This is a genomic window from Bacillus sp. C-3-6, from assembly GCF_054509685.1.
Genome location: NZ_CM137247.1, coordinates 2,379,802 through 2,495,144, shown reverse-complemented (window position 1 = coordinate 2,495,144; position 115,343 = coordinate 2,379,802). Strand labels below are relative to the sequence as shown.

Here is a 115,343-nt window from a genome sequence, read left to right as displayed (position 1 = left end):
AAAACCTACCCCTGTTACATCAGAAATATTAACCACGAAGGTTGTGGTGCCATCTGTAACTGTAACTAAAAAATCATTTACGGAAGTGATAGTAAATAGAAAGAAAAGTGGGGGCGTGTTTGGTGTGTCTGCAATAGTGCCGAGAATCACAGTTTCTCCAATAAGTTGTTGTAAGACGCTTTGCATAGGTAAAACACAGCAATCACACAGACAACCTTCAGTCCCTCCCGTTGGACCTGTTATCCCTGTCGGACCCGTTACTCCTGTTGGACCTGTTATCCCTGTTGGACCCGTTATTCCTGTTGGACCTGTTATCCCTGTTGGACCCGTTACTCCTGTTGGACCCGTTATCCCTGTTGGACCCGTTACTCCCGTTGGACCTGTTATCCCTGTTGGACCCGTTACCCCTGTTGGACCCGTTACTCCTGTTGGACCCGTTATTCCCGTTGGGCCTGTCCCTCCTGTTGGACCCGTGGGGCCGGTTGGTAAAGTAAATGGTGGGATTGGCGGGAGTGTGGGGCCAATTAAATTTGGGGTTAATGCATTAGTTTGAAATATCCCATTTGTTTTTTGTATTTCATTTTTATCAAACACTTAACTACCTCCTATGAGTGTACTATACTGTGGACAGTTATCTTACATATACATAAACTTCATTTATCGTAATATAATATGTTTTCCCTATACTATTGTGCACCTTAAATTGTAGTGAACCGTTCACATTTAACTTCCCATCAATTGTAAATCCCTCACCTGCATCTACGAAACCAGCAACATCTCTGTCCTGCCAAGATGGAGCGTCATAGAAACGTAGATTGTTAACTTTTGAAATAACGCGCTTTCCAACAATAGAAGAATCTACTGTACTTTTCTTATTAAACTTCACATAAGATGGATCGTTCTTAATCCACTGATCTCCACCAAGATTTAACCACCCTTCTTTTTCAGCCCACACAATATAAGATTCTGGTTTGTTCAACTGACGAATCATAGAATAGCTTGTACCTGGTCCTTTACGTAAGTTAACGTTGTAACCTTCAATAAAGGCGATACCGTCTGTTACTGCTGTTGGTACTTCCGCTGGTTTAGATGGCTTCTCAGTAACAGAAACATCCACACTAGAATTATTGTATGCTCGTTGTACATCTGCTCTAAATTGAGCTTCTGAAACCCCATGAGACTTTAAGTAATCAATTGGGTCTTCATGATCCGTACCGCCAAGGTAATGAGTTACATCGCTATGTGTCCACAATCCTTTTTCTACAGATAACCCACGATCACGTAAGATTTTAGCTAGTAACTTAACGTATTTGTCATAGCTGCGTTTGAATTTTGTATAGTTCGCTGTTTCGCATAACTCTACATGTACAAAGCGCTTATTCGCAGCAGGACCGCCGCCATAAGCAATGTATTTTGTATCAGCAATTTGGATTGTTTCGTCCCAATCGACTGCATAGTGAACAAATGCATTTCTCCATGTACGAGACTCATATTTTTGAATGTTAATAGCTGGAGCTTCTGGAGTTGCTGTAGAATGCGCTACAACGCCCTCATAAGCACCTACACCATAACGGTAAGGTTGTTTCGGTAAATCAGGAATAATAAGCGTTCTATCAGCAAAAGCACTTGTAGCAAAAGAAACAGCAAGTACTAGAATCATAAGGAACGAGGTAATATGTTTCATTGTCTTTTTCATTTAGCATCAACATCCTTTTTTATAATTTTTGTGTGGTCAAATAATCCACTTGCTGACAGTCCAATGATGATTCCTTGAAATACATTTGTTTTGATATCTCCGCCCAAAAATAAAACGCCTAGCACAATGCCAAACGTTAAATTCAATAACGGAACATATTTTGTTTGTAATCCAATTGTTTTTACGATCTGCGAAAGGCCAACTACAATTCCAATCATTACAGTAATTTCAAACATTACATACCACCTCCTTTCATTAAGAAAGTGAGAATGCCACCAACAATTCCGCCAACTATAAGTCGCAAAATCCAGGTAGTATTGGCGCTGATTTTATCTAGCTGTTTGTTGATATTGATAATGTCTTTCTCGTTACCTGTTGTCCGCATTTCTAAACTTTTAATCTCTAAGCGAATGTCCTTAATATCTTGCTTTATTTCTTGAACATCACTTCGTACATCTTGTAATCCTTCCACTTTGACCACCCCTTTTAGGCAATAAAAAAAGACCAGCTTATAGCTGCTCTGGTTTCTCACTAATTAATTTTTGAACTAAATCTGTTAATGTGGACACATCGCTTGCTAGGGTCGTAACCTGCTCTTTTAGTTGTTTATTCTCACTTTTAACAGTAGTTAACTCTTCGTTAAATTGATGATACTGCTGTTGGAAAGCTACAATAAAGATTGAAACAGTATTATATAAATTTATAGCCCGTTTCTCTTTATCTGTAAATATAGCGTCCGTATCGTCTGCAATCATACCGAAATACGTTTCAATTTCTTTTGTTGTATATGGTTCTGTTTGTTCTTCTGGTTTGTTCACACGCATTTGATACAAATCATACATGTCGTCTCTGAAATTGTACTGTTTTATAGCCAAACTCATGATTTTATCAAGAGCTGAGAAAGGAATATCTTTTATATTCTCTTTCATATTTCTAGCTGACGTAGGATTAAATGCTTTCGCCCACATTTGACCATTAGCATTTATATTTTCTTGCGCTCGTAGTGTTCTTAATTCTATATCTTTCCATCCTTGACCCATCATATCTTTAATCTGTAATCCGTTGTTATAACCTTGTACAAAACTTGATCTTATCATTGCATTACCCATGATTAAATCATGATCGGTGGCGCCGTTTATGAAATGTATTTTATAGTCACTGCCTTTTCTTTTGAAAGTAAACTGTCCCTTGTTATTGTTAAAAATATGCGGTTCAGTTGTAGTTACAGAGAAGTAACCATATCCTGGAGCCCATCCTTCAGATTCAAAAATAATATCATTCAAGTTTTGAAAACGAAATTGTCCATCTGAATATACGCTCAGATGTCCACCGTCATTCTGCATTTGAATATAATTTGACCAAATATTAGTTCCTTCTGCATTTTCTCCTTTAGAAACCCCAAATTTTGCATACGCTTTAGAAGGTTGATCGACTCCATTAATTCGCGGCATGACTTGATAAATATAAAATGATCCTGTACCAGCGTATTTTCTATTATCAGAACCAAGGACTAATGAAGGTTGAATACTTCCATCATTTGTCTCCATAAATCCTATATAACCACGTGGCTTATCTAAATCGAAAATCTTCATGTCTTGTTTATTTATTTCAACAAATCTGTTTCCACTCGTTTTAAGTGTTACTCCCTCTAAAACTTGCCCTTTGATATGATCCGCTGTAATAAAACCTCTTAAGTTAATCCTATTCGCATTCAAAGTAATGTTTTCTTTACTCATATTGAATGCTGCGATTACATCATTTTCTTTTACAGATATACTAACACCCTTTTCAGTTAACTGAAGACGGGTTTCCATATCTCTTATATAAGATGATGTGGCAAATTGCCCATTTGCTTGCTCTTTTGTATATACCTCTGTCTTTTTGGCTGAAGCATTAATCCCCTGTTCATTGATAATAAAGCGGTTATCAATCAAAGTCATTTTTTGATTAAATTGCTCAGTTGCAAGTTTGTTAGCTAATTCGCCCAACAAATCTTGTTTATTTTTATCGACTGTTTGCTTCAACTCAGGTATCTTAAATCCAGCAACATAATTTTCTACTTGTTTAAGCTCAACTTTTGCACCAATTGCTGTTGCATGTTGTTCGAGTTTTGTATTTGCATCAGTAAGCTTTTTCCCTTGATCTGATACAACATTGTTTAAATCGTTCACTGTGGAAGATAATCCAGTTGCTGTTTGTTCTACTGTAGTTATGCGCTTTTCGAATCCATCTTGACTATTCTTCACCTTAGATACAGTATTTGTTACACCATCCACATTTTTTTCAATCTCGGTTGTTTTTTTAGTGAATTCATCATTCGTTACTTGATTTTCTGGAGCTGGTGTCCAATCCTGTGGCTTATTACCTTTATATAAAGCGACCCATTCTACAGTGGCTTTTGTAGTGTTACTCGGAAAGTTATATAGGCTCAACTTTCTTTCATTTCCACTCGTTACTGCTACAGCTTTAAAAGTTACATAGGTAATTCCATTCGCATAAACACTTGTTGCATATCCAACATTACTAGACCCACCATTCATCCAAATACCAAACTTTTGACCTGCAGGTACACTCCCTTTAATTACAAAAGTATATTCTTCACCTGCAACAAAATTTTCAGTTAGCGAAAATACATTGATTAAATAATCCGTTTTTTCGTATTTAGCATTTGAATCTAATAACAGATTACGTCCACCGGCTTTATCGCTATTAACCTTTGTTTCTACAGTTGTTAACTTTTCACTAATCTTTCCTGCTTGTTCTTTAACTTCAGTTGTGGTCTTCTTTAGATCATTAGTTGTTTGTTGCACATCAGAAATAGCCCTTTTTGTACCTTCCGCATTTGATTCGACAGTATTTAATTTATTACTAATTTCAGTATCTTTTTTCGTTAATGATTCAATAGAAGTTTTAAATCCATTAGAATCCTGTTCAAACTTAGTTACTTTCTTATCAATTTCACCTTGTTTATTTTCAATATTAGAAATTGTACGGTTGACACCTTGTAAACTGTCCTTTACTTCGTTGAATTGTCCCGTCACCTGATTTTGTGTCTCTTGAACCTTTTGATTTAATTCTGTTTTTGTTGATTCAATATCTTTATTAACCTGATCAAGTGTTTCTTTCTTAACGGATTCAACATCTGGTACAACCGATTCCCAAGCTGCGCCTGTCCATATTTTCAAAATACCAGGCTTCCCATTACTAATATCACGCCAAAGTGTTTTATAAGGTTGCATCCCCGTTGTCGGTGGATTCTTAGCTTCAATGATTTCTACCGTGTTATTTTTAAGATTCTCTTGAACCTTTTCAGCCAGTGTTTTCGCTGCTTCGGATTCTTTCTTAGCATTACTAGCTGTTTCATTTGCATCTTTCACTAATTTATCTAACTGATCTATCAGCTCTTGTTTATTGCCTAATGACCCTAAGATTCGATTATAAATTTTTCGTAGTTCTTCGTTTGGATCAGTAATTTCGCGATAATCACCAAACACATATTTATCTTGTGTAAGGTCCGTAAAAGATTCATCACCAGCAATTACACGTGCTTCAAGGTATAACTTAGGTGTGAATCCTGTATCTTTGATTCGGATCGTATCTCCCTCATTAATTAGTTCATGTGCTAGTCCGAAAATACGTCCAATCGATTGTGCTTCTACTTCATAAGAAACTGAAGAATTGACACGTTTTTTTAATTCTATTTCCATTAAAGTCATTAAACGTTTTGGAGTCATGTCTAATTCTTCAGTTTCTGGTGTATAAAAACCAAATTTATGTTTACCACGTTCATTCCATCGTTGAAATGCATCATTATCAACAATATAGGGAAGTCCCCTATTGATACTTTCAATAGTAATTACATTATCGCCTTCACCTTTCACAAAGCCAACTAGTGCTGTACAAATATCCCTTGAATGTTCAATACGTGTAACACCTATTAAATCTTTCCCCAGTTCTATTTCTTTCCCCGTGTCTCGACCACGCCTTTGAATCATATCAACATACCATCCAATGATTTGTGAACCTTGAATCTCAACTCGGTACTGGATTTCTAATTTAAATAAAGAAGCTATTTTCTTTAAAAATGTTAACGGATCAATAAATTCATCAATAGTCATCGTGTGGAATCCTACATAATCTGTTTTTCCACGTTTCCATTTCATTCCTACTAGGGCCATATCAATGAATTCGTTTACTGTTTTACCTTCTATTCGTTGTGGTTTTATAATGCCTGACTTAGCGATTTGAACCCAAGCTCCTGAAGCATATGTGGTAATGGATCGTTTATCCGAATTCTTCTCAGCTTCTGTAATAACATATGGTACAATTCTTCCGTCTCGTACTTCTTTTAAAACAAGGTTTTGTTGTTGTAACGTAGCCGAATGAGTTGTGCCATCAAAAACTGTAAAATCCAACATATCAACATTGTTTTTGATTTCCCAATGCCTTTTATCATCCCAATAGTCCTGCGGCTGAATAGCTGCAACGATTTGATTTGTTTTAAAATCCACAATATGCAAAATGCCGCTTGGTGTTCTCATCTATATCTCTCCCTATAACTAACAGTCGCTTTAACATCTGCTGGCATTATATTGATACGATTCTCACCACGTATTACAGTTGGAAAATTACTAAAAATGTCTTTTAAATTAATTGCATTCTTACCGTTAATTGTTACAAGACTTTTTTCTGTATCAATAATAATTTTGTCCCGTGTGTCAAAAATGTAAGGCGGATCGTTTTTTGTATTTAAATTCACTTTCCAAAATTTCAAATCACTAACTGACATCGCTTCTACTGGTGGAACTTCTTGCCATTGCATAATACTAATCTGAAGTTGTGCGGCTTTTTCCATATGGTAGTTATTTTCATCTGTCCACCGTGCAAAACGTTCTGAATCATCTTTCTCTGTCCCTGGCAAGAATTTTGAAATATATGCTTCCCATACATTTCCGGTTCTAGCTATCCACAATCGTCCGAAATACTGATTCCAGGTATTCGGATAATCACCACTCTCATAAATCAATCCTGTTTTCCCTGGCTTGTTATCATATCCAATAACCATCGTTCCAAAATTTTGCTCAGCTTGCCAAAAGAGATCGTTCATAGCAATTTTTGAAAGAACCTTGCTATTTTCATCGAGTATCGCTATCTCAACTCGGCCCATTTCATTAATCTTTTTACTCTTACATGTAACATAGGCTTGCATAATAAAATCTTGTACTGGACCCCCAGGTATGTTCTTTTTAACAGCTGCACCATGCCATCCTTTGCCTGTACTGGTACCAAAATCAGAACAAAAGAATTGGTATTTATCTGACTTCATTTCACCAACTGGATTACCATCTTCCATTGAACTGACTTTACTCCATCCTACCGTGGTAGCCATTTCGTCCCATATAAGTCTTTGATTTCTTTCTACAGGTAATTGCTCTGTTTTCAAAGGATAACCAATTCTGAAGTAATCACGATTATATGGATGCTCACCAAACCACACATCTAAAAATGTACTTGGTTTCTGAGCTTCGACTTCAATAATTGGAGATGCTTCTATATTCCCTTGATTGGTAAAAGAAGTTGCAACTTCAGTAGAACCATTTTGAGAGAACGTATGGGTATTTTGTTTTCCTAATTTATATGGCATTGGACAAACAAAAGTAATAACCCCTTTACCTCTATTAACTATTTCATCCAAGTCTACAGAACCATCAATTAATGCTAGATAAGTCCTATCTAATTCATCATCAAAAATAAGTTCGGCTGGTTGCTCTGTATATAGCCAATCCGCTAAATCTTCTTTTACCTTTTGTAAATCAGCCATATCTTTTTTCGCTTTAATCACAAGAGGAACATCAATACGCCTTTCCTCTGTTTCTGTATTAAGAAAAAGAGCCCCTGCTCGATGAGGGACTCTTACTAATTTTCTTTTAACTGGAGCCCAGGAAGGGCGTTTTCTTCCAACTAGCATTTGAATATAATCTTTTCTAATCTTATTAAAAGTAAAACTGAGTTTCTCCAACTTGCTCACCACCCTTAAAATTCCGCTCTTCTTTTTTGGTCACGATCTTGAAGCTTTGTAGTATATGCGTAACTTCCGTTTGCTAATTCTTTTCCATCTAAAACGTTTGTCATATTTACCGTTAAATTCAGTTCTTGTTCTCTACCTGATCTATCCGAGAACATAGTTTTTGCTGTAGGTGCGTTGTTATAAAGTGATTGTGGTTGCGTATACCCATTAAAATCACCCAGTGCATTATGCGGGATACTATAATGCGCAGTTTGGAATCCCAAATCAAAAACAGATGGCATATTACTCATTTGTTTTTTAACAGTTCCAACTACATTTTTTGCTGCATCCACAACAAAACGTTTCCCTTTATCCATACCAACCCCAACGCCTTCTGGTACTGCGCTACCGACTGGAATCATCACTTTAGATGGACTGTTAATTTCTAAAGCTCCAGAAATAGTCTTTTTAATGTCATTTGCAATTCCCGCTGCCTTACTGAACAGACCGCCTGAAGCATCATCTAATCCTTTACCAAGCCCTTCTATAATTGATTTACCGATGGAACGTAGATTTATAGTACTAAAGAATTTTTCGACTGTATTCCACTTATCCTCAATGTCATGTTTTATTTCTGACATTTTATCTTTAACAGCTTTTTTCTGTTCCTCAAATTTTCTTGAAACAGTATTTTTGATTTCTTCTACTTTATTACTGGCTGCATTTTTCATCTCGTCATATTTATTGGAAACATCCGAACCCATTTCTTTCATTTTTCGAACAACATCATCTTTCATAACTTCAAACTTAGATTTTACTTGTCCAGTTTCCCAATCTACTTGATTCGCATGTTCCCCAGCTTGGGATTTTGCTTCACTCACAATTTCCTTATGCTTATCTCTTGCCGTGGAAACTGTACTATCATACTGACGTTTTGCCTCAGCAATGATTGCATTCGCTTCATCAGCAGTAATTGTTTTATTTTCATCACGCTGACGAATTGCCTCTGCAATTTTTTCATCGCGCGTCTTTTTCGCATCTTCAATAACTTTATCTCTTGCTTTGGCACTATTCTCTACAACTTCCGCTGCCTGTCTAGCTGAAATCTCACTAGCCTGTACGCGCATATTTTCAAGAATAACTTTTTGTTCCATTTGATTTTTAGACATATGCTCTACAGCAACTCTGTCCATTTCATCTTGTAAAGCTTGCAAGGAGATGCGTTCTGATGTTGTTAACTCTCTGTTTTCTCTCGCTGCGGTTTGAAGAATTTCTTTGATTTTATTTTCTTTTTCTTGGGTCTTTAATTTTTCTTGTTCGTAATGCTGATTTAGTTGCTCGATACGCTTATTTTCTTCTTCTGCTGTTAAAACGTATGAATCAGCGAAAAACTTTTTAAGGCCTTCAATCTCTTTTTGTTGTCTTGCATTTGTTTTTTCTATAATTGTATTAGCTAACTTGTCATATTGTCCGATTAGCTTTTGTGATTGTTCTTCAGTTATCACTTCATGATTCAATCTAATTTCAGTTAACTTTTGTCTAATACCATCAGATAACTTAAAATACTCACCAAGAACTTTCTTTGTGGACGAGCTAACTTTACCTTCTGTATTCGTAGCAAAACGATCTACCGAAGCGATACTGTCCTCTGTTGCTTTTTGATATGCTTTATATGCGACAACACCAGTTCCAATGAGAGCGGCTGCAATTAAGCCAACTGGTCCAAATAATAAACCTATTGCACTTCCTAAGAATCCAACCGCAGCACTAGCAAGACCTGCAGCACCACCAACAATCCCTAATGATGTTGCCAATGCTCCAATCCCAGACATGATCATCCCAACTGCAGCAAGAACTACACCTATTGCCGTTGCTACCGCCGTTAGCGCAAGAACAATACCACCTGTAATTGCAATGGCCTTTTGTACTGGACCTGGTAATGAGTTAAATCCATCTACAAGTTTCTGCAATCCAGCAACAAAAGCACTAACCACAGGGGCAAGTGCGTCACCAATTGTCTTTTTCATTGTAGAAAATGCCGAGTCTAATAATGTAATTCGTCCTTGTAGAGTATCAATTTTAGTTGCTGCAACATCAGCTGCTGTAACCTTCGACATGGAATCCCACATCTCATTAACACCCTTTGCCCCTTCTTTAAAGAGAATAGTTGCACCACGTACAGCATCCGAACCGAATAATGTTTCTAAAGCCATACTTCGTTGTTGGTCTGTTAAATCTTTCATAGACTCATGAAGTGTTCCTGAAATATTTTCTAGACTTTGAATATGCCCTTGTTGATCATAAAATTTTGATGATAAGAAAGCCGAACTCGTGGCTAACTCACGGAATGCTGTATCACATTTATCGTTCCACTTTGTAACCCCTTCGGTTTTCATTACGTATTTTTCTAAAGCAACTTCTATATCTCCTACATTTCTTGAAGCTGGTTGAATACCGTTTTTAACTAAGAAATCAAAACCCGCTTGGGCGTTATATGTGATAAGACCTAAATCTTTCATTTTGTTATACGCTTCTTTAGTAGATGGGTTTAACCGCATAAGCATTGTTTTTAGTGAAGTACCTGCATCAGACCCTTTTACATTCGTTATATATGAGCTCTTTATCTCATATTCTCCAATTTTCACTGGAGTATCGGACTATATCATCATCCTCGCCTTACACGTTAGGATGGGACGCGCTCGTGGGGTTTTACTGTCCGTTCTGGACTCCATACCCTAGTCTCTGAACCCTTCATTTATTCCTAAATGACTCGGCTGCTGATTAGCATAGTTATATAACCTTAGATTCCCAGCAATTCACGTCCTTTACGCTGCGAATCTCTCCGCAACGGGGCTATATGTTAACCCATTCTGAGCAAATACTGCAAGAGTCGTAGCTGTATCTTTAAACGTCATTCCAGCCCCTGCTGCTACTGCTGACGATGCCGCTAAACCATATTTTAGTTCACGTACATCTGTAGCTGATGCATTTGCTGCACCTGATAATATGTTAGCTGCATCTGCTACTGAAAGATGATCTGCTTTAAATGCATTTAAGGCTGTGGATGCAATCTCTGCCGCCTCGCCTAATTCTAGCTCTCCTGCTGTAGCTAAGTTAAGAGCACCTTCTAAACCACCATTTATAATATCTGTTAAACTAACTCCGGCTTTTATTAATTCCTCTATACCTTGTCCTGCTTGAACACTAGAGTACTTTGTCGTTTCTCCCATGTTAATAGCTAATTCACTTAACTTTTTCATTTCTTCTCCAGTAGAACCAGATACTGCTTTAATGTTCGCCATTTGTTGTTCAAAATTCATTGATTCAGTAACCGCGGATTTTAAACCACGTCTTATCGCATAAGTCATTCCGCCAAACACCATACCGATTTGCATTCCTGCATTTTGCAAATGGTTACCTAATGTCTCCATACGATTACCCAAATTCAATAAACGATTACCTTGCTGCTCTAATTCTCGATTTGACTGCTGCAAACCAGTTTCAAATCGATTAAGCTCAGCTGTAGCGCGATGAATTTGTTCAGCATAATGTTGTGCCGATTGACTTGCTTCGCCTTCTTCTGTTTTTGCACGATTATATGCTTGTTGAAGTTCCCTAATCTTTTCTTTCTGCTTATCCACCATGCGAGTGAGAACATCAATTTTTGCCCGTGTTTGCTCTGTTGCATTAGAAAAACCGCCCATGCCTGTTGTAATAGACTGAAATTCAGCCTGTAATGATTTCAAAGAATTATTTAACTTATCCATCCCTTTTTGTTCAGCTTGACGGTTTACTTGTTTTAATTCATTTTCAAATCTATTTAAATCAGCAACCGCTTTATTGACCTGTGAAGCATATCGTTGAGTTGCTGCATCATTTTCACCCAACTTAGCCTTATTTTGATCATAGGCTTGGCGTAATGCTCTAACTTTTTCTTTTTGTGCTTCAATCAATCTATTAAGTGCATCCGTTTTGGCTCGTGTTTGCTCACTAGCGTTTGCAAAACCATCCATACCAGTACTAATTGATTTCAATTCATTCTGTAAAGTCCTTACTGCACGTCCTGAATTCGCAATACCTTGACGAAAGTTCACATTATCAAGGGAAAGCCTAACTACTAAATTATTCATTTCATTCGCCAATGTCTCACCCCCTTGCTAGATAATGTTTTCTGCTGGAACTTCAATTTCATTCGAATTCTGATTTTGGCTATTCGATTCATCTTGTTCACGGTATTTCTGATTTAACCTTAAATAATGCCAAATATCCATTTCATTATCGATGTGATAATGTTTATATCCTTGACGTAATAAAGAGAGGTAGAGCTCATCCATAAACTCACTGAATGTTAGCCCTCCTCCCTCTACGCGTTTGGGTTTTCTTCTTCTCCAGATCCAGAATTACCACCAGCCGCTTCCACTGTTTCATTAATAATTGCATTAATTACATCTGAAGTAGTTGATAAGAATTTACGTGCATCCACACCATCCCAATATTGATCTAATGTAAATTGTCCATCGTATACTTTCACTACAAATTTGACCATCTTATCCATATCCTCTGGACCAGGATTATTTGGAATTTCAGCAAGCTCAGGTGCCTGACGGATTAGACGAGCTGGAATGAACTCCGGTAAATTAAAAGTTTCATTTTTCTTATTGATTCGTAAAGTTAATTTCATAATTTATTCCTCCTTAGTTAATAAAAAAGAGAGAGCTTTTGCTCCCCCTTACTTTCCTGTTGGTGGTGTTACTGGTTTTTCATATACCTTTTTAAACCAATTATCACCAATGGCTTTTGTGAACGTAGGCTCATCAGCATCAGCCGTAAATTTCGGTCTATCATCAAAATCACGTTCAATGAACGATCCTTTAAGTTTTGTAGTCTGGAAGTTCGGTTTATCCTTCTTAGTTTCGGCTTCTTCTTCCTCTTGCGAAAGCTTACCTTTGAGCAACCAAACATACCGATACTTACTATTTGCTTTTAAAAAACGATAACCGATTGCTAAATATGGTTTATCACCTTCACGCTTTTCATCTAATACACCATCTGTAACTTCTGGATATCCTTCAATATCTGCTTTTGCTGATAATGAAAGTCCACGAACTTCAATTTCAACTTCTACTTCTCCATCAGATTCGGCAATCTCTGATTTTTTGTTATCACTCCACATAATTTCTGAAGCTACTTTTTTAGATGTTTTAACCTTTACTGCCCCTTCTAATTTTTTTACATCTCCATATGAAACACCTGACGCATCATCTTTTACTAGTTTTGCATAAACAAGACTATCTACACCGACAGTCGAACTAATTGTAATAATTTCTCCAGCCATCTATAACTCCACTCCTTTCGCGAATCGCATCGCGTAATGAAAAATCTGTGTATCATCTTCATATAAATCAGCAACCGCATAACGTGAGAAACCAATACTTTTCATGATTTCATTCACTTTTTGATGAATCACTGTTGTACTACTCTTTGACCAAATGTCGATTTGAAATGTGATTTCACTTTCGCTTTCATCATTATCTGCAAATCCATCTGGCCTATTATCTAATTCAAAAAATGTAATACGTGGAAACTCTTCAGCATTTTTGGCTTTACGATAATAAACACGTTTTCCACCTAATAAAGAAACAAGCCCCTGATTATTTTCAAGAACTTGCACAATTTCGGGGCGTAAATTCATCATATATTTAACCTCATTTCATTCTTCAAAATATCTGTCATAGCACGAATTGCTGCTTCTTTTGAAGAATTAAAACCTGGTTCTATAAATGGTTGAGCTGGCATTTTAGATGTTCCCCATTCTAAGAACTTCCCATAAAAGAATGGAGAGCGATCTGCTTTATCTATCCCGATTTTAATAGTTTTTATGCCGCCTTCCATTTTAGCTTTTGTAACTCGTATATTATCAGCCAAATGTTGTCCTGTACGCCACGGTTCACTTTTTGTTGCTCTTTTAGGACTATAACTTCTTGGCGCTATTTCGGAAATAGCTTTTCGAATAGGTTCTCCACCTGCTGCAAGAGCTTTATCTTCAATCTTTTCCCCACGTAGACCCATTTGCTCTAATTCAGATATCAAGCGATCAAAGCCTAAAAAATCAACACCATCAGCCATTCATTCCACCACGCTTCCACATAATTGATAAGGTGTGTTTTTCAGTTGGAATAACTGAAACAATGTCATACATTACGTTCTTATATTTAATCTTCATATCAGCATTCACATCAGAACGATATCGGATTTCTGTTTCACCTTGAATTTCGCTATTAGCTGCCGCGGCTTCAAAGTATTTTCTTCCCTTTAAAAAAATAAAAGAGCCCCATACAGTAAAGGAATCCTTGTAACCTTCTATTGGATCACCGTCCGGGCTCTTTGCTTCCTCGTCTTTCACTTGAAATGTAAGACGTTTATCTAATTTACCTGGATTCACTTGAATCACCACCACAATATTGCAACTGAACTAATATCGACTGCAAACTAAATGCCAATTGTTCAGCTTTTCCAACCGCTTCACGGTTTTCATGCCAATGAGCAATTAAAATACGAGCTGCTAATTTAGCAAGCTCGCTTTTTAAATCCACATTTTTACTTGTAGCATTTTTAATATATATTTCAGCTGCGATTACGAAAGATGTAATGAGATCGTCCTCCTCATCCCCATCCACACGAAGATACTTTTTTGCTTCCTCTAATGTTAGTACCAAGAAGGACACCCCCTACCTTATTAAGCTCCTGTTTTAGGTGCAACCGTAATTTGTCCATATACAACTGCTTCTGTATCCCACGGAGTAACATCCTCGCGCTCAATTGCTCGGAACTCAGAAGTATTTGTTCTCCAAGCGTTTCCACCTTCTTTAGTCATATCAATAGACAATTGTTTTCTATCCCAAAGAATAATAGCTTCTTTTAAATTACCAACAATGAAAGGTGCTTTCCCATCTTTATCTGTAGCAATTGTCTTGTTTGATAAAGTAATAACTGGTTTTCCTGACAATAAACTACGTGTTGGATTTGTTGGGTCTGGTTGAAGAAGCGGACGACCATTTTTATCTTCTAATTGATCTAAGTAATTGAATCCATCTTGATTAGTGAAAATATTAGCTCCAGCTGCAAATGCCGGGTCTAATGTAACATTTAACGCTGTTTTAATGCCTTTATAATCCTTAAAATCAACCTTTGTCAATTTGTTGAGTTCTTGTAAAATTAGATAGTTACGAGTAGCAATAGATTTCTTAGCGATCCATTGGCGTAAATATTCTTCTAAAGCTTGATCAGTATCATCTAATAAATCATTTGGTACTGGTAAAAATCCTGCGTAATCTTCAATAGCATAAGATAAACGATCAAATTCAGGAGAAGCAATTTCTTGCATCGCATTCGGCTTACCATACTCAGATAATGGCGCAAATGGTGTTGATGCCGCACGCTTTTCTAATGTACGAGCCCCTTTATTTGTTGAAACAGGTTGTACATTTACATATTGTTCTAAGTTATCAACTGTTTGTTTTAACTGATTAATAGTTGTAGTAATATCTTCTGGAACAATATAACCGCCATCTTTACCTGTATTCTCAGATAAAGCTGCTTTATATTCCTGCATAACACTTGCTTCTTCATGACTCAAACTTTGGCCACGAATAGCTTTCATAAATACGTCTTTGTATGATGGATCTTCATTTTTAACTGATGCTGGAGGTAATACTCCTGCCTGTGAATTTACAGGCTCAGGAACTTGAATTTGCTTCATTGTTAGATAGTTATCCAATTCATTTTTCGCGTTTTTCGCTTCCTCAATTTTTGCCTTTGCCTCTTCATATTTACCACTATTGTTAAATTCTTCTGCTTTCGCTTTTAAATCAGCAACTTTTTGACGTAACTCTTGTTCACGTTTATCCATTCGGTATTTCCTCCTTGTTTTGGCACAAAAAATAGACCTAAAGCTCTAACAGGTCTAGTGCGTTTTGTATTTTTAATTGTTCGCTATTATCCTTTTTGGGAATAGAAGGAGCCTTTGCTACAATCTTATTTGGTGTTTTTTGATATTTATCAAAATAATCACTGCTACATGCTGCAACTTCTTTTGCTTCCACAACTTCTATATTGAAGTATTTTTCGGCTTCTTCACCACTTAACCAAGTCTCAGCATCTACTAATTGTTGAATTTCTTCAATTCCGATGCCCTCTTTCAAGTTTTCCTTGTATACATTCATAATTCCAGACTCAAGGTTATCCAAATCCTCTGCCATTTTACGAAGGACATTTGCATTACCTCTAGTAACAGTCCATGGTTTATGAATCATTAAAAATGCATTAGAAGGAACAACAACGCGATCACCAGCTAGGGCGATTACGGAAGCAATTGAAGCTGCCACACCATCTACATAAACAGTTTTTTGAGCCTTATTGCGCTTTAACATATTATAAATAGCTAAACCAGCAAATACAGAACCACCACCACTATTTACATAGATATTAAGGTTACTTTTATCATCTAATTGCCCTAAAATGTTTTTCACATCATCCGGCATAACATCCGAATCATCCCACTTCCAGCCAGTATTATTTACAATATCACCGTAGATAAATAGATCCGCTGATGATTCCGTTTGATTTTTAATAGTGAATACATCTTTAATCGTCCTCACCTCCCTTCTGTATTGCCCCTCCATTAGCTTTCGCTAATTGGTATTCATCGGCAATCTCAATAGATACATGGTTTAAGTCAACACGATGTTTATCACCGTATTCCCCAATTCCATCCATATCTTCAAGCTCTAATACTTTATTGATTGAGAAAGCACCAGCATCTAACATGATTTTGTAGAATTCCGCTCGTGATTTAGAATCAGCACGTAATAAGCTTGTCAGATTGAATTTTAAATAATATCGTTTTTGCTCATTAAATGAAAAAGCTTTGTAAGAAAACTCTTCTTCGTACTGTATAAGAATTGGGCTCAAAGTATTTTGAATAAAGTCCAACGCCTGTTGCTCAATATTGGAGAAAGTAGCACGATCTAACTCATTAATCATGTGCAAAGGAATATTAAAGATATTTGCAATCTCGCCCTTATCAAATTTCATACCTTCAATAAATTGGGCATCTTTTAAAGGCATTCCAACCTTCTCAAATTCTAAACCAGCATCTAAAACAGCAATTCTTTGAGCATTATTTAATCCTGTATTTGCCTCTTCCCATGCATCACGAAGTACTTCTTTCGCCTCTTTACCAAGTGCTTGTTGTGTTTTTAATATCCCACTATGCGCTGCACCGTTTGTAAAGAACTTACCTTTAAACTTTTGTGCCGCCTGTGAGCTACCTATTGATTCTCTTGCAATCTGAATAGGTGGTTTACCCTTCAAACCATCAGTAGACAATGTAGTAAGATGAATTATGTCATCATCAGGTATTTTTACAGGTGTACCATCTGGAAGACTAGTGAAATACCATAACTTATTTGTCTTTAAATCAACAGTTGGAGTTGTAACAGCTGGATTTAATACCCACAACTCTTTCGGTCTGCCATCCACACCCCAATGGATATTGATATAAGCATTCCCCCATGTATTACGATGTGTTTCAATTAAATGTTTGAATTTAAATGGGCTTTGATAAGGATTTGGTCTTCTTTCTAGAACAAATGACACTTGATGCGCCTTATCCCGTTCCCTACCCTTCGCTGTCTTCTTAAACGTTTGAAAAGGTAGCATCGCAACACTATTTGCAAGGATGTTAATGCACCGATAAACCGTCGGAACACCTAAAGAGGACTCAACCGTTACCTTTTCACCACTTGCGGCTTGATATCCAAATAAACTTTTGAACCAAGGAGAAGGATTTTTTAAATCTGTCGTATCCTGATTTCTAAATAACTGCCGAAAAATCAAATGTTTCACCTCCTTTCTATCTTCTTATCATTACCACCCCCAGCATTGTGAGAATAATCCCTAATAGATACCATCCATAAATCGGATTAACAAAAAAAGTCGTCCCTACAATAATGGACAACCCCGAAATCAATAGAATATCTTCTAAAATACTTATGAAAAATAATAAGAATCGCATGTGATTCCTCCTAGAATGAGAAATCTTGACTTAAAATATAGGAGTTTAAGTCCATCTCACCAGAATTAAGCATGCATCGAACATGCGAGTTAATTACAGCCGCTATCGGATCAATTCTTTCTGTTGTTTTTGACTTGTCCAACATAATGTTTTCGTTCGCATCCTGTTTTGTTATAGCGTTACTCGTTGCCCAATTTAATACAGGATTGTTATTGTGGATGACTTTCTTTAAATACACTTGTTCTCTAAAATCTTTTGTAGGACCTGATAAAGTTGCCATCCCTTGGCGTATTTCTATCATCGTATACCCTTCCGCTTCCATGTCTTGCATGAATTGCGTTGCATTCCAAGGATCCGCACATATTTCTTTAATCTTAAATTTATGGTCTTTTTCCATATTTCTAATATGTGTTTTGATAAATTCATAATCAACTACCGCACCAGGTGTTGTGGTAATCCATTTTTGTTGTACCCACAAATCATAAGGCACTTTATCCGTTTGTCTCTTTTCAACTAACGTATCTTCCGGCATAAAGCTATGACTTAACACGATATACTTATCATCCTTTTTAAACTCGAATGAAATACTTGTTAAATCAATTTTTGCTGATAAATCGACACCTACTGTACATTCCAATCCTTTTAATTCGGATAATTCCACAGTTTCTTTACAATTTTTCCATTTTTGCATGTCCATGTACCCATTTTCTTTCATGTCCACCCAACGATTCATGTTTTTAGTCAGGAAATTCCGCATTTTTTCTGGGACATCTAATGCTGATTGAAGTTCTCCTTTTAAAAAAGATTGTCCTTCTTCATAACTACATAAAATAGGATTCGCTTTCTCCCAGACTTCAGGATTCGTAATTTCATCATCCTTATCTAATTCATTGACCATCACAAAATATTCTTCATTTTCAATATCAATGTTCGGGTCTAAAATCTTAGAAACATATTGATACTCCACACGATAGCAAGGATGGCTCAAGTTGAAACCAGCTGTTGTAATAATCATCATGAGTGGATTCGGACGAGCACCTGAACCTGACACCAGAACATCATAAATTTCAGAGGTAGGATGGGCATGATACTCATCAATAATCCCGCACTGAACATTTAGTCCATCCCCAGATTTTCCCGCATCTTTTGAGAGCGCGGAAATAAAAGAATCTGTTTTGAGATGCTCAATTTTCCCATACGCAATATTGAATTTTTCTTTTAGGTCTTCGCACCCATTCATTTGCGCTTTAATTTCATTCCAAACAATTTTACTTTGCTCTGTTTTTGTGGCACCAACATATACTTCCGACATATTCTCACCAAAGGCCATTGCTTCATATGAGCCCACGCACGCTAAAGATTGTGACTTTGCATTTTTACGCCCTACTTGCCAATATGCCTTTTTAAATCGACGTAACCCTGTATTTCGGTGCACCCATCCATAAATATTGCTAAACACGAAAATTTGTATGGAATGTGGTTCAATTCTCTGACCTGCTAATTTTCCTTTTGTATGTTTAAAAAGAGACATCCACTTTAAGAAACGAAGCGCTTTTTCTTCCTTAAAAACATATGGAAAATCTTCAGAACCTTCACGCTCAATATCTCTTAAAAATCGTTTACACGCTTGTTTATGCTTCTGACAAGCAACAACTTCACCATGTAATACATCATCACAGTAGTCCATCATCCATTGTCTGATCATGTTATACGTCAAACTCCTTCTCTACGTTTGTTTTAGGGCCTTGTTTTATATTTGGAATGACAATTTTCGCTCTTGCACTCGGTGTAAGACCAAACTCAACAGCCAAAGCCTTCATTTGTTCATGCAATTGCTTCTTCTTTGTAAGTAGTGGATGGGGAACTTTATTGGTTTCAGCTGCCTTATTTGTATATTCAACAAGAAGTCCTTCTTCTCGTATAATTTTGGTGCATTCAACATAGTCAGAGTAAGCATCGCAATACGTTGCTAATGCATTCACATCTATGTTTGTAATAACATCTAGCTCTAGTAATTCACCAGCAATCCGTCTAAATTCTTTCTTAGCAATTGAATCTAACCACGTTGGTGGTTTTACCTTGTCCTTTTTTGCTTGTAACTGTTTTTCGGCTTTTAATCGCTGCTCAATTTCATCTTTTGTCAATCGATTTGTATTACCTTCTAATAAATGCAAATGAATCGGTTTCGCTTTCCTTCCTATGTGAACCACCTCCCTCGGCTGAACCCCCTTTTATGGAATAAAACGAACTTTTTGCACGGAAAGCTAGGCGGCGGTCTCCAAGGAATCGCCTTTTGCTTTTTCATAGTGGGGGGTGTTTATGAATTTTTTCTTTCGAATTATTTTTTGTTTTTCTTCTCATCTTCTTTTGTTTTCTTGTTATGACAAGCATGACAAAGTGCTTGTAAGTTTGTTGGTTCTAATCGTTTTGACCAATCTACTCGAATTGGAATAATATGATCGACAACATCGCCTATCTTAATGATGTCCTTGCTTCTACATTGAATACATAAGCCATGATCTCTACGATAAATAAGCTCACGCATCTCTCTCCATTGTTTGGAGTTGTAGAATGAACGTGAGCTTTTATTTCGTATGTATTTGTCATAGTATCTCGTGTTCTCCTGTACTTTATCTTGATGCTTACTACAATACTTATTCCGTGTTAGTTCGTTGCACCCTAACGACTTACATGGCTTGAATGGTTTATTTGGCACCTTCCACCCTCTTTCTCAACCGTTTCATTTCATCCTCGATGGCCAAATTCTTTTTATTAATCCGTTCATGACACTTAGCTATGTCAGCTTGATGCTTACGAATCATATCGTTCACATATGCAGCAACATGCTCATAGCCACAATGAGGACAAATGTAGAAGCACTTCTCAATTCTTTTTGGAAGCTGTGCTACTTGTGGTTGCATATTGTAATCTTCATTGCAGTTAGAACAGTAGACTTGCATCTATCCTCACTCCTCCCTTACCCCTTTCTTTTGGTATTGAATATCAAGGCACTTCTCACAATAAAAAGCAGCTGATACTTTTCGATTAAATTGTTTATCATCAGAATAAAAAGAAGTAGTCTCACTATCTAACAACTGGTACATATGCTCTCACTCCTGATCATTTAATAAACAGTCAAGGAGTTTATTGATTACATTTATTTGTGTTTCTTTTTCTTCCACTAGTGTTGTTTCTTCTTTTAACTCTTCAAATACTTTAAGTACGTCCGATAATTTCTCTTTACTTACATGTCCATCCAATTCCTTCAAATCGATATCATTAAAGATTATGCCAAGTGCAATTGCTTTCTCTAATTTAGTTAATTCCATTATCTTCACTCTCCTTTAAAAGAATATTCCGATTATACATTTACAAATAAATACAAATTGTTATAATAGATTTAACATTGCCATCTGGAAAAGTAATTCGCCCCCCAAGCGAGTTGCTTTTCCTTTTTTATAGCTATTTTTCTAAGAATTCATCCACCGCTTTACCAAGAAAACTAATCATTGCTTCTCTCTTTTGCTTTGGTGTTGTATTATCTTGCAATTCATTAAAGATAGGAAGTACACTTTCTAATTTCTTTTTATCAATGCGTTCATTTACAAGGTCTTGTCCTAGCATTGAAATAAATGTACCAATTGCAACCGCTTGTTCTTGTTTATTTAGTTCCATTAGCTATCTCCCCCTACATTTCCTTAACATGTTCTTGAAACTATTTCCCTTTCTGTTTCCGTAATCTTCGTAATACCCTCAGCTATTTCCTTCCGTTTATAATTACAGGAGCATCTATTTTAATCACATCATTCTTATTAGTGAATTTCCCCATAACCTTTTCCAATTTCTCCAATGCATCCACACATTCATTAGCAGCTTCTGTTACTTCCTTAATCCCTTCTAATGCTTCAGCTATATCCGCAGTTACTTTAATAATTAATTTGTTATTAACCATTTTATTCTTCCTCCTTTTCAATCAAGCGTTCTAGATCAATGACCGCCTTTTCGCCCAAACAAATATGCATCAATCCTAAAATCTTAATCTCATCTTTTAATGATTTGATTTTACTTGCGTCAATCTTATAAGGGTATCTTGGTCTAAGATAAACACTGTCTTTCTTTTCCAATGTTAACTCCTGACCTTCCATCCTTTATCCTCCTCCAAAATAAAAAGCACCCAAATGGATGCTTTTTTTTAATAACTTATTAACCTATAATTCCCTGAAATGTTTCATTTAAATAATCTACCAATGTATCTTCAACGAATACTTTTTCATGTGTTGTACTAAACAAAATTTCTTCTTTCAAAATAATCTCATCTATGATATTAGAATCTTCGTATACTACAATATGATTTTTAACAGAATCAATCATAAATACGACCAATTTATCATGTATTTTTAAATCTACATACTCATCTCCTATATTCATTCTATAATCATTACCGTCTACTTGCTTTAAGCCATCTCTAATTTTTAACATAGGTGACATTATTACTTCTTTAAATTTTTCTTTCAATGCTTTTTCTTCTACATCTATTACTACATATGCCTTTGCTTTCTCAATAAATTGATCTAACTTACTCATTTCTTCCACAACCCTTTCTAAAACTATATTGGAATTATAAACCAATATAATTGTAGCATAGTTGAATATTTGTTCCTATAAAAATAAGAAGCTATTGCACTTATAAAATTACTAAAATACGGTATATGAAATTCTATTCTTCTTCCAGCCACCTAATTTTTAAGTAACTGGAAGAAGAGCAAAAGCTCTCCCTAATAACAGTATCATTCAATCATTACCATCTGCTGGTTTCGGATTTTATGTGCCGTCATTATGAAACCGTTTAAACAACATATAGTTTATAAAGGAACATTTATGAGTTGTGTTTTCCGCCACTTCTCACAATACAAATATAACACGGCAATTCCAAAACAACCGGCACATTTACTGCCAAAAAACGGTCACAACTCTGCCACTTATTTTATCCCCGTTATAAGATTACCTATTATAAAACATCAACGAAATAAATTCATGTTTCGATCATATAACAAGGATCTTTTTCCATCACCTGCTGCGATTGTCCTTACATAATATCTATGAATTCTAGAATGCATTTTTGTACCTAGTTCATTCCACTTTATTGGAGAAATCACCCAATTCTCAAAGTATGCCACTATTAAATTGGAAATTATAATTTTTTGCATTCTAATATTTTTGGAAAGAATTTGCTCTCTTATAAACTTATATTTTCTTTTATTTCTTGCAAAATAACTTAATAAAATATAAGTTTTTCCTTCTTGCGGAAAAATTGTAACGAATAGTGGAGCTAATTGCGCATCTAAATCAGCTAAGTCATTTACCACTTCATTCTTTAAATCTCTTTCAATAAAGGTAATAGAAGAAGCGGCTATGTCATATTCTCCATCTAATTCTATTACATCGGTAACAATCTCATTAAAATTGGAATTATCTAAGTCCTTATTCATTCTCTTCCTAAAAAGTTGTAATCTAGCCTCCGCCTCCTCATTCCCCTTCAAGGTACCAGTAACATTTGCAGCCATAAATTGAATATGCGCTATATCCGGTTGATTATTTTCATCAAATATATTGCTCAATTTATTATATTCTCCAGCCTTGATGTACTGCTGCATTTTTCTATACATATCCCCAACAGTTACCTTTGTATGATACTCTTTTGCCAAAGCTCTATATGCAAACAAAAATTCTTGTTCCTTATTTCCTACTTGATAGTTCTTTTCCTCAATAGGCATAAACAAATCGTTATCGTGCCTGCCACAAAAACCCGTAAAAGTTGTGGCTACTCTTCTGCCTTTTCGTTGCATTGAGGTTTTAAAATTCGAAGAGTTATCACTTCCTCCGCCTATCATTAATACTTCCCCATTTTCAGAAATTTTGTTTAGTATTTTATTATTTTGTATAGAATGGGCTTTTATTATCCTATCATTGCAATTCTCATCTTGATGGAAGCATTCCTTTAAAAAGCACTCTTTTTTAATTTTTTCTAAATTCACAAAAATATTATCTTTCCTCTTCATTTCCATCCCTCCGTAACTATATACAATTATAACATTATATTTTCAAGTTACCCATATCTTATATTGTGTGTAACTAATCTAAACGCTACAGCCCTTGATATCAATAGCTTCATAGCACTTTCTCTTTTGAGTTACACAACACAATAAAAATGAGTAACTGTATAGAATAGGGTAGCACCACACATCCATCAACTTAAGGAGAATAAACGCTACCAAAACAAAAAAAGCCCCAAATTTTTCTTAAAAATAAGTTGGGGCTTTTGAAACAGAAAAGTATATTTTTAACTATGAAAAATACGATAAATTTTTCCTTTTTTCCTACTTGCTAAATTCAGCAAGTAAAATTTTTTTAAAAGGATTAGGACTGTCAGTTCTACCCAAACTATTCCAATTGACGACCAACGTATGCTTGCCTCCAAGTTTACCTCCAACAAGAGTTGTAAACCCTAGAATGCCACCTGTGTGTCCCCATATCGAGACACCGCTTGGAAGCTTAGTTTCATAGATTCCAAGACCATATCCATCGATTCCTTCTTTTCCTGTAGGAACTGTAGTAAGCATTTGTTTTAGTTGCTGTTCTTTCAGTAATTTGCCACCGAGCAAGTAAGAGAAAAATTTGTTTAAGTCGTCAGCAGTAGAAATCATATCTCCAGCAGAGCTACCTGCACTTGGGTTATAATAAGTAACGTCTTTTAGCTCACTTGCTCCGTCTGGTTGGACATATCCACGTGCATGGTTAGTGCCTGGAATAACGCTTGAATTGCCTGGTAGGAATGTATTCGACAATTCAAGTGGTTCAATAATTCGATTTTCAACTTCTTCCGCATAGCTGTTTCCAGTTACTTTTTCAATAAGGATACCCAGTAATACGTATCCTGTGTTTGAATAAGACCAGCCCTTTCCTGGAGCAAAGTCTGGGGGAAAAGAAATCCCCATCTTCACTAACTCTTCAGCCGTATACGATTTTTTTGTATCCGTAAAATCAACGTCTTTTGACCTTGAGTATTCAGCGATACCACTTGTATGGTTCAATATCTCCCGGATAGTAATCTTGTTACCATCATATCCATTTCCTTGAATGACACCAGGCAACCAGTCTTCGATGTGGTCGTCTAGCTTCAGGCGATTCTCTCCAACTAATTGAAGTACAACTGTTGCGGTGAACGTCTTCGTCACACTCCCAATGCGAAAGCGAAAATCTGTTTTCATTGGTTTCTTGGTTCTCAGATCCGCTATTCCAGCGGCATACCCCCACGTTTTTCCACCCTCAGAAGTTTTAGCAAGTATCCCCGGGTATCCAAATTGCAATGTATCTCGCATTGCTTGCTTGACGGAAGTACGATCTCGTTGAGTATTTGTTTGTAACGAACTAGATACATTTTGAGTAGGCTCTGCTTTTACAATTGAGGTTGGTGTTGTATATAACAGGGAACTTCCAGCTATTAAAAGGGCCAGACTTGCACATGTAATTTGACTACGTATTTTCATAAGGCATCCCTCTCCTCTATTCATATTGTATAAGTGTTTGCTTACGGATCCTTACTTCCTGAAAAGACTTAGGGAAAGGCCCTCACGCATATAGATTAAAGCCCCAGTACAAAGGTATCTATCAATACCAACAATTTGAGCCAGTTAAATCTCCATCCCTTCTATAACAAAATTATTCAAAGGTATGAAAGCATATTATGTACCCTTAGTTATTGTTAGGATTAACACAACATGCGACATAGCCCCAACCCATATTTTACTTTATTTATCCATGATATGTATTGAGAAAGAATGTAAATTCAAATCCTTTCCGTATCCCAACTATTAATCGTTTTTTTCATCTATTATAATTAGTTATTTTGAATTTCATAATAAAAAACTGTAAAAAAATAACGAGTCCCTTAACGTACAGGAAGCGGTTGAAAAATATGTCTAAACGCACAATTTTCTTTTTTGATATGGTGACCCCATCGCAATCAAGCTAAGGTTTTGAAGTACCCACTAAATGAAATTTCTCTTTCTCTATAGTTAGTTATTTTGAGAAGTCAGCTCATTTTTTGTTTTTTGGGTGTTTACTTTTCTTAAGTTGATGGATGTGGGGGAGCACCACATGGTCATCAACTTAAAGTTTTAATATACCAGAAATCAGGAATATTTTATTCTGTTAGCTTGATAGCGATAGGGTACAGCCAACATTTCGGAAGCTATGTATGTTAGACGAATTTTAACCTAAAAAAGTCGAATTCTTGTACGTGAAGTGCAGTGATATTTCATTCATATAATCCGTATTATCTGAAGTTAATAAAGTCTTTTACACTCTCTTCTTTAAGAACGTTTCCATAATATCCTTCCTGAATCTTTCATAATCAAACTGAAAAGCTACATTATGCGTTTTATAACCTGGATTAGTAACAAAACGAAAGTCTGCAATGCTTTGACCAAACCCTTCCCCTTGATCAGGAATTACTTTAATGGGTACTCTCGAAAGGCTAACAGCCTCTCTATTTAGCAAATACCACACTGTTACAAAATCATGCATAGGACTTCCACTTATACCTGGATTAGACTTGGAGTAAAAATTATAATAATAATCTAACATAGGTTTAATGATGAGTCCTGCAAGATCCTGTGTATTCCGATGAAATGCATCGATTTGCTCGACCATTTCGGTTGTAACAATCGCATGTTGGGTCACATTTAAAGGGATAATTGTCAAGTTCTTTGCATGTTGCAGAATTAAGTTTGCTGCATAAGGGTCTGCGTGAAAATTAGCTTCAGCCACAGCAGTTACGTTACCTGGATAGAAAAAAGCTCCCCCCATGCAAATGCATTCTCTTACATTTCGCATTGTTTCTAAATTTAATACAAAAGTCGTAGCTAGCGAAGAAAGTCTTCCTAAATTAATAATGGTAAGATCTTCTAAATTCGATTCTATAATTTGATAAATATCATTTAAAGGATAAACTGGATATGAAATTTCAGGTGGAATAATAGGTCCTAATCCAACTTTTCCATGTACCTCAGGGAAATACTGAATTAATATACCTGTCAACGGTACAGAAGCACCAAGGAATACAGGTATTTCTTCTCTTCCCGCAATGTACTTTAAATAGTTAATATTTCTTATTACATTTTCTCTTGATACATTTCCATAATCGGCCACAATTCCTACAAGTTGAATGTCTTTACGAAAAAAGGTGTACAGTATAGCAAACGCATCATCAATCCCCAAATCTGTAAACAGGAGAACCTTTTTTTGCATATCTCTTCCTCCAAAATTTATAGAATTCTACTTTCGCCAATGATGTAGTGATTAGACTACGCTTGTATATATATTTTTTATGTATTCTTAAAGAGTGGATTCTATTCACTTGAAATAGCTTTGCTCATCTAAATTTGATTTTATGTTCAAACGTAAGTTTCAGTTCTTAAGTCGATATGCATGTGTTGCTATCCTTGAACAAAAAAGCAATGATTAGATTTTAAACCTAGTCATTGCTTTATCCATTGCATCTTGGTTTACTCCTATATATCTTAACGTTACTCGCTCACTTGAATGATTGAATATCTCCATCAGCAAAGCTATGTTCTTTGTTTGCATGTACATATGATATCCAAATGTCTTACGTAATGTATGTGTCCCAATCTCTTCTAAACCAAACTTTGCTGCTGTGGTACTAAGTATTTTATATGCCATGCTTCTTCCGATTGGTCGATTCTTTCCTTGTCTGCTCTTAATTATATACTCATAGTCTTCCATATCTTCAATGTACCACTTTAACTCTCTTCTTAATGCTGCAGTAATGTGAATACGTTTCTGCTTACCTGTCTTCATTTCACGCATTGATATATGGCTGCCATTTAAATCTCCAACCTTCAGTTTTAAAATATCACTAATACGTAGCCCTGTATTAATTCCTATTACAAACAAAATATAATTGCGTTCATTCTTTTCTTTTAGATATTCTTTAATTTGTTGTATTTGCTCTGGATCACGTATCGGTTGAACAAAATTCATTATTTATTACCTCCAGTTTCTTCTGTCTCATAAACTTCTAATCCTAGTGCAAAAGCAAGTTTATAAAACGCTTTAGACTTCCAACGTCGATAAGTGCGCTCTGACATCCCTATCTCGTTATAAACCATGTAGTCACACACATCCTCTTCTTCTAAATAACGTTTATAAATAATATCTCTTTGAATACTTCCTGCACGTCCGTTTCCTAATCGATTTAGAAACTGATCAATACGTAATGACATTTTTTCAAGCCACTCTTCTCTTTTGCTTTGTTGAATATTTACTATAGCAACATCTTCTAATGGTTTTCCAACTGTATGTGTAGGACCATGCTCACGTATTTCATAAGAAGGAGTGACTTTCATTTCTTTACGCATCATCCCAAATTGTCTATGTATACGTATGCTTTCCAACACACCTTCTAATTCCTCTTGTGTCGCCGTTCTATCGATTTTTGGTAAGAAAGATAATTGTTTAGTCATGTAAGACCACTCCTTTTTATTTTTAAATTACTTTTGTCTTATTGCTCCACGTCTTCGTTTATAGCAAGGTCTATGTATCCCCATTAAATCCTCAATTTCACGAGTACTTAATTTCTCTTTTGATTTTTTCTTATTTTTCTCCTTTCCCTGCTTAGATTGCTTTTTCCATCCACGTGACTGATTCTTTAACGCCTTCATTTCCCCATCTCCCTTTTCAAAATAAAAAGGACACCTATCCCTAAAACAGCTTTTATTGCTGCTTTAATGAATTGGTGCCCTCTAGTTTTCTAGCCGGACTTTATTCGCTTTTTATTTTAAATATCCCAATAGTCACTATTAACATCATTAGTATATTTGCTTACTTCCTTCTCTTTCCCACACTTTTCACATTTATAATAACTAACTATCCCCATCTTACCGGTTTTAAAATTTTCACTGTCTTGACTTTTAATAAGTTTATATCTATGTATACATTTAGGTTCTTTTAATTTATCCAACCAATTTCCTAACATAAATTAATCCCTTTCCTCTCGAAGATATTCTTACTATTCCCAGCCTCTTAAGAATACCTTAGAAAAGATTTCCAATCAATGTAATGTAGTAGCTTGTTTTTCTATAAACAAAAGGATTATTTTGTTGAGTTTTCTTTCCAACTTTCGCCTTTACGAAAATGAATATTCCAGGCTTGTCTTTCTGTGAAACCTACTTCTTTTAACTCTTTTATATTTTGTGGTTCTTCAAAAGTGCACGGCACACTTATTTCTCTACTAAAATCAAAATCAGATTCATTCGTTTCACCAGAAGGAACATCAGCCCAATCAACACTGCCCCTTATTTCCACACTTTCTCCATCAGATGTTTCTATAAAAAATTTTGCATCGTGTAAGTTCAAATTCATTTCCCTCTACCTCCTGAATAAAAATCAACATTCGGTCAATACTGTAGACAACCCATTAAGTTACTTTCTCCTAGTTCCCCCTTGGAGAACCAGCCGAGCAGTTAGCTTTTGCTAGCTGCTCTTTTAATTGCACGTTTTTGTCTTAATACTCATATATTATCGAGAATCAAAATATGATTTTGTATTAAAGAAAAAGTATTCTTTTTCATTACTCTACACCCATTGCCTTGGGCCGAGCAGTTAGCTTTTGCTAGCTGCTCTCTATTTGTAAAAAGCACTCAATTAACTAGACTTACTTATAATATTTTGAGTTCCTTTCTTTATAAAATAGTCGTTATAAAATGAGGCTCGTCACAAGAGCACTTTACTAAGTGATCTTTTTGTGTTCCAAATTAATATAAAATGAAATTTTTATTTAATTTATAAAATAAAACTGCTTGTCCACTTCAACCCATTCACTTCGATACATTCTTTAATTCCCCTTAACAACCTTTTGACTTCCATATAATTACATTCCAACTTCATGATTTGCTTTTTGCAACCTTTACCTCCTATGGCGAGCAATCATAGAAGGTAAAGGTATGAATGAAGAAAATATTGTTTTACATGGAGTTGCTGTTGAATCAAGTTTAATCGATTCAACTCTCCCATCTATTCTTCGTCATTCACTTTACCAACAGAAGCAACAGGAGCAACAGGTTCAACGATATTGATTTAGGAAGCGGACTCCCTTATATATATTAAAAGCTTTTTGAAGTGAACCCATGTTCCTTATATATTATGGAATGGGTTTATATTTGTGACATAAGGGCTTATTTTTTTATTTATTTTAATTTTCAAGGGCCTTTTTCTTATACTTGTTTGTTAACCAATTCATAAGTTGTAGTGTGTAAGTGGGTGAATGATAAGGATGGTGTAAAAATGAGTGAATTTAAAAAGAAATTTCATATTCCATGTGAGTGTTTTCTCCCCCCTGTACCCCCACCTCAAGTTGGACCAACTGGGCCGACTGGACCAACTGGGCCGACTGGACCAACTGGGCCGACTGGACCAACTGGGCCAACTGGGCCGACTGGACCAACTGGGCCGACTGGACCAACCGGGGCTACAGGAGTTACAGGACCTACGGGACCAGCTGCTACGGCATGTTGCCCATGTACGAATGTTCTTGATAACCCTGGATTTGATGAACCTGCAACACCAGGTACTCCAGTTCCAGGATGGATTGTAACGGGAAATGTTTCAGAAGTAGGATTTCCAAATGCGCACAGCGGTCGTTTTCTTCCAAATGGATCCTTGAGTGCTTTAGCTGTTTCTATTGGACCTGGTGGAATTATGACCCAATCTGTTGATGTGGGCGAAGGTTGTTGCTTTACCCTTTCTTTTGCTGGGGATATAAGAGATGGAGCACTCCTTGTTGCTTCTGTATCGTTTCCAGAACTTGGTCAAGGATGTCCTCCTAACCCTACAACACTTGGACCATTAAACATTCCGCACATTGTACCTGTTGCAAATCAACAACAAGCTGGCTTCCAACATTATACCCTTGTTGTGTGTATACCTGCTGATGTAACTACAGCATGTATTAGTTTCCAAAACTTAGCTACGGGTGGAGAAGGCGCAACAGCTTTTGTTGATAATGTTGTATTCCAACCTACTGGTGGACCTTGCACTTCATGTTCACAAAATTTTTAATGCCTTAATATATCTGAAGCTTTTCGTTTTTCTAGCGAATCCAATAAATATTAAAGAGGGGCCCCCTGGCTTTCTTTTCATATTAGAAATCACCATATGCGCCCATATATTGAACGTATCCCTTTATGATTAACATACAAATGATATTCACCTTTATATAAGCTATACTTCATTAGATCCACTATTTCATCCCTGCGTAAAATATGAAACTATTGAGCAGTTGGCTTTTACTAGCTGCCTTTTTTGAGTTTGTCTGTCCGAATAAAATTCTAAAGTATGTCCAATACTATAAATGGGCTGATACAGCTTGAATTGACAGTGACCTCTGTAATGTTCTTTTCCTCTTTCTCTGAGGACCGAGCAGTTAACGATTGTTAACTGCTTTTTTGTATTGAGTTAATTATAAATTTTAGGTCTTATATCACTTCTACACCATATACTTTTAACTTAGGTATCCAACTCAAAGTGTTACCTCCTATCTTAAAGAACACTTATGCATAGTGCTCTTTTTTCTTTTACTTATTTCTACAAAATGAGATTTTTATTGTAATCTGCCTCTGTATATCTTCTTGATCTCAATTTCACTGAATCCCTCATACACCGTAAACACTTCTGGAAACTGACTCAAGCACATATCGATGATCATGTCATCAGTTGTTCTAACGAAGAAGTATTTAACCTTACCCAAGTAATCGTTGTGTAGATAATAACTCCTAATCTCGCAATGGTAGCCATTCGCTTCTAAGACTTCGTACAGTTTAATTTTTGTTTCATCCATATCAAATATTGATAACTGGCCTTCGATCTCCACCGATTCAATCATTTCCCCATTCCCCTTTCTTCTTAATAAAGGCTACATCCGGAAAACTGTCCATTCCTTTGAATCAATAAGGCGTTGCGCTTCTTCAGGTGCGATTGTTATTGCTGATCCATCTGCATAAACACCATAAATGTCTCCTGTATCAAATCCATCCATATCCTGATCAAATGAAATCATCATATTTCCTGCGGTTTTACTTTTTACGAACTCACAACCATCAATATCCTCAACTTGAAATTGCTTAATTGTTTTTTCTTGTTCTTTTTCAACAAGCTCCACAATCCCGTCATAATAGCTCTCTTCAACTAAAAGTACATTCCCTACACTTTCAACATTCATCTTTTCCCAAAGCGATTTATCTTCCCTTATGTCTTGTAATTTCATATCCATTCTCCTTTATTTTTCTATTCACTTTTTCTACTAATCCCGTTATCACGCCTATAATCCAGCCCAGTAAAAATATGAATGTATATCCCACTGCACCACCTACTTTTCTAATAAAATAGCATTTTTGTTTAAATCCACTTTTTTAACTGTGGCTTTACTAACACTTTTGTGCTAGAATCCACTAGGATATTATTTTAAAATTATTTTTGGAGGCTTTATGAATAATCAAAACAACAATGAAACAAACAACATCAATAGAGTATTGGCAATTTTTCTAATAGTATCACCACTATTAATGCCTATCGTACTACCTACAGCCATAATTGTAGGAATGAAACAATGGATGCCTGATGACGTTGAATACCCAAGTATAATGTCACTATTGACTTTATGTATTGGATTTTTCATAATTGGAATCATCTTCTCTTTCTTATTACGCGTATTTAAATTATCTGAAGAAAAGTTAAAAGAATTAGGTTTCTTAGGATTTACAATTTCAATTGTTAGTACCTTCCTGACAATGTATGTCGGATATTTTTGGCTAGCAAAACTTAATTTCACAGCAGTACAATTATCACCACACGCTGTATTAACCTTTGCGATTTTATCTACAATTCTTTTAGAAGCAATATTTAAGCTGATTGATAAATTTGATACACCTGATACAAAAGAAACAATTGAATAGATATTAAAAGGATTATCTTAGAGCACATATCAACATGTGCTCTTTTTTTCTTTTAATCAAATAACGATTTTGTTAATATTTGATTCACTCCTTATTTTCAACTTTCATATACTTATACGGACTATAAAAAATACACAATATAGTTCTTGGTCAAAGAGTGCCATACGCCCTAATGGCGCTCTTTTCTATTCAAATAAGAATTTTGTTATAAAACTTCTACCTTTTCGATTATGACTGTGGTAAAAGCGACATCCCACTCATCATGTTCATGACTGCATTTGTACCAATAGTTGATTACCCCTTCAAGTAACACATCACTTGGGAATATGCTGTCTTTATCGTTTTTTATCCAAACTGGCTTTTCGCCATTCATTACATCCTCTGGATCTTTAACTACCGATAGTTCTTCTTGTAACTTTTTCATAACTTTATGAAATTCTTGTTGTGCATCATCTAGTAATTTATAAAATTTAGGTTTTACTTCTTCACCGTATATCCCAACTTCACTAACTTTGTATATTTCCATTTCCATTCCCCTTTTCTCCCAAATAACTATTTTGTACTAATTGCATCCCAATCAAATGTTTCTAATATATCCAACAACTGTTTAACTTTTGGCGATCTCCAAGCTGTCATAGCGTATGTGTGAACCTGTTTTGTGTAATGATTTTTATTCCCATCGATATGTTTATTAGCTTCTTCTTTGGTTAGGAACATAATGTCTGGAACAATGAAGGATACTTCCTCCTCGTAAATTAGATAACAATTATCATCGATGTTCTCTTTAATCCACTCAACAAGACCTTCTTCTGATTCGTATTCGCGCATTTCTTTTAATTCTTCAATTTGTTCTTCTGTCAATTCGTGCTCCAACTGACCGCTAATAATGTCTTCAATGTACTCTTCAACAATTACAGTTGTGCAATCGTCCATAAAGAATAAAGACATTCTGTCATGATGACCTTCCGCTGTTACTACCCACTTATAATCCATTAAAGCCCAGTAACGTGGTCCTGCCTGCCCATCAGTTTCCTGTGTTTTTAATTCCTGTTGCAAATCCTTTAAAAATTGAATATCCTTGTTAATTTTCCCGTTCCCCTTTACGAATAATCTTTTTTTACATTACACATAATATCTACGAGTCAGCTACACTCTTTCAAAACGGAGTTTTACCCCTCCGGACTGTTTAGGCACTTGGCAGGTGATTTGGTCAATTACCTGCCATTCCGATTAAAATAACGCTTTTGTTAAGATCCATGAATCCAATTATTAGGTGAAAAACTTTTATAGAAGCACCTTTTTTGGACAAATTTACCGGATGAATTAACTGAAATTTCATGTTATTCTTAACGTGTTGAATATCCCAATACATTCAACAATGCTCTTGATTGCATACCTAGTATGCAGCCATCCATCCAGATACCTTAGCTAATACGTCCCCCTAATCGTCGTTATTGCTAAGGTATCTTTTAGATGCCCTGTGTGCAGGGCTTTTTTATTTCAGTGAGGATGCTCTCTTTTCCCATCTAGTTATCAACGCTTTTAGTCCACTTTCTTAATAAAATTCAAATTTTATACCATTTAATTGACTAACATTGAATTTTTTGGGATTATATGATAATATTTATATATAAAATCATTACCCTTATAAAAAAGAGCTATGAGCCTTTCCACTCACGGCTCTTTTTTATTACAATTTTCATTTCATATCTACACGATTTTGACTAGCTTCTCGGCTAAATCCGCCTGGGTATCTCGTTGCTAATTTAGATATATTCATTTGAGCAATATCTTCTAGGGTATATCCCATTTCATGAGACATGATTGAAATGTAGTACAAGATGTCCCCTAGCTCTAAAGCGATTTTATGTGTATTTCCTTCTTCTTCTCCTGGACAATGAGCTGGATCAAATCCATGACCATGAAAAATTGCTTTTTTTACAACATCAGCAACCTCACCAGCTTCTCCCGTAAGACTTAATGCTGCATTTAAAACACGTCCACCAAAATCGTTATTTGTATTCCATGTACGTAATGCCGCTTCTTGATATTGATCTAATTCACTAATATGATTGATATTCATTACAGCTTGTCCTTCCTTTGATTCACTAACTAATTTAGTTGTTTCATATACACCGTTTTCCATAACGTTCATTTTATTTTCCCCTTCCTATTTAGCAAATTCCTAATCCTAACGGACGATTTTCAATTAAATACTTATCAGCCTGATCTATTACAAGGAGTGCAACTTCCGCTTGGTGCCTTCTTAACGCTTTTGCCATCTTTGGCAAGCTCATGCCCTGACTCCACATTTCACGAAAAAGAATTACATCTCTTTCATCCCAAATGAAGTTAGCTTCTTCTAAAGCAATGTATACCTTCAACCGTGATTCCTTCATCGCTTCATGATTTCTCGCTACACTCATAAGCGAACCTACTTTCTAGTAAAAAATTATTTTATCTTTTCAGTAAACTTAGTATCTACACGATCAACTTTACCGTTTACCCAAACCGCAACTTGCTCACCGAATCCACTCATTGGCGGATTTACTACTGTTACATTTCCGTCCTTCACTATTAAAAGTTTGTTGCTACTAACATCGATTTCTATTTTTTTCATATGTCCCTCTCCTTTTTACTACCGCATGTACTCGACAACATCAGGTTTAAAACCACTTCCTAAATAAACCCGTACCGGAATTATTTCTTTTTTATCCCTTGCTGCCTTACACAATTCTTCAGCTGTATCCCAATTGAAAAACTTATCTACAGCTCTTTGAAATCTCCATATTGCGATTACATACTGTTCAAAAATATCATAGCGATCATCTTGTTTAGTTGTGCGTGGTAATTCATCCGTACACTTTGCATTCGTTGGAACCTGGACGCGTACGTCAGCGTATGTAGTGCGTCCAGTTCCTCTCTTCACATTTGCCTTCAGTACATCGAACTCACAAATTGCTGGCTCTACATCAAAAATGTTTAGTTGCTTAGGCATCTGCCAGCCCACTCTTCTGAATAAAATCCAGTAATTCACTTGCCCCTTCCTTGCTTAAAAACATTCGGCCACCTAGCAACTCTATGTTGGTTTCAGAAACTTCACCCGTTACAAAGCATGACTTTTCATGTTTTCTTAAAACAATGTTTTCACCATCGGCATGAAAATCTAGTGCCGTTCCTTCGGCCATCCCTAAAGTTTTGCGTAACTCTACTGGAATTACTACACGACCTAGCTCGTCTACTTTTCTTGCAACGCCTGTGTTTTTCATCCCTTACTCTCCTTTAGTATTTTTATATTTATTTAGAATCTCATCCAAACGTTTCTTATTATCTTCAAGATCATCGCTTTGAGTTTGCTGTGGCTGCTGTATTGGCTCTTGTTCTTCTTGTTTGCGTAACCAATCCGGTACAACTTCCGTTCGTTTGGAATAACCTTTACCAGTACGTTTGTTGTTTTTCTTACTCATTTCAAATCGAGTATCTAAAGCAGCAACATCATTTAATGTTTTTACTTTTTCCTTTTCCCAACTACTTAAAATACTACGAATATATCTCCACTTTGGTACATTTTCATCAATTGCTTTATTAACAGCGTGAATAACTAATTCATTACCGAATCTATCGCAAAACTCACCTAATTCTTGAATTGCAATTTCACTTAACGGAATCCCCTTTTCAAGTAAAAAGTTGTAACTAGTTTTAAATTCTTGATCAATTAATTTCTGAGATGAAGTAGCATCATCATCATTTATATTTGTAGTAATATTTGTAGTAATCTCTGTATTTGTCTTACGTTCTAGTGTAAGAGACTCTTCCGTTTTATCGTAGGAGGGTATTGCTTTAGAATGTAAGACCCTCTTGCTTTCTAAAGTAATAGGGCTATTACTTTTCAGTGTAGGAGGGTTACCATTTCCCCAATATATAATAGATATTTTCTGAATTATTTCAGGTACAGGTTCAACATACATAACGTTATTACACCTAGTTCCGTTAACAAGAATCGTCCTAAATTCAATTTTTATAAGTCCACGTTCTTTCAGAAAGTCACATGCTTCTTTTACTTGTCTTTTTGTAAACCCAAATGAATCGGCTAATTGTTGATAACTCTTTTGAAGCGTGTCTGCCTTAAACTTTTGTTTATATTGAACTTGACTAGATTCTTCACTTCTTACTTCAGTAGGTTTATACCAATAAACAATTTCTCCTAAGATAGTAATTGCAACAATATTAGGTTTACCATTATCTAATGTAAGTGTTTTAAACCATCCATGATCTATAACATTGCCGCGAAAATTTATTTGCCCTATTTGCAATACCTTGTTGTTCATAGCTTTCACTCCTTTTCATAAAACCAATGTGCTATTTCCCTACTTTCCGTGGTATACTTATAACAATTTATTTTTTGAAAAGGACCCACTGCCATGGGTCTTTTTACTTTGCTTCACATCACTCCAAGCCCATTGTTTTATCGGCTCATAGGTTATGTAAAACAACCATGAACCACATGCAATTAATATCGCTAATATAGCTAATGATGTTGTATCTTCCACTAAATCACTTCCTTTTGTGCTTCAAGCCAAGCTTCTAAATCCTTTTGCAAGAAAAGTAATTTACGACCTTCCCTAATCACTGGAAAATGTGGGTGATTTGCTAATTCATACATTCTACAAACTGCTATATTGAGGTAAGCAGCTGCTTCTTTCACCCTCATTACCTTGTTTGGTTGTGATTGTTGTTGGAATGAAGCTAAAGCTGCTTGAATTTCTTCGCGAACAACTTCACGGATTGACTCTTTAATGATTTGATCTAATCCCATTTTTTTGCTCCTTTCTAATTTACTTAACCAAACATAACTTAACTTATGGTTAAGTTATGGACAAAAAATTTTAATTGCATCTAACTTCACTTTAAAAAACTCAGCAATTTTCACAATTAAATCATAATAAGGTCGACGCTTCCCGTTTTCTATATACCAATAATAAACTTCAGTAATACCAACGGCTTCAGCTACTTCCCTACATGTATATCCCTGTTCTACACGTAGCTGCTTTAGAGTTTTCATAAACAACTCCTCTCTTCCGTTTTTGTTGTTAATTACATAATAACTTAACCTAAAGTTAAGTTCGAGTGTTTCCCAAAACTTTTTTCAAAAAAATTCCCTTTCCACTTAACTGATAGTTAATATATAATGACAGTGTGACACCATAATAGTAATCAAGAAAAAATAATTTCATATAAAATAAACTTGGGGTGTTTTTTATTATGTTTAGTCATGAGAGATTGAAATCATTAATTGAAAAGAAGAGCATCACCCAACAACAGTTAGCTGATGCAATTGGTGTTAGTCATGTTTCTGTTTATAATTATGTTGAGGGAAAAAAAGCACCCGGTACACGTACACTTCAGAAGATAGCAAATTATTTAAAAGTAACAACAGATTATTTGTTAGGTTTATCTGATTCACCAGATTTAACAGCGGGTGAAGACTTACAGTTAACAAAAGAAGCACATGAAATTCTTCAGATCATTAATGACTTACCTGAAGAACAACGAAAAAAAGCGTTAGAGCAATTAGAGATGTTTGTGAACTACGAAAAATCTAAAGGAAATATGTAGTGTAAAAAGACTATCCAAAAAAGTTAGATAGTCTTTTTTACATAACTTTTTCTTTTTTGGATTCACTCAAACAGATAGAAAATAATTTCTCTTTTGGATTATCCTCTTCTTGCAAAAGTAATAAAGCTTGTTTAATTAGATTAACTTCCCCTTCTTTGCTCTTCATCTTCTTCAATCTCCCTCTTTGTGTTTTGGTATTTTTTTACAATAATTTCTTTTTTCTTCTTTCAGCAAAAAAAGAAATTTCTCCTAAAACTACAAATGACATCGTCAATTAAGACGATGTCATTTGTAATATATATAAACCTTTATTATGTATTTTACCAGCCGCCACCAGGGTCAACCATCATGTGTTGAATTGTAGGTTTTAAATCATTTGTACTTGGTTTTTCTTTTATAGAATCAGTGTTAATGAATAATGTAGCAGCTATTAATAGCGCAGGAATGATTGTAATTATTTTTTTCATTATTTCACCTCTTTCCGAAGACAATTATACCAATTATTCAAATTAAACCCAAGTGTATTTTTGGTAAATTTGAATAAAATATATTCCCTGATTTTTGACACATCAAAAGAGAACGTTTCATTAACTCTTCTTTTTTAGTACCCTCATATGTTAAACCTAAATATGCAGTCTGTATGTCTGTTAACCTTCCATTCTTCTCTTTTAATTGAATCAATAGTTTTCTCGCTTCAACCCTCTTACCTTGTTTAATCCTTAAATATGCTAGTTCACCTGGATGAACAACATCTATGCTACTAATTTCTTTATCATGATGAATCTTTAAAAATGATAATGTATGATGCACCATTTTTCTTTTTCTCTCAATTCCATTAATCTTACTATCCCCTAGCACTTCAAGAGTCTTTTCCAAATAATATTTTGCCTTCTCATATTCATTCGCTGAAAAAACATACGATTCTCCTAGCTTTAAATATGCATTTACTTTTGGAAAAGAAAAAAAGTTATCCCATTCAAGATCATCTAATAGTTCCATGCTAACATGCCTTGCTTCAATGACTTCACCACCCTGCAACGAAGTAACCGCAATGGCTTCTTTATATCTTAATTTATAACATTCTCGAATGTACCTATTACTTATTTTATTTAGTTTTATTTCAAGAGATTTTAATCGCTCATTTAAAGAAGTAAAATTACCCGATTGATATTGTGCTTGACATAATAAAATTTCAATTAACACTTCCATCTCTGAGGTTCTTATTGATTTACTTTCGAGGCTTAATGCCTTATGGTACTGTATAGCATCAATCTCACCTATATATCGTCTATATATAATTCGATACACATTAGCAAATTCTCTATTTTCTGCTACCTTTGATTGTGATTCACTATTTATAATATTAATTAATAGATTAAACTTTCCCCTTAAAGCTAAATCCTCCATTGCCTCACGTAAGTTTTCTGATTTTGGTTTCGTAACATTTATATAATTTGTTAATAAATTTTCTTGAACCTGTATGCCTTTGTTTAATAGGATGACTGTCTTAGAAAGAAAGCCAAAACTCATGTCTGTGTTACCTTTAAAAACTTTTGTAACAGTACTTGGCTTAACTCCCCAATAATTTGCTAGTTTATTTTTCCTTATTCCAGCTGCACATAACTCTTTTTCCATTTGATTTAGAGCTTTCCACATGTTTTGTCCCCCTTATTGGAACAAGACACACTTCCCTATCATGAAAACGCACCTTAATGATGAATTACATCTAAAAGTTGTGTTATACTAGCCGTATATGTTACGCATAGTCGTAACTAAAAGGCTCATGGCAAATGTTTTCCCTACTACAATTAGGGCAAACGGTGTAAAAGTGTTCCCAGCACAATTACACACGCTATGGGTCTTTTTCGTTCCGTCAAATTATATTATTAAGAATATTCTATCACAAATAACCCAAACATCTATTCTCTCATATTCTGAAAATACTTGAGAAAGTTAAAAATATTAATATATTCCTTGTTTTGTAGACTTCCTAAAAAAATATGCAATATTGCATTTAATAATCGGAGTAGACATTTCACTATTATTTAACAACAAATGAATCCCCCTACACTATAACTGAATTTATTTTTATATGGTAAAATATATCCATCGCTGATATGTCCAAACATGTAATTTTCATAGCAGCAAAATTACAACTAGACTTATACAACATGATTCAAAACAAATGAAGGAGTGTTTTAAGTGAAAGGACATATTCGAAAAAGAGGAAATAAGTATTGTATTGTTATTGATATTGGGCCTGATCCAGAGACGGGAAAAAGAAGACAGAAGTGGTTTTCTGGGTATAAGACAAAAAAAGAAGCACAGGCTGATGTGGCAAAGAAAATTACAGAGTTGAATGAAGGAACTTTTATAGAGCCATCTAAAGTTACGCTAAAAGATTACCTAAATCATTGGCTAGAAATTAAAAGTATGAGCATAGAAAAGAGTACCTTTGCTGGCTATAGGGCATTTATCAACCAACATGTTATACCTAGTATAGGAATGGTCGCGCTCCATAAATTAAATGTTATGCACATTCAAAAATGCTATAAGACTGCGATAGATAAAGGGATTGCAAACAATTCTATTCTGCTTATGCATAGAATTTTAAAGAGCGCTTTAAACCTAGCTGTAAAACAAAATATTATTTCTCGAAATCCAGCAGATTTTGCTGAGATACCTAAAAAAGAAAAAACCCCTATCCAGACTTGGACAGAGGAAGAAGTAAAAAAGTTTTTAGCTCATTCACAAGAATCACGATATCACATTGGGTATCTACTTGCAATAACTACAGGTATGCGTCTGGGAGAAGTTTTAGGTTTACGATGGCAGGATATTGATTTTGAAAAACATACCGTTACAATAAATCAAACATCTGGTCATGACAATAAGATCAAAAAAACTGCAAAAACAAATTCATCAAAACGCACAATTCCTGTACCTAATGAAACAATAGCCGCCTTAAAAAAACATAAAATTTTAATTAATAAAGAGAAATTAAGGTTTGGCTCTGCATATCTAGATCAAGATTTAATAAATTGTAATGAGTTTGGAAGAATCATAAAAAGAGCACCTTTCAGAAAAGGTTTCATTAAGGCGACACACACAGTAGGTATAAAAGAAATTAAATTCCATGATTTAAGACATACACACGCAACGCTACTATTGAAACAAGGAGTTAACCCTAAAATCATCAGTGAGCGATTAGGTCATACAGATATTTCAATGACATTAAGTGTCTATTCTCATGTTTTACCGAATATGCAAGAAGAAGCCGTTAAAAACTTTGGTAAAAGCATCTTTGGATAACGTATGTTTGCAAAATGTTTGCAAATCATAAAAATAGGTCAAACAAACGTTGTTATATCAAGGTTTGTTTGACCTATCATCTTATATTCTTGATAAAATCTCCGAATCCCTATTGAAATATTTAATAATGGAGCGTTCTCACCACCGCGGGTTATGCATTCGAATCGATATACATAGGAGAAAAAATCTTGTGTTTTTTCATCTTTTATCGGCCCTGACATCGCCTCACAAATATTTTGTGATCTAAGAGGGGAAAAATAGATTTCTTCTTCATTTGTATTTTCTAAATATATAGGACGCTCACAAAAAATATGTGAGATTAAAGCGGGCACCCACTTAGAATACGTTTCAATATCATGTAGTACTGGCAAATTAGAAATCAAATCGGATTGCCATTCATATTTTGGTGGTTCTACTAATCTATTTGGTTTCCAATCATGAATAATCTCATACCAACTTTGAAAAATATAATCGAGCTGCTCTTGTCTAATAGGTTCTTTCGATACAATCCATGGTGTATTTTCATTTAATACGTACGGGTTATGCTGAATAAACAATATATCCGAAAACATATCATACAATCTTTCATTCAAACGTTTCAACTTACTCGTTAATAAAAATGTCTTATAATGTATCTCTACGATGTCCAGCCATTCAATAGGAAAGTATATAAATGATACCTTTTCATTTAAAAGGGGTTCTACTATATTTTCAAATGTTAGCAGCCTTAATTTTTTCATAAAATGATTCCTTCCTTTCTTCAGTTGTCTTGATTATCAAAAAGCTAGAACAATAGTTACTTAATCTAATCCATTTAAACCAAGTATTTAAAAGAAACGTAAAAACTGTTTATCTACATAAATTATTATCAAACCGACTCTTTTAAAAATTCAAAGTAATTATCATGTATAACACCTCTATTATATTTTACTTTCGATACATTCGAATTATACATTATACTTAATGCATTGTACTTATCATTTACAATATCTTTACAAAAAAACCAAAAAAGAACACCTTAATTCGGTGCCCTTTTTACAAATATCAACCTTTATGTAATTGAACATATAGATAACAGTAATCCCCCAAATGAAATTGCTCCTAGTAAACCTACTACAACTACTGTTAAACAAATACAATCAGCAAGACAAATAGAAGACTGCGATAATGGAACAAATGACCTACTTGTACTCGAACCATATTGTTTTATTTTCTCATAATTCACATCTAACATTAGATGTAAACATGTTACACCATCCTCAATAGTATGTAGAGGTTCTTTTTCTAATCGCTCCAATAATTTACTATCAAAAGCAACTGATAGAGGATACTGCTTATCTAATTTCATATTTTGATAAATTAGTTGCAAACGAGATAATATATTGTTTTTCTTCTTTTCAGATGTTACTGTACATTTCATTTTATTAAATTCATTTAATAACAGTGTCAATTCATCTCTTTTTCCGTATAAATCTTTAGCTATTTTTCTCTTTAGTTTATACGAATGGATAATAGATTTTAGTTCAATCATATTCATACACTTCCTAATTACATATTATTTACCCAATTATTTTATAGATAAACAGTACTTTTTAATCTTATTTAAATTACACTCAAGCATCTTCACTTACTATCGATTAACATTACATTAACCTTACAAAGTTGTAATGAATTCATTAGCTAGAAGGAATCAATCCCTAAACCAGACAGATATTTGATGATAAAACCATAAGAAAAAAGCAATGATTAGATTTTAAATCTAGTCATTGCTTTATCCATCACCTCTTGATTACACCTATATATCTTATTGTTACTCTTTCACTTGAATGATTGAATATATCCATTAATAATGGCTATATTCTTTGTCGGCACGTACATATATAAAACTAATGTTTTTTAATTGATAAGGTGAAACTTTAATTAGCCCTCACCAATTGGGCTTTTATGGGTAGTCCGCCACCGAACTTCTCTTTGCTCCCGCTGAATTTTTTTAGGGTCTTACTGCCCTGCAAATAGCAGGATAAATGCAATCAATATTCATACGTTATAATAGTACCAGTAGTATCAGTAGTACCACTAAAACCATCAAAACAGTTAGAGCAACCACCACAACCTCCGCAACCTCCGCAACCAAAACAACCGAAGCAACCAATACAACGGAATCCACCACAACGGAATCCGCCACAACGACCTCCACCACAACGACCACAACCGCCACAGCGACGAGCAGCATCTTCAATATAGTAATATGGATATTGGTTTTGCTGGTCCCAATAGACAATATTTCCAGACCGGTAATCATTAAGACTTAACGCTTGTAGTTCTTGTTGAAACTGATTCATTTTCATAACCTCCGTTTATAAAATACAACCTCATTGATGCTTCCCTATATTTCTGTTCGTTACATCTAAGTAAAAATAGCGCTATAAACTAAGTTCAATACGTACACCAACAAAGTATGACTTATCACTAAATGATGCACCTTGTTCATATACCTATTTTTGCTATGGGCTCATTTTTATAAAGTGAAACTTTAATCAGTGGGGGGTGTTCATCCCCCGCTAATTATTATCCCTCACCAATCAGGCTTTTACGAACAGCCCGTTAATGCGGGATAAATAAAAATTAAAAAATATGAATTCTAGCGTCATATCTTCATACCTACTAAATTCAATTAATTTCTCAATAATTATGTTGCCATATCCTATATATTTCCGTCTGCCGCTTAGATTTTTCTGTACTGTAAATGCCTTTCGCTATAACACCTCCAAGTAACCGGTTTCTATGACGGATAAGAAATTCCTACAAAGAAAAAAACCCTTATTAGGGCTTTTCATTCTATTTCTCCAGCAAAACTCTCTATGAAATTCCTAATAGAAAAAAGACACACTTAGATTGATGCGTCTTTTTGTGATGCCTCTTTTGTGAAATCATATAAAGCAATTGCGCCTAAAAGAACAAGTATACCTTGAGGAACATCTAGCAAAATAGTTTTCCAAATTTCTGGAATTACCCATTTAATATCTGCTGCTGTTTCAAGATATGTTTGGAAATAGCTGATTGTAAAATTAATTATCCCTAAAAATACAAACAACGATAAACCAAATCGAATTAATTTCTTATTTGTAAACATATAACACCTCTCAAAATTCATTGGATATTCCTGCTTTTGCTTCTTTATATTTCCATATCTTTATATCTAATTTTAACACATAAAGAACTCAAAAAAATACGATATGCATATTTGCATATCGTATTAACAACACTCCATGATAATTTAGAAATTCCTGCAAAGAAAAAACAACTCCGTTACAGCTAACAGCTCGGGTTTCTTTTCTTATTTAACTTCATACCACCAACATTTACGTTCTTTGATTGTAAAATAAATGTGACAGAAGTTTATCCAGTTATTGCGTAGACAAGTAAATGAGCTAAATTATCGATATTTTATTTCGCCATATCCGTAGCACTAATGACTTTACGCAAATTTGACAAGAAAAAATATATAGATAGGTATGATTCATACCTATCTATAACATTATTTCTATTCTTTATCCAATTACGTCTTTTACGTCTGTATCCACTGGCCACTTTTCTAATGTATAAGCCATTTCCCAAAATGAATATTCATATTGACTGCTAATAATAAAATGCTGTTTCATACGTTTGCGGTCTACCTCTGTTACTTTTTCAGCGATAGTATCTAAACGTGTAATTTGTTCTTCAACTAGCGTACGGAACCAATCAGATCCATAAGCAGAAATCCATTCGTTATAAATTGGCTCTTCCGGCTGGCACTCTTTTAAGCGTTCGCCAATTTCATAATACAACCAATAGCAAGGTAAAATTGCTGCAATGATATCTCCTAAATGCCCTTCATACGCAGCACGATACATATGTGAAGTATACGCATATGCAGTTGGCGCAGGAATAAAATTATCTTTTTCTTCTTTTGTTATCCCTAGCTTTTTAGCAAAATTCTCATGTAAAGATAACTCGGCCTCATATGTATTTTGAGCATGATGTGCCATACGAGCTGTCGTCTCTAATTCAAGAGCTTTTGCAGCTCCTAAAGTTTGTACTCTAGCAAAATGACTCAAATAATATGAATCTTGAAGCACATAATAGCGAAAACTAGCTAAATCTAATGTTCCTTCACCAAGTTTTTTTACAAAAGGATGGTTAAAACTCGCTTCCCAAATTGAATCTACTTCTTTACGTAATGATTGTGAAAAAGTCATTTAAATCCCTCCAATAATGTATAAAATATAAGTATTTATCCACAATTATTAAAGCTGTAAAATAAAAAAACTTTCTTTACAGGCGTAAAGAAAGTGAAATTGACAGTATTTATTTACTCATTAAATAGCAACGTCTTTCCCACTTCCCTACGCTGGCATTAACCAGATCAGGTACTAAGAGTCTCAAAATCACATTTGATCTCAGCCTATAAAAGGCCCCCCTAGTGGATAAATATTTTGTTTTTATAATGTATTCATCATAGCATACTTCGTGAAACTGTCAAAAGAATTAGTTATATAATCTCCTTAAAACCCTTCTTCATTTCTAACTTTTAATGATGTTTCAATAATCATATCTAATAGTTTGCTATAACTAATTCCCGCTGCTTCTGCACTTTTGGGCAATAGGCTTGATTGTGTCATCCCTGGTAATGTATTAATTTCCATTACATATGGAATTCCGTCCTTCACCATCATATCAACTCTTGCATAAACACTACATTTTAATGCTTTATAACAAGTCAGTGAAGCTTTATTTACACGTTCATTAATTTCTGCTGGAAGTTCGATAACTTCCTCAACTGTACTAGTATCATCATATTTTGCATTGTAATCAAAGAACTCGGCTGCATGTCGAATTGAAACTATAGGTAACTGTTTTCCATCCAGAATAGAACATGTGATTTCATCACCTTTTATATACTTCTCAATTACTACTTCAGAATCCCATTCGAATACAGTTTCTAGCATTGAGATCAATTCATTTTTATTGTAAACGATTTTCACCCCGACACTCGATCCGCCAGAGTTTGGTTTTACCACTAATGGAAATCCTAACTTATCTAACTCATCAAGATTTAGATCCTCCATTTTTGTAAGTTCAATCCAATCTGGTGTTTCTACACCTTCATAACGTAAAATCTTTTTCGAAATATTTTTATCCATACATATACTGCTAGATAACATATTACTTCCGCTATAAGGAATCCCTAAACTCTCCAGTGTTCCTTGAACTGTCCCATCTTCTCCGTATTTTCCGTGTAATGCGAGCAATGCAAAGTCAATGTCTTTCGCTTTTTCAATTAAATCCATTTTTTCGTTTAATGTAATTGGAACTATTTCATACTTATTTTTATCTAAATGAGCAATCATTTCATTCCCCGTCATAATTGAAACTTGTTTTTCAGACGATACCCCGCCCATAATAACACCGATTTTCATTTTCTCAACTCCAAATTTCATTTTTTAATGTATCACCAATTATTTTAATTCCCCGAACTATTTCTTCTTCTTTCAAGCGCGAAAACCCTAATCGGAAAGTGTTTGCTCCTTCTCCATCAGAGTAAAAAACATCTCCAGGTGAAAACGTAACGCCTTTCTCATAACACTTTTGTAAAAGTGTGCGGGCATTCATATGCTCTTCTAGCTCTATAAATAAATGAAGTCCACCATCTCCAGTCATTCTTTTAAAAGGAATGTACTGGTTACATGCCCCGACAGCTAACTCATATTTTTTCTTATAAACAGATCTTGCCTTTTTTAAATATTTTTCAAAATATCCCTCATGTAAATATTGAAACAGAACAGCTTGATCTAGCGTAGATGTGTGAATCGTTCTTGCTCTTTTTACGCTTTCTAAATAATGAATCAGCTCTTTATCTGCAATAATCCAGCCTACACGTAAACCAGGGAAAAGCACCTTTGAAAAGCTACTAATATAAATCACATTATTGCCAGCTCCCGCAAAAGTTAATAATGGAGCTAAATGTGAACCTGAATAACGTAATTCTTCATTAAATCCGTCCTCTATAATAGGAACCTTGTATTTTGAGAATAACCTCATCAATTCCGTTCTTTTCTCTGAACTCGTAACAATACCGGTTGGATTATGATAAGAAGGAATTAAATAAGCAAAATCAAAATCTTTTTCACGCAAACTTTTTTCAACTTCATTCGTATCAATACCATCCTCATGCATATCAATCCCATGAACTTCAAGTCCATGTAAACGGAAAAGCTTAAGTGCAGCATGGTGAGTTGGATTCTCACAAATGACACGACCGGATTTTTTTGATAAAGAAGAGAGTACAATATCCAATCCTTCTGTAAATCCATTTGTAATTAGAATATCTTTATTCGAAATGTCTACACCTTTCATTTCCATGTAATGAAGTAAATAATTCATTAACGGTCTATATCCCTTTGCATATCCGTAGTTCAATACGATGTCCCCTTCAATGGACATACGAGTAAGAAAAGCTCTTTTGAAATTTTCAACATCAAATAGCTTCTCATCCGGGGCTATACTATTAAAAACAATCATTCCCTTTTCCCAACGAACACCATGTTTCATTAAATCTAATTCGTCCGCTAATGCGGTCACTGTATTAAGTTTATTTTTCCAATCTATTTCAACAGACGAAGTGTTAGATATATCCACCTTCGCAACAAAGTTCCCTTTTCCTTTAACTGCATAAATGAGTCCTTCTTGCTCTAAATCTGCATAAGCAGCGAGTACAGTGTTTCTACTCACACTTAGTAATTCACTTAGTTCCCTTGTTGATGGGATTTTTTGATCCCCGAGCAAATGCCCTTTCATAATCATCTTTTTCAAATATTCTTTTAATTGAATATAAACGGGACGATCTTTAACAACTTTAAAATCCTTAAACAATTCCTTACCCCCTGCAATCATTTTTGCATATTTATTTCATTCTCAAAAGGTCCACGACATATGTATTTTTTATAAAGGGCGGTACGGTCTTACAAATCTTTTCGATATAAGTTAATTACATCTTTTAAAGCTGCAGCTGCAGCGCCTCGTGGATTAGAAGCCCCGCCAATTGTAGTAACTTGCCCCATCGTATCTGTAAAGAACGTAATTCCTTTTTCGGTCCCATTTACTTTTGCTAACGGATGATCTTTTTCTATTTCGCACGGTTCAACATTTAAATTCACATTGCCACCCTCATCCTTATATATTGATGCTATTAATTTAATAATTTTATGTTGTTTCTTAGCATTTTGTATTTGCTGTTTTGTAACGTGCTCAATTCCTTTTATATGTATATCAGTAAGTGTTTTCTTTGTTTCCATTAAGCTGTTAGTCAAAAGTAACAATTTACACGCACTATCTGAACCACTTATATCTAATAAAGGGTTTGTCTCAGCAATCCCTTTATTTTGTGCTTCTTTCAGCGCTTCTTCAAATGTCATATCTTCCTCATACATTTTCGTAAGAATATAATTAGTTGTTCCATTTAATATTCCTTCTATTTTATCAATACTGCAACCGGATAAACTAAATTGTCCAATATCTAGTGTCGGTAGCGCAGCGGCTGTTGCACCGCTATATCGAATTCGTACATTTGCGCCCCTTGCTGCTTCATTTATTTCTCTCCAGTTTGTAACGAGCGCACCTTTAGAAATTGCTACTATATCCATCTGTTTCTCAATCGCTTGTTTCATATATTGTTTCCCTGGATTTCCATCTTTAAGATTTGTAACCGTTGATTCTACCAATACAGTACCACTTATGCTAGTTGTTGCACGTTCCTTCGGATGATACTCTAAATATTTTTCAATTGCAGCGGTACCGGCACCATACATTAATAAATGATGAAGAGATAAGCCTTCTTCATTATGTATTGCAATATTTCTCCCTAATACGCCACTTACAACTAATTGAATCCCATATGTTTCATATATATATGAATATTTTTCATTTAATAATTTTATAAACTCTCTGCCTACTGTTCCGTATCCTGATAATACAACTTGAATTTTCATAATATCCCCCCATATTTTTCTACCAAATCCCTCTTTCAATATAATATAAAGCGCTCTCGAATTCCATCGAGAGCGCTTTATTATTACCTATTTCGGTAAACGTGATAGCTTTTCAGCAATTGTTCTATAAAACTCTTGAATGCTAGAAAAACCTAACGAGTCTGAAACACTTAACCCTACCATGTCGAGATGGTCCCAATTCGCTTTCGTTTCGATATGATTCCATTTTCCAATCTGTAATGACTCATTATTATTTACAGCAACATTAGAAGTTGGTGCAATCATAGAATTTGTATTTACTACACCATCATTTTGCCACCAAGAAGTATCGATTAATGGACGGTTTTCTTCATATCTCGCATAGGAACCTAAGAAAAATGCATTCCCCATTAACACTTTATTCATCGTTATATGCGGTAAATGTAAACCTGTTATAGGTGCTGCTTGTGATGCATGTCCACTATAAGATAAGTAATACACATCCGGTTGCGTCTTTACCCAATTATTTAACTCCTTTGCACCATCTGTACTTAAATCCCATTGACTTATATCTTTTGTATTTTTCCAAAGTGAACTATTTAGAATACGATTACTATATTGGAAAAAGGACTCTCCAGCATTCTTCTTTATCCCCCATTGATCCAATTTGAAATCATATAACGATAAATTATTGTTTCCTCCGAAGCTTGCAGTTGTAATGAGTAAATCTTTAACGAACGGTAGCAGAAGACTCCCATCCGCAAGTGTTGTACCGTTGTGAGGGGTTGCTAATGTTGTAACACTATGAACATATGATTTTCCGCCTTCAAATAGTGGTGATATTTTGGTGTTTGGGTGATTTTTCACATAATTCTTTTCTTCAAAACTACCTTCTTTTAATAGCTGTACTAATGTTCTAATCGTTTGTCCACCCATGCTATGTCCAACTAAATGAACTTTATTTGTTTCAGTCCAATTCGGTGCAAAACCACTATAAGTTCTGCCAAAACGATTATGTCCATGTTTCTCAGCATGTACGGCACCATAGTCTACTGTCCCACCGTTAATTTGTGCATACAATTCACATGCACGATCCCAGTTACTAGAAACAGGTCCAACAGCTGCGGTATGTACCATATAACCATTTCGTTTCAAATCTTCCTGTATATCATGAACACCACCCCAATATTTTACGCCCAGCATTTCTTCCCTACCCCATCCAGCAAATCCATTCACCAATATGATAGGATAATTATTTTGTTGCCTTTCTTCAGCGTATGATATTTTCGCTGCGAATGAACATACGGTCACTAATGCGAAAAAACATATTTTTAAAAATAACTTCCCCATACTTTCTCCCCCTAATAAAACGTTTACATTTTTCTTTTTTAAAAATTTAACAGAATACTTTAACAACTTAAACATAATGTAAAGTATTTTATATACGTTGTATATATAGAAAACATATACAAATGTTGATAAATATTAATTCAAGTGAACATTTACTTTTTACAATATAACTTGTAAATCTGTTTATTTGAATTTATAATTAGATATAGTTTCCTCATGTTAAAAAAATTTAAAAACCATAAGAAAACTAATCTCATTGCTTCAAAAAGGAGGAAAAAGCATGCAAATCGGAACAAATATTCATACATTATCTCAACCTACTAAAATAACTCCATCTACTCTTGAGCATAATACTATCTCTTCTACTAAACTTGAAAGTACGAAAGTAAATGATCCTATCAAGTTTGATATTCGTTCATCTGAAAAAGAAATGAAACAGCCTGAGCATAAATTTAATGAATTAGATTTATGGAAGATGTTAAAGGATAAAGGCGTTCCTTTATGGATCATCCTTGAAATGCTACAAAAGGCTCGTAAAGAAAAAGAAGCCCAAAATAATTCAGTTCAAAATTCAAATGGGATTGAGGAAACGAGTGATACTCGATTAAATGAAGTAATGTAATCTTGTTATATGAATGTTTTATAAGACAAGCACCACTCCTCACAAATAGTGGGATAAACTAAAAAGAGTTCAAAGTTGATAGAACCATTATCAACTTTGAACTCTTTTTTAAGATTTGCCTCCAATCGTTACAAACTGAACTGATCCTTCCCCTTTAAAACCTTCAATTAACTTTCTTACTTTTACTTTTTCATTAATCAACGTATTATCTGTCGATATTTTAGGGTTTTCATCACCTAATGACTTTTTCAAGTGTAGAAGTTGCATATTCGTTTCAGTTGCCCTTATTTCTTTATACACACTATTTCTCGCCACAATAATATACCATAGTGCTCCATAGTCACGTTTATTGCCAAGCCAAGCATCATTACCATATGTAACAGGTATCTTGCTTCCTTCTATATCAATAATTTTTATATTCTTTTCTTCTTCATTTATAAATAATAGGGAACTTTCTTTTGGAAAATCCGGCAACGTATCTAACGTTTTAGAAAGGGATGATTGATCACGTTTACGAAAAATCTTTGCATTCATCATCTCTTGTGCAGTAGATTCATTTATTATCAGAACCCTTTTTTGGTCGAATCTACCTGTTTTCACTGCAAAACCTTCCTGTTCTTTCGTGTTTTCCTTATAACGATTCATAATTGCTCCAGTATGATTCTCATCTCCAATGATTAATACACCGTTAGCTGGAAATCTGTTTTCATTTTTAGAGCATGCACCTACACTTAATAACAATAATATACTTAATATGAAAATAGATAATTGTTTTTTCATCACAGTTCCTTTCATAACTCAAATTGGTTTATACATGCTTTTCTGCAAGCATACTTGCTCATATTCTCTACTGTTCCATCGTTTTATAAAGCTTTTGTAAATAACGCCAACGAGTTATAAAGAAATATAAAACTTGTATACACATAAATGAAATTAAAATGACGATAGAGCTATTTAGAATAGAAAAATCGACTAATTGTTGTAATGCCATATAAGCGACTACAGTATGTATTACTGCAACGACAATCGGTAAGAAAAACATTAATAATAACTGTCTCGTTACGACTTTCTTTAACTCCCGTTTACTTAACCCCATTTTCGAAATCATTTTATACTGCTGTTGATCGCGGTCCAAATCAGTATATAATCGAAAATAAATAAAACTAGCAGCAAATGTGAAGAAAACAATTCCGACTAAAACACTAGCCATAAGTAATAATCCATTCGTTTGTTTTGCACTTAACAACTCTATAGTTAGAGCTCTAAATTCAAAATGTATATCTCTAGGATCTTGATTAAATATATTATTTAATTGGTTTGAAACCTGTTTCGTTTTTATCCAATCATCTACAACAAATCCGTAAGTACGATATTGAATAATATCTTCATTATCTGGACCACTATTCAGTGGAATTCCATCATATACATGATCTTGAATAGCAATATATATTCCTTCCGTATCATGAGGTAAAACTAAATTATCGACAGTTTTTTTTACATGAAATGTCTTTGTCCAATCGCCTTGAATGACTTCAATATTCTTCTTATAATCACCATTTTTAAATTCTTGTTTTTGTGATACCATTCCAGGAATTAATAACATTTCATCTTCTTTTTCAATCGTTTCTTGTTGATACCCTAGCGCTCTCGCAAGTTCGTTATATTCACTTAATTTCATTACATATACATTACTTTCTGTATATATATATGAAGATGAAGCCATTCGATACGGAATATTAGCATCAGCCAGATGGTTTTTTATAATAGAGAGATGTTTATCCGCTATTTTGTTGTTTTCAGGAGCCATGTATAGTAATGTATACGGATTCGTCATCCTTACTAAATCTTTATTTCCAAGAGCAGCTGTCGTGCCAATTGCTGTAAAAGCAACTGCTGAAATAATAGATACTATAAAAAACATCGTTGCATTATCCTTCATACGATAAATTAATTCTGAAAATGTTAATATATTCGTTCTCTTTAAAAAGAAATTTTCTCTCCTTTTTGCAAGATGCAATATATACACGCTACACTGTGTATATAAAAAGTACGTTCCAATAATTACCAGAAACACTCCTATTCCGAGCACAATAAAACTATGATTTGGGATAAAGCGAAATACTAAAATATAGCCATACCCTATACTAAATAAAGAAAAAATTGATAATAAAATTGACGATTTTGGTTCAGGTTTTGGCTTTTCCCCTGCTTGAATCAGTTCCACAAGCTCTGTAACTTTTATCATTTTAAATGTTACTAGCGAAACAATTAAAAATAAGAACAGAAATGTAATGACTGTTAATAATACAGCCTGTACTGGTATATAAAAAGGTAATCCATTGCTAATCATTAATACACTGGCGCTTATTAATAAAACTAGTTTAGAAAAAATGAGTCCAATAAGAATACCTATACAAATTGAACCAATTCCAATTAACATATTTTCAATTAACAATAACTTCTTAAGCTGTCTCATTGACATACCTTGCATCATTAAAATGCCAAATTCTTTCTTACGCGTTTTTAAAAATGAACTAACTGAATATAGAATGAAGAAAAATGAAAATACAAATATCAACCCTTGTGAAACTTTAAATCCTAATGTACCAAATGCACTGATTGTTGTACTTGTCGATTTCAACTCCCCTTGTAGATCGGGATGAAATAATAAAAGTGCATACGTAAAGAAAATCATAATTGAAAATGCACTACTTAAAAAATGACCTGCATATGTACGCTTATTACGAAAAATATTATTAAATGCGAACTGACGAAAAGTCATGCCTTTTCCCTCCTAACAAAGAAAGGACATCCATAATCTTTTGATAAAACGCTTGCCTGCTTTCACCGCAATAAATTTCGTTATATAGTTGACCATCTTTAATAAAGATTACTCGGCTGCAAAAACTCGCTGCATACGGATCATGAGTAACTAACATCATCGTAGCTTTTTCTTCTTTATTTAGAGTATCAAGCATCTCCATTACATCATTTGAAGATTTAGAGTCTAAATTCCCTGTAGGTTCATCTGCAAGTAATAATTGCGGCTTATGAACGATTGCGCGAGCGATTGCTGTTCTTTGAGCTTGTCCCCCTGATATTTCAAACGTTCTTTTACTCAATATATCAGTAATGTTTAACTTCTCTGCAATCTCTTCCACTCGTTTATTCATTTCTCGGACGGAAACACCATCTAAAGTCATCGGCAATACGATGTTTTCTTTTACAGTAAGTGTGCTAAGAAGATTAAATGATTGAAATACAAATCCTAATTGTTTTCTGCGGAATAACGCTAATTCTTCTGATGATAATTGAAAAGGATTTGTGCCATTAATAAATATTTCTCCCGATGATGGAGAATCAATAGTAGATACCATATTTAATAACGTTGTTTTCCCACTACCTGACGGGCCCATAATTCCTACAAATTCACCTTCTTGAATTGATAAATCAATATCTACTAATGCTTTATAAGGTACTTTCCCTTTATATACTTTACTAATACTATTTGCCTGCAAAATTTCCATTTATATTCTCCCTTCATTTCCACTGCTCACTATAGAGTGTAAATGAATTGTCTTACAGCTCATATTGATTCATCTTTCATTTATCTTACACGCTTGTAAGATTTCTGAAAAAACTGATAACAAAGCTATTTTCAATCTATAAACAAAGTATATCTATCTTATAATATTTGCATATTGGTTTGAATTACAATGCTATTTTCTAATCTTTATTTTATTAATATGAAAAGACCGATTTTTTTATCGGTCTTTTTACTTTCAAATATTATATTTTAACTGTTGTATGTAGTTGAAGCATATTTGAGTTACCTATTAAATACTATTTCACTTTATAATAACCTCTGCAAAAAAATGAGCGCTTCGGTTTCATTGCAATCAAAAACGAATTGTAAATATCTGAGGCGGAAATGAATGTGTTTATCCAACATATAAATAATAAAATTGATTTAATATTTCCTGATACAAAGAATGACATCATGGCAGGAACTACTGATAATACAATAATAGGCAAGCTCATCAAGACCCAAAATCTCGTTTTAGATAAGATTGCATTTGTATTTAACCAAAAAAATCTTTTACTAAATGTTAAGCTAATATCCCCTTTTTTACTTATTACTAAAATGTGTAGACATTCGTGAATGATGAAGACTAAGATACCTATTATGATAAGATAAAATATATTAATATGAGTGAAACCTGTTTCAAAGAAATAAGGTATTAGAAAAATAATTATCTGGAGTATATATACAAACTTCATATAATGTTTTCGGTACCAATTATTCTGTATAAAAGGAGTCCATTCTGAAAAATCCATACTTATTTGTGGCAAGTGACGAAACCAAATTATAATATGTGTTCCCCTCCCTCATTTAAACTAATTCCTGGCTTAAAGATTTAATCTACTAGCACTCAACCGTAAGTTTTATATGTAGCTCTTTAATAGACTTACCAGCAATTTTTGTTGACTAAGACTAAATGCTTCTTTATACCGCCCACTTCTCTTTTCCCTTCCATTTTTCAAGTAATTCATCTGTAGAATGATTTGAGTAAGAAATTTGTATTATCATTGATACATAAATTCGACAAAATCTTCCAACACCCTTTTTCATGAATGATTTTTCAACTGATTATCCCCTGTACAGCTTGATTTCCCTATTTTGTTGAAAAGCAATTCCATCAAGAAGTCATTACAATTGTACCTTTCATATGTTAGCAGGTATAAAGTGAAACTTTAATCAGTGGGGGTTTTACTGCCCGGTAATGCGGGATAAAATGAATATAAAAAAGCTTAGAGTTTTAGCTCTAAGCTTTTTTATGATTTCGTTTTAATTCCTTTTACAGAGAAATATTTTTTATCCATTCAGATTTACTCAATACATAATGATTATATATTTGATCTTCTATCTTCTGTTCACTCAAATAAGTAAACCTGCATTTTTTAATAACTTTATTTGATGGTACATTGTTAATTAAAGCAATTGCGTTGAGGACATTTAAATTTGTTTCTTTAAACAAATAGTCAATTAAACCTTTAGTCGCTTTTGTAGCATAGCCATGATTTTGATGTTCATTTGAGATAGCATACATTATCTCTCTGTTTGGTGAAGGAAGTTCTTCTTTCATGCCTGTGCAGCACCATCCAATGCATTCATTTGTAGCTTTCTTAAATATTCCTAGCTTTAACATACGATTATCTATGTTATTCGTAGTTTTCACTGCCTCAAGAAATACTTTATTTGCTGGTATTTCATAATTTGCAATCCAATCCATCCTTTGTTCTTTTGTTGATTTCCAGTCTGGTAAAAACTTTTCTATTTCCGGTTGATTTGCTATTTTATAAATACTCTCTGCATCTTTGACCATAAACTCTTGCAAGTATATATCTCCACAATCTATTCTAAATAACTTAGTCAAACTCTCTTCTCCCATATTAATCCCCCTTACTTACGTTATAGCGCCTTAATCTGCTTCGTAAGTTCTATAAATCGTTCATCAAGTTCTTTATATTCTTTGTCGTTAGAAGTTAAAAAGCTTAATTTTCCTAATACTTCTTGTCTCTCTGTTTCTAACGTTAAACGTAGCTCTTCAATATCATCTCTTGTTTTAGTAGATTCTTCTAGCTGCTTTTGTATCGTATTGTTTGAAAACACGAGTTTTGTGTTAGTTGTTTTCTCCAGAAAATATCGATCGTGAGATACAATTACTAATGTTCCGTTATACTCAGCTAATGTATTTTCAAGTTGTTCACGTGAAGGTAGATCCAAGTGATTCGTCGGTTCGTCTAAAATGAGTACATCTTTTTCATCTAAAATATAAGCCATTAGCTTACATTTTACTCTTTCTCCCATACTCATATGCTCAATCGGCTCTTTCCATTGAGACGCTTGGAATCCTAAATGTTTCATTAAATTTTGGACTTTTCCTCTTTCTTCAAACGTCTCTTTAAAAAATAAATTTTCTGGTGTTTTATCAAGCGGTAAATCAAAAACTTCTTGTGTTAAATAGCCGATATTTGCAGAAGGTGAAATCCATATTTCTCCTTCTGCAGTTTCGTTTCCCATAATCATCTTCAGTAATGTTGTTTTCCCACTACCGTTTGGTCCAACAATCGCAACTTTCTCACCGTGCTGAATTGTAAAATTAACGTTTTCAAATAATACTTTCCCATGAAAGTCTTTTTTTAATTGCTTCACTTCTAAAAAGCGTTTTCCTACTTTTTTGTTCGCTTGAATAGAAAACTCAACTGAATATTCTTCTTTCACACGTTCTACTTTCGTTTTCTCCAGCTCTTTTTCGAGTCGTTTTCGTTTTGACTTCACTTGCGCATCCATTCGCTTCGCTTTTACACGATAGAATTCTTTCACACCTTCTTGTTTTGTAGACTGCGCATGTGCCTTTTGTGACCATGAACTCAATTCTTTTATATGTGTTTCTACTTGTTCTATCTTTTTTTGCTGCTTTTCATATTCACGCTGCTGCGACTTCCTTCTTTGCTCACGTACTTTCATGTAGCTCGTATAATTACCACTATGCTCAATTAATTTTTTGTCCTCAATTGACCATATTTTTGTTGCGACAACATCTAAAAAATATCGGTCATGCGATACAACAATAACAGTACCTTTCATCTTTTTTATTTGTTTAATGAGAAATCCCGTACTGATCTCATCTAAATGATTTGTCGGTTCGTCTAATATTAAGACATTAGGATTTTCGGCAAATCCTTTTGCTAATCGAATTTTCAGCTTTTCACCACCACTTAAAGTATGAAAATCGTTCGTTGGCACGCCCCATTTCGCAAGAAGTTCTGCTTCTTGCGAAATCACATCATTACTAATAAAAGATTCTATTTCTTGCTCAACATATGCGGTTTTCATATTCATTTGCTGCCATTCAACAATCCCTTTTGAAGGCTCAATCTTTCCATTTATTAATTGAAGTAACGTTGATTTACCAGCACCATTTTTACCAATTAATCCGATAACATCCCCTTGTTTCACTGCTACATTCATTTTTTCTAACAAAGTATTTTCCATTATTTCAACGTAAACATCATTTAATTTTAAAATTTCTTTCATATTACCGATCCCTTTCATTAAGGGAGAACAAAAAAATCCTCCCAAAGTAATTTTGGCAGGATTAGTCGTTACATTATTTATACCCAAATAAGCTATTACGCAAATCAAATAGCAATACCGTTGTTTGGAATTGGGCAGACTAATCCTAATTTTTATAAATTGAAATTTATTTCATTTCAACATTTAAAAATAAGATTAGTTAATCATCGTCCACCCATCATTCCTTTCCGTCATTAATAACCATATTGTACCATACTAGTACTGTATGAGTAAATGCAATTATTTGTGCTGTTAAAAAGATCGCTTTCTTTTAGGCTTATTTATCATTTCTTAGCTTCATATTGAACAAGCACAAATTACATTGATTGTAATACGTCCTTTAGGTTTCCCCAGTAGTAAACTTCTAAGCACTCTCTCTTATATAAATTTTATATAAAAACAAAATGTTATTCGTTATCCAATAACCACTTATTGTTTTTCGATAAATTTTTATTGATTATTCCCTTGTGATAAGCTATTATATCTTTACAGAAAATAATAATGTAAGGATTGAATTTATGGACAGGACATTAAAAATCACAAAGTTAAATATGTTTTTAAGGATTTTTCTCATCCCGATTATAGTAGGGATTATTGTTGGTATACTAACTAAATTGGGGCAAAGTATACTTCCTGGACACTGGAATTCATTAACTAATCTAGGAAGCGTTTGGTTAGTTCCATCCTTTTTTGTGGCTAGCTTTAGTTATTCTAAGCGTTCAGCTATACTTTCTGGTCTCCTTGCACTACTCGGTATGGTATTAGGCTACTATGGTTATGCAATAGTTATTAAAAATGTAGCTCACTCTATTTATTTTATATCTGTATGGATTGTATGTGCATGTATAGGAGGAACTATCTTTGGAATTGCAGGTTTTCTATGGAAAGATACTACAACTCCACTTCATAAATTCGGAAGCGCACTTTTAAGTGGAGTTTTTGTAACGGATGGACTTCACATTCTTTTAAATTTTGAACACTATAGTCACATGTTACCTGTTGGATATACCGAAGTCATAGTCGGGATTATCTTGATTCTTGTATTAGAACGCTCTAATGCTAATCGAATTTCTTCTTTCTTAATGATGGTTCCTATCACTATTTTAGGGTTAATTGGATATAAATTATTAAGTTTGTTTGTTTAATTACAATACTGTATCATGAAAAAATAAAAGACTAATTCTATTATAATCCACAAAAAATATCACGAATTTGAACATTATACTTATTCATGTTAATACACTTATTCATAGGATGGATACATACAGCTACCTCTTTCAAAGGGGTAGCTTTTTTCTTACAAAATCTATTTATCAATTTATTATTAAATCCTTCTAATTTAACACCCGTATTTATTAACGTGTCATTATACATACTAAGATGACCTTTTACTATTTCATATAATTGCTATAAAATAAGGCTAAAAAAACTTATCTCCAAAGTTCTTTAGCCTAGATCAATTATCTACACATTAAAAAATTTAATTCGTACAACGGTACCTTTACCAACTTCTGAATGAATCTCTACACGATGCCCTAATTGTTTTGTAATTTCATATACAAGATATAGCCCCATTCCTGTTGATTCTTTAAAATCTCTACCGTTTTCTCCTGTAAAGAAAGGTTTGAATACTCTTGGTAAATCTTGCTTCGGTATACCTACGCCATTATCAGCAATTTCAAGTATAACGGTATTATCTTCCTTACAAGCTTTCACTTTAATCTTTTCTCTACTACCTGATGAATACTTAATCGCATTCGATAGTATTTGTCCGATTAAAAATTGTAACCATTTCACATCACTTTCTACAGTAATGTCCTTATCAATTTCAAGCTCTGGATATACAAAATTCCGGATAAAGAATCGTTTATGTTCATGTACCGAATCATTCACTATTTTATGTAGTTGTACCCTTTCTACATAAAAGTCTTGTGTAAACGCTTCTAAACGTGCGACATACAGAGCCATTTCTAATCCCTTTTTTAATCGATCAGTTTCCTCATTTATACTTTCAAAACGTGAATCTACTTCATCCTGTGTAATTAATTCTATTACAGATAAAGGTGTTTTCATTTGATGAATCCACTGATTCATAAAGGTTAAATGGTCATTATTTTTTCTCTCTTGCATTTGCAGCTGATTTTGATAATGTCTATATTGCACCTCAAGTAGTTCTTAAAGAGCAGCCGATACAGCTGCAAAATCAGATTTTTGAACAGATTCATCTAAAGATTGCATCGGGTTTGCTAGGCGCTCATAAAAAGAACGATGTGTAAAATAACGAAACACTAAATAACTTCCCATAAAGAAAACACCTAGAAACATTGCATATAACGCCGTTGTAATATGATTATGCCCATCAAACCAATATACGAGAAATATAGCTAGTAGTTGAATTATGGTAAAGCAAATAAGTGGTATATGATCACGTATAAACAACCTTATCATTTTTCTATACCAGTATCCCAAGTAATATGCAATCTATATCCAACACTACGAATCGTTTCAATCGCACCTTCTATATGTAACGTTTGTAACTTTTTACGCACACGTGTTGTATTTACACTTAATGTATTATCATCAACATAAGATTCACTATCCCATAATTTATTAAGTAACACTTCTCTACTCACAACACGCGGATAATTTTTCATTAATGTCTCTAATAAAATAGCTTCGTTTCTCGTTATATCAATCTCGTCATTTCTAAGTTTCAATACAAGTCTTTCAGGATATAAACAAAGACCTTGTTGCTCAATCATTCGCTCTTCTAGTTTCGGTGCATAATCTCCATATGCACGTCTTAAATGACTACGAATTTTCGCCACTACAACTTCATAATGAAAAGGCTTCGGAATAAAATCATCGCCACCGTTTTCTAACGCCATAACTTGATCCATCGTGCCTTCACGGGCCGAAATGAATAGTATCGGACATGTTGAAACTCCGCGAATTTGACGACACCAAAAGTACCCATCAAAACTCGGTAAATTAATATCTAATAAAACTAACTCTGGTTGTTCTTCTAAAAAAATGTTTAATACATTTTGAAAGTCCGATACAATAACTCCTTGATAACCATATTTCGCAACATGTGTCGATAATAGTTCTGCAATTTTCATATCGTCTTCTACAATCATAATTTTGACCATTATTGAACTCCTTTTTAATCCACAATCTCAAATATACTTATATAAAATAAATACTACCTCTTTTCACAAAATCAGTAAATTAAAAAAAGGATGCTTTTATACAAAAGTATCCTTTTTCGTCCCTTATCTATTTAATATGAAATTTACTAAAAATAAATCCTAGTTTCTCCACATAATCCATTCCTAGTTCCATACGCGCTGTTTTCAGCGGATCCACAACTTGGCAAACTTTTAAATTACCTGCTGCCGATAATAAAAGCGTTGCATCAGCTTTAGACATTGCTAATTCTTCATATAAAAATGTCACCATATTACGTACAGCACGATTTGCTGCATCATCTAACAATTTCTCTGAAGCAATCGTCATCATTTTTTCTTTTTGAATAGCCATTGGTAATGGCCATTGTTTTCCTTTTATCGTTTGAACTGTTACCGTTACCTCACCAGCAACCTCTACACCACTAACACCAATTTCACCATCACCCATTGCTGCGTGTAAATCACCTAATGCTAATAGTGCTCCTGGGACATTAACTGGTAGTAGTAATGTTGTTCCTTCTTTAATTTCTTTACAGTCCATATTCCCGCCGTGATCATGCGGTGTGCCACATGAAATGCTCTCTTCTTTCGGTGCAGTACCAATTACCCCAATCATTGGATTAATCGGGATTTGTAGTTCACTTGAAAACAAAACATATTCATTATGTATTGGGACAATTTTCACTGTATTTTCATTTAACTCATCACCCATTACACCAAGGTTTGCACCTGTAGTTAAAACGCCCTGCTCTGCAATTTCAATTTTTTCAATCGTTACGACTAATATATCGCCAGGTTCTGCTCCTTTAACATATACAGGTCCAGTCGCTGGATTAATTCGGTTCCAATCTAATTCTTGAAACACAACATCTTCAGAATCGATTTGATTTTCAAAGCAATCATATGTTTCAAATACAAGACTGCTCCCAATTTCTACTTCCATACACGGCTTATTTTCTGGTGACATTGAGTAAATGATATGGTCTTTATGAATTCGATACATAATACCTCTCCCTTTTATATTTATCTACTATTACTAATTAGCTTTTTTTATACAAGCTCCTCTTAAAATTAAATGTTATTTTTATGTAAAAAAGCACGCAGATTGTTTTATAACATACACTCTTTACTATAACAGAAAGGTGGTATCACTATGCCCCTTATTCCATACAACGAAAGTGATGTTGATTTACTAGCTCGATTAATTCGTGCTGAAGCTGAAGGCGAAGGTCGCCAAGGTGAGGAGTTAGTTGGATGCGTTGTAGTAAACCGTGTATTTTGTGATTGCTTAGATTTTAAACAACTCCGTACCGTACGAGACGCTGTATATCAAAGCCCCGGCGGATTTGAAGCAGTACAATATGGATATTTTTATCAACGCGCTCGTGAATCAGAAAAAGAAATCGCACGAAAAGTTTTACAAGGTCAATGGCGCTGGCCTGCACGATGGGCTCTTTGGTATTTCCGTCCAGTTGGAGCTTGTCCGCCTGAATGGTATAATCAGCCATTTGTAGGACAGTTTAAAAGCCATTGTTTTTATGAACCAAGTGGTGATGAATGTCCGAAAATGTATTCACGATAGTAAAATTTGCAACGCAAGTACTTAGAAATTTTGGTACTTGCGTTGCTTTTAACTGTGTTTTAGAAATCTAATAGTGTGATGAAATTTTCTATGCCTACTACATGTATTAATAATGGTATACGAGGACCATTTGATTGATTCATAATGAGCTTATATATAATAGTGAATAATTGTTTTTGATTTTCTTTCATTATTTTTTTATTTTCATGATGACAAATCGCATATAATTGCTCCATTAAGTTAGAGTAATCTTTATTAGAACGAAGTATTTTACAAACTTCTACTAGCCATTCTTTCTGCCTTTCATCTAATGTGTAGTAAAACTCTGCATTTTTCTCCTCATTTACCGCGATTAATTTTTCAGATTGAAAGTTTCTTATCCAATACTCTGCGCGATTACTTATCGCTCTCATTTCATCTAATGCATAGCTCCTATCTATTTTCTTTAATATCTCCTGTAAAATAGTTGAATCAAAATTTAATAATGGTAACGTTCCTGCTACTTGATTAAATTTCGGATATTCTTTAAACTCGCTATCAACTTTAGAGATTTTAATTGCATTAAATAAATCTTCATTTTTGAGCGTTTTATTTTCATAACTATCTTTCAATCGTTCATACTCTGTATAATTACGAATCACATCTTCATCCAACCCAATATGAAAAGCAGCGCCTGGTTTGTATTTTGCAAACATAAAGAGAATTACTTCTGGTATATACACTTTCAATATATCGCTTGGTGTAATACTATTCCCTGAAGAACTAGACATTTTTTCATGATTCCCTTTAATACCAATGAAATCGTAAGCAACGTAATGAGGCGCTTCTCGATTGAATATTTTCCTTGCAATTTCTTTTGATACATTATAACTACCCGTTTCTGATGAATGATCTCTACCGCCCGGTTCAAAAATAACATCCTCTATCATCCATCTCATCGGCCAATCGATTTTCCAGTTTAGTTTCATTTTATTTGTATTTAATACGGATAACTCTTTTTCATTTCCGCATTCACATTCATACCGGACTGTTTTTAATACTTCATCAAAATGTGTAATAGTTGTTGTATCTTTTCCGCATCTCTCACAATATAATGTAGCTGGATAAAAGCTCTCTCGCTCTTCTTCACTACACTCTCCAGTTTTAAAACCCATTAAAATATCATATATTTCTTTTCGTTTATACAAGGCCTCTAATATATTTTCGTTATACCTTCCTCTTCTATATTCATCATGTTGATAAATAAATTCTACTTCAATTCCAAATGCTTGAAGCGATTTTTCAAACTCTTTTTCAAAATGCTCCGCATACGAGTTATGACATCCATACGGATCTGGAATATCACAGTATGGCATACCAATATACTTTGCAAAAGATGGATCAATATTTTTTGGAACTTTTCTAAACCTATCATAATCATCCCACGAAAATATAAAACGAGTCTTTTTCCCTAAATCTTGAAGTGCTCTTACTACGAAATAAGTCGTTACGATTTCACGAAAGTTCCCAATATGAACAGAACCTGACGGACTAATTCCAGATGCACAAACAAACATTTCTTTATTTGGATGTTTCCTAATTAATTCATGTGCTACTTCATACGCCCAATGCATATATTACTCACCTCAATTATTTTTTGTTTCTCATTTCCAGTTTTATGCAACAAAAAAACTCCCACCCCCAAGATTATTCATCTTGAGGACGAGAGTTGTTAGCTTCGCGGTACCACCTCAGTTTGTTAATATGTCACCATATTAACCTCTTCAGGTACGGCAAAATATGCTTATACCCTATCTCTATAACGGGAGAACCCGTCGCACCATCCCTAAATAAATTAGTTCCTTGCGCAGCTCCAAGTCTTTTTTCATTAAGATGTATACCGCTCTTTCTCAGCTACCAGAGCTCTCTGTACGTATTCTTTCTTAACTACTCTTCTCTTCTATGCCTTAAATATTAGTTTTTTAATATGATAATTTATAACACTTTTATTGTCAAACTTTTCCGAATCGAAATCGTAAAATTATCTAAAAAAATTCTTTATCGCTTCTAATTGAATTTTGTGGCTACACTCATCACAACAATATGCCCCTTTTGGTTTCTCTTTAAATCGCTTATATTTTTCACTACCTTCGTAAACACGAAATATATTCTTACAAGAAAAGCAAACAATCTCATAAAACATCATATGCATTTTCCTCTCCGTGTTTATAAACCTTTTAATCACTTGAGAAGATTAGTTTTCTAGAGCACAAATCATAATATCCTCTGACTAAAAGGTTTACCTCTATTCTTATCGAATTATATTAATATCTTATAACGCGAGGTGAACATCTTGTTCAGTAATATAGACTTAGTTTTAAATGTTAAAGCAAGTTTAGCTGAAGGACCATGTTGGAATGAAAAAAAGCAACTTTTATATTGGGTTGATATTATGGAGAAAAAATTATGCATATATAATCCTACTACCAATACGAACCGAGTAATCGCTCTCAATCAACAAATCGGCTGTGTTGTTCCATATTTAGAGGATGTACTACTCTTAGCTATGGAAAACGGCTTTTATTCTATTAATGTAAATACAGAAAAACTGACACATATTTTTGACCCCGAACCTCATTTAATAGAAAATCGTTTCAATGATGGAAAATGTGATCCAGCTGGTCGTTTCTGGGCAGGTACTACAGATACATACGGTATGAATGCTGCAGGTTCCTTATATTGTTTACATAATAATTTGAGTGTAGAGAAAAAAATTTCACACGTAAATACTTCAAACGGAATCGCTTGGTCACCTGATCATACATACTTTTACTTTATAGATACACCTACTAAAAAAGTGGTTCGCTATCAATATAATATACGTACTGGAGACATTCATAATCCAAGTGATGTAATCATTTTCTCTGAAAATGATGGTCTACCTGATGGTATGACAATTGACGAAGAAGGTTGTTTATGGATTGCACATTGGGGAGGTTCAAAAATAACTAGATGGAATCCCTCTACTGGAGAACAAATATTAAGTATTCCAATTCCTGCGTTATATGTAACATCATGTACATTTGGTGGGCCTAACTTAACTGATTTATATGTTACAACAGCCAGAACAAGAATGACGGATGACGAATTAAAAGAGTATCCACATGCTGGTGGTATTTTTCGAATTCAAACAAATATAAAAGGTTGTCCTACATATGAATTTTGCAATAAAAATATTGGAGTTGAAACAATGTGAACCGTATCGATTACATAAGACAAGAAGAAAAGAAATATCACGACCTTTGCTATGAACAATATAAACTGTTTGAAGCTGGCTCTTGGCTTTTCAAACCAGTTAAAACGGTTATGGACTTGATGAACCACTTTGACGGACAAAACAACTTGCAAGTACTTGACCTTGGCTCTGGCGTCGGTAGAAATAGCATTCCAATTGCACAAAAGATTAAAAATGCTAGCGGAACTGTTACATGTGTTGATTTACTTAATTCCGCTTTAACAAAGCTACAAATTTATAGCAAAGAACATGACGTATTCGAGGTTATAAAAACAGAACAAGCAGCAATTGAAAACTATCATATTAGACCTAATACTTATGACTATATCGTTGCAGTATCAAGTTTAGAGCATGTTAAATCAGAAGAAGATTTAAAAAACGTGCTCCAATCTATAAAAAGAGGTACAAAAAACGGTGGTATTAATTGTTTAATTATTAACTCTAACATACAAGAAATTGATTTAAAAACGAATGAAGAATTAGAGGCTTTAATTGAAATTAATCTCCTAACTGAAGAAATGATACGCCTATTAAAAAGTATTTATAAAGGATGGAAAGAAGTAAAAGTTGAAATAAAAGAATTAGCTTATAATATAGTTCGTAATGAAAGACACATTCGATTAAAAACAAATGCCATTACATTTGTCATTCAGAAATAATACTATAAAAAGTAAGGATATTTCCTCATATATTCATAGGAATACCCTTACCTTTTATTTTCATAAAATTATTTTGTTATTAGTTTTCGCATCATTTAAAATATAATTTTCATTCGACATACTACTCAGCTATTAATTGAATTCATTAACTGGAAGAAATATTCTGCTTCATGAGTCTCATTCAATTTATACCATGAATGAAGTGTATCCGGCGCAAATACATCTAATTTTTTAAGTACTTCCATGGCAAATTCTAGAGGCGCTACACCCGATGCAGTAATAAGGTTTCTACTAGACGCTACAGGTCCCACTTCATAAAAATTTTCTCCTTTATAAGTAGGACAAACCATTTTCATATACTCTAAACTATTACTTGTGTGATTTATAGAATCCAAGTAACCGTAATTTGCAAGACCTATAGTTGCACCGCAAATTGCCGCTACAATTGTACCAAGTTTTAAAGCTTCACCAACTGTTTTCAAAATAGGTTTATGTATTTCTTCACTCCAAGTATTCCCTCCAGGTAAAATTAATAAATCGTTACTTTCAAGGATACATTCATCTAGGGAAATATCCGGCTTTATATTCAAGCCTCCCATTGAAATAATCGTTTCTCTATTTATTCCAACTGTTACTACTTTAAAAGGCGCTACATCTTTTTTGAAATATCTTCCTGTATTAAGTTCAGCAATTAAATGTCCGTACTCCCAATCAGACATCGTGTCAAATACATATAGATAGGCTTTTCTTGTTTGCATTCAATAACACTCCATTCATATGCTACACTCTTAATTAAAACGAGTGTTCTTTTCAGTTTAACATTTTATGCAATATTTATGGTGTAAAATTCCAAATAAAAGAGCACTTGTTTCCGCAAGTGCTCTTTTCGGGGATTTTGAGATACCCTATTAACGAAAGTTAAGGTTACTTAAAGTTAAGAGGTATTTATACTATATGCTTGTCCTTTTTATTTGTGCATGATCAATATATAAACATCTTTAGAAATATTTAAAAACTTTTATTTATAGTTCCTTCTGGCATTTTATCATTAAGAAATTGATTGAAGGCTTATTTTCCATGTGCTTATTTGGTTCATCAATTTCGGAAACTTGTACTAGTCCATATTTATTAAAATCTCGTTTTATAGATTCAGAATTATAGAAGAACATTTTTACTCCTTCCATTATTTCGAAATAGTCTTTATCCAACTGTTTTCCCTTGCCAAACATTGGAGCTTTTTGAGAAACAGTTGTGAAAACCATATATCCACCTGGTTTTAGCTGATTATAACAATCTTTAATAAATTGCTCTCTCTCCTGCTTATTCAACAAATGTAGAAGTGCATGACTATATATACCATCATATGATTTGTTATCAAAAGGCATCTCATTTACCGAACCGTGATAGATACTAATATCTTCTAGGCCATTTTGCATTGCTAAATTAATGGCTGTTTTTGAAATTTCAATACCTGTTACATTTATACCATTATCGATAAAAACATTTGCATTTCTTCCATATCCAATACCCGGAACTAATATATCCTTAACGTTCTTTTCAAGAAAAAAATCTTTTGTCAAAATTGCAGATTCTGTAGGTTCAAATCCCCACATCGTTTGTTTTTCAATAAAACTTGATTCCCAAAATTCCATTATGTATCTATCTCCTTATTTTCAATCCATTTTCAGTATCAAATTAAAAGCATTTTTGTATTTGCTATACAGTTTTTTCTTCTATTCATACCACTTACCTTAGTCATCGTAGCTCCATTGAATATAGCATAATAATAAGCCTATATCTAATATAAAGATTGGTGAAAAATCTACCCTATTTTATTAATCTTTACGTTTATTGAAAATAAAAAAACAGCCAATATTTTTATTGTAGTATTGGCTTTTTCTCACGAGAAATTATCTTTTTATATTGTACCGATCTAATACTTTTTCTAACATTTCTAAAGTTATTGGTTGTGCTTTTTTTATTAATTGATAACCAATACGACCATTCGGTTCAGCTGTAACTTTTTGTAAAATCTTCAAATCATGAATTCCTTTTTCTCTTAATTGCATATAAAGTTGTTGTTCCGACATTTTTGCCTGCATCAAATTCTCTTTTACAATCTCTCCGTTTTCAACAATTATAATGCTACTTCCATTTAAAAATTCTTCCACCTTCCTTAATTTCAATTCAAAGAAATGAATGATAAGTAATATGCTTGCAAATATGATAGCCGCGAATATAGATGGGACTACTTTTCTACTTAATACAGGTTCTACAATAATACGGCCAATTGATACAACTATAATGATTTCAGCTCTTGTCATTTGGCTGACAGATGTACTACCTGTCATTTTCAAAACAATTATTCCAGTAAGAGTTAATATAATACTTTCCCAAATTATATTCATAATAACCCAATCCTTTAATGGTGTATTTTACTATCATTCCCATTAAAGGTGTGTTTTACTTACCTATTAAGTTGTTAAATCCTTCAGACCAAGATGGAAATAAAGGTATCCAACCATACTCTTTACGTGCCTTATTATTGGAAGCTCCTCTTTCCCAACTATTTTTCCCATCTTGAACTTTAGGCTGAGGTGCACCTATCGCTGCTGCATATATTGGTAACCATTCTTTACTAGTTGCTGGATAATTATCTACAGTATTTACGATTCCTGAAGGCCAATTAAGAGCTAGCATAGTAGCTCTTGCAGCATCTTCAACATGTATAAACGAGCTTATCCCGTCTGATGCGATAATTTCATTATTACGAACTTGATTTGCTATTAATCCGTTTTCCGCATACCATGTTCCTGGTCCGTATAATGTGCCGTAACGAAGTATAACCGATTCAGGTAACTCAGTAACAGCTTTTTCTAATTTCAATATGCCATTAACAGTGACTTGCCGAGGCATAGAAGCAGTAATATGTAGTGAGTCTTTTTCAGTCGCAAATGTATCCCCTGGTTCATACGCCCATGAAATACTTTGAGCGATTATTTTCTGTACCCCTACATTTTTAGCGGCATCGACAAGGTTACGAGTGCCTTTTGTTCTAATTTTTGCATTATCCTCAAAATTCCATGAAGACAATGACGTTAATTGATGAATAACTACATCGGGATTTGTTTCTTCTAATACAGAAAACACAGCCTTTCTATTAAATACATCAGCTATTATTGGTATAGCACCAATCTTTTTCATTGCTTCTACTTGCGAAGTATTACGGATCATCGCAAAAACTATATGCCCATTTTTTATTAACATTGGCAATAAAGAACGTCCTATTACACCAGTTGCACCTGCTACAAATATTTTCATATATGTTCCTCCTCATTTAGTAATCATAAATGTGACGAAACATTTGTGAGGTATGTGACAAATATTTGCTCATTTTTTTCGTTATTCATATGAAACATATACTTTTAATGGTTTAATTATCCCTAAACTCAATTCATCAAAGCATTCTATGAGTGAAGTATAATGTATTTCATGTTGAAAGATCTCTTCTATAAATGGTGTTTTTCCTATTTCTTTAAAAAACCAATCTGCATGTTTTTGATAATGGTATCCGTCACTTGATCCAATGATTTGCAATTCTTTCTGATAAAAGTTAGCAATTAATGTTAGTTCTTCAATATTACCATCAGACAGTATACATATTTCACCATTAGTTTTAAGAGTTTTTTGCAAAGTATGGAACCCACTATTTGTAGCAGAACATTCAAAACCATAATTATATGTTTCTATTATTTTCTCTTCTGAATCATATATGTTTTTCGCACCAAAATTCTTTGCAAAATCTCTTCTATTTTTATTAGGCTCAACAACATCCACGTGCTCAACGCCTACATAGTATTTTAAGAAATAACAAGCGAGTAAACCAATAACTCCCATTCCAGTTATAAGTACTTTTTCATCCTGTCGCGGGTTTAGTTTCAATACTCCTTTAGCGGCATCACACGAAAGAATAGATAATAAAGCAACTTTAGGTTGTATAGAACTAGGCACTCGAATTACTTTATAACCCTTAACTATCCCTATCGTTTCATGTCCATAAAAAGAAACTACTTTATCGCCTACGTTTACATGTGTTACTTTATTACCAACTTGAATCACTTCACCATAACTTTCATATCCAGTTTTTCTTGGATAAAAAGGATTCGTATCTGTAACATCGGATCCATTATACTGTGGTAACTCGGCCCCAATGCTTATCGCTCCTGCGATTGTTTTAACGATAATTTCATCGTCCTGTATGTCCTTAATTTCATTTGTTTCCCACTCAAGTTGTTTAGGCCCTTTTACAATTAACTTATATTGTTCCATTTATATCCTCTCTTTTTATAAAGATGTTATAAGTAATATTGTTATCCATCTAGATTTCGACTAAATTTATTTACCTAATAGATGATAAATTACCCTTGCCCACGTTTATACCTTTAATGCTCCTGTACCTTTCTGTTCAGCGTCTAATACTTTAAGATTACTATTCTGATAACATTTTAAGAAAAGTCGTTGCCGCCCAAATGAAATACGCAAGTTGCGTCACGATATACATCGTAATTTCAAAACCTGTAAGCTTTCTTTCCCTTTTTATTTTCTTTAAGTATCTATAAAAACAAAATGAACATAAGATCAGTAAAACAATAGACATTTGATATAGATTATCCACTAAAAGAACTGCCATTTATTTCATCACCTTTCCAATAAAGTGAAACTTTAATCAGTGGGGATTTTGTTCATCCTTCACTGATTATCAACCCTCACCAGTCGGGATTTAACGGGATTAAAAATATATAGTTCAAGCATATCATTTTAACGGAACAAATTACCACAATTTTCAAATTGAATAAACTTCCTAAGTAAAAGAAGTCACTTTTTGGAAATGTTTCAATACAATATTATGTAATTCAATACTCACTATATAATATTAGATTAGGTTTTCTTTTACTGTACATGCTTAGGAGGAAGTTTTACATGCAATTGATTTATAACATACAAAAAACGTTTAATAACCTATGTAACTACGATACGGTCAATTTAATACACGCTATTCAATCATTAAATATTTCACTTCATAAAATATCTCCTTTTATTACTTCACCAGTTAATCTGGAATATGGAAGGAACGTTATCTATCAGTCTGAATTTGTAGAGATTTTAGTATTAAATTTCCCCAGCAAAGCAAAGACTTTTGTGCACGATCACGGAATATCTGTAGGATGTATACTAATAGTCAATGGTACGCTACAAAATATAACGTACGAAAATAATAGCGAGCGGATTGAAGAGTTTACAGAGGGAAATATTTTTACAGTAAAAAAAGATACTGTGCATAAAATGTATAACGCTACAGATTCAACAGCAATAACATTTCATGTATATTCCCCACCATTAAAAGATGTACAAATATATGAGTAGTCTTTAAAAGGAGGAAATATGCAAAATTTAAAGGATCACTATATAAAGAGCTTACAAGATGGTCGAAATGTTTGGCTCTATGGACAAAAAATAGATGTAACTACAGATAAACATTTTGCAGGAACATTAAGTACCATTTCTAATTTATTTACATTGTTTGATGACCCCATACGAAGAGATTCTATTGGATATGTGAGCCCAAACACGAAAGAATTTGTTCATACAGCATTTTTAGTTCCGAATTCCTATAATGAATTATTAATGAGAAGAACTGCATTTGAAACGTGGAGTTATGCTACAGACGGTGTAATGAGTAGATTATCTGATTATGCAAGATCGAGACTTACTGGCTGGTACGTATCAAGATATTTTTATAAAAAATTCGATGCACAGTTTCCAGATAAAATTACATCTTATTATGAAAAAGCGAGAGATAATCACTTGTTCTTAAGTGTAGTTCAACGTGACCCACAAATAAATCGTTCTACAGAATCAATATTGAATGCAAAAAATTTAGGGTTACTAAGAGTTACTAAGGAAACTTCTGATGGGATTTATTTAAATGGTGCAAAAATGATAGGTACTGCTTCTCCTTATTCAAATGATTTATTAATCTATCCATTAGCAAAACTGACTGATACTCAAAAAGATTTAGCTCACTTTCTCATTGTGGCAGCCAATTCCCCTGGATTACATATGGTTTGTAGAGAACCATTTGCGAATACAAACTCTAGTACAGTTGATTCCCCTCTTAGTTCACAGTACGATGAAATGGATGCACTATTAATCTTTGATAATGTATTTGTACCATGGGAACGAGTCTTACTATATAACAACCCTGAAGCGTTATGGGCAATAAAGTCAGATGTAGCTTCTAGTAGTTTAGCTTATCACCAAGCAATTGTACGATTAGTAGTAAAGCTAGAATTTATAACTGCAATTGCTTGTGAAATTGCTGAAGCGATCGGTGCTACTACTTATTTGCATGTTCAAGAGAAGCTTGGGGAATTAATTATGCAAATCGAAACAATTCGCGCACTTTTAATTGCTGCTGAAGTTGAAGGTACTACAAATGATACGAAAACTTATTTGCCGAATTTTAAATATATCGAAACTGCAAGGGGTCTTGGTTCCAAATATTATGCCCGTGCAATAGAAATTTTACAATTAATTGGAGCAGGTGGGTTCATTCAACTTCCTTCGAGCTCGAATGACTTCAAGAGTCCTATAGCTGATTTATTGAAAAAGTACTTTAAAGGAACGAATATAGATGCCGAACAACGCACAAAATTATTTAAGTTAGCCTGGGATATCATCGGAAGCCCCTTAGGATCTAGACACGAATTGTATGAAAGATTTTATGCTGGAGATCCAATACGAAATACAGCTATGCAATATGTAAATTATGATAAAAATCACTTTAAAAAGATGATAAGTAAATATTTACATTGATGAAAAAGAGCACTCTTTGAAGAGTGCTCTTAAAAAATATATAATTATCCAATTACATATATAATTGCTCCGGCCACAACTGCTACTTTTCTCCGTAATGTTTTCATCTTATTCACTTTTATTTTTATAATTCAGCTTTATTACTTCTGGTATATACTTCCTATCATATTTTCTCGTATAGATTTCTCCATCAGGAGTAACGTATTGTAAAACAATCTCACCACAAACCCCATCTAGTATTTCAAATTCACCTTTTGCATTTGAAATACTGCGGTCCTTACTTTCAATTGAATCTTCATATATTTTCACATTAAATATAGGTTTGTTATTTTGATCTACGATAATACCTCTTGAATACTTAGCAACTGCTATGCATTGATCCTCTTTTTTATAATATGTAATCACAACAATTGCACCTGCCACTATAGCGCCACATACAAACAAGAGAATGATTTTGCGCCTCACAACAAACCTCCTAATTCAAATTATTCTTTTCTAAACTGAAAATTCAACTGTCTTGATTGCTTGATTTCCTCAAGTACTTTACGAATACCTTCTTCAATCTTATCTTCTTTTACATTCGAAACATTTAACTTTAACAGTCTTTCTTTAGGAAAACTCCTCATATAATTCTTATCAATAGTATCGATACTTATTTGAATGTCACCTAATTTTTGTATAAGTGTTTCTGTAACTGTGTTTTTCTGCATTTTTAAACAAGTGTGTATTCCAAATGTGTTTTGTCTATTGTATGTAAATAATGATGGATTTTCATTTTGCACTTTTTCTAATGTTTTTGCTAGTTTTATTGATCTATTGTAGTAGGAAGAATTAATTTTACTTTTATGACGTTCAAACATCCCGCTCTTTATATAAATTTCTAAAGCCGCTTGAGAAATCATCGGACTATCAATATCTAGTATCTTTTTGTATGTATAGAAAGCATTTGCAATGGATGGTGGGATGACCGCAACTCCAACCCGTAAACCAGGAAAAATAATCTTAGAATAACTTTTCAAATATATGACATGACTACAATTATCCAAGCTATATAACGGATCTGCTTTTGAATCAGTTTCTAAATCTGCTAAATAATCATCTTCCACTATAAATACATTGTATTTCTTAGCCAGTAATACGATTTTTTCTTTCTCATCTTTAGAATAAGAAGTTCCAAGCGGATGATGATATCTCGGTATCGTATAAAAGAATTTTATTTTTCCAGTTTGAAATATTTGCTCCAATTCATTCAAATCGATACCTTCATTCGTACGTTTAATACCGATTACAGGAACTTTATTTATTTCTAGATAATCAATATATAGATGATATGTTGGCTGTTCAATTAATATGGTTTCATTTCCATTCGGAAATGGTATAGAAGTTAATATAGCAAGCGCCTGCTGAACACCTGACGTTATAAAAATATTTTCTTCTTTTGTAAAGACTTGATAATTTGCTAGTTGTTTTTGAATAACTGGTATTAAAGATGGTAACCCTTTCGGCGTTCCATATACAAACAAATCATTTTTATACGTATCAATAGCCTTATTAATACAATGTTGAAAATCTAAATACGGAAAAACATCTGGATCTGGTGCTGAGGAAGCAAAATCAATTATCTCGTTATTTTCTATAGTATTCTCTGATTTTTTAACAACGTAGTATCCACTTTGAGGGACAGAATATATAATGTGACGCTTTTCTAATTCATGAAGCGCACGTATAACTGTTGCCTTATTACATTCATATTGCGTAACGAGTGACCGTATAGACGGTAATTTCTTCCCTTCTTTTATTTCTCCATTTTTAATCATATTTTCTATGTCGTTTAAAATATTTAAATACTTATACATCTTACACCTCCTTCAGTAATTCTATATTTAACTATATCGATTTTCCATTCGTATAGCATTCATTCCTCAATTAGTTAATTTTCCGATCATCTATATCGTAAATCCCAATAGCATATGAATCATTTTCAATCCATTTCTTTACTGCTTCTGTTTTAAGTATACCTTCAACTTCTTTTTCTATTTTCTGTCCAAGTTCTCTCGCCCCTACTTCATCATCGCTAATCTTAGTTTTTATATCAATGGTAACAGGTTGATTCTTTATATAATTTATTTGCTGAATACTAAACCCTTCATATCCGTTTTTTCTGAATCCGTCATCAAATATATGTCCAAAAACTAACTCCCATCTATGTTCTGCATTTACAATCTCCTTGTTTCTTTGAGATACATTTACTTTATAGGACATAACGCCTTGAATTTGCAATCTTTTATTAATTTCTTTTTTTATTTCGTTAGCATTTTCGCTATCAGCAATCTCTAAATCTACTATCCTTTCTTTTTCATCTCTTATAGCAGCATTAAAAAAAGATTCCTCCTTTACCGCCGCTGTAGCAATATCCATCACTATAGACTCTTCACTTTTAGCATCTTCAATGTCATTCTCACAGGCACATAATAAAGCAAGTGGAAATAAAAATACAAATAACTTTTTTCCCTTTCTCATGTAGCACCCCTCCATATATTTTCATTTACGATAAACTTTTTACTTTGACATATAAATACCTTCTTTAATTATTAAATTTAACATTATTTCACATTTCCCCCACTTAACAAGGGAATTACAATTAATAAATAGAATATCTCTATGAATAAATAAAAAGTGAGGGATATATAATGCAACGTGTAAATACGATTGATATTAGTAATGTACTACAATTGGAAAAAACTCTTTCGACTTTATTAAATAAAATGATTTCTTCAAAACTAGACCTTGAAAATTGGTTAAAAGAGCAGTCAAAAGTAATTTGGGACATCGAAGAACAATTAAGATCACATTACATCGCCTTTCAATGTAATACGGATGATGAAGAAATAAAGGATACTTTTGAACATGATCAACAATTTGTAAAGCCACTTTTAAAGCGGTACCAAAATTTATTGGATAATAAATATTTAGAGTCACCTTTTCGAATGGAATTAGATTCTAACGTATATGGTTTATTAGATACAAAAATAAAAAATGCTCAAAAGTTATTTTGTGAGGAAAATATCGAATTAGAAATAAAGGAAGACAAATTAATCACAGAGTACTTTGAAATCACTGGAGGATTAAGTGGAATTTGGGACGGAGAAGAAAAAACGATAACAGAATTACAATCCTATTTACAAGATTCGAATCGTGACACCCGTAAAAAGGCAAAAACCATTATTTCTGAACAATTTTTATCTGTTGAAAAAGAACTCCAAAACATATTAAATCAATTAATTGAAATTCGCCATCAAAAAGCAAAAAATATTCAACTAGAGAATTATCGCGATTATATGTTCAAAAAATACGAGCGTTTTGATTATTCAGCGAAAGATTGCTATGAACTAGCTGAATCCATACGTAAGTATGTTGTGCCTCTTAAAGATAAAATATTGCTAGAGAAAAAAGATAAACTGCAAATTGATACGCTTCGCCCGTGGGATGTATCAGCTGTAACTCCAGATCAAAAAGTACTTAAACCTATTGCAAATGAAAATGATTTAATTGAAAAGAGCACTCATATCTTTAATAAACTAGATGTTGAATTTTCAGCACTTTTAAACCGAATGTATAAACACAATTGTCTTGATTTAACAAACCGCAAAGGAAAAGCAGCTGGTGGCTTTTGTGAGTACTTACCAGCTTCACAATTATCTTATATTTTTATGAACTTAAATTATACACAAGATGATATTGTCACTTTTATACATGAAATGGGTCATAGTATTCATAACGAACTCATAAAACCATTAAAATTACGACAGTATATAGAAATTCCAGCTGAAACAGCTGAGCTAGCCAGTATGACAATGGAGTTATTCTCGCTTAATTATTGGGATACCTTCTATACAGACAAAAAAGATTTAAAACAAGCAAAAATTAACTTCTTTAAAGATGTTATTTCATATTTACCTATTATGCTTATTGTCGATCAATTTCAACACTGGCTGTATGAAAATCCAAGTCATACTTCTGAAGAAAGAAATGAAAAATACTTACAACTTCAAAAACATTATCAGTCTAGCGTCATACATATTGATGGCTACGAAAACTGGATAGCAACGAGTTGGTTACCTGTACTCCATATTTTTGAAGTACCATTTTATTATATTGAATATGCGATCGCCCAACTTGGTGCATTACAAATGTATAAACAATATAAAGAGGATCCTAAGCAAGCGCTAGAAAATTATAAAAAGGCATTATCACTAGGAAGCTCGCAATCTATAAAAGAAGTGTATGATGCAGCCGGTATTCGTTTTGATTTTTCTGGTGAAACAATTAAAGAACTAATGCTATTTGTAGAAAAAGAATTAGAATTACTTGAGCAATTATAAGAAGAAAGCTGCACCTATATTTTTGGTGTAGCTTTCTTCTTTATTTTATTAATCAGCTCTATGTACTGAGTATCTCCATATCCGATTGTTGGAAAAAGATAAAACAACTTTATTAATAATTCACGAGTTGATAAATCTTTATTTTTAGAGATGAATTTCATTACTGCATTATCTTCTGTTAACATTTCTAAAAATAAGTCTATAGCCTGATACATTACAGGTGGTACCTTATGAGAGGTCTTTTTATGGTTTACTAATACTTCATTGTATATAGAAGAATAATTCCCCAATTCAAGTTCAATTTGATTTACTTTAAATTCATCCTCTCTAAAGCTATTTAAGTATACCTTCCCTTCATAAGCAGACTGTTCAAGGTGAGAAAGTATGGTAAGTAGGTTCATTTGGCAAAACATATCTTCACCAAACCATAGAACAATACATTTATACTTTTTCGTAAAAAGGTTTTCTAACGGATCTATGACCTTTTTTATATAACTTTCTACTGAACTGTTATGTCCTTTCGCTCTTGTTTTAATAAACTCTTCATTAAAAACTTGAGTAGTAGCCGAGTTCACACACATTGCCTCATTAAATGGTGCATAATCAGAATCACCCATTAGCTTTTCGTTTTTAAACTCTTCATACATAACTTGACCATTTAATATGTTAAGTACCTCTTTATCAAATAGCTCACTCTTCCTATCTCGTAACTGTTCAACCTCTATTTTTCTAGAAATATTCATTTTAAACACCCCTTCTTTATTTAAATTTAGTTTAACAAATGATTGAATAGGCATTTTGTTAAGTTGGTATTCTCTTGGATTCATTCCAAAAACATTTTTGAAAGCTCTACTATAAGCCTCTTGGGAAGAGTAATCGTAATCCAACGCTACCTCAATTATCTTCCTACCATTCTTTAAATCTTCTGTAGATAAATACAACCTTCTAAGAAGAATATAACGTCTAATACTGAAACCCGTTACTTGATGAAATTTAAAAGAGCAATAATAAGGAGAATACCCCATGTAACGAGATAATTCATCTAATGAAAATCTCTTTTTTAAATTGCTCTCAATCCAATTAATCATCTGCTGTATATGTTCATTCATTTCCTTCACTCCTTATTTAAAAGTATAGGAGAAGTGCGTTTCTTTCTTTTGATATTTCTTGTGTTTTATAACATGAGCCTTTCTCTAAAGTCTTTATAATCTATATATAAGTATTAATTTTATATTTTTTCATCTATCTTATTTTGTCATACCTTCTATTCATTTTTCAATTTAGCGTTAATGAGTATGTTGGCAACACCTTACTAATTATTAAAGGTCAATTTACATCATATTTCATTTTAAAGGATTTCAAAAATTAAACACGAATTTTATAAAATAAAATTCTTTTAATTCCCAAGTTAAAAAATTAAGGTTTGGAAAGGACGTTTCAATGAACAAGCTAGAAAAAGAAATACTTCAATTCATAAATGAACAGTATCCGTTGAATTTTATTAACATTAAGCCAATAACAAATGAGATGTATGAATGTCTTACAGAACAAGGTACATACTTCAGTAGAATTACAAACTACAAAACATATGAAGAACAGATAGAAGAAGTTATATATACGAATTTTTTATATCAAAATGGTTTAGGTGTTCCACCAATAATCCCTTCATTACAAGGGAATTTTGTAGAAAAATTCACATTAGACAAGGAGATTTTTGCTGTATTATATAAAGCTGCTCCTGGTATACATTTACCAAGGTCTGAATGGAATTCTAATATATTTAAAAAACTTGGTAAACAAATTGGAAAATTACATCGTATATCTAAAAGCTTTGAAAAGATTAAACCAGTAAAACATATAAACGATTGGTATGAAAATGAAGAATATAATTTTCTTAAATATATCCCTAAAGAAGAAAATACAATAAGAGAAATTGCATCTGACGTTTTAACTTCCATAAAAGAGCTACCAAAATCCCCTTCAAATTACGGCTTAATACACGGAGATTTATGGTTAGAAAACATTTTAGTCGAAAATAATTCAAACTTAACAATGATAGATTTTCAAGACTGCGAAAAACATTTTTACATATTCGATTTAGCCGTTCCTATTTATAGTGCGATAGAATATTCATTTGCTGGAAATGGGAATATCGTTGACTATGAGTATTCTATTACAAAAGCACTATTTGAAGGCTACCAAGAGGAAAATGAGCTACCAAAAGAGATGAAAGACAAGTTTCCGTTATTTATTAAATTAAAGGAGATTTTTGAATATAGCTTAATGCATATGTATTGGGATAAAGAAGAATTAACGGAGGAACAAGTACGGATTATGAACCTTTATAGGATGAAGATCGAAAATAAGAATACCTATATCAATATTTAAGAATGCTGTTGTTTAACTGCAAGGAAACTTTGGTTAAACAACAGCATTTATTAATTAGCTGACAACCTTTTTTATGACTTATAAATACTGATTCAATAATCTTCTCAAATACACTTCATTTTGCGGTGATACTTTTTCAGAAAATCTAGCTGCAATAATAATAGGAGCCCATTGAAAAACTTCATCTCTTGATATGCCGGTACGACTGCAATATATATGTAAATACATCTCAGCTAATTCTACCGAAGATTGTGAGTACAACAAGTATGTTCGAATTACATCTGCGCGAATATCACCTGAACTAGCATCTACCCAATCTATAACTTTCACTTTCTCTTCCTTACTCAAAATCAAATTAAATGGATGAAAATCTCCATGACATAGCCTAAAATCAAATGTAATAAAATCTAATTTTTGTAATATATCCTTCTTTTTGCGTTCATCCAATTTATGCACAGATTTAATTTGACGCTCTAACCTTTCCCTCATTAACTCCATTTCATCTGTATTCACATGTATAGCATGAATCTTTTTTTGCTCATTAACACAAAGGCCGATATAACGCTCTGCCTCATTTAAATTATTAAGCAGAAGATCACCAATGTTGTCCCCTTTTACATGTTCCATAATAATTGCCTGTCTATTTTGTATCTTTGTCACTTCAAATACGTTTGGAACTGGCAGCCCGCATGTATAGGCATATTTTTGTTTTTTTGCTTCATTCATAGACTCTGTATCTGGGAGGTAATCTTTAAATAATTTTACAACCTTATCATCAGTTAAATAAATTTCTGCAGTATTCCCTTTTGCAATTGGATTACCTAGATTCACTTCATTTCTCTCCTTAAAATAAATTTGAATAACGCTTAATCCTTTTCTTTGCATTCACTCTAATCATAACGAAAACCTTCTTCACGAAGATATAAAAAACTTACCACTTTCTATCCTTAAATAGAAAGTGGCAAGTTTAGTTCTTTAGGAATATTGGAATGAAACTCTGGTGTATACACAATAGAAAATGAATATCCCTGCTCAATAAATGATACTTCATTATGTTTACATTCAAAGGGAACATTATTTATCTTAAAGTTATTATGGATTCGCTGTAAAAATGCGACGTCTGGTGTTCCGAAAGAAACGTGTACTTTCGGTGATAGGGCTTTCATCGCGATTGGAATCCAAGGTCGCTGCCACCAAGTCGCGACGATATATGCAGTGCCACCTATAACAAAGTTAAAAATATCCCCATCTTCCATCGTTTTCATATTTAGATTTGATTTTAACCATTCCGTAAAAACAGGTACACTTTTAACAGGAAGACCAATTTCCCTTACGTATAAAATGTTTAAAGGTGAGTGTGGTACTAATACATCCTCTTTAACATAACTATGTGCGATAATTTCGAGTAGATTTCCATCTCCGTCTTTAAAGTATAAATTGAATAGACCATTCTCTTCACCAATTACATTTCCATTTTGCCATTTTACAATGAGTAATCCAGAGTCCTTTAACCATTTTGCTGTTTCATGGAATTTTGAATATGGGATTTCAAAAGCAAAATGTGCAGGTGCGATTGGTTCATACACTTCTTGAAAACTAATTGTTGTATAAGGTGTTACTTCAAATTGAATGAAGGATGCTGTTTCTTTTTTTATTGGAAAAGATAATATGTCCTTATAAACTTGTTTTACCCCTTCTATGGAAACCGTTTGTAGTTTTATATCTGATATATGTGTAATCACTTTACATTCCCCCTCATTTCTTATTATCTATTCGTATTGTATTACACTTATAAATAGATAAAATCAAACGGAAGGATGGATTTTTCATATAGAAACTACAACTTTAGTATGAATATGTTAGCTCCAATTATTTTTTATTTCCGCTATAACAATTTCTGGTTTATCCCAGTGCAACATGTGTGTAGTATCAGGAATTACTTTTACTATACTGTCCGTTTTCTCTTTAAAAACATTTGCTGTCTTATCTCTATAATCCGCCCAAACTTGTGGGACTGTAGCTCGAAGTAATACAATATTAGCCGGTAGCTTCTCATATATATCTATTGTTTCATCTTTATGCATACCTCTTATTATATTACTAGCTGTATTTCCCCTGGCATGCCACCATACTTTATTATCCATTTCGATCCCTAGATCCTTTACAGCAACTTCTAACAATGAAGACCACCTAGTATAAGCTGCTTTTTCACTTTTGAAAAATTCGTCCCAATTATTAAAAACGTATTCATCAAAGTCCTTTTCATAATAAGCAATTTCTTCTTCCAACGTTTCTTCTTTAAGCCTTTTTGTTTGATATCCACCATCAATAAGAATACTTCCTTGTACTTTTTCTGGATGATTTAACAAATAAAATAACGCTACAAAACTTCCCCATGAATGTGATAGAAAATAGAAGTATTCGATTCTCAATTCATTTATTATTTCATTTAACCAATTTGCTAAATTGTGCATCTTATAACCTTCTGTTCTTTCAAATGGGGGTGTTTTACCATGTCCAGGTGCATCAACGGAGATAAATCTATACTCTTCTTTTAATTCCTCAGCAATTTCTATAAAACTTAAACTCGTACTACCTAGTCCATGTAAACAAAAGATAACGGGCTTGTCATTATTCCCCCATTCAGTAATATGTACATTTATTTTTTCATTGCTAATATAGTAACGTTTCAAAACATTTATCCTCCATATTTTGATTTTTTAATTTACACTTTATTTATTTCTATTATTTTCAAGTATTTCCTGTATTCTTTTCCACACAAAAAGCTGCTTTTCTTTAAATGAAAAGCAGCTTTTACACTAAAATACATTATAATTTAACAGCAATAATCATAAATCTTTTTGAATTAGTACGAATCCCTTTTTCAGAACTATACGTATCAATGAACTTTTGTAAAATAGTAAAATCCTCTTCCTGTTCTCCGAATCTAGGAATAATAGGGGTATGTTTTAATAAGAAAATGAGATCTTCAGACCTACTGTAATAATCAGTAACATCATATTCACGTACTTGCACGAGATCAAATCCTGCACTAATAAGTTCATTCATATACTTTTCTTTTAAAGTACCATCCCGTTCACCTAAGCATTGTCCTCTACCAAATGCTTCTTTCAGGTTTAATTTATCATTCTCACTTACTTGTTGTGTTAAGAAAAAGGCACCCTTTTTCATTACTTTCGCTAACTCAGATGCCAGAAACGGGGCATGACAACTTGAAGCAATATCAAAATGTGCATGTGGAAATGTTAAAGCTTCAGAACCCATTTGAAGAAACTCAACATTTTGTACACCTGATTTTTTCAAGTTAGAATGTGCCGTTGCAATCATGCCGTTAGAATTATCAATTCCAATCAACAATTTAGCTGATGATGCTATGTTAAGTACATTTTCTCCTCCGCCTGTACCAACATCAAGTAAAATATGTGATGGTTTACACCTTTCTTTTACCTCACTGTAAAAGTCCCATGTATCTCCTACAGTTTCAACATTTTATTTTGCTAAAATCCCATCCATTTAATCTTCCTACTTTATCATAGAAGCTTTTATACTCTAATTCGTTCATCTTATTACTTCCCCTTTGTAAAAATAAATTAAATATGTATAATAACCTACGACACTCCTTAATTATATATTATAAAATACAAATTATTAAAACAACATTTCCCTTCACACTACAATAAGTTTACATAAGATTTTTATAGTTTATCTTTATCTATATATTCTAAATGCCCTCTTCCCCAACTACACATACTATCCAAAACAGTACTGACTGTTTTTCCATGTTCAGTTAAGCTATATTCTACTTTAGGTGGTATTTCTTGATAAATTTCGCGTTTTATTAGTTGATCTTGCTCTAATTCACGTAATTGCTTCGCTAACGTCCCTTGAGATATATCTGGTATCAATCGCTTTAATTCACCAAAACGTTTCATTCCATCTGTTAGCAAAATAAACAAAATGAGTGGCTTCCATTTCCCACCGATTATTTGTAATGTTGCTATTACCCCTTTTAACTTCGGTTCTTGTAAATCCATTTTTCTCACCTCTCCTCAGATATCATAAAATGAAACTTTAATCAGTGGGGGTTTTGTTCATCCCACACTGATTATTAGTTGAACCAATCGGGCTTTTACGGGCAATTGATCTCTTACCTAACTTCCTTGCATTTTCCTAACTTTGAGGTGAGAGTTTTACTGCCCGTTAATGCGGGATAAACCATATTTAGAAATTTTCCCTATTACTTATCCGCATGTATAGCGATTAGTACGAAATTTGCGACTATGTACATATAAAGTGCGTACTTTTCACTTGCTCCCTTTTAGCGAATAATAAAAGCATAGCACAGTTAGTTATATTCTAAATTTTTTATTAAAGGAGTGGCTAAAATATGTCTATTACTACATTAAAAAATAGCCGTATTGTTATCATTGGCGGGAGTTCTGGTATTGGATTAGCAACAGCAACACAAGCAATTAAACAAGGCGCACATGTTATTATTGCCGGACGCTCGGAAGAAAAATTAAAAGTTGCTCGAGAAGTAATAAATAACAATCATCTTCAAACTTATATATTGGATAATCAAAATAAAGAGCAATTACAAAATTTTTTCAAGACAGTTGGGAACTTTGATCATTTATTCACACCGGGAGCCTCTTACACACTTGGACCAATTACCTCTACAGAGGAAATTGCTGAAAGTAGCTTCATCGGAAAGTTTTGGCCTCAATATTATGCCGTAAAATATGCAATTCCTTTTCTTTCAAACTCTGGATCTATCGTGTTAATGTCCGGTGCATTTAGTCAAAGACCACTTAAAGGCGCACCTGCTTATGGAGCTTGCAATGGTGCTATTGAAAGTTTAGGGAAAGCTTTAGCTGTTGAATTAGCTCCTATAAGAGTTAATGTTGTTTCTCCTGGAACGATACAAAGAGAGAATGAACAAAATGAAAATAGACTAGTTGCTTACGAAGCTTATAAATCTCTTTCACTTGTACAACGAGCTGGATATAATGATGAAATTGCACATACTGTCCTATATTTAATGCAAAATAGTTTTACTACGGGTAATGTATTGTTTCCTGATGGAGGGTACACATATCATTAAATTATTTAAGACAAAAGCCCCTTATTACGGTGGCTTTTGTTGCTCATTTAAACATTGCTGAAATTTCCAAATAGATGATTACATTACTTTAGTACCAACTGGTTGGTTTTTAGATGATTCATTACAATCCGCTCATTTTGTACATTTGCAAATAAAATTGTGCTAGTAGTTGACGAATCGAATCTCGAAGTAATATGTCTTGATATTTATGGATAAGTTTACAAAGAAAAAAGGCATATAAATAATGCCTTTTTTCTTTATCATCATTTAACTGGATAACAAACTTCTGTAACCCACTTTTTAGGATCCGATTCCATCGCTGGGCTCACATGATAAATATTAAACATCGGGCCTGCTAATTTGTAACCCTCTGTCTCAATCCATTTTGCCGCAGCCTCATTTACAGCTGTCATCTGTTCATAACTTCCATTAACTGTTATAGAAGCTACATTGGTTGATTTCATATTTTTAAATGTAACGTCTTTTGTATTTTCGTGCTTACCTAGAATACTTAGCTGTATTTCTATATCTACATCATTTTCTTTGTATTCACGATCATGGAAAACCGCAATACTATAACTCGGTTGGGCAATACTAATATTTTTCATTTGAATTTCTTGCATTAATATACTCCATAAATCACCTTCGCAATTATACGATGGAATAATCTTTCTAACACTAGCTACAGTTCTTTCTGGAATTTCTTTTATTGAAACATGATAATTCATCTCAACAACATCCTCTCTCATCGTTTTCATTGAGTCTTCGAGGAGACGTAATTGTTTTTGGAGGTTATTCATGTCTTCTTTAATTTGAGCACTACGATTTAAAAATTGCTCTTTTATGCTATCTATATTATCGCATTCTATTATTTCTTTGATGGTAGCAATATTAAACCCCATAGCTTTTAATGTTTGAATTTGATTTACCTTTTTTAATTGGTCAGCTGAATAAAATCGATATCCACTCTGCTCATCGACTTTTACTGGTTGTAATAATTCCACTTTATCGTAGTGTCTCAACATACGTATGCTAATGGAAGATAGTTTAGAAAAATCCCCTATTTTAAACATGATTTCCTCCTATAAGTTACATCTACTTTGAAGCTCAACTTTATCATAAACAATGACATTATGTGAGGGTCAACTATTTTTAACGATTTAAATAACAATTTAACATGTTATATTTATATAATTAAAAACCTATATTCCTGTTTTTATGACTACTGCAATTGACAAATCATCACTAGTTATTTTTATCAAGACATTCATAAACCGCCATCATATCTCGTTTATTCAACTCACGAATACGATTAAAAATTGGTATTTGCGCAACAGCTTCTGTTAATAAGCTTTCATCCACAACATCACTAACTTTTCCAGTTAACCATGTTTGTACATCCACGCCCTCAACAACTTCTTTTAACCCTTCGTCATTAATACCACTTGCATTACAAGTTACACATGGAATTGTTAGTTTAAAGACACCATCATGTAGATTATCTTCGGCTATCACTTTCTTACCTTTACAAAATGGACATGGATTATTCTTTTTAATTTTATTAATTTGGGTAACTAATTTTTTGTATCCAAACGCTTCGTATACATACGTAAGTTTTTTATATTTACCATTTGTGAAATACTTATCTATAATGGTTTCTCTCGTTTCATAAACATTAGGGAAATCACAAACAGTTACCTGATTATTAACACTAATGGATTCGATATTTCCTTTTATTTCGCTCCAGAATGGTAAGACATTTTGTAACACCATTTCATAGTTTGAAAAGCTTGCTTGTTCTAATTCAAACATTTTCAATGCAACTTGTGCTTTTCTTGGCAATAAAGAAACATCTTCCGTCAATACCATATCGCCACCAACAATAGACTTCAATTTAACAAGTGCCGGTAAATCACCAACTGTTTTCAATACTTTATTAATAGGCTGATTGATTATTTCACGAATATCTACGTTACCAAATTTAAGTGGCTTATGATGATTTAAAACCGTCCCCTCACAAATTGGACATTTCATCATTTTTTTTAAACTCTTAATTTCTTCTTTAATAGGTGCTTTTGAAATAACAATATATCCACCAATAATTGTATTAAACCCTACCCATGTTCTGCGTGTCTTTCCTTTTTTATCATAAAATGATTTTTCAAAATATCCGTACCAAAACGTATGCTTTTCTTCTTCTGACATATCATTATAGCTCTTTGACAAATCGTGACCAAGCTCATTTTTTATTTCTTCGAATAGAAATTCTATTTTTTCATGCTGATAAAATTTTAATACCTTCATGATTTCTGGATCGAATAGCCCATCCCAAAATGGAACACTTTTATCTTGAATGGCAATATCTTTATCAAAAACTTCAATTTGAAGACGTCCAGAACAAGATGGACAATGATTGTCCTGTGAATAGAAATCAAAACTTCTCGTATCTTTATTAATTGGATGAGCAGCTACAATATGATTAATTAATCCACCAATCTCATATAAGAAACTATATTGACTATATAAATGTCTTTCAAGATCAATAGCAATAACAGGTGCGATTGTATTAGATTCATATTCACCATAAATTAACCTAGCCATTGATGATAAACTTTTTAAAATACCGCCCTTATAAATATTTTCGGCATTTTTAAAATAGTTAATATGATTTTCTTCTAAATAGTGAACCCCTTTTTTCTGCTTAAGCATTGAAGAGATGTGTATTTTCTCTGTGCTATTCACATTACTTTTTTGACGATAGTAATCCTCATGATTGACAACATCCAAATGCTCTATAGATTCATTCTGCCTTTTTCCAAAATCAACTATATAATCAGAGCTTTCTAACATGTAACGATTATGCTCAATCATAATGATCGAAACTGATTCATCTTGCAGAATACCTCTAATACTATCGATAAATTGATTTAAAATATTTTGTGATAAACCTTTTGAAGGCTCATCAAAAATAAATAATGTATGTGGATTTCTAGTGTTTGCAAATAATTCCGAAACTAAATGAACACATTGAAACTCACCTGTCGATAATGTTTGTGTTTTTCTCTCTAATGTTAAATAGCCAAGTCCTAATTTAATTAGTAGGCTCAAACGTTTATAAGCGATATCTTCATTTGGAAGTTCATCAATAATATCCTCAATCGAGCGCTCAAAAATATCATCAATGTCTTCACTATACTTTGTCAGTTTCTTTTTAATATCTAGGAAAGTTGCTACAGTTGATCGACTTGTAATTGATTGATTTCGGTCTTGTCCTACCATAACTAATTTATCTTTTGGATATCGTTTCAAAAAATCTGTAGCTAGACATTCGTTGACAAGTGTAGATTTCCCACATCCTGATTCTCCTGTAACTGTTACAAGCCTGTTTTTAGGAATTTGAAACTCAGCTATTTGGATATTACGGCAATATAAATCATAGAATGTATAAAATTCTGTTGGTATTTCTTTATTTCGATCCCACAGTATTGACTTTGGTCTTGGTGATTCTTCCACAATTTTCCCGCCATATTTTCCGCTACCAGGTCCAAAGAACAATTGCTCATCAGTTGTATCTAGTACCGTATCTGAATGATCAATAAGCCAAATTTGATTTTTACACCCTAATCGTTTTATCTCTTCTAAAATTTGTAATAATGTTTCATGATCAAGTCCAACTGAAATCTCATCAATAATAATTACAGCATTTTCACTTACTGCCATGAATTCAGCCAAATAAAGTCGTGTTAACTCTCCACCTGACAACGTACCCATAATTCGATTTAATGTTAAATAACCAATGTTCATATTAATAATATTTTGCAGTATATGCTGTTTTTCTTCACTAATATTTAATTCTTTTGCTAGTGAAAGAATAGATTCAACACTTAAATCATTAATATTTGAAATTGAATGTGGCTTGGCCAACAAATCAATTTCATATTGTTCAATTTCTTCACTATAACGTTTTCCCTTACATTTTTTACACTCAACATTTTTTGTAGTACCACGGCCTTTACAACCAGTGCACCAGCCTAATTGATTATTAAATGAAAAGACCTCTGGAGAAAGATTAAATACTTCAGCAAGTTTTTCCCGAACCTCTGTAAAAACACCAGTATGAGTACCAATCGTTGAACGCGGATTAGACGAAATCGATGATTTTCCTAGAAAAAGTACTAAAGGCATTTCTTCCATCTTAATGGCACTAAAATTTGTTTCCATAATGTTAGGAAATAAATATTGATATTCAGCCTTTGGTAATAAAGAAACTAATCGTTTTTTTGACTCTTCACCAATTGTTTGGCAAAAAGTTGTTTTACCCGATCCAGATAAACCAGCAATTCCAAACGATTTATTAAACGGTATAGTTGCATCTAATTTATTTATGTTATTAGCAATTAATTGATTTACTTTCATATTAACCTCTATTCTTATTTATTCACAAAAGCATTTTTACAATATAATAATTACATAATGAATATTACCTATTATGCAATTATCCTCTCACTTCATGAATCTTATCCTTGTATATTTCAAACCACTGTTGCCATTCATCTTTAGAAAATTCTTTCTCTTCTCCTTCTAAAACGAAAGAAAAAAGATTTAAACAAATATGCCAACCAGCTACATCTCTCGGTGTATGATCTGTTAATTCATGAATGTACTCTTTAAGAAGTAAAAGAGTACCATTTTCCTCATTATGTATTTCAAATCTGACACGGTCTTTATCCCAAGTAAATTCAAGTACTGAGTTTAGTTGACACTCTAAAATATCAATATTTATGAATGAACCGTCCATCATGTCGAACTTTATTATTCCAGCAGTTTTAAGGCTTTCAATCTGTAAATTGGGCATCCATTTTTTCAGCTTACTGTTTTCTGTTAATACAGACCAAACTTCCTCTACCGTATATGGAAATTCGCGTTCAAATTTTACAATATATCCATCAGTTAGTTTCCCAATTTCAGCTATCATTTTGATTGCCTCCTTATATAGAATGTATGTTCTCACTTCATTTTACACGAATATAAATATAAAATAAATATTTATGACAACGAAGTGTTAATTTAAAGTGAATGGTGCTGAGAAAAACTTAAATATTTTCTAAATCGAGTTATATAATATTGAAAATTAAATATAGATTTACGTACAAATAAAAAAGCCGCATTTGCGACTTATGAAATCATAGGATTAACTCCTGTTTTGTTGTATGATTAACGCTTAATCGCATCGACAATTAGCGATGGAAAACCAAGTTTATCGCCTTTATTTCTAGAATCATACCTTTTCGAACGGAAAATAACACCGTCGTTTGCATCCCATTCGTTGTAATAAAACCGACCATTTTCATCACAATATTCAAGTAAAACTACCTCGAATCCAGCAGTTTCAAACATTTTCGTTAATGTTATATAATTATGAACGATTTTATGACTTGCTGCTGGATGATCTTTCGGACCGGGTCCCCCTATTTGAACTATATTTTGATATGCCTCATCCTGAAAGAATGCATCAGGGACTCCGCACCGAATATGACCAGATGGTTTTAAAAATTCATAACAAATTTCAGCTGCTCTTACACCTTCTTCAAAAGTAAGGTGTTCCCATACATGCTCAGCTAAAATAGCTGAAATAGTGTTGTATTCAAATCTTTCTTCCCACGTAGCTTTATCTAGTAAGTTAAGTTCATCTTCTTGCGTTTGAATCCAACCTGGATTATTATTAAACACTCCAGCTCCGACAACTACTTTAATTTCGTCTTGTTTTATTGCCACCATGTTCACCTCTTAAATATTTTAATTCATTAATATATTCTATGTTTCCTATTATCCTTCCTCCTTTAACAAATTTAGTACCATGAGTCCAGTACAATACCGAACTCATGTCCTAAAAACTCTCTAACGCAACGATCTGTCTAACTCTATAAAATTAGTTCATAATATACGATTTTTCTTACAGAAATATAGCACAGCAAACATTAGCATAATACCAATTACGTAAAAAATTGTTGTTCCGCTCCCACCAGTATTAGGAATTACCCAATTATTCTTCGCATTTTTCACTGTTATTTTTTGTGTCTTTACTGCTTCTGTAATTTCTATTTCTATTGGATCCCTAAGTAACACATATCCGTTTGGCGCTTTTATTTCTTTTATCGTATATTTTCCAAGTACTAATTGACTGGAAATCACCTTTCCTTTTTCATCCGTTGTTAATCTAGCCACTTCTTTACCCTCTTTATCTAAGACTTGAAATATAGCGCCTTGTAGTTTTAAATTGATATCCTTATCATCAACTTTCTCAATTTCAAATTGTCCAGTCGGATCTGGTAATTTCTTATTTCCTATTTTAATTTCTATTACTGCATCTTTTTCTACTTTTACAGTTATTTTTTCTTTTAATAATTCGTAACCTTTAGGTGCTTCTACTTCCACTAAGGTATAGTTTCCTTTTGGTAAGTCTTTTGATACTACTTCTCCTTCTTCATTTGTTACTAGTTCTCCAACTATTTTTCCTTTTGAATCTTCTATATGAAACTTTGCCCCTGCTAGCTTTTTATTTTTATCACTTATGTCTACTTTCACAAGCTTTATTTTCCCCATTGGATCTGGCAATTTCTTATTTCCTATTTTAATTTCTACTACTGCATCTTTTTCTACTTTTACAGCTACTTTATCTTTTAATAATTCATAGTCTTTTGGCGATTCTATTTCTACAAGGGTATAGTTTCCTTTTGGTAAGTCTTTTGATATCGCTTCTCCTTCTTCATTTGTTACTAGTTCTCCAACTACTTTTTTATTTGAATCTTCTATATGAAACTTTGCTCCGACCAATTTTTTATTAACATTATTACTATCAACCTTTTTTATTTTTATTTTTCCTGTACTAGGCTTGTTCCAATGTTGCCAGTTAAATTTGAAATTGTGAAATTCAAATCCACCAGTTTGTTGTACCGCACCGACAAATGCTTGTCCATTAATCGAACCGCCTTTTGTTTCTAATACAGCATTGGGGGCAAACACACTACCAACGACACCATATCCCTCTGTTATAATTTTTTTCGCATTTGGAAAAACCCAAATCACTTTCCCATATAGCTCAGTAAACGGGGAATTAGGAGAATATGGTTGTGATGTAGGAACTATATCTGTAGCCCTTCCAATATTGTTCGTGTCATATAGAATAGACCCATTTTTAAATGTAACCTCTGTTGCATCCGAATACATAACAATAAAATCTTTGTCCTTAGCACTCGGTAAAAATACATCTCTTATATCTAAATTGATTTTCCCTGTCAATTCTGATGAAACATAAATATTAGAATTGTTTATATCTTTTCCGATTCCATAACTCATATTTGGAATTGGGGTATTCGTTTTATATTGACCAGCATTTTTACTGACTTGGTTCACTATATTGCGAAATTCATTAAATTTCGCGTCAATTTCTAGTTTTTCTTTATATACGATATGATCATAAGAAGATTGTATGATGCGATCTGGATCACTCTCTTTTGTCATTACGACTATTCCGTTTTGAATGATAAAAGATTCTTCTCTTGATTTCTTAAATTTTCCAGACAATAACAAGGACGGATATCCCTCATCAACCCATTTTTCACCTACTATATTAGAGGTTCCCGCTGCAGCACCTACAATCGTATACCCCGATGCATCCATATCACCTTGAACTGCGATTGCTCCTTCAATGTCACCACCTATTGCTTTATGGTTACCAAAGACAACAGCATTATAACGCGATATATCACCTAGACTTTCTAGGTTTGTCGTGGATCCATATGCTTCTTTTGGTACATATACGACAAAACTTACACTTAACATTAACAAAACAATAAAATGAATACTTACCAGCTTTAATCGTAGCCTCAATTCCTTTGTTCCCACCTTTACCGTATTTTTTCTATAGTCGAATAAAATGACATATTCACCAATGAGGATTTACTTCATCCTTTATATACTTTCTTTACTTATCTCTGAATTTCCGTTCCCACTTCCCATTAATGCAGGATAAATAAATACATTCTATCGAGTTAACCTTTTCTTATAAATTACGACTAGAAACACACATAACAATAGGATTGGAACTATTACAGTCCACTTATTAAATATAAATATCTCTGTACTCACTTTTTGTTTTTCTTTCTCGTTTAACTCCACACGCACACCTCGAACTAGCAATCTATTGGTGTTTACTCCATAAGGCGTACACGTAATTAAAGTTGTATAATCTTTATTTTCTACAATTTGTAGATCGTCCGTTTCGTGTGGTAACACTACTTTAATTTGATCTACTTTATAAGCAAGAACTTTGTCTAAAGAATGAATATAAAAAAGATCTCCTTCACTCAACTTATCTAAATCTGTAAATAATTTTGCTGATGGTAAACCACGATGCCCTGTTAAAATAGTGTGCGTATTTTCTCCACCTATCGGGAGCGAAGAAAAATCTAAATGACCTATCCCGCGGCTCAATACTTCCTCAGATGTCCCTTGATAGATTGGCAGTTTTATATTGATTTTCGATATTTCAATATACCCCATTACATCTCCTAAATTTAACGCATCAGCATATGCTCGATGATTACTTTTTTTTTCAGAAAATGGATCAGTAAATGTTTTCGTGGAAGTGTGAACTTGTTTATTATATTCGGCTGCTTCTTTTTCCCTACGTTCGACTTCTTTCTTTTGTAATGCTTTGATATTCTTATCGTAAGAGCTAATCTCAGAATAATGTGCACGAGTCGCCAACCAATTACTAATAGTAGGATATAAAAAAACACCTAATCCAAATAAAAAAATACCTCCCAAAACAAGATTTCGTTTCATATTTCCACCTCTGTATATGCTTAAATATCGAAAAGAGGGAAGCATTTTGCTTCTCCCCTTTTCCCATAGTTACATGTTCCTAAAATCTTAATTATTAGCAGACTTTTTTCTAAAGAAAACAAATGCCGCTGTAACCATTAACGTAAGACCTATTACAGTAAAAAGAGTCGTTCCTATGCCACCCGTTACCGGAAGAACCCATCCACTTTTATTATTTTCAATCGTTAATTTAACCGTTTGATTATTTTCGCTAATCTTTACATCAATGGGATCTTTTAATAATTGATAAGAAGCTTTTGTACCATCTTCTTTTGTATATGTTGGAGCTTTCGTTTCGAAAATTTGATAGTCTCCATATGGAATGTTAGACCATTTAATAACACCATTTTCATCTGATACACCTGTTACTTCTTTTCCTGCTACAACAACTATTTTTCCATTTTTATCTTTAAGTACAAACTCTGCACCTTTTAATTTATTCTTATTAGCACCATCAATTTTTGTTAACTCAATTATTCCAGTTGTTGGAACAACAACTACAGGTTTAGATTCCTTTTCTCCAATTACATCATTTTTATTTGTAAAATCAATTTTTGCTGTATTTAAAATTTCCGAACCAGATGGTACTCCTTCTTTTACTTGAGATTTAATTTGCAAATGAAATTCTTTTTTACCATCTAATTTTGTGAAATCTTTTACTGTAGCTGTTACTTTTTGACCTTCTATAGCTACCTCTACAATGCTTGCATTTACTTCTGCTCCATCAATTTTCACGATTGGCTTTCCTTGAATCACTAAACGATTATCCAAAGTATCTGTTACCACATATTTTTTGTATTCCTTAATGTCTTCTGGAATTAATGTTTTAATATCATAATTATAATTAGTTAACGGATTGATTGGTAACGCTCCCAATTTTCCGTTAATCTTTTTATCAATTGTTGGTTCTTCATAGTTTTTCACTTCTAATTTAACTACTGTACCAGAAGTAATAGTTCCATCTTCATTAATTGTTCCGGAGTTCTTAACAAAAAACTCACGTTTAGTTGGATCTATTACATAGCCTTTCGGAGCTTTTGTTTCTTGGAAATAGTATTCTCCATACTCCAATCCTTGCACGCGAATATGACCATTAGCATCTGTTACTAACTCTTTTTTCACTTCTGTACCGTCTTTTTTAAATAAAGAGAATACTGCACCTGCTAATGCTTTTTCATTTACACCAGTTTTTATTAAATCCACTGCACCACGTTTAATCTCATTTTTTGGATACATGTGAACATCATAGTTTAGCACCTTACCCTCTTTATTCGTTAATGGAATATCCACTGTATACGTATTGGGATTTAGATTCACATGTGGAGGTCCTGCCACTTCTTTCACCTCATAACGTCCTAGCGGAAGATCTTTTAATACAGCTTGTCCGTTATCATCTGTTACTACTTGATTTGGAGTGGCTCCCATTACAGGTTTCACGTCTTCTTTTACGATTTTCCCATCGTTTGAAATGTTTTCAAAAGAAGCAACCCTTTTTACTTCAAACGTTACACCTTTTAATGGTTTCGCATCTTTTGGCACCTCTTGATTTGCAGAACCGTCACCTTCTAGTCCCTGCGCTCCATCTTTTTCTTGTTCATACTTATGAATCGTTAAAGTACCTTTAGATGGTGAATCCGCCTTTACTAATACACTAGACCATGTAGAAAATGTTAAGAAAAACCCTAAAAGCACACTAAATATTTTTTTCATTTCTCTTATCCCCTTTACTACTTCTATCATTTTAAAAATCTCTTTATTACTATTACCTTCTTAAAAGCAATAGTGTGCCAAGTATCAGATTTAAACGAATAACATAAAACATAGTCGTCCAACAATCCATTGTTTACAATCACTTATTCACTTTTCTTATCTTCTATTATTACGTTGTCTCTCCACATGATATATGTAATTTTCTCCCCTAAATTACACTTATAACCCTATTTCAAGAATCATTACATTTGTTACATAATAGCTTTCACTGCTAATTTTGACTAGTCACTTACTGTCAATCTATTAATTTCTCACTTCCTATCCCTATTTAAAATCCAATCTTAATCATTTTTTTAATACATATAAGTAATAACCAACAAATAAGTGTGACGATTCATATTTTACGCTACTGCCCAAAACTATTACCTGTATATTCAAATAATATGTGCTATTCATGTTAAATTATGGTATTATTCTTAGAAGTTTATAACTTTTATTTATATTTTTTATTAATAAAGATTTTCCGTTTCTACTTATGAAAAAAGGAATATATGTTTATTTAACTATTACGCATAACTGTAAGGAGGAAGAATATGACTAAAAAGCTCAGTCTAGTTGAGATAGAGTACATTTGCAATATGTTTTTCCAATCTTTTGAAATTCCAGTTTGTTTTTTAGATTGTAACAAAAATATTCTTTTAGAATTCACATCAAAAAATGATTCACACTCGTTGTATACATCAAAAATAGAACAGTTACATGTGCTTTTTCAGAGAAATGATACATATAATTCCCCCATCTTCAGAACTCACGAACATCTAGGGCACTTTATTTTAATTCACATAAAGAGCGATTATATCGTGAACGGTACTGTTATTATTGGGCCCTTGGCACATGTAAATTTTTCTACAAGTAAAACGGATAGTAACCTTAATTTCATTCCAAATTATAAAAGAACAAGAGACCATTATTTTTCATTGTCAGTCAAAGATCAAAATTTCTTTGTAAATATAGCAATATTGTTCTATAACATTCTCTATAAAAAAAATTCAGATGTAAGCACATTTTCAAATAACAGTGACTCACTTCATATAAGTCATAGCAGAATCTTAAACGAAGATGTATATATTTCAATGCAAAAAGACGAATCCATTTATCATAATTTATATATAGAGCAGCAACTACTTGGTTCTATAGAAAACGGGGATAAAGAAACCGCACTCAAATATTATTACGAATTCCAACAAGAGACTCTTTCATCTTTATCTTCATTCCATCAATTAAGACGTCATAAAAACATTTGTATTTCATCCATCACGCTCGCTACTAGATATGCGATAAAAGGGGGACTTCCATCTGGGATTGCTTACAAAATTTATGATTTACATATTCAAAGAATAGAAGATTTAAAAGACAAAGAATCTGTTTGGGATTTATTAAAAAATGCTTTTTGTACCTTTGCAGACCGTGTAAAGGCACAAAAAACACAGCAACATTCACAGACTATCGCTATTTGCAAAAACTACATTTTTAAAAACATTTACAATCCAATATCTGTTAAACAACTTGCTAAATTTGCAAATGTGAATTCAGATTATTTATCTATATTATTTAAAAAAGAAGTCGGTATTTCATTAATTGAGTACATTCAACGTGAACGAATCGAAGAAGCAAAGAAATTATTAACTTTCACCACCTATCCCTTATCAGACATATGCGCTTCGCTTAATTTTAGCGATCAAAGTTATTTCACTAAAATTTTTAAAAAATTCGCCAATGAAACACCTGGTAAATACCGAAAATCTCATGTTGTCATTTAGCGTGACACTTCCATTAAAACAAAGTGTTTTCAGTAACTTATCAATGGCAAATTAGAAGTACTCCTATATTCATGAGCTATAGAATTTATGCTATTTTCAAATCAAAAAACACGTTACTATTCTTTTATTTTAATGAGAATAGTAACGTGTTTTATATGTAATATAGTTCTGTAGACAGAATAGTATCCAACTGCAAATTTTTATAAAAGCCAAATGTACCGCTTAACTATTAAAATCTTAATAAGTAAAAAATCCATATTTCGTTTTATTTACTTTCTACTTTATTTCTTTTGAATACTCAACTCTTTTCTTCAAACGAATAATCCCTACTATTATTTTTGTATCTTTCTAAATTTGCGAATCAAAGTGAGTACTGTACCTGCAATAATCATCAATATGCCGATTGCTGCACTGTTAGTTGTACTTACACCCGTCTTTGGCAGCTCCTTATATGTACATTCTTTTTTATCGGTATTACTGTTATTTGAGATATTATTGTTATTTGTCTTATTAGCAAGACCATTAGGTTTGCTAGTTTCTTTATCTTTCACTAATACTTTTTGTATTGTATTTACCTCATTACCCACGGAATCTCTTACATTATATATTATTTCATAAGTACCAGCTTTAGTTGTATCTATAGTTCCTTCATACGCTACTTTAGAAGTAAGGTCACCGTCTTCTTTGTCAGTAGCTGATACTCCTACCAACGGATCAAATTGATCACCCTCAGTAATTGAAGTTGTAGCAGGTACTTTTAGTATTGGTTTATCATTTTTAACTTCTTCTCTAACTTTGACCGTTACAGTTTGCTTTGCCGTTACTTCATGACCTTTAGAATCTGTAACCGTGTACGTTAATATGTAAGTATCGGCTTTAGATGTATCTACTTCACCATCAACTTTGATTTTAGAAGTGAGATCACCGTCTTCTTTATCGATAGCTAATACTTCTGCCATTGGAACAAATGAATCTCCTACATGAATTGTCGCTCTAACAGGCACTGTTAATTCAGGTTCTAAATCTGATGTTTCTCCATTTTTCTCTACAATTACAGTCTGTGTTGCCGTTGCATTCCGCCCTTGAGAATCAACAACCATGTATTCCATAATGTATGTACCTGATTTTGAAGTATCTACATCGCCTTTATGCTTTACTTTATTTGTTAAATCACCATCTTCCTTATCAACAGCTTTTACATTTCTCATTGGATCAAACGTATCTCCTACACGTAGTGTAATGGTAATCGGTACAGTTAACTCTGGAGCTTGGTTTTCTACTGTTTTTTCGTTTTCTTTCACTGTTCCTGTAATTTTTGCCGCATCAAAAGCATTTTGGATTGTTCGAACTTCAATTGAGTTCGTTCCATATTTATTAGTTGCAACTGTAAGGCATGCCAATCTCAATTCAGAGAAATTAGAAGTCATGTTTAATTCATCAGTATTTGCATAATAGAAAATATCAAACATTTTATCTTCACCAATACCATTTACATTTACACCGTTATGAGTACCACCTTGTGCAATTAAATACGCAACTTTATTAATAATACTTGAATTAAAATGTACGCCTCCATAATCCTCTCCATTTAAATCATTATATTTACTATAATCATCAGGATACGGTAGTCCTTCTGAAAAATTAATTGCAGTTGGATTTTTCATATTACGAAAAGTCGATCCAGTTTGCTCTCCTATTGTCCAGTTAAATTCCCCATTATTTATGTATTTCTCTATAGCCGTTCCCATAATATCCGATAATGCCTCGTTAATTGCCCCAGATTCTCCTGAAAATTCAAGGTTAGATTCGCTTGATGTAACTGCATGTGTAAATTCATGACCCGCTATATCGAATGCTTTTACCATAGGATCTCCATATAAAAGCATACTAATGTTATTAATATTAGTACTAAATGCATTCTCCCAATTTTCAGGATCATTTGTTCCTCCAGAATCCCATGCATGTACAACTGAAACTACTTTTTTTCCTTTATTATCAAAACTATTACGCTTATATTTTTCTTTATAAAAATCGTATACCTTTGTTGCTAAGAAATGAGCGCTTACCGCCTTTGGATCATTAAATGTTGTTGAAACACTAGTTGCTAGTATACCAGGATAATAACTTTCTTCATTTGTAATATCTCTATAATTTACATCATATGTCTCAATTCCTTGTCCTCTTGTGTAATCAGCAAGCGCATAATTCCCACTGGTCTGTTTAGAAATACCAAATGTACGAGTTACGCCTAAATCATCTTTTCCTGTTCCAGTTAATGATGTAAAATTGCTAGTTTTATTTTCCTTAACGGATTCAACATACTCTTCACTTATTTTCAAACTTGATTCTTGTACCATATCTTTTAACATTTCACCATTATGAGCATTCACTAAATAAGTTCCAGATACATAATTTGGTGTTGTAGCAGCAAATGTAACTTGATATGCATTGCTAGCCTGCCCATGATTTTCATCAACAAAAATAACTGCCTTAACTTCTGGCTCAGAAATAAATTTAGTATCGTTTCCGTACTTTTTATAAATATATTGTTTTGCTTCTTCTTTTGATAAATTAATAGGTTTCTTTAAATCTTCTTGTGTTAAATTTTGTGCGCTAGCTCCTGAAATGCTTTTAATAATACCTTTTTTATCTACGTGAGCAGTCAACTGGTGGCCATATACTTCTTTTCCTTCATATATTTGTTGCATGCGCACAAGTGTAGTTCCATCATAAGAACCACGTTTTTGAAGAACCTTGTAATCTACTCCTGTTTCTGCACTAACTTGTTTTGGAGACAAAGCATGCTCCGTATTTTCCTTAAGTGCATCTTTCACTACATTCTCTGGTGCCTTTTTTGATGGTTGTGTCAGATCACCTGTACGGAACGAATCCTCTTGAATTTCAACTTGCATTTGACCAGGTTCCTCTGCATGACCTACTCCATATGGTGTTACACTTGTTAAAACGAATCCTGTTGTTAATGCAACTATAGCTATTTCTTTTTTATTTCCCATGATATTTACCTCGTATAAATTTCTATTATTTATATGAAACTGCTAAAATGTATACAATCTATTCCTAACATAAAAAGATGACTTTTGTAATCTACAAAAGCCACCTCTTCAATATGTAATATCCCTAAAATGTTTTTAATACATAATTTCTATACAAAAAGAAAAAAGCATTCATTAACGAGCATTTTGCAATACTTTTATTAGGTCATTTATATTTTCAACTTTCTGCTGAAACTGATCAAGTCTGCTATGTAGCGATGAAGGATTTTTATCTTCATTTGAAATAACTTGTTTTAATTCGTTTTCTAATTTATCATACATATCAAAGAAATTATCAAATTCTACACTTACAAGCTCTTCATTTTCGCGATAGAATCTTTTTGCTTCTATATAAGTCATATATGATTTATTTAAAAATCCTAATGAAATTAAATATTTAGAAGTGTTTTCTTGATAAATAGCAATATCACATGCCATTTTAATATCAGAATAAGTCTTTTGAACGAGACAATGCAATTCAAAAATCTTAAACTTTAATCCATTATTCATTTCATCCCCTCCCATCGTATCTATTCTACATAAAATTAGAATATTATACAAAGAAAATTATTAGTATGAAATTGACAATTTAAAAAATAACTTAAGGATAAACAAACTCCCTCGCATTATAAATTATAGTTACGGAGCATTTACCAACATAGCAGCAAAATAAAAAGCGAAAAGAATAAATCTTTCCGCTCTTAGAGTAATAAATACATTTCATATTGTGCTAAAGAATTCTTTTCAAATCTACATTTCTTTAAAAAACCCTCCAGTAAATTATTGTTAGGAAACCCAATTGATAAACTTGATAAATGTAATTCTTCTCTTGCTACTTCTAATAATTTCATCCCAACACCAATATTTCTATAATCTTTATCTACGAAAATAAAACTAATTTTACCTTGTTCATTTACACATAGAGAGCCTTTTAAGTCATTAGTGACATATGCACCATAAAATACATTATTTGTTTTTTCGATATAATCAACATCATTTTGCCAATTTATATGGAAGTTTAACCATTTCTGAATTTCATCTTTAAAAGTTGGAAATTCTAATTGTTTTACTTCAATATCCTTACAATCTTTATTCATTATTTTAGTCAAATCATTTAAATTATAATAAGAAAGATCGTACACTTTTTCATAGCCCAACTTATTATAAAAATGAATCGCTCGGTCGTTTCCTACAATGACTTCGAGAAAAAGTTGCTTACATCCATGTTGAATCGCCTCTTCTTTATGCAGTTCAAATAATTTTTGACTCACACCAATACCGCGGTAATTAGGATGAACCGCTAATGTTCCACAGCGCATAGTCTTTATACTTTCATAATCCTTTATACCACCTAATATTACGCCAACTGATTTGTCACCGTCTAAAGCAAGAAAAGAATGTTCTAGCAAATTACCTTCTGGTCCCAAAAAACGGTGTATAAAATCACCTTTTGAAACTTCCATCTTAATAATATAATCGGAAAATCCATCTTTAAAAGCTTCATATACTAAATCAATATTTACTTCACTACATCTTTTATATTGAATCATATAAAATTGCCCTCCAATTGCTTGTATTAACCGCAACATGTACCCATATAATATATTCCATCTATTATAAATTTCAGCTCTTAATTTGAAATGAACGGACATTTCCCTACATATAACCCACTATTAATTTGTTTTATAACAAACAGTGCAATATCTCCATTTTGAATTTTAATTCCTGGCATATCCACTAAACTCTCTTTTATATTTCCTATACCATTCCCCTCTATAACAAATGGTAATCTAACAACCGTCCAATCTACATCACTACTTTGGAGAATTTGTAACTCTTTATATTTATCTTGCATCATTTTTGGTAAAAATAATTTAAACAAGTTAGCCCCCATTTTATTTACAATCCCTTTCTGATCTCCAACAACATTTATAGAGCCACCAGAAATAAGAATATAACGTTTTATTTCATATTCCTTCATTACTTTTAAAATATGCTTTGTAACTGTACTAAAAATATAAGATTCATTTTTCGGTTGACCGACAGCATTAATCACAGCTCTACAACCTTGAAGTAATTCCTGGATTGAAGAAAAATCACGGGCATCTCCAATGATAACCTCTATATTCTCATTATTTATCGGCATATTTTTAGAATTTCTCGTTAATATTTTCACTTGAAATCCCTGTTCTACCGCTTCATTCATGAGGAATTTCCCGACTTTTCCATTCGCACCCAAAATAGCTATTTTATTTGTAGTTTCCAAGCTTAAAACCCTCTAACTATCTATTATTTACTACATTAATCTCATAAACACGTAAAAAAGCAATTAAATGCTCACATGCTCTTTCACATGCTAGCATTTTAAAGATTTTTTGTTCCTCTTTCGTTTTATCATTAGCCTGATCTGAAGCAGCTTTTAAACATAGAAATGGTTTTTTATTTATTTGACACACATAGGCGAAAGCTGCTACTTCTTGATCAACTGCCAATGCTCCATATACGGTATGGAGTAAATATCTCATTTCTGAACTACGAATACGTTGATCTCCAGATAAAAATGTACCGAAATGTATCGGATCATATGATCGTATTTTTTTTATTCTTCTTACAAGTGATTTTGTTGTTTCAATAGGTGCTGTTCTACCGTTATATAAATTAAAAACATCTTCCCCTGAGCCAGCTGCAGTAACATCGTGTTGTATTGCGTTTAGTGCCACTACAATATGACCATTTTTCACCTTGTTTGATAAACTTCCGCATATTCCTGTCATAAACAACTCATCTGGCTGAAACTCACTAATTAACAATTGTACACAACTAGCGCAGCTTACTTTACCGACACCAGTAACAACTGATATAATTTCCAGCTCATTAATAGTATGAAAATGAAATTCCCAAGCTGCTCTTTTTTCAACACGTTCACTCGGATAATGTTGATGCAAATACGTCAGTTCTGGTTCCCATGCAGATACAATTGCAATACGTTTCATTACATGCTTCACTTCCCCTATTGTCATTTAAATAAGTTATCTATACTTTCTCGTTCATAATCTGGAATCCATTCTTTGTATTTCTTATATAAATCTCGTATTATTTCTTTATTCTTCGCAATTACTTCACATCCTCTATCATCATACATAAACATGACAATATCTTTCGTTTCATTTATGAGAAATACATCTGGATAAGAAATTTCTTTTTTTCGTCCAAATCGAGGATACAGAGCAGAGAAATGCTCATGATTAGCAGCTTGTATAAGCGATTCATACTTAATATCTTCCGCAAGACATTTTAAAGAAAAATGATATGTACAATATAAAGTGAAACTTTAATCAGTGTGGGTTTTGTTCATCCCCACTGATTATTAGTTGAACCAATCGGGCTTTTAGGGGCAGTTGATTCCCACCTACCTTCTTTGCTTTCGCTGAATTTTGAGGTGGGGGTCTTACTGCCCGTTAATGCGGGATAAATCTGCTTCTTCATCTTCAAATAGAAACGATAACGTTTCTTGTCTTATATGAAATCTTAAATCTCTTTTCTTAATATATTTATTGTATACATTTATTTTCTGTGGAGTTTTTATGTTTTCCTTTTTAAATCTATAAACATTTGTCACTACAAACACTACATCTTCTTTTGAAAATATGTCTTCAAATAAGAATTTATTATATGTATATAGTTGAGAAAAGTATTCCATATTTAAATCGTTGGTTCCTTCTACAATTTGATATTTATCTTTTCCGAAATCAAAATGTAAATGATTTCCCCACTGAGAATATAAGTAGGGTCCTAATGTAACTCCTGGAAATGTTTGATTCATATATTCTTTTAATTACATTTCCTTGTCCTTTCTACTGTAAAATTCCTTTTAAATCCCAGTATGCTTCTTCTAGCCACGGATGTATAACTTTCAATGTATCTTTCCTTTCCCACAAATATGAAATATATACAAAAGCTGCTTTTTCCAAAGATTTTTCCAATCCTTTTTTTATTTCTATTAAATATGGTGGTGTCCCGTTTTGATCCCATTCTATTTTATCTGCAACAAATAATACTAAATCCATCTTCGTTGCATATTTATGCAACGTTGTATGGCAACAAATTGCATTTAAAATTTCTTCATTTTCTACTTTAAATATTTCTTTTGCGATTACTCTCAATAATTTTTGATGAATAATCATAGGAAACTTTTTTTCTGCTTCCACTATCTCTACCCCAAACTCTTCAGCAACTGCAATCCTCTCCTCGTTCGGAAAAATGCCACTAATATCATGTAAATATCCTGCAATTGCTGCTTTTTCTTTATCTACGTGAAACTTTTCTGCAATCTTTTTTGCCTCATTTGCCACACGAATTGAATGTTTATATGTAAACTCTTTATTATATTTTAGTAGAAAGGCTTTAATATCATTTTCTATTTTTCCAGTTGGAGTAAATGAATATATATCATTATATAACATAGAAAATCCCCCTTATAACTAACTTACATTATAATATAGAATCTAAATATCCTTTTTATTTTATATTCGATATTAATCTTTTTACTCCTTTTTAATACGTTACATGAAATTTTATACAGAATCATCGCTACAAGTACATAAATGTTTGATATTATAGTAATGTTGATGATTTGTAAGGAAAGGAACTACACAATGAATAAAAACATATTAATTATTGATGATGATAAAGAAATTGTTGAATTACTTGCTGTTTATTTGCGAAATGAAGGCTATAACATTTATAAAGCTTATGATGGCGATGAAGCATTGCAAAAGGTTTCTACATATGAAGTTGACCTTATGATTTTGGATATTATGATGCCAAAACGAAACGGATTAGAAGTTTGTCAGGAAGTACGTGAAAATAATACTGTACCAATTCTAATGCTTAGTGCAAAAGCAGAAGATATGGATAAAATATTAGGCCTTATGACAGGTGCCGATGATTATATGATCAAACCATTCAATCCATTAGAATTAGTAGCTAGAGTGAAAGCTTTATTACGAAGATCCTCTTTCCAAAATGCTACTTCGCAAAAGAATGAAGATGGTATTATTCGTATTCGCTCTGTTGAAATACACAAACATAATCATACAGTTAAAGTAAATGGAGAGTATATTAAACTAACCTCTATTGAATTCGATATTTTATATTTACTTGCGAGTAATACAGGAAGAGTATTTAGTTCAGAAGAAATTTTCGAACGCGTTTGGAATGAAGATGGTTATGGTTCAAATAAGACGGTAATGGTCCATATTAGCAACTTACGAGATAAACTTGAAACAGTAATGAATGGAGAAAAATTGATTCATACTGTTTGGGGAGTTGGCTATAAAATTGAGAAATGAAGCATTTGATATATTAAAAGATATTCCTAAATGGAAACTTATTTTTTGGCTTTTATTAGCTATCACACTCACTCCTATTACTGAACTAATTATTTATCGCCTCGTTACGAGTGTAATTGAGAGTTCACTTACTCTAACTGAACTCGGTAAAGAATTCATTCGAATTTTTGGTTATGAAAAGTATAAAGGGATTAAAGAGTCTTTATGGATGATGATTGTATCTTATTTGTTTTTATTTTCTATTTTTTCATCCTATCTTTACATTTTTTATCGTCACGAGAAAAAACTTTATTATGAAACTTGTATAAAAAAAATGATAGAAGAAATTCGTTATATTGCAAATGGAAACTTCAATCATAAAGTTTCTATTGTAAATCATAATTATCTAGAAGAATTAGCAATCGGGGTCAATGAAATTGTTGAACAATTAAAAGTCTCAATTGATGAAGAAAGACAAGCGGAACAAGCAAAAAGTGAACTTATTACAAATGTATCACATGACTTACGCACCCCCCTTACTTCTATAGTTGGATACGTAAATTTAATCCATCATGATAATTATAGAGATGAAGTGGAATTGCGATACTATATTCAAGTCATTTACGATAAAGTAACTCGTCTTAATGCATTAATGAATGACTTGTTCGAATATACACGTGTTCAAAATAAAGAATTAAGCTTGTATTCTGTTCCTATTGATATTGTAGAGTTACTTGGACAATTAACTGTTCAATTCCGCATACAGGTTCAAGAAGCTAATATAGAATGTCGGCCTTCTTTCCCGCCTCAAAAGCTTATGGTATTAGCTGATGGTGACAAATTAGTGCGTGTGTTTGAAAATCTTATTATAAACGCTATCGCTTATGGAAGCGAAGGTCGCTATATTGACCTTACTGCTTATGAAAGCAATAATATGATTACAATTGATATAACAAATTACGGACAACCTATTCCTAGTACGGATTTACCTCATATTTTTGAACGTTTTTACCGCGTTGAGAAATCTCGCTCTACAAACACTGGTGGATCTGGACTTGGATTAGCAATTGCAAAAAGTATAGTCGAGTTGCATAAAGGAACAATTGAAGTATATAGTGATGACGAAAAAACAACATTCACTGTAAAACTACTTCCATACAAATGTTAATATTACAAATAAAAAGTTCAATTTCTTATCATACAAGAAATTGAACTTTTTCTATTATTTCCCTAAATTTAATAATCCTTTATAATTCTTTAGAAATTCTTTACCTTTTCTTTCTTCCTAATTAAGCATTCCTTTTTACAATACTATTATTGATGTCATAATAGGAGGATCACTTATGCAATTCTTAAAAAAATTCGCTATTTTATTATTATCTTTTTTCATTACTGCACTTATCGTTTTATATTTTTATCTTTATGTAAATGGTCCGATTATTCAAGCTAAATCAGCTATTTTAATAAATGCTAATTCAGGTGAAATTGTTTATAAAAAAAATGAAGAAACCCCAGTACAATCAGCTACTTTATCTAAATTAATGACGGAATATATCGTATTGGAACAACTAAATGATAGAAAAATACAGTTAGATGACTTCGTACAAATAAGTAACGAAGTTTTCCGAGTAGAAACAAGCCCTATACAAGTAACATCGAATGATAAAACAACGGTTCGTGATTTACTTCATGCATTGCTACTGGCAGGGAATAATAGTTCTGCACTCGCTCTAGCAGAACACATTGCTGGAACTGAAGATAACTTTACAATATTAATGAATAAAAAAGCAAAAGAACTACATTTATTACAACCATCTCCATTTCTAAACTCTACTGGAATTAATCATGATACAAATAAACAATCAACTACAACAGCAATAGACGCAGCTAAACTAGCTGCACGATTAGTAAAAGATTTTCCAGATGTATTGAATATTACGAAACTAACCTCTTACCAATTTACCTTCAAAGATTCCCAGGTTTTCAATACGAATAAAATGATATATTCCCTTAATGAAAACATTAAACTTCAAGGTGTTGATGGCTTACAAACTAGTTTTTCAACTAACGGTAATTATAGTTTTGTCAGTACAGCAAAACTAGGAGATACTAGACTAATTTCAGTAATATTAGATGCAGATGAAGAAAACATCTCATTTATTGAAACAAAAAAGTTGCTACAGTATGGTTTTGATCCTTCCTCGTACTCTGCACTCCAAGCTTTTAAAGACACCCTTACATCTTGGACAATATTGCTTCAGTTTAAAAACTTAATTATACAAACTATAATGATTTTCTTAATCATTACCACCTTAATGTTTTTACATATACGTCAGAAAAAATCCGAGGATTTCAATTAAGAAATCTTCTTATATATAAAAACCGACTTGCGCTTGAGATGCAAGTCGGTTTTTAATTCTATCATCCTCGTCCAATCAAATTTGCTGAAACTGGTTGCAAGTTTAACTCCCTCGCCCATATAGATAGCTGACCAATATGATGGATTTCATGTACGATTACATGTCTTAAAACCTATGTTTTTTGAGGCATACATCCATCTCTCTTTCCTTTCGTTGTATTCGTTTGTTTAGTTTAAATGGGTTAATCTATTAATTCTATTAAATCCAACAATTGAACTATTACACTTTAAAGTTCTACTCATATACTATAGTAGATTACTAGAAAGGAGGCTTAACTATGGATAGTTGTGTTGTATTTGTAAACGGACAACCTTTTTTAGTTCTTTCAGTAGCTGGTATTGAAATTGCTAGATTAGAGATTTCCCTTCAAGTAGCATTAGCTCTAAGAGTGCTTGGGATACCAATCTGTGATTAATTACCAAATTAAAAGAAAAAGCGGGCATTAGCCCTCTTTTTCTATTTTCTTCTCATCTTTTTTTTAACAACTAACAAAATTTAAATTTTTATTTTGTAATGAAAATCCGAAAAATCAATCCATTTTATTCAATAAAAAAGATCAACACCCATACCTCATTATCCGTTTCTAAAAAATTAGAATTCGGTTAATTACAAGAAAATTTAAATATACGAACGTTACATAAAATACTTGTTAGAATATCTGTCCTTCACACTATTTATTTCGCCGACGTTATAGAATCAAAGCACCAATGATTAACTTTTTATACGGCTTATTTTAAGTGTGCTAGCATTCTAGGCTAGATGATCATGACTGCAAAAAAACTTCAAGTTCTCGTTTATATAAATCAGATCACGCTTTCACTTTTTGAATCGATTGATAATCTTTAAATTGCGGTTCTCTATCTTCTTATCCTTGAAGAGCACTAATCCAACTATACTCTACATCTACAATATGAAATCATGTTTTTAACATACCCCCAGTTTGCAAAGTAAATCTTCCTCTGAAAGTTGTTCACACCACTTAAACCAATCATCTCTTACTTGCCAATTATATTGAAATAAAGTGTACACATTTATCTCTCCCTTAATTTAATTATCTACCTAACAGCATCTGTTATACATTTAACCATTGACAATCACTTCTCTTCGGCCAAGTTCCTCGACAGCGTGATTAATTATTTCACTTACAGATAAAGAACCATCTAATATGATATCTGAATTCGGCTTAACAGTATGAATTGCCTCTAAATAAGCTTTTCTCGCATATGTCATGTAATGTTCCAAATCATTATGTATTTCATCTATTGTACCTTCCTTAAAATCTCGCAAAATCCTTCTAGCCATCGCAATATCTAAAGGCGTATCAATAAATATAGTTACATCAATGAATTTTCGCATCTCACTATTTAAGTATGCAAAAGGATAATCTACAATAATATAGTCTAAGGTATTATTTTGTATAAGTTGCTCAATATCATGAATTAATGGTGTTAATACCCACTCGTCGTAATTCGCCCCATCATCAATCCATTTACAAATATCAGCAGGAGAGTTATCAAATGTATAACTATCAAAATATAGAGCTTTTGAGTTTTTAAACTTATGCTTTAATCTTTCTGTAATTGTAGTTTTACCTCCCCCCGAAACAGCTGCAATTGAAATTATTTTTATTTTATTATCCACTATACCCACCAAGCCCCTTTGTTAACATAATATAATTATAAATTACTATCGTTGCTACCTCTTCCATTCATATTCTAACATACTCATTTCCCATAAATTCCAATACGTTTCTCCTACTCTTTTTGACTCTCTTAATAAGCCTTCTTTTACAAACCCTATTTTTTCGTAACATGAAATGGCCGATGTATTAAAATCATACACACCAAGAGTTACTCTATGTAGTTTTAATTCGTCAAAAGCAATATGAAGTACTGCTTTCATTATATGTTTCCCTATAGAACGTCCTCTCATCTTCGTATTACCAACTAATACTTTTCCAATTCTAGCGGACTTATTAATATTATCTATTTGCCCAAGCGAAATATGACCAATAACGTCTGAAGTCTCTTCATCTACCACTTTGAAAGCGAGTGTATTTGCACTTTCTATATACTTCTCTAATTGCTGTTCGTCTAAAGGAAATGTGAATGCATTTCCTGACCATTGTATTAGAAATTCTTCGGAATTAATCCAATTTATTAATTGTTTAAAATCAGATTTCTTAAAGCTTTCTAGTTTAATCACTTCCTTGCTCCTTTCGTACATCATGCTTTATAACCTCAAACTTATTTCTATATAAAGAATATATTCTCCTTTTATATAAAATTAAAATAAAGCCATTCATGTGAATGGCTTTACAAAAAAACAGCATAATTATGCTTTGTTTGCTACATCAATACCATTAAAATCAAAGTCAGCAGTAACCGTTGTAACCGGTGGGAAAATTGCTTCAATTTTGCAAATGGAAATAATTACTCCAACCGATCCAGGAATAGCCGCAAGCCTAACTACATCACAACTTACAGACGAAACAGTACCTACATAAGTACGTCCCTCTGTATTAATTTGAACTGTTCGATTAATTAATTTCTTAAGTTCATCTCTAATTCCTTGTACACAAGAATTATCACATTTCTCATGCTGTTCTTTTTTACACTCTTCGAATACTTCCCAACAATCATCTTGTTTACATGTACACTTCTTTTTACAATTATTAAATCGAGAACCCAATACCTCACCCCCTAATCCTTTCTATTAGTAAAGTATGTCCACTAGCTTAAAAGGGTACGAGGCAAACACATAAAAAGAAAAAAACAAACAATTGTACCAAACTTTCTTTTCATTATTCATTATAAAAACAGACTTCTCCTAATTAAAAGCTTTTTAATGAGCGGCCGTGAATTTAGTCCTACTCCATTTAATGTTTAGACACCACTTTCTAAAACAAACCTTTTTTCTTTTAAATAAGACGCCCCTTAAAAACACACTAGATTTTCCCATTAACTCACATATACATAGACTTTATTTGTGGATTTGCCATTTTTCATTGTGAAATATACATTTAAAAAGCGTACTCGAAAATAAGATATTATTTGTAATCAGAACATTTTCTTCAACAAGTGTTTATTGAAAAATACCATAACTAGTAGTAGTTCTCTCCACTTTCTCTTAAAAATTAGCATAGTTTGTATGAATTCTATATCGAGTAGAAGACACTCTATCATATAAAGATAAAATAGTAGGTTAATAAACAAGCCATTTTTTTATTAAAACATAGAATAATATGAACACTATTGAAAGGAGGTAGAAATAAATGTCCTGGAAAAATGATTGCTGGAGTTCTCAGAAAAAGCATTGTTGTGATGATTGGTGGAAATCTAAAGAAAAGCATCATTGTGATGATAATTGGAGTTCTCAGAAAAAGCATTGTAATGATGATTGGTGGAAATCTAAAGAAAAGTGTCATTGTGATGACGATTGGAGTTCTCAGGAAAAACATTGTAATGATGATTGGTGGAAATCTAAAGAAAAGTGTCATCGTGATGATGATTGGAGTTCTAAACGAAATAAGTGTCGTTGTAAATGTTTCTTTATTTGTTGCCATTGTAAAAGAAAAAATTGGTAATATTTTTAATGTCAACGTAAAGGAAAGAATATGTCTTTTGGAACCGATAAATACTAGAATGTATTATACAAAAAGCTGACTGAATATAGTCAGCTTTTTATCAATGAACACGTAAAGATTTCAACAGACATATGTATTTACTGATTAGGTGGGCTATTAAGAAAAAACAAGCTAACTCTTATAAATCGATTTTTAATTACTTCACGTACGTATAAAGCTTTAGATGCCCTCATTAATTCAGACGAATTCACCAGTATTTTCACCAAAAAATTCATGGAATCTTTAATTAGTCGAGTACTTTCATTGCCTTCAGAAACCCGAGAGACAAGCGGGGTTTCTTTTATTTAAATAAAGATTTTGTTTAAACTTTACAAAACTCACCTATATTAAAATATCTTCTAAAATCCTTATTGAACATTTATAATACTATTAAACGGTTTAAATTCGACAATCAGTAATGGAGGCATTTTAATGGGAAACATCCCAAAAGTATCATCACACCAATCAAATCCTAATATACCCTCACAGCAAGTGAATCCTAATACCCAACAAGGTAGTATTAAAAAAACAAGACGCCGTATTATAACTACTTTGGCTTTTATATTACCTATAATTTTTGTCCTTCAATATTCTCTGAATAACCAACAAGAAATGATTAAAGAAAAACAAATCACACTTAATACGGAACAACAAAAATTATCTTCTGTAAAGAAGGATGGTCATTCCCTTAACAAGGATGTCAAGGCTTTAACAAGTAGTGAAGAAGAAATTTTAAAATTCGCAAGGAAACTGTATGGATTTTCCAAACCGAATGAAACTATATTTCAAATAACTGAATAAAATTACACGGCATTACCTAAAAGGCGATTTGAAGATAATCGCCTTTTTATATTTAATTTCTAAAGGAATCATACTAATCTCTCTTTCTATCATATAACTACTTTGTTTAATTTGTTAAAATAAAACCGCTTGTCCGTTTCACTTTGCTCTATCATTACATTTACTATTAGTAATACGATTTTTAGAGGTGATAAATAATGGACGAGTTTTTATCTTTTGCTGCACTTAATCCGGGTTCTATTGGACCTACACTTCCACCTGTTCAACCTTTTCAATTCCCTACCGGTCCCACCGGTTCTACAGGAGCTTACTGGATTAACCGGATCAACTGGACCGACTGGGCCAACCGGATCGACCGGATCAACCGGATCAACTGGATCAACTGGATCAACTGGACCAACCGGATCAACTGGACCAACTGGACCAACTGGACCAACTGGACCAACTGGACCAACTGGACCAACTGGACCAACTGGACCAACTGGACCAACTGGACCAACTGGATTTAATCTTCCTGCTGGACCTGCATCTATTACCTTGACTTCTAACGAAACCACAGCATGTGTATCCACTCAAGGAAATAATACTTTATTTTTTTCGGGTCAAGTATTAGTAAACGGTATTCCTACTCCAGGGGTAGTGGTCAGTTTTTCGTTTAGTAACCCATCTCTTGCTTTCATGGTTCCTCTTGCTGTCATTACCAATGCCTCAGGTAACTTTACCGCTGTATTTCTAGCCGCTAATGGGCCTGGAACAGTAACCGTTACTGCTTCACTTCTTGATTCTCCTGGAACAATGGCTAGCGTCATTATTACCATTGTGAATTGTCCGTAAAGATTTTATTTTTAAGAACTAAGCAATTTCTAATAAAAAGAGCACTGATTTTATAGTGCTCTTTTTTTATCATTTGGATGTGCCTTTCAAATTAAATTTTGTAACAATCTATTAAAATAACGCTTTTATTGAATTTCATCCTTAACAAAATTTAATTACTCTAATGAATAAAGATGCTACAGTATCGTATTTTAATAAAAATTATAAAACAGACATACTTAACACTAATAGTAAAATTTTTCTTCTTCATCAAATTCACTTCTTTTCTTTTTATAAACATAAAAAAGGAGCTCTATTTATATAGAACTCCTTGCTAACTTTATAATTTACTAGACTGTAACCCCTGAATAAACGGAACTACTTCAGGATTTACAAGCGATGATAAATCACCTAATTCTTTTCCTAAGTAAGCTGCTTTAATAACACGGCGCATTACTTTAGAATTACGTGTTTTCGGTAAATCTTCTACAACGTGGATGTCTTTAGGACACAACGCTTTTCCAATATGAGAGTTTACTAAACTCATT

The 115,343-nt window shown here is 33.1% G+C and carries 121 protein-coding genes, 12 pseudogenes, 1 riboswitch and 1 other annotated feature (2 of these 135 only partly in view); of the genes and pseudogenes, 22 read left to right on the top strand and 111 right to left on the bottom strand.

What is annotated here, in order from left to right; translation table 11 throughout:
* From ACW0JX_RS12770 to ACW0JX_RS12595, 36 genes and pseudogenes are all read right to left on the bottom strand, one after another.
* A protein-coding gene (locus ACW0JX_RS12770) for an exosporium leader peptide-containing protein (protein ID WP_459245754.1) crosses the window boundary here: on the bottom strand, positions 1–594 show its 5' portion. It extends 279 nt beyond the left edge of the window; only the first 594 of its 873 coding nucleotides appear in the window; it begins with the start codon at positions 592–594; its stop codon lies beyond the left edge, outside the window.
* A gap of 37 nt (positions 595–631) precedes the next feature.
* Positions 632–1,696: an N-acetylmuramoyl-L-alanine amidase gene (locus ACW0JX_RS12765; protein WP_226605269.1), complete on the bottom strand. Its 1,065-nt coding sequence runs from the start codon at positions 1,694–1,696 to the stop codon at positions 632–634.
* On the bottom strand, positions 1,693–1,932 hold the full coding sequence (locus ACW0JX_RS12760) for a hypothetical protein (RefSeq protein WP_016081456.1): 240 nt from the start codon (positions 1,930–1,932) through the stop codon (positions 1,693–1,695). The genes ACW0JX_RS12765 and ACW0JX_RS12760 overlap by 4 nt, the downstream gene beginning before the upstream one ends.
* The gene (locus ACW0JX_RS12755) at positions 1,932–2,168 is read right to left on the bottom strand and encodes a hemolysin XhlA family protein (RefSeq protein ID WP_016081457.1); all 237 of its coding nucleotides are present in this window, start codon (positions 2,166–2,168) and stop codon (positions 1,932–1,934) included. Before ACW0JX_RS12755 ends, ACW0JX_RS12760 begins: the two co-directional genes overlap by 1 nt.
* Positions 2,169–2,205: 37 nt before the next feature.
* Positions 2,206–6,237 carry a phage tail spike protein gene (locus ACW0JX_RS12750; RefSeq protein ID WP_459245753.1) on the bottom strand — a complete coding sequence of 1,344 codons (4,032 nt, stop codon included), beginning with the start codon at positions 6,235–6,237 and terminating at the stop codon, positions 2,206–2,208.
* A complete protein-coding gene (locus ACW0JX_RS12745; protein ID WP_226605277.1) occupies positions 6,234–7,715 on the bottom strand; it encodes a distal tail protein Dit in 1,482 nt (493 codons plus the stop codon). The genes ACW0JX_RS12750 and ACW0JX_RS12745 overlap by 4 nt, the downstream gene beginning before the upstream one ends.
* Before the next feature lie 14 nt (positions 7,716–7,729).
* A pseudogene (locus ACW0JX_RS12740) lies at positions 7,730–10,300 on the bottom strand (phage tail tape measure protein); the annotation flags it as partial.
* 264 nt (positions 10,301–10,564) lie between these two features.
* A pseudogene (locus tag ACW0JX_RS12735) lies at positions 10,565–11,845 on the bottom strand (phage tail tape measure protein); the annotation flags it as partial.
* A gap of 15 nt (positions 11,846–11,860) precedes the next feature.
* Entirely contained in the window at positions 11,861–12,037 is a 177-nt protein-coding gene (locus ACW0JX_RS12730) for a hypothetical protein (RefSeq protein WP_226605280.1), read from the bottom strand.
* A gap of 29 nt (positions 12,038–12,066) precedes the next feature.
* On the bottom strand, positions 12,067–12,384 hold the full coding sequence (gpG, locus tag ACW0JX_RS12725; protein WP_016081462.1) for a phage tail assembly chaperone G: 318 nt from the start codon (positions 12,382–12,384) through the stop codon (positions 12,067–12,069).
* 48 nt (positions 12,385–12,432) lie between these two features.
* Positions 12,433–13,038, bottom strand: a complete 606-nt coding sequence (locus tag ACW0JX_RS12720; RefSeq protein ID WP_097820525.1) for a major tail protein — start codon at positions 13,036–13,038, stop codon at positions 12,433–12,435.
* Complete coding sequence (gene gp17 / locus ACW0JX_RS12715) at positions 13,039–13,398, bottom strand: tail completion protein gp17 (RefSeq protein ID WP_226605283.1); 360 nt, start codon at positions 13,396–13,398, stop codon at positions 13,039–13,041. It abuts the gene before it with no gap.
* Positions 13,395–13,829 (bottom strand): HK97-gp10 family putative phage morphogenesis protein, encoded by a 435-nt coding sequence (locus tag ACW0JX_RS12710; RefSeq protein WP_226605285.1) that lies wholly within the window; start codon positions 13,827–13,829, stop codon positions 13,395–13,397. The genes gp17 and ACW0JX_RS12710 overlap by 4 nt, the downstream gene beginning before the upstream one ends.
* Positions 13,822–14,145, bottom strand: coding sequence for a phage head closure protein (locus ACW0JX_RS12705; RefSeq protein ID WP_205190468.1), 324 nt, complete (start codon positions 14,143–14,145; stop codon positions 13,822–13,824). The genes ACW0JX_RS12710 and ACW0JX_RS12705 overlap by 8 nt, the downstream gene beginning before the upstream one ends.
* Complete coding sequence (locus ACW0JX_RS12700) at positions 14,132–14,419, bottom strand: head-tail connector protein (protein ID WP_016077615.1); 288 nt, start codon at positions 14,417–14,419, stop codon at positions 14,132–14,134. The genes ACW0JX_RS12705 and ACW0JX_RS12700 overlap by 14 nt, the downstream gene beginning before the upstream one ends.
* Before the next feature lie 20 nt (positions 14,420–14,439).
* Positions 14,440–15,612, bottom strand: coding sequence for a phage major capsid protein (locus ACW0JX_RS12695; protein WP_016081467.1), 1,173 nt, complete (start codon positions 15,610–15,612; stop codon positions 14,440–14,442).
* A 37-nt stretch (positions 15,613–15,649) separates the two neighbouring features.
* Positions 15,650–16,360, bottom strand: coding sequence for a head maturation protease, ClpP-related (locus tag ACW0JX_RS12690; protein ID WP_226605289.1), 711 nt, complete (start codon positions 16,358–16,360; stop codon positions 15,650–15,652).
* Positions 16,347–17,600 carry a phage portal protein gene (locus ACW0JX_RS12685; RefSeq protein ID WP_226605294.1) on the bottom strand — a complete coding sequence of 418 codons (1,254 nt, stop codon included), beginning with the start codon at positions 17,598–17,600 and terminating at the stop codon, positions 16,347–16,349. The genes ACW0JX_RS12690 and ACW0JX_RS12685 overlap by 14 nt, the downstream gene beginning before the upstream one ends.
* Before the next feature lie 188 nt (positions 17,601–17,788).
* A complete protein-coding gene (locus tag ACW0JX_RS12680; RefSeq protein WP_134995415.1) occupies positions 17,789–19,483 on the bottom strand; it encodes a terminase large subunit in 1,695 nt (564 codons plus the stop codon).
* A gap of 1 nt (position 19,484) precedes the next feature.
* Positions 19,485–19,988, bottom strand: coding sequence for a phage terminase small subunit P27 family (locus ACW0JX_RS12675; RefSeq protein WP_016081472.1), 504 nt, complete (start codon positions 19,986–19,988; stop codon positions 19,485–19,487).
* Between the two features lie 128 nt (positions 19,989–20,116).
* A complete protein-coding gene (locus ACW0JX_RS12670) occupies positions 20,117–20,494 on the bottom strand; it encodes an HNH endonuclease (protein ID WP_459245752.1) in 378 nt (125 codons plus the stop codon).
* Entirely contained in the window at positions 20,484–20,738 is a 255-nt protein-coding gene (locus tag ACW0JX_RS12665) for a hypothetical protein (protein ID WP_459245751.1), read from the bottom strand. The genes ACW0JX_RS12670 and ACW0JX_RS12665 overlap by 11 nt, the downstream gene beginning before the upstream one ends.
* 6 nt (positions 20,739–20,744) lie before the next feature.
* The gene (locus ACW0JX_RS12660; RefSeq protein ID WP_459245750.1) at positions 20,745–20,882 is read right to left on the bottom strand and encodes a hypothetical protein; all 138 of its coding nucleotides are present in this window, start codon (positions 20,880–20,882) and stop codon (positions 20,745–20,747) included.
* A 6-nt stretch (positions 20,883–20,888) separates the two neighbouring features.
* Complete coding sequence (locus ACW0JX_RS12655) at positions 20,889–21,107, bottom strand: hypothetical protein (protein ID WP_459245749.1); 219 nt, start codon at positions 21,105–21,107, stop codon at positions 20,889–20,891.
* A 133-nt stretch (positions 21,108–21,240) separates the two neighbouring features.
* Positions 21,241–21,453, bottom strand: a complete 213-nt coding sequence (locus ACW0JX_RS12650; protein ID WP_459245748.1) for a hypothetical protein — start codon at positions 21,451–21,453, stop codon at positions 21,241–21,243.
* Between the two features lie 23 nt (positions 21,454–21,476).
* Positions 21,477–21,730, bottom strand: a pseudogene (locus ACW0JX_RS12645) (hypothetical protein).
* Position 21,731: 1 nt separating this feature from the next.
* Positions 21,732–21,923, bottom strand: a complete 192-nt coding sequence (locus tag ACW0JX_RS12640) for a hypothetical protein (protein WP_459245747.1) — start codon at positions 21,921–21,923, stop codon at positions 21,732–21,734.
* A gap of 58 nt (positions 21,924–21,981) precedes the next feature.
* Positions 21,982–22,362, bottom strand: a complete 381-nt coding sequence (locus ACW0JX_RS12635; RefSeq protein ID WP_459245746.1) for a DUF3942 family protein — start codon at positions 22,360–22,362, stop codon at positions 21,982–21,984.
* 434 nt (positions 22,363–22,796) lie between these two features.
* Complete coding sequence (locus ACW0JX_RS12630; RefSeq protein ID WP_459245745.1) at positions 22,797–23,837, bottom strand: hypothetical protein; 1,041 nt, start codon at positions 23,835–23,837, stop codon at positions 22,797–22,799.
* Between the two features lie 318 nt (positions 23,838–24,155).
* Positions 24,156–25,325, bottom strand: a complete 1,170-nt coding sequence (locus tag ACW0JX_RS12625; protein ID WP_016081850.1) for a serine hydrolase domain-containing protein — start codon at positions 25,323–25,325, stop codon at positions 24,156–24,158.
* 811 nt (positions 25,326–26,136) lie between these two features.
* Entirely contained in the window at positions 26,137–27,087 is a 951-nt protein-coding gene (locus ACW0JX_RS12620) for a nucleoside hydrolase (RefSeq protein ID WP_053564380.1), read from the bottom strand.
* A 213-nt stretch (positions 27,088–27,300) separates the two neighbouring features.
* On the bottom strand, positions 27,301–27,843 hold the full coding sequence (locus ACW0JX_RS12615) for a site-specific integrase (RefSeq protein ID WP_226605315.1): 543 nt from the start codon (positions 27,841–27,843) through the stop codon (positions 27,301–27,303).
* Entirely contained in the window at positions 27,843–28,325 is a 483-nt protein-coding gene (locus ACW0JX_RS12610; RefSeq protein ID WP_016081851.1) for an ArpU family phage packaging/lysis transcriptional regulator, read from the bottom strand. The genes ACW0JX_RS12615 and ACW0JX_RS12610 overlap by 1 nt, the downstream gene beginning before the upstream one ends.
* Positions 28,326–28,352: 27 nt before the next feature.
* Entirely contained in the window at positions 28,353–28,523 is a 171-nt protein-coding gene (locus tag ACW0JX_RS12605; protein ID WP_081306072.1) for a hypothetical protein, read from the bottom strand.
* A 116-nt stretch (positions 28,524–28,639) separates the two neighbouring features.
* Positions 28,640–28,837, bottom strand: coding sequence for a hypothetical protein (locus tag ACW0JX_RS12600; RefSeq protein WP_065704049.1), 198 nt, complete (start codon positions 28,835–28,837; stop codon positions 28,640–28,642).
* 116 nt (positions 28,838–28,953) lie between these two features.
* Positions 28,954–29,223, bottom strand: coding sequence for a PadR family transcriptional regulator (locus ACW0JX_RS12595; RefSeq protein WP_459245744.1), 270 nt, complete (start codon positions 29,221–29,223; stop codon positions 28,954–28,956).
* A 921-nt stretch (positions 29,224–30,144) separates the two neighbouring features.
* On the opposite strand from ACW0JX_RS12595, the gene ACW0JX_RS12590 reads away from it, so the two are divergent.
* Positions 30,145–30,918 carry a collagen-like protein gene (locus tag ACW0JX_RS12590; protein ID WP_440037397.1) on the top strand — a complete coding sequence of 258 codons (774 nt, stop codon included), beginning with the start codon at positions 30,145–30,147 and terminating at the stop codon, positions 30,916–30,918.
* A 541-nt stretch (positions 30,919–31,459) separates the two neighbouring features.
* Here ACW0JX_RS12590 and ACW0JX_RS12585 read toward each other — a convergent pair.
* Together ACW0JX_RS12585 and ACW0JX_RS12580 are read right to left on the bottom strand one after the other, a co-directional pair.
* Entirely contained in the window at positions 31,460–31,741 is a 282-nt protein-coding gene (locus ACW0JX_RS12585; RefSeq protein WP_088867764.1) for a hypothetical protein, read from the bottom strand.
* A gap of 30 nt (positions 31,742–31,771) precedes the next feature.
* Positions 31,772–32,122: a hypothetical protein gene (locus tag ACW0JX_RS12580; protein ID WP_226605320.1), complete on the bottom strand. Its 351-nt coding sequence runs from the start codon at positions 32,120–32,122 to the stop codon at positions 31,772–31,774.
* Positions 32,123–32,342: 220 nt separating this feature from the next.
* On the opposite strand from ACW0JX_RS12580, the gene ACW0JX_RS12575 reads away from it, so the two are divergent.
* On the top strand, positions 32,343–32,810 hold the full coding sequence (locus tag ACW0JX_RS12575) for an epimerase (protein ID WP_089171100.1): 468 nt from the start codon (positions 32,343–32,345) through the stop codon (positions 32,808–32,810).
* A 205-nt stretch (positions 32,811–33,015) separates the two neighbouring features.
* Here ACW0JX_RS12575 and ACW0JX_RS12570 read toward each other — a convergent pair whose 3' ends face one another.
* The 11 genes from ACW0JX_RS12570 to ACW0JX_RS12520 form a co-directional block, all read right to left on the bottom strand.
* The gene (locus ACW0JX_RS12570; protein WP_198129893.1) at positions 33,016–33,336 is read right to left on the bottom strand and encodes a hypothetical protein; all 321 of its coding nucleotides are present in this window, start codon (positions 33,334–33,336) and stop codon (positions 33,016–33,018) included.
* A gap of 26 nt (positions 33,337–33,362) precedes the next feature.
* Positions 33,363–33,896, bottom strand: a complete 534-nt coding sequence (locus ACW0JX_RS12565; protein ID WP_430384062.1) for a hypothetical protein — start codon at positions 33,894–33,896, stop codon at positions 33,363–33,365.
* A 613-nt stretch (positions 33,897–34,509) separates the two neighbouring features.
* Complete coding sequence (locus tag ACW0JX_RS12560) at positions 34,510–34,965, bottom strand: nucleoside triphosphate pyrophosphohydrolase family protein (protein WP_459245743.1); 456 nt, start codon at positions 34,963–34,965, stop codon at positions 34,510–34,512.
* 19 nt (positions 34,966–34,984) lie between these two features.
* Complete coding sequence (locus ACW0JX_RS12555; protein ID WP_016081490.1) at positions 34,985–35,236, bottom strand: hypothetical protein; 252 nt, start codon at positions 35,234–35,236, stop codon at positions 34,985–34,987.
* Positions 35,237–35,262: 26 nt separating this feature from the next.
* Positions 35,263–35,430 (bottom strand): DUF3954 domain-containing protein, encoded by a 168-nt coding sequence (locus ACW0JX_RS12550; RefSeq protein WP_000717828.1) that lies wholly within the window; start codon positions 35,428–35,430, stop codon positions 35,263–35,265.
* Positions 35,431–35,448: 18 nt separating this feature from the next.
* Positions 35,449–35,808, bottom strand: a complete 360-nt coding sequence (locus ACW0JX_RS12545) for a hypothetical protein (RefSeq protein WP_016081492.1) — start codon at positions 35,806–35,808, stop codon at positions 35,449–35,451.
* Positions 35,801–36,079: an AbrB/MazE/SpoVT family DNA-binding domain-containing protein gene (locus tag ACW0JX_RS12540; RefSeq protein WP_016081493.1), complete on the bottom strand. Its 279-nt coding sequence runs from the start codon at positions 36,077–36,079 to the stop codon at positions 35,801–35,803. The genes ACW0JX_RS12545 and ACW0JX_RS12540 overlap by 8 nt, the downstream gene beginning before the upstream one ends.
* 3 nt (positions 36,080–36,082) lie before the next feature.
* Positions 36,083–37,138, bottom strand: coding sequence for a DnaD domain-containing protein (locus ACW0JX_RS12535; RefSeq protein WP_071714878.1), 1,056 nt, complete (start codon positions 37,136–37,138; stop codon positions 36,083–36,085).
* Between the two features lie 57 nt (positions 37,139–37,195).
* On the bottom strand, positions 37,196–37,360 hold the full coding sequence (locus tag ACW0JX_RS12530) for a hypothetical protein (protein WP_000390287.1): 165 nt from the start codon (positions 37,358–37,360) through the stop codon (positions 37,196–37,198).
* On the bottom strand, positions 37,360–37,626 hold the full coding sequence (locus ACW0JX_RS12525; protein ID WP_000522030.1) for a helix-turn-helix domain-containing protein: 267 nt from the start codon (positions 37,624–37,626) through the stop codon (positions 37,360–37,362). The genes ACW0JX_RS12530 and ACW0JX_RS12525 overlap by 1 nt, the downstream gene beginning before the upstream one ends.
* Before the next feature lie 54 nt (positions 37,627–37,680).
* Positions 37,681–37,872: a helix-turn-helix domain-containing protein gene (locus tag ACW0JX_RS12520; protein WP_000854271.1), complete on the bottom strand. Its 192-nt coding sequence runs from the start codon at positions 37,870–37,872 to the stop codon at positions 37,681–37,683.
* A gap of 200 nt (positions 37,873–38,072) precedes the next feature.
* Here ACW0JX_RS12520 and ACW0JX_RS12515 point away from each other — a divergent pair, with 200 nt between their 5' ends.
* The gene (locus ACW0JX_RS12515) at positions 38,073–38,426 is read left to right on the top strand and encodes a helix-turn-helix domain-containing protein (RefSeq protein WP_000491236.1); all 354 of its coding nucleotides are present in this window, start codon (positions 38,073–38,075) and stop codon (positions 38,424–38,426) included.
* A 37-nt stretch (positions 38,427–38,463) separates the two neighbouring features.
* Here the strand turns inward: ACW0JX_RS12515 and ACW0JX_RS12510 are convergent, their stop codons facing one another.
* The 3 genes from ACW0JX_RS12510 to ACW0JX_RS12500 all read right to left on the bottom strand — a co-directional run bounded on the left by ACW0JX_RS12510 (position 38,464) and on the right by ACW0JX_RS12500 (position 40,082).
* The gene (locus ACW0JX_RS12510; RefSeq protein WP_000836783.1) at positions 38,464–38,592 is read right to left on the bottom strand and encodes a hypothetical protein; all 129 of its coding nucleotides are present in this window, start codon (positions 38,590–38,592) and stop codon (positions 38,464–38,466) included.
* 154 nt (positions 38,593–38,746) lie between these two features.
* Positions 38,747–38,893, bottom strand: a complete 147-nt coding sequence (locus tag ACW0JX_RS12505) for a hypothetical protein (RefSeq protein WP_000720921.1) — start codon at positions 38,891–38,893, stop codon at positions 38,747–38,749.
* 37 nt (positions 38,894–38,930) lie between these two features.
* A complete protein-coding gene (locus tag ACW0JX_RS12500; protein WP_016081496.1) occupies positions 38,931–40,082 on the bottom strand; it encodes an AimR family lysis-lysogeny pheromone receptor in 1,152 nt (383 codons plus the stop codon).
* 546 nt (positions 40,083–40,628) lie between these two features.
* Between ACW0JX_RS12500 and ACW0JX_RS12495 the strand changes: the two genes are divergently transcribed.
* The gene (locus ACW0JX_RS12495; protein ID WP_016081497.1) at positions 40,629–41,738 is read left to right on the top strand and encodes a site-specific integrase; all 1,110 of its coding nucleotides are present in this window, start codon (positions 40,629–40,631) and stop codon (positions 41,736–41,738) included.
* A gap of 38 nt (positions 41,739–41,776) precedes the next feature.
* On the opposite strand, the gene ACW0JX_RS12490 is transcribed toward ACW0JX_RS12495, so the two are convergent.
* From ACW0JX_RS12490 to ACW0JX_RS12445, 10 genes and pseudogenes are all read right to left on the bottom strand, one after another.
* Positions 41,777–42,478 carry a pPIWI_RE module domain-containing protein gene (locus ACW0JX_RS12490; RefSeq protein ID WP_459245742.1) on the bottom strand — a complete coding sequence of 234 codons (702 nt, stop codon included), beginning with the start codon at positions 42,476–42,478 and terminating at the stop codon, positions 41,777–41,779.
* 311 nt (positions 42,479–42,789) lie between these two features.
* Entirely contained in the window at positions 42,790–43,275 is a 486-nt protein-coding gene (locus ACW0JX_RS12485) for a homoserine dehydrogenase (RefSeq protein ID WP_098127274.1), read from the bottom strand.
* Positions 43,276–43,484: 209 nt separating this feature from the next.
* Positions 43,485–43,616 (bottom strand): annotated as a pseudogene (locus tag ACW0JX_RS12480) (site-specific integrase); the annotation flags it as partial.
* Positions 43,617–43,768: 152 nt separating this feature from the next.
* Entirely contained in the window at positions 43,769–44,086 is a 318-nt protein-coding gene (locus ACW0JX_RS12475) for a heterocycloanthracin/sonorensin family bacteriocin (RefSeq protein WP_098127273.1), read from the bottom strand.
* Positions 44,087–44,628: 542 nt separating this feature from the next.
* Positions 44,629–44,892 (bottom strand): DUF3937 domain-containing protein, encoded by a 264-nt coding sequence (locus tag ACW0JX_RS12470; RefSeq protein WP_002082716.1) that lies wholly within the window; start codon positions 44,890–44,892, stop codon positions 44,629–44,631.
* A gap of 397 nt (positions 44,893–45,289) precedes the next feature.
* Positions 45,290–45,979: a thiaminase II gene (gene tenA / locus ACW0JX_RS12465; RefSeq protein WP_075719332.1), complete on the bottom strand. Its 690-nt coding sequence runs from the start codon at positions 45,977–45,979 to the stop codon at positions 45,290–45,292.
* A gap of 127 nt (positions 45,980–46,106) precedes the next feature.
* Positions 46,107–46,212: riboswitch (TPP riboswitch) on the bottom strand.
* 73 nt (positions 46,213–46,285) lie between these two features.
* The gene (locus tag ACW0JX_RS12460) at positions 46,286–47,200 is read right to left on the bottom strand and encodes a D-alanine--D-alanine ligase (protein WP_061660682.1); all 915 of its coding nucleotides are present in this window, start codon (positions 47,198–47,200) and stop codon (positions 46,286–46,288) included.
* 4 nt (positions 47,201–47,204) lie between these two features.
* Positions 47,205–48,653 (bottom strand): MocR-like pyridoxine biosynthesis transcription factor PdxR, encoded by a 1,449-nt coding sequence (gene pdxR, locus ACW0JX_RS12455; RefSeq protein ID WP_459245741.1) that lies wholly within the window; start codon positions 48,651–48,653, stop codon positions 47,205–47,207.
* 89 nt (positions 48,654–48,742) lie between these two features.
* Positions 48,743–49,768 (bottom strand): homoserine dehydrogenase, encoded by a 1,026-nt coding sequence (locus ACW0JX_RS12450; RefSeq protein ID WP_459245740.1) that lies wholly within the window; start codon positions 49,766–49,768, stop codon positions 48,743–48,745.
* 87 nt (positions 49,769–49,855) lie between these two features.
* Positions 49,856–51,097 (bottom strand): esterase/lipase family protein, encoded by a 1,242-nt coding sequence (locus ACW0JX_RS12445; protein ID WP_095690844.1) that lies wholly within the window; start codon positions 51,095–51,097, stop codon positions 49,856–49,858.
* A 280-nt stretch (positions 51,098–51,377) separates the two neighbouring features.
* Here ACW0JX_RS12445 and ACW0JX_RS12440 point away from each other — a divergent pair, with 280 nt between their 5' ends.
* Positions 51,378–51,719, top strand: coding sequence for a DUF3914 domain-containing protein (locus tag ACW0JX_RS12440; RefSeq protein ID WP_071730528.1), 342 nt, complete (start codon positions 51,378–51,380; stop codon positions 51,717–51,719).
* A 108-nt stretch (positions 51,720–51,827) separates the two neighbouring features.
* On the opposite strand, the gene ACW0JX_RS12435 is transcribed toward ACW0JX_RS12440, so the two are convergent.
* The 6 genes from ACW0JX_RS12435 to abc-f all read right to left on the bottom strand — a co-directional run bounded on the left by ACW0JX_RS12435 (position 51,828) and on the right by abc-f (position 58,821).
* Complete coding sequence (locus tag ACW0JX_RS12435; protein WP_459245739.1) at positions 51,828–52,499, bottom strand: lipoprotein BA_5634 family protein; 672 nt, start codon at positions 52,497–52,499, stop codon at positions 51,828–51,830.
* A 67-nt stretch (positions 52,500–52,566) separates the two neighbouring features.
* Entirely contained in the window at positions 52,567–54,501 is a 1,935-nt protein-coding gene (locus tag ACW0JX_RS12430; RefSeq protein WP_095690846.1) for an ABC transporter permease, read from the bottom strand.
* The gene (locus ACW0JX_RS12425; RefSeq protein WP_053564410.1) at positions 54,476–55,246 is read right to left on the bottom strand and encodes an ABC transporter ATP-binding protein; all 771 of its coding nucleotides are present in this window, start codon (positions 55,244–55,246) and stop codon (positions 54,476–54,478) included. The genes ACW0JX_RS12430 and ACW0JX_RS12425 overlap by 26 nt, the downstream gene beginning before the upstream one ends.
* A gap of 316 nt (positions 55,247–55,562) precedes the next feature.
* A complete protein-coding gene (locus ACW0JX_RS12420; protein ID WP_459245786.1) occupies positions 55,563–56,057 on the bottom strand; it encodes a DUF3267 domain-containing protein in 495 nt (164 codons plus the stop codon).
* Positions 56,058–56,578: 521 nt separating this feature from the next.
* Positions 56,579–57,172 (bottom strand): GNAT family N-acetyltransferase, encoded by a 594-nt coding sequence (locus tag ACW0JX_RS12415; RefSeq protein ID WP_089171081.1) that lies wholly within the window; start codon positions 57,170–57,172, stop codon positions 56,579–56,581.
* Positions 57,173–57,192: 20 nt separating this feature from the next.
* The gene (gene abc-f / locus ACW0JX_RS12410) at positions 57,193–58,821 is read right to left on the bottom strand and encodes a ribosomal protection-like ABC-F family protein (RefSeq protein ID WP_459245738.1); all 1,629 of its coding nucleotides are present in this window, start codon (positions 58,819–58,821) and stop codon (positions 57,193–57,195) included.
* Positions 58,822–59,378: 557 nt separating this feature from the next.
* Between abc-f and ACW0JX_RS12405 the strand changes: the two genes are divergently transcribed.
* Positions 59,379–60,005, top strand: a complete 627-nt coding sequence (locus ACW0JX_RS12405) for a DUF6518 family protein (RefSeq protein WP_459245737.1) — start codon at positions 59,379–59,381, stop codon at positions 60,003–60,005.
* Positions 60,006–60,324: 319 nt separating this feature from the next.
* Here the strand turns inward: ACW0JX_RS12405 and ACW0JX_RS12400 are convergent.
* The 3 genes and pseudogenes from ACW0JX_RS12400 to ACW0JX_RS12390 form a co-directional block, all read right to left on the bottom strand.
* Positions 60,325–61,308: pseudogene (locus ACW0JX_RS12400) on the bottom strand (sensor histidine kinase).
* Positions 61,305–62,012 (bottom strand): response regulator transcription factor, encoded by a 708-nt coding sequence (locus ACW0JX_RS12395; protein WP_000238996.1) that lies wholly within the window; start codon positions 62,010–62,012, stop codon positions 61,305–61,307. Before ACW0JX_RS12395 ends, ACW0JX_RS12400 begins: the two are co-directional and overlap by 4 nt.
* A gap of 127 nt (positions 62,013–62,139) precedes the next feature.
* Positions 62,140–63,054 carry an acetamidase/formamidase family protein gene (locus tag ACW0JX_RS12390; RefSeq protein ID WP_459245736.1) on the bottom strand — a complete coding sequence of 305 codons (915 nt, stop codon included), beginning with the start codon at positions 63,052–63,054 and terminating at the stop codon, positions 62,140–62,142.
* A gap of 150 nt (positions 63,055–63,204) precedes the next feature.
* Here ACW0JX_RS12390 and ACW0JX_RS12385 point away from each other — a divergent pair, with 150 nt between their 5' ends.
* On the top strand, positions 63,205–63,633 hold the full coding sequence (locus ACW0JX_RS12385; protein WP_001128402.1) for a cell wall hydrolase: 429 nt from the start codon (positions 63,205–63,207) through the stop codon (positions 63,631–63,633).
* Between the two features lie 59 nt (positions 63,634–63,692).
* Here the strand turns inward: ACW0JX_RS12385 and lysS are convergent, their stop codons facing one another.
* On the bottom strand, positions 63,693–65,246 hold the full coding sequence (lysS, locus tag ACW0JX_RS12380; protein ID WP_459245735.1) for a lysine--tRNA ligase: 1,554 nt from the start codon (positions 65,244–65,246) through the stop codon (positions 63,693–63,695).
* Positions 65,247–65,327: 81 nt separating this feature from the next.
* Positions 65,328–65,584: a binding site (T-box leader), on the bottom strand.
* Between the two features lie 69 nt (positions 65,585–65,653).
* Positions 65,654–65,824: a DUF2197 domain-containing protein gene (locus tag ACW0JX_RS12375; protein ID WP_000551042.1), complete on the bottom strand. Its 171-nt coding sequence runs from the start codon at positions 65,822–65,824 to the stop codon at positions 65,654–65,656.
* A 141-nt stretch (positions 65,825–65,965) separates the two neighbouring features.
* Between ACW0JX_RS12375 and ACW0JX_RS12370 the strand changes: the two genes are divergently transcribed.
* A complete protein-coding gene (locus ACW0JX_RS12370; RefSeq protein WP_459245734.1) occupies positions 65,966–66,868 on the top strand; it encodes an SMP-30/gluconolactonase/LRE family protein in 903 nt (300 codons plus the stop codon).
* Positions 66,865–67,566, top strand: coding sequence for a class I SAM-dependent methyltransferase (locus ACW0JX_RS12365; protein WP_095690853.1), 702 nt, complete (start codon positions 66,865–66,867; stop codon positions 67,564–67,566). Before ACW0JX_RS12370 ends, ACW0JX_RS12365 begins: the two co-directional genes overlap by 4 nt.
* Positions 67,567–67,691: 125 nt before the next feature.
* Here the strand turns inward: ACW0JX_RS12365 and ACW0JX_RS12360 are convergent, their stop codons facing one another.
* From ACW0JX_RS12360 to ACW0JX_RS12335, 6 genes are all read right to left on the bottom strand, one after another.
* Complete coding sequence (locus ACW0JX_RS12360; protein WP_061660663.1) at positions 67,692–68,324, bottom strand: type 1 glutamine amidotransferase family protein; 633 nt, start codon at positions 68,322–68,324, stop codon at positions 67,692–67,694.
* A gap of 264 nt (positions 68,325–68,588) precedes the next feature.
* Positions 68,589–69,218, bottom strand: a complete 630-nt coding sequence (locus ACW0JX_RS12355; RefSeq protein ID WP_098127265.1) for a class I SAM-dependent methyltransferase — start codon at positions 69,216–69,218, stop codon at positions 68,589–68,591.
* 258 nt (positions 69,219–69,476) lie between these two features.
* Positions 69,477–69,974 carry a DUF421 domain-containing protein gene (locus tag ACW0JX_RS12350; protein WP_053564418.1) on the bottom strand — a complete coding sequence of 166 codons (498 nt, stop codon included), beginning with the start codon at positions 69,972–69,974 and terminating at the stop codon, positions 69,477–69,479.
* A gap of 55 nt (positions 69,975–70,029) precedes the next feature.
* The gene (locus ACW0JX_RS12345; RefSeq protein WP_459245733.1) at positions 70,030–70,887 is read right to left on the bottom strand and encodes an NAD-dependent epimerase/dehydratase family protein; all 858 of its coding nucleotides are present in this window, start codon (positions 70,885–70,887) and stop codon (positions 70,030–70,032) included.
* 81 nt (positions 70,888–70,968) lie between these two features.
* A complete protein-coding gene (locus ACW0JX_RS12340; RefSeq protein ID WP_459245732.1) occupies positions 70,969–71,895 on the bottom strand; it encodes a zinc-dependent alcohol dehydrogenase in 927 nt (308 codons plus the stop codon).
* Between the two features lie 160 nt (positions 71,896–72,055).
* Entirely contained in the window at positions 72,056–72,256 is a 201-nt protein-coding gene (locus ACW0JX_RS12335; RefSeq protein ID WP_000279689.1) for a hypothetical protein, read from the bottom strand.
* A 290-nt stretch (positions 72,257–72,546) separates the two neighbouring features.
* On the opposite strand from ACW0JX_RS12335, the gene ACW0JX_RS12330 reads away from it, so the two are divergent.
* The gene (locus ACW0JX_RS12330; protein WP_459245731.1) at positions 72,547–72,990 is read left to right on the top strand and encodes a cysteine dioxygenase; all 444 of its coding nucleotides are present in this window, start codon (positions 72,547–72,549) and stop codon (positions 72,988–72,990) included.
* Positions 72,991–73,008: 18 nt separating this feature from the next.
* Positions 73,009–74,442 carry a 4-hydroxyphenylacetate 3-hydroxylase family protein gene (locus tag ACW0JX_RS12325; protein WP_459245730.1) on the top strand — a complete coding sequence of 478 codons (1,434 nt, stop codon included), beginning with the start codon at positions 73,009–73,011 and terminating at the stop codon, positions 74,440–74,442.
* Between the two features lie 108 nt (positions 74,443–74,550).
* Here the strand turns inward: ACW0JX_RS12325 and ACW0JX_RS12320 are convergent, their stop codons facing one another.
* The 3 genes from ACW0JX_RS12320 to ACW0JX_RS12310 all read right to left on the bottom strand — a co-directional run bounded on the left by ACW0JX_RS12320 (position 74,551) and on the right by ACW0JX_RS12310 (position 76,962).
* On the bottom strand, positions 74,551–74,907 hold the full coding sequence (locus tag ACW0JX_RS12320; protein ID WP_144465187.1) for a carboxypeptidase regulatory-like domain-containing protein: 357 nt from the start codon (positions 74,905–74,907) through the stop codon (positions 74,551–74,553).
* 20 nt (positions 74,908–74,927) lie between these two features.
* Positions 74,928–76,298 (bottom strand): aminotransferase-like domain-containing protein, encoded by a 1,371-nt coding sequence (locus ACW0JX_RS12315; protein ID WP_144465186.1) that lies wholly within the window; start codon positions 76,296–76,298, stop codon positions 74,928–74,930.
* 70 nt (positions 76,299–76,368) lie between these two features.
* Positions 76,369–76,962: a DUF4030 domain-containing protein gene (locus ACW0JX_RS12310; protein ID WP_459245729.1), complete on the bottom strand. Its 594-nt coding sequence runs from the start codon at positions 76,960–76,962 to the stop codon at positions 76,369–76,371.
* A 170-nt stretch (positions 76,963–77,132) separates the two neighbouring features.
* Between ACW0JX_RS12310 and ACW0JX_RS12305 the strand changes: the two genes are divergently transcribed.
* Entirely contained in the window at positions 77,133–78,824 is a 1,692-nt protein-coding gene (locus tag ACW0JX_RS12305; protein ID WP_459245728.1) for a M3 family oligoendopeptidase, read from the top strand.
* A 14-nt stretch (positions 78,825–78,838) separates the two neighbouring features.
* Here the strand turns inward: ACW0JX_RS12305 and ACW0JX_RS12300 are convergent, their stop codons facing one another.
* On the bottom strand, positions 78,839–79,933 hold the full coding sequence (locus ACW0JX_RS12300; protein ID WP_089171067.1) for a helix-turn-helix domain-containing protein: 1,095 nt from the start codon (positions 79,931–79,933) through the stop codon (positions 78,839–78,841).
* Between the two features lie 331 nt (positions 79,934–80,264).
* Between ACW0JX_RS12300 and ACW0JX_RS12295 the strand changes: the two genes are divergently transcribed.
* On the top strand, positions 80,265–81,212 hold the full coding sequence (locus ACW0JX_RS12295; RefSeq protein WP_053564427.1) for a phosphotransferase enzyme family protein: 948 nt from the start codon (positions 80,265–80,267) through the stop codon (positions 81,210–81,212).
* A 78-nt stretch (positions 81,213–81,290) separates the two neighbouring features.
* Here the strand turns inward: ACW0JX_RS12295 and ACW0JX_RS12290 are convergent, their stop codons facing one another.
* The 5 genes and pseudogenes from ACW0JX_RS12290 to ACW0JX_RS12270 form a co-directional block, all read right to left on the bottom strand.
* Positions 81,291–82,043, bottom strand: coding sequence for an aminoglycoside phosphotransferase family protein (locus tag ACW0JX_RS12290; RefSeq protein WP_459245727.1), 753 nt, complete (start codon positions 82,041–82,043; stop codon positions 81,291–81,293).
* Between the two features lie 116 nt (positions 82,044–82,159).
* Positions 82,160–82,954 (bottom strand): VOC family protein, encoded by a 795-nt coding sequence (locus ACW0JX_RS12285; RefSeq protein ID WP_459245726.1) that lies wholly within the window; start codon positions 82,952–82,954, stop codon positions 82,160–82,162.
* A gap of 117 nt (positions 82,955–83,071) precedes the next feature.
* Positions 83,072–83,905: an alpha/beta fold hydrolase gene (locus tag ACW0JX_RS12280; RefSeq protein WP_459245725.1), complete on the bottom strand. Its 834-nt coding sequence runs from the start codon at positions 83,903–83,905 to the stop codon at positions 83,072–83,074.
* Positions 83,906–84,041: 136 nt separating this feature from the next.
* Positions 84,042–84,795: pseudogene (locus ACW0JX_RS12275) on the bottom strand (class I SAM-dependent methyltransferase).
* A gap of 133 nt (positions 84,796–84,928) precedes the next feature.
* Positions 84,929–85,267: a winged helix-turn-helix transcriptional regulator gene (locus tag ACW0JX_RS12270; RefSeq protein WP_459245724.1), complete on the bottom strand. Its 339-nt coding sequence runs from the start codon at positions 85,265–85,267 to the stop codon at positions 84,929–84,931.
* Between the two features lie 353 nt (positions 85,268–85,620).
* Here ACW0JX_RS12270 and ACW0JX_RS12265 point away from each other — a divergent pair, with 353 nt between their 5' ends.
* Positions 85,621–86,337 carry an SDR family oxidoreductase gene (locus ACW0JX_RS12265; protein ID WP_048558502.1) on the top strand — a complete coding sequence of 239 codons (717 nt, stop codon included), beginning with the start codon at positions 85,621–85,623 and terminating at the stop codon, positions 86,335–86,337.
* A 263-nt stretch (positions 86,338–86,600) separates the two neighbouring features.
* On the opposite strand, the gene ACW0JX_RS12260 is transcribed toward ACW0JX_RS12265, so the two are convergent.
* The 7 genes from ACW0JX_RS12260 to ACW0JX_RS12230 all read right to left on the bottom strand — a co-directional run bounded on the left by ACW0JX_RS12260 (position 86,601) and on the right by ACW0JX_RS12230 (position 96,933).
* Positions 86,601–87,410, bottom strand: a complete 810-nt coding sequence (locus ACW0JX_RS12260; protein ID WP_459245723.1) for a MerR family transcriptional regulator — start codon at positions 87,408–87,410, stop codon at positions 86,601–86,603.
* A gap of 172 nt (positions 87,411–87,582) precedes the next feature.
* The gene (locus ACW0JX_RS12255; RefSeq protein WP_459245722.1) at positions 87,583–90,753 is read right to left on the bottom strand and encodes an ATP-binding cassette domain-containing protein; all 3,171 of its coding nucleotides are present in this window, start codon (positions 90,751–90,753) and stop codon (positions 87,583–87,585) included.
* A gap of 79 nt (positions 90,754–90,832) precedes the next feature.
* Positions 90,833–91,312, bottom strand: coding sequence for an SRPBCC family protein (locus tag ACW0JX_RS12250; RefSeq protein ID WP_095690869.1), 480 nt, complete (start codon positions 91,310–91,312; stop codon positions 90,833–90,835).
* Between the two features lie 239 nt (positions 91,313–91,551).
* Complete coding sequence (locus tag ACW0JX_RS12245) at positions 91,552–92,115, bottom strand: class I SAM-dependent methyltransferase (protein ID WP_459245721.1); 564 nt, start codon at positions 92,113–92,115, stop codon at positions 91,552–91,554.
* A gap of 156 nt (positions 92,116–92,271) precedes the next feature.
* The gene (locus tag ACW0JX_RS12240; RefSeq protein ID WP_459245720.1) at positions 92,272–94,227 is read right to left on the bottom strand and encodes an MSCRAMM family protein; all 1,956 of its coding nucleotides are present in this window, start codon (positions 94,225–94,227) and stop codon (positions 92,272–92,274) included.
* Positions 94,228–94,380: 153 nt separating this feature from the next.
* Positions 94,381–95,184 carry a class C sortase gene (locus tag ACW0JX_RS12235; RefSeq protein ID WP_080469929.1) on the bottom strand — a complete coding sequence of 268 codons (804 nt, stop codon included), beginning with the start codon at positions 95,182–95,184 and terminating at the stop codon, positions 94,381–94,383.
* A gap of 87 nt (positions 95,185–95,271) precedes the next feature.
* Positions 95,272–96,933 carry a SpaA isopeptide-forming pilin-related protein gene (locus ACW0JX_RS12230; RefSeq protein ID WP_459245719.1) on the bottom strand — a complete coding sequence of 554 codons (1,662 nt, stop codon included), beginning with the start codon at positions 96,931–96,933 and terminating at the stop codon, positions 95,272–95,274.
* A gap of 593 nt (positions 96,934–97,526) precedes the next feature.
* Between ACW0JX_RS12230 and ACW0JX_RS12225 the strand changes: the two genes are divergently transcribed.
* Positions 97,527–98,753, top strand: coding sequence for a helix-turn-helix domain-containing protein (locus ACW0JX_RS12225; protein ID WP_459245718.1), 1,227 nt, complete (start codon positions 97,527–97,529; stop codon positions 98,751–98,753).
* A gap of 332 nt (positions 98,754–99,085) precedes the next feature.
* On the opposite strand, the gene ACW0JX_RS12220 is transcribed toward ACW0JX_RS12225, so the two are convergent.
* From ACW0JX_RS12220 to yqeK, 8 genes and pseudogenes are all read right to left on the bottom strand, one after another.
* Complete coding sequence (locus ACW0JX_RS12220) at positions 99,086–101,767, bottom strand: M4 family metallopeptidase (RefSeq protein ID WP_459245717.1); 2,682 nt, start codon at positions 101,765–101,767, stop codon at positions 99,086–99,088.
* A 174-nt stretch (positions 101,768–101,941) separates the two neighbouring features.
* A complete protein-coding gene (locus ACW0JX_RS12215; protein ID WP_065483701.1) occupies positions 101,942–102,316 on the bottom strand; it encodes a hypothetical protein in 375 nt (124 codons plus the stop codon).
* Between the two features lie 191 nt (positions 102,317–102,507).
* On the bottom strand, positions 102,508–103,356 hold the full coding sequence (locus ACW0JX_RS12210) for a GNAT family N-acetyltransferase (RefSeq protein ID WP_000617068.1): 849 nt from the start codon (positions 103,354–103,356) through the stop codon (positions 102,508–102,510).
* 80 nt (positions 103,357–103,436) lie between these two features.
* Positions 103,437–104,072 carry an SDR family oxidoreductase gene (locus ACW0JX_RS12205; protein ID WP_459245716.1) on the bottom strand — a complete coding sequence of 212 codons (636 nt, stop codon included), beginning with the start codon at positions 104,070–104,072 and terminating at the stop codon, positions 103,437–103,439.
* Positions 104,073–104,088: 16 nt separating this feature from the next.
* Entirely contained in the window at positions 104,089–104,826 is a 738-nt protein-coding gene (gene mtnN, locus ACW0JX_RS12200) for a 5'-methylthioadenosine/S-adenosylhomocysteine nucleosidase (RefSeq protein WP_459245715.1), read from the bottom strand.
* Positions 104,823–105,128, bottom strand: a pseudogene (locus ACW0JX_RS12195) (DUF3885 domain-containing protein); the annotation flags it as partial. The gene mtnN and the pseudogene ACW0JX_RS12195, both read right to left, overlap by 4 nt.
* A 150-nt stretch (positions 105,129–105,278) precedes the next feature.
* Positions 105,279–105,629, bottom strand: a pseudogene (locus tag ACW0JX_RS12190) (DUF3885 domain-containing protein); the annotation flags it as partial.
* Positions 105,630–105,660: 31 nt separating this feature from the next.
* On the bottom strand, positions 105,661–106,269 hold the full coding sequence (yqeK, locus tag ACW0JX_RS12185; protein WP_459245714.1) for a bis(5'-nucleosyl)-tetraphosphatase (symmetrical) YqeK: 609 nt from the start codon (positions 106,267–106,269) through the stop codon (positions 105,661–105,663).
* Positions 106,270–106,461: 192 nt separating this feature from the next.
* Here yqeK and ACW0JX_RS12180 point away from each other — a divergent pair, with 192 nt between their 5' ends.
* The 3 genes from ACW0JX_RS12180 to ACW0JX_RS12170 all read left to right on the top strand — a co-directional run bounded on the left by ACW0JX_RS12180 (position 106,462) and on the right by ACW0JX_RS12170 (position 109,496).
* A complete protein-coding gene (locus ACW0JX_RS12180) occupies positions 106,462–107,157 on the top strand; it encodes a response regulator transcription factor (RefSeq protein ID WP_001038809.1) in 696 nt (231 codons plus the stop codon).
* On the top strand, positions 107,147–108,304 hold the full coding sequence (locus tag ACW0JX_RS12175) for a sensor histidine kinase (protein WP_459245713.1): 1,158 nt from the start codon (positions 107,147–107,149) through the stop codon (positions 108,302–108,304). Before ACW0JX_RS12180 ends, ACW0JX_RS12175 begins: the two co-directional genes overlap by 11 nt.
* A 175-nt stretch (positions 108,305–108,479) precedes the next feature.
* Positions 108,480–109,496 carry a D-alanyl-D-alanine carboxypeptidase family protein gene (locus ACW0JX_RS12170; RefSeq protein ID WP_459245712.1) on the top strand — a complete coding sequence of 339 codons (1,017 nt, stop codon included), beginning with the start codon at positions 108,480–108,482 and terminating at the stop codon, positions 109,494–109,496.
* A 61-nt stretch (positions 109,497–109,557) separates the two neighbouring features.
* On the opposite strand, the pseudogene ACW0JX_RS12165 reads toward ACW0JX_RS12170, so the two are convergent.
* Positions 109,558–109,668: pseudogene (locus ACW0JX_RS12165) on the bottom strand (DinB family protein); the annotation flags it as partial.
* 165 nt (positions 109,669–109,833) lie between these two features.
* On the opposite strand from ACW0JX_RS12165, the gene ACW0JX_RS12160 reads away from it, so the two are divergent.
* A complete protein-coding gene (locus ACW0JX_RS12160; RefSeq protein WP_000376554.1) occupies positions 109,834–109,971 on the top strand; it encodes a DUF3956 domain-containing protein in 138 nt (45 codons plus the stop codon).
* Positions 109,972–110,367: 396 nt separating this feature from the next.
* Here ACW0JX_RS12160 and ACW0JX_RS12155 read toward each other — a convergent pair.
* The 4 genes and pseudogenes from ACW0JX_RS12155 to ACW0JX_RS12140 all read right to left on the bottom strand — a co-directional run.
* Positions 110,368–110,585, bottom strand: a pseudogene (locus ACW0JX_RS12155) (DinB family protein); the annotation flags it as partial.
* A gap of 51 nt (positions 110,586–110,636) precedes the next feature.
* The gene (locus ACW0JX_RS12150) at positions 110,637–111,206 is read right to left on the bottom strand and encodes a hypothetical protein (RefSeq protein ID WP_459245711.1); all 570 of its coding nucleotides are present in this window, start codon (positions 111,204–111,206) and stop codon (positions 110,637–110,639) included.
* 45 nt (positions 111,207–111,251) lie between these two features.
* Positions 111,252–111,785, bottom strand: a complete 534-nt coding sequence (locus tag ACW0JX_RS12145; RefSeq protein ID WP_459245710.1) for a GNAT family N-acetyltransferase — start codon at positions 111,783–111,785, stop codon at positions 111,252–111,254.
* A 105-nt stretch (positions 111,786–111,890) separates the two neighbouring features.
* Complete coding sequence (locus ACW0JX_RS12140; protein WP_000535577.1) at positions 111,891–112,247, bottom strand: hypothetical protein; 357 nt, start codon at positions 112,245–112,247, stop codon at positions 111,891–111,893.
* Between the two features lie 563 nt (positions 112,248–112,810).
* On the opposite strand from ACW0JX_RS12140, the gene ACW0JX_RS12135 reads away from it, so the two are divergent.
* The 3 genes and pseudogenes from ACW0JX_RS12135 to ACW0JX_RS12125 form a co-directional block, all read left to right on the top strand.
* Complete coding sequence (locus tag ACW0JX_RS12135; RefSeq protein ID WP_175056335.1) at positions 112,811–113,221, top strand: hypothetical protein; 411 nt, start codon at positions 112,811–112,813, stop codon at positions 113,219–113,221.
* Between the two features lie 392 nt (positions 113,222–113,613).
* Positions 113,614–113,982 (top strand): FtsB family cell division protein, encoded by a 369-nt coding sequence (locus ACW0JX_RS12130; RefSeq protein ID WP_000526886.1) that lies wholly within the window; start codon positions 113,614–113,616, stop codon positions 113,980–113,982.
* A 197-nt stretch (positions 113,983–114,179) separates the two neighbouring features.
* Positions 114,180–114,236, top strand: a pseudogene (locus ACW0JX_RS12125) (exosporium leader peptide-containing protein); the annotation flags it as partial.
* Between the two features lie 66 nt (positions 114,237–114,302).
* On the opposite strand, the pseudogene ACW0JX_RS12120 reads toward ACW0JX_RS12125, so the two are convergent.
* From ACW0JX_RS12120 to ACW0JX_RS12110, 3 genes and pseudogenes are all read right to left on the bottom strand, one after another.
* Positions 114,303–114,539: pseudogene (locus ACW0JX_RS12120) on the bottom strand (hypothetical protein); the annotation flags it as partial.
* A 45-nt stretch (positions 114,540–114,584) separates the two neighbouring features.
* Complete coding sequence (locus ACW0JX_RS12115) at positions 114,585–114,800, bottom strand: hypothetical protein (protein ID WP_000236250.1); 216 nt, start codon at positions 114,798–114,800, stop codon at positions 114,585–114,587.
* A 335-nt stretch (positions 114,801–115,135) separates the two neighbouring features.
* A protein-coding gene (locus ACW0JX_RS12110; RefSeq protein ID WP_071730016.1) for an AMP-binding protein crosses the window boundary here: on the bottom strand, positions 115,136–115,343 show its 3' portion. The gene runs 1,733 nt beyond the window's last position; the window shows 208 of its 1,941 coding nt (coding positions 1,734–1,941); its start codon lies off the right edge, out of view — the gene reads right to left on this strand; its stop codon occupies positions 115,136–115,138.

Coding starts and splice junctions, on each gene's coding strand:
- ACW0JX_RS12160 (WP_000376554.1), top strand. CDS start 109,834: ATGGATAGTTGTGTTGTATTTGTAAACGGACAACCTTTTTTAGTTCTT.
- ACW0JX_RS12720 (WP_097820525.1), bottom strand. CDS start 13,038: ATGGCTGGAGAAATTATTACAATTAGTTCGACTGTCGGTGTAGATAGT.
- ACW0JX_RS12345 (WP_459245733.1), bottom strand. CDS start 70,887: ATGAAAATATTTGTAGCAGGTGCAACTGGTGTAATAGGACGTTCTTTA.
- ACW0JX_RS12635 (WP_459245746.1), bottom strand. CDS start 22,362: ATGAGTAAGTTAGATCAATTTATTGAGAAAGCAAAGGCATATGTAGTA.
- ACW0JX_RS12620 (WP_053564380.1), bottom strand. CDS start 27,087: ATGCAAAAAAAGGTTCTCCTGTTTACAGATTTGGGGATTGATGATGCG.
- ACW0JX_RS12130 (WP_000526886.1), top strand. CDS start 113,614: ATGGGAAACATCCCAAAAGTATCATCACACCAATCAAATCCTAATATA.
- ACW0JX_RS12765 (WP_226605269.1), bottom strand. CDS start 1,696: ATGAAAAAGACAATGAAACATATTACCTCGTTCCTTATGATTCTAGTA.
- ACW0JX_RS12405 (WP_459245737.1), top strand. CDS start 59,379: ATGGACAGGACATTAAAAATCACAAAGTTAAATATGTTTTTAAGGATT.
- ACW0JX_RS12550 (WP_000717828.1), bottom strand. CDS start 35,430: ATGAAAAAAATAGAAATCGATGTTAGTAGCAACAAACTTTTAATAGTG.
- ACW0JX_RS12605 (WP_081306072.1), bottom strand. CDS start 28,523: ATGAAGGCGTTAAAGAATCAGTCACGTGGATGGAAAAAGCAATCTAAG.
- ACW0JX_RS12590 (WP_440037397.1), top strand. CDS start 30,145: ATGAGTGAATTTAAAAAGAAATTTCATATTCCATGTGAGTGTTTTCTC.
- ACW0JX_RS12265 (WP_048558502.1), top strand. CDS start 85,621: ATGTCTATTACTACATTAAAAAATAGCCGTATTGTTATCATTGGCGGG.
- ACW0JX_RS12305 (WP_459245728.1), top strand. CDS start 77,133: ATGCAACGTGTAAATACGATTGATATTAGTAATGTACTACAATTGGAA.
- lysS (WP_459245735.1), bottom strand. CDS start 65,246: ATGCATTGGGCGTATGAAGTAGCACATGAATTAATTAGGAAACATCCA.
- ACW0JX_RS12460 (WP_061660682.1), bottom strand. CDS start 47,200: ATGAAAATCGGTGTTATTATGGGCGGGGTATCGTCTGAAAAACAAGTT.
- ACW0JX_RS12760 (WP_016081456.1), bottom strand. CDS start 1,932: ATGTTTGAAATTACTGTAATGATTGGAATTGTAGTTGGCCTTTCGCAG.
- ACW0JX_RS12570 (WP_198129893.1), bottom strand. CDS start 33,336: ATGGAAATATACAAAGTTAGTGAAGTTGGGATATACGGTGAAGAAGTA.
- tenA (WP_075719332.1), bottom strand. CDS start 45,979: ATGACTTTTTCACAATCATTACGTAAAGAAGTAGATTCAATTTGGGAA.
- ACW0JX_RS12420 (WP_459245786.1), bottom strand. CDS start 56,057: ATGGATTTTTCAGAATGGACTCCTTTTATACAGAATAATTGGTACCGA.
- ACW0JX_RS12540 (WP_016081493.1), bottom strand. CDS start 36,079: ATGAAAAACACAGGCGTTGCAAGAAAAGTAGACGAGCTAGGTCGTGTA.
- ACW0JX_RS12750 (WP_459245753.1), bottom strand. CDS start 6,237: ATGAGAACACCAAGCGGCATTTTGCATATTGTGGATTTTAAAACAAAT.
- ACW0JX_RS12515 (WP_000491236.1), top strand. CDS start 38,073: ATGTTTAGTCATGAGAGATTGAAATCATTAATTGAAAAGAAGAGCATC.
- ACW0JX_RS12490 (WP_459245742.1), bottom strand. CDS start 42,478: ATGAAAAAATTAAGGCTGCTAACATTTGAAAATATAGTAGAACCCCTT.
- ACW0JX_RS12385 (WP_001128402.1), top strand. CDS start 63,205: ATGCCCCTTATTCCATACAACGAAAGTGATGTTGATTTACTAGCTCGA.
- ACW0JX_RS12695 (WP_016081467.1), bottom strand. CDS start 15,612: ATGGATAAACGTGAACAAGAGTTACGTCAAAAAGTTGCTGATTTAAAA.
- ACW0JX_RS12225 (WP_459245718.1), top strand. CDS start 97,527: ATGACTAAAAAGCTCAGTCTAGTTGAGATAGAGTACATTTGCAATATG.
- ACW0JX_RS12215 (WP_065483701.1), bottom strand. CDS start 102,316: ATGAATAATGGATTAAAGTTTAAGATTTTTGAATTGCATTGTCTCGTT.
- ACW0JX_RS12520 (WP_000854271.1), bottom strand. CDS start 37,872: ATGAAAACTCTAAAGCAGCTACGTGTAGAACAGGGATATACATGTAGG.
- ACW0JX_RS12730 (WP_226605280.1), bottom strand. CDS start 12,037: ATGGATGAGCTCTACCTCTCTTTATTACGTCAAGGATATAAACATTAT.
- ACW0JX_RS12325 (WP_459245730.1), top strand. CDS start 73,009: ATGCAAAATTTAAAGGATCACTATATAAAGAGCTTACAAGATGGTCGA.
- ACW0JX_RS12375 (WP_000551042.1), bottom strand. CDS start 65,824: ATGCATATGATGTTTTATGAGATTGTTTGCTTTTCTTGTAAGAATATA.
- ACW0JX_RS12350 (WP_053564418.1), bottom strand. CDS start 69,974: ATGAATATAATTTGGGAAAGTATTATATTAACTCTTACTGGAATAATT.
- ACW0JX_RS12180 (WP_001038809.1), top strand. CDS start 106,462: ATGAATAAAAACATATTAATTATTGATGATGATAAAGAAATTGTTGAA.
- ACW0JX_RS12640 (WP_459245747.1), bottom strand. CDS start 21,923: ATGGAAGGTCAGGAGTTAACATTGGAAAAGAAAGACAGTGTTTATCTT.
- ACW0JX_RS12575 (WP_089171100.1), top strand. CDS start 32,343: ATGAATAATCAAAACAACAATGAAACAAACAACATCAATAGAGTATTG.
- ACW0JX_RS12680 (WP_134995415.1), bottom strand. CDS start 19,483: ATGATCAGACAATGGATGATGGACTACTGTGATGATGTATTACATGGT.
- ACW0JX_RS12230 (WP_459245719.1), bottom strand. CDS start 96,933: ATGAAAAAAATATTTAGTGTGCTTTTAGGGTTTTTCTTAACATTTTCT.
- mtnN (WP_459245715.1), bottom strand. CDS start 104,826: ATGACAATAGGGGAAGTGAAGCATGTAATGAAACGTATTGCAATTGTA.
- ACW0JX_RS12485 (WP_098127274.1), bottom strand. CDS start 43,275: ATGAATATGATTGAACTAAAATCTATTATCCATTCGTATAAACTAAAG.
- ACW0JX_RS12170 (WP_459245712.1), top strand. CDS start 108,480: ATGCAATTCTTAAAAAAATTCGCTATTTTATTATTATCTTTTTTCATT.
- ACW0JX_RS12425 (WP_053564410.1), bottom strand. CDS start 55,246: ATGGAAATTTTGCAGGCAAATAGTATTAGTAAAGTATATAAAGGGAAA.
- gp17 (WP_226605283.1), bottom strand. CDS start 13,398: ATGATGAATTTACGCCCCGAAATTGTGCAAGTTCTTGAAAATAATCAG.
- ACW0JX_RS12390 (WP_459245736.1), bottom strand. CDS start 63,054: ATGTATCGAATTCATAAAGACCATATCATTTACTCAATGTCACCAGAA.
- ACW0JX_RS12260 (WP_459245723.1), bottom strand. CDS start 87,410: ATGTTTAAAATAGGGGATTTTTCTAAACTATCTTCCATTAGCATACGT.
- ACW0JX_RS12525 (WP_000522030.1), bottom strand. CDS start 37,626: ATGGGATTAGATCAAATCATTAAAGAGTCAATCCGTGAAGTTGTTCGC.
- ACW0JX_RS12145 (WP_459245710.1), bottom strand. CDS start 111,785: ATGATGTACGAAAGGAGCAAGGAAGTGATTAAACTAGAAAGCTTTAAG.
- ACW0JX_RS12330 (WP_459245731.1), top strand. CDS start 72,547: ATGCAATTGATTTATAACATACAAAAAACGTTTAATAACCTATGTAAC.
- ACW0JX_RS12580 (WP_226605320.1), bottom strand. CDS start 32,122: ATGAAATTACAAGACATAAGGGAAGATAAATCGCTTTGGGAAAAGATG.
- ACW0JX_RS12335 (WP_000279689.1), bottom strand. CDS start 72,256: ATGGCAGTTCTTTTAGTGGATAATCTATATCAAATGTCTATTGTTTTA.
- ACW0JX_RS12250 (WP_095690869.1), bottom strand. CDS start 91,312: ATGATAGCTGAAATTGGGAAACTAACTGATGGATATATTGTAAAATTT.
- ACW0JX_RS12450 (WP_459245740.1), bottom strand. CDS start 49,768: ATGAAAATTCAAGTTGTATTATCAGGATACGGAACAGTAGGCAGAGAG.
- ACW0JX_RS12650 (WP_459245748.1), bottom strand. CDS start 21,453: ATGGAACTAAATAAACAAGAACAAGCGGTTGCAATTGGTACATTTATT.
- ACW0JX_RS12295 (WP_053564427.1), top strand. CDS start 80,265: ATGAACAAGCTAGAAAAAGAAATACTTCAATTCATAAATGAACAGTAT.
- ACW0JX_RS12355 (WP_098127265.1), bottom strand. CDS start 69,218: ATGGAATTTTGGGAATCAAGTTTTATTGAAAAACAAACGATGTGGGGA.
- ACW0JX_RS12560 (WP_459245743.1), bottom strand. CDS start 34,965: ATGAACGTTATGGAAAACGGTGTATATGAAACAACTAAATTAGTTAGT.
- ACW0JX_RS12660 (WP_459245750.1), bottom strand. CDS start 20,882: ATGTACCAGTTGTTAGATAGTGAGACTACTTCTTTTTATTCTGATGAT.
- ACW0JX_RS12555 (WP_016081490.1), bottom strand. CDS start 35,236: ATGAGTGTAGCGAGAAATCATGAAGCGATGAAGGAATCACGGTTGAAG.
- ACW0JX_RS12475 (WP_098127273.1), bottom strand. CDS start 44,086: ATGAAAATGAATCAGTTTCAACAAGAACTACAAGCGTTAAGTCTTAAT.
- ACW0JX_RS12500 (WP_016081496.1), bottom strand. CDS start 40,082: ATGTGGAAAGCTCTAAATCAAATGGAAAAAGAGTTATGTGCAGCTGGA.
- ACW0JX_RS12595 (WP_459245744.1), bottom strand. CDS start 29,223: ATGAATTTGAACTTACACGATGCAAAATTTTTTATAGAAACATCTGAT.
- ACW0JX_RS12535 (WP_071714878.1), bottom strand. CDS start 37,138: ATGAACAACAAGGTATTGCAAATAGGGCAAATAAATTTTCGCGGCAAT.
- ACW0JX_RS12310 (WP_459245729.1), bottom strand. CDS start 76,962: ATGAGAAAGGGAAAAAAGTTATTTGTATTTTTATTTCCACTTGCTTTA.
- ACW0JX_RS12470 (WP_002082716.1), bottom strand. CDS start 44,892: ATGAATTTTGAGAGGTGTTATATGTTTACAAATAAGAAATTAATTCGA.
- yqeK (WP_459245714.1), bottom strand. CDS start 106,269: ATGTTATATAATGATATATATTCATTTACTCCAACTGGAAAAATAGAA.
- ACW0JX_RS12210 (WP_000617068.1), bottom strand. CDS start 103,356: ATGATTCAATATAAAAGATGTAGTGAAGTAAATATTGATTTAGTATAT.
- ACW0JX_RS12235 (WP_080469929.1), bottom strand. CDS start 95,184: ATGAAACGAAATCTTGTTTTGGGAGGTATTTTTTTATTTGGATTAGGT.
- ACW0JX_RS12220 (WP_459245717.1), bottom strand. CDS start 101,767: ATGGGAAATAAAAAAGAAATAGCTATAGTTGCATTAACAACAGGATTC.
- ACW0JX_RS12510 (WP_000836783.1), bottom strand. CDS start 38,592: ATGAAGAGCAAAGAAGGGGAAGTTAATCTAATTAAACAAGCTTTATTA.
- ACW0JX_RS12115 (WP_000236250.1), bottom strand. CDS start 114,800: ATGGTAATAATGACGCTAGCCATTGTTCCAGGAGAATCAAGAAGTGAA.
- ACW0JX_RS12625 (WP_016081850.1), bottom strand. CDS start 25,325: ATGAAAATACGTAGTCAAATTACATGTGCAAGTCTGGCCCTTTTAATA.
- ACW0JX_RS12710 (WP_226605285.1), bottom strand. CDS start 13,829: ATGGCTGATGGTGTTGATTTTTTAGGCTTTGATCGCTTGATATCTGAA.
- ACW0JX_RS12600 (WP_065704049.1), bottom strand. CDS start 28,837: ATGTTAGGAAATTGGTTGGATAAATTAAAAGAACCTAAATGTATACAT.
- ACW0JX_RS12430 (WP_095690846.1), bottom strand. CDS start 54,501: ATGACTTTTCGTCAGTTCGCATTTAATAATATTTTTCGTAATAAGCGT.
- abc-f (WP_459245738.1), bottom strand. CDS start 58,821: ATGAAAGAAATTTTAAAATTAAATGATGTTTACGTTGAAATAATGGAA.
- ACW0JX_RS12360 (WP_061660663.1), bottom strand. CDS start 68,324: ATGCAAACAAGAAAAGCCTATCTATATGTATTTGACACGATGTCTGAT.
- ACW0JX_RS12445 (WP_095690844.1), bottom strand. CDS start 51,097: ATGGGGAAGTTATTTTTAAAAATATGTTTTTTCGCATTAGTGACCGTA.
- ACW0JX_RS12300 (WP_089171067.1), bottom strand. CDS start 79,933: ATGAATGAACATATACAGCAGATGATTAATTGGATTGAGAGCAATTTA.
- ACW0JX_RS12610 (WP_016081851.1), bottom strand. CDS start 28,325: ATGACTAAACAATTATCTTTCTTACCAAAAATCGATAGAACGGCGACA.
- ACW0JX_RS12585 (WP_088867764.1), bottom strand. CDS start 31,741: ATGATTGAATCGGTGGAGATCGAAGGCCAGTTATCAATATTTGATATG.
- ACW0JX_RS12270 (WP_459245724.1), bottom strand. CDS start 85,267: ATGGATTTACAAGAACCGAAGTTAAAAGGGGTAATAGCAACATTACAA.
- gpG (WP_016081462.1), bottom strand. CDS start 12,384: ATGAAATTAACTTTACGAATCAATAAGAAAAATGAAACTTTTAATTTA.
- ACW0JX_RS12655 (WP_459245749.1), bottom strand. CDS start 21,107: ATGGAATTAACTAAATTAGAGAAAGCAATTGCACTTGGCATAATCTTT.
- ACW0JX_RS12340 (WP_459245732.1), bottom strand. CDS start 71,895: ATGGAACAATATAAGTTAATTGTAAAAGGGCCTAAACAACTTGAGTGG.
- ACW0JX_RS12415 (WP_089171081.1), bottom strand. CDS start 57,172: ATGGGAGAAGAGAGTTTGACTAAGTTATTTAGAATAGATTGTGGAGAT.
- ACW0JX_RS12255 (WP_459245722.1), bottom strand. CDS start 90,753: ATGAAAGTAAATCAATTAATTGCTAATAACATAAATAAATTAGATGCA.
- ACW0JX_RS12545 (WP_016081492.1), bottom strand. CDS start 35,808: ATGCCTAAGCAACTAAACATTTTTGATGTAGAGCCAGCAATTTGTGAG.
- ACW0JX_RS12505 (WP_000720921.1), bottom strand. CDS start 38,893: ATGAAAAAAATAATTACAATCATTCCTGCGCTATTAATAGCTGCTACA.
- ACW0JX_RS12435 (WP_459245739.1), bottom strand. CDS start 52,499: ATGAAAAAACAATTATCTATTTTCATATTAAGTATATTATTGTTATTA.
- ACW0JX_RS12395 (WP_000238996.1), bottom strand. CDS start 62,012: ATGGTCAAAATTATGATTGTAGAAGACGATATGAAAATTGCAGAACTA.
- ACW0JX_RS12630 (WP_459245745.1), bottom strand. CDS start 23,837: ATGAAGAGGAAAGATAATATTTTTGTGAATTTAGAAAAAATTAAAAAA.
- ACW0JX_RS12315 (WP_144465186.1), bottom strand. CDS start 76,298: ATGTATAAGTATTTAAATATTTTAAACGACATAGAAAATATGATTAAA.
- ACW0JX_RS12665 (WP_459245751.1), bottom strand. CDS start 20,738: ATGCAAGTCTACTGTTCTAACTGCAATGAAGATTACAATATGCAACCA.
- ACW0JX_RS12440 (WP_071730528.1), top strand. CDS start 51,378: ATGCAAATCGGAACAAATATTCATACATTATCTCAACCTACTAAAATA.
- ACW0JX_RS12245 (WP_459245721.1), bottom strand. CDS start 92,115: ATGGTGGCAATAAAACAAGACGAAATTAAAGTAGTTGTCGGAGCTGGA.
- ACW0JX_RS12615 (WP_226605315.1), bottom strand. CDS start 27,843: ATGAATTTTGTTCAACCGATACGTGATCCAGAGCAAATACAACAAATT.